Here is a 115,343-nt window from a genome sequence, read left to right on the forward strand (position 1 = left end):
TAGATAGGTTCGAGGTGGAAGCGTGGCGACACGTGCAGCTGACGAATACTAATCGATCGAGGACTTAACCAACTTTGTTTACAGAAACCAGCGGTTTCCCGTTTCAATGTCGCCTATCCAGTTTTGAGTGAACAAGTCACTCTGAAAAAAAGAGTCCAGTGATGATGGCAAAGAGGCCACACCCGTTCCCATCCCGAACACGGAAGTTAAGCTCTTTTGCGCCGATGGTAGTTGGGGGTCTCCCCCTGTGAGAGTAGGACGTCGCTGGGCTGATTTTTTTTTTGGTCCCGTGGTGTAGCGGTTAACATGCCTGCCTGTCACGCAGGAGATCGCCGGTTCGATCCCGGTCGGGACCGTAATCTTTCAAGTAAGCACAGCGATCTCGCTGTGCTTATTTTTTTGTTTCAAAAATCGTTTGCAAAAGATTATGTTTTGATTTACTGCGCCATCTTCGCTAAACTATGGTAAGACTCAATCGAGGTGACAGAAAGAATGAACTATACATTAGAAGTGGCATCACCCCATGAAACAGAAGCTTTCGCTGAAAAGCTTGCTCAGTATTTAAAACCTCAAGATGTTTTGACGCTTGAAGGCGACTTAGGTGCGGGGAAAACGACATTTACTAAAGGCGTTGCAAAAGGATTGGGCATCAAACGGATGGTCAACAGTCCTACCTTTACTATACTTAAACAATATGAGGGGAACTTGAATTTAAATCACTTCGATGTTTACCGCTTAGAAGACAGTGACGAAGACATCGGTTTTGATGAATTGTTTGAAAGTGAAGCAGTATCTGTTATCGAATGGGCACAATTCATCGAAGAGTATCTTCCGAAGGAGCGTTTGGAAATAACGCTTATCCGTCTATCAGATGAAGGGCGCAAAATTGAAATGAAACCAATTGGAACACGGTATGAATTACTGTGCAAGGAGTTAAATATATGATTTATTTAGGAATCGATACTTCAAATTCCCCTTTAACGGTCGCGTTAATGAGAGATGAAAGTGTTTTAATAGAAGAAACAACGAATTTGAAAATCAATCATTCTTTAACAGCAATGCCTGCCGTTGAAGAAATGATGAAGAAAGCAAAAATTTCTCCTGCTGATTTGACACATATTGCTGCAGCCAGCGGACCTGGATCTTATACGGGCGTCCGCATTGGTTTGACGATTGCCAAGACGCTAGCTTGGTCATTGAAGATTCCGCTTCATACTGTATCCAGTTTAAAAGTACTAGCTGCAAATGGCCGGTACTTTGAGGGGCATATCTGTCCCATCATGGATGCACGGCGGGGCACTGTTTTTACAGGTCTCTATAACGGATCGGATTTATCGACGGTGATTGAGGATCAGCATAGCGATTTAAATGAATTTTTAATAAGAGTAAAAGAACAGAATAAATCCGTATTATTCACAGGGATAGATGTGGCTATACACGAAGAGGCCATTCGTGAAGTGTTGGGAGAAGCAGCTTTTTTCAGTGGACCGCAAGACCGGCTTCCTCGTGCTTCCAATTTGATCGTCTTGGCAAAAGAAGAGAAAGCGCAAGATATCCATCATGCTGTCCCAGAATATCAGCGCATTACAGAAGCCGAAGCCAATTACCTCAAAAGCCAAGAAGGTAAAAAGCTATGAACGCAGAAGTCAATATTCGAAAAATGACAGTCGAAGATGTAGAACAAGTCTTTGAAATTGAAAAATTGTCTTTTACCTTGCCTTGGACAAAAGATTCTTTTTACTATGAAATGACTACAAACGAGAGTGCTTATTACGTAGTAGCAGAAACCGAACGAGGGGTTGTCGGCTATTGTGGAATGTGGCTTGTTTTAGACGAAGCGCATATAACCAACATCGCTATTTTGCCTGAAGAAAGAGGCAAAAAACTGGGTGAGCGCTTAATGAGAGCGGCGATGGAGGCCGCTAAAAGCCAAGGGGCAGTCTTGATGACACTGGAAGCACGCGTCAGCAATGAACCAGCTCTGAATTTGTATCGAAAACTAGGATTTAAAAATGGTGGCATACGAAAACGGTATTATACCGACAATTTCGAAGATGCTATAGTGATGTGGGTGAATTTTAATGAATAAAGATATTTATGTATTGGGGATTGAGACCAGTTGTGATGAAACAGCCGCTTCCGTTGTAAAAAATGGAACTGAAATCATATCGAATGTGGTAGCATCTCAAATCGAAAGCCATAAACGTTTTGGCGGGGTCGTGCCGGAAATCGCTTCTAGGCACCATGTTGAACAGATTACGATTGTTATTGAAGAAGCTCTGGCACAAGCTAATCTGGAGCCTAAACAATTGAGTGCAGTCGCGGTTACGGAGGGGCCTGGCCTGGTGGGGGCATTGTTAGTCGGGGTAAATGCAGCGAAAGCTTTTGCCTTTGCCCATCAATTGCCGATAGTTGGAGTCCATCATATTGCTGGGCACATCTATGCTAATCGACTTGAGCAAGAAATGGAGTTTCCGCTGTTGGCCTTAGTGATTTCAGGGGGCCATACCGAATTGGTCTATATGAAAGAGCATGGAGATTTTGAAGTGATCGGAGAAACACGGGATGATGCAGCAGGAGAAGCTTATGATAAGGTAGCAAGAACCTTGAATCTCCCTTATCCTGGAGGCCCACATATTGACCGGTTGGCTCATGAAAGCGATGGGGCTGTTGAATTTCCGCGGGTGTGGCTGGAGGAAGGCTCATACGATTTCAGTTTCAGCGGCTTGAAATCATCTGTTTTGAACTATATGCATAATGCAGCTCAACGCGGTGAAACAGTACCGCCAGAGCACGTAGCTGCAGGGTTCCAAAACAGCGTAGTGGAAGTGGTTACGGCAAAGACGCTACGTGCTGCAACACAGTATAAAGTAAAACAAGTTATAGCGGCCGGAGGGGTCGCTGCCAATAAAGGCTTAAGAACCTCTTTGACGGATACCTTTAAAGAAAAGGGCCTACCTTTCTATATCCCTTCTTTGAAACTATGCACGGATAATGCAGCAATGATTGCTGCTGCAGGAACCGTAATGTTCGAAAAAGGGCATCGGGGGACGATGACAATGAACGGCCGGCCAGGAATGGCCATGGCCTCCTGGAACTAAAAAGCTCAGCATACCTGATAATCCATCAGGTATGCTGAGCTTTTTCCTTTAAATTCTGACTTTATTTAGATTCTAGAAATAAATTTTGTCAATAGAGAACATTTGTACTTATGCACAAAATGTGTATAACCTGTTCATAACTATCTGACAACTAGGGGATTACCCAGATATTGTGTACACGAAAGTGGAAAACTTTGTGCATAATATTTTGCGTGACTGTGGATAATGTGTATAAACCTGTTGATAGCCGTTTTTATCACTTTTTAGCTGTGCACAACTTTGTGGAAATAAATATTTTGTTAAAAGCTATTGACCTATATCTAGTAAAGAGAAAAACCGTATACAAAAGTATACGGTCAAGAGTGGACATTTTCAATCTTTTCTTGTAATTCCAGCCATAGAGCCATTTTCTCTTCATGGGCTTCTTTGAGCTTCTCTAATTCGGTTTGAAGCGGCAATACCCGCTCGTGGTCTTGGAAAACTTCAGGAAGGCAAAGCTGTTCCTCGATTCCAGCAATTTGGAGGTCCAATTGTTCCATTTCCGATTCGGTTTCTTCGGACTGGCGCATCAATTGGCGTTCCAGTTTTTTCGCTTCTTTATTGATCTGCGAAGTGGTCGGTGCTGCGGAAGTTTGAGTGGCAGTTTTCGATTCCTCTTCTTCCAATGCTTTCAGTTCTTCGAGTTCGAGTTTTTTCTCCAGGTAGTAATCGTAATTTCCGAGGTATTCAGTCGTTCCGTCACGGGTCAGCTCGATGACTTTCGTCGAAATCCGGTTCATGAAATACCGGTCATGGGAAACGAATAAAATCGTGCCTGGATAGTCAAGAAGAGCATTTTCCAATACTTCTTTGCTGTCGAGGTCCAAGTGGTTGGTCGGCTCATCCAGCAAGAGGACATTGGCTTTTTGCATCATCAGTTTTGCCAAAGCGACACGGGCTTTTTCGCCTCCGGAAAGGGTGGAAATGGGTTTTAGCACGTCATCTCCAGAAAAAAGGAAGCGGCCGAGCACACCCCGAATGTCTTTTTCGTTCACATGCGGGTAATCGTCCCATAGCTCATTTAATAGAAGCTTATTGCCTTTTAGATTCGCTTGTTCCTGGTCGTAGTAGCCGAATTGAATGCCCGTGCCGTAATGGATTTCACCGGCAAGCGGTTCGAGTTCTTTCATAATGGTCTTCAATAGCGTGGATTTGCCGACGCCATTTGGACCGACCAATGCCAAGCTTTCCTGGCGGTAAAGTTTCCATGAAATGTTCTCGGACACCGGCGCGTTGCCATAGCCAATCGCAAGCGAGCGAACATTTAGGACGTCATTCCCACTCTGTTTTTCAATGCTGAAACCGAAGCGTGCCGATTTTTCGTCGCCATCCGGCGCATCCATCCAATCGGTCTTTTCCAGAATCCTTCTGCGGCTTTGGGCCATTTTGGTGGTCGAAGCCCGCACGAGATTGCGCTGGACGTAGTCTTCGAGCTTTGCTTTCTCGCTTTGCTGTTTTTCGAATTGCTTTAAGTCATGTTCGTATTGCTTCGCTTTTTCATCCAGGTAGCGACTGTAGTTTCCTGTGTACTTCTTGACGCGGTGTCGCGACACTTCATAGACAAGCGTCACGACTTGGTCAAGAAAATACCGGTCATGGGAAACGATCAATAAGGAACCTGGATAATTTTTCAAGTAATTCTCGAGCCAGCTGAGGGTTTCGATGTCCAAATGGTTAGTAGGCTCATCGAGGATCAGCAATTGGGGTTTGCTCAAGAGAAGCTTGGCCAGCATTAAGCGGGTTTTCTGGCCGCCTGACAGCGAAACGATTTTCTTCTCGTAGTCTTCCTGGTAGAATTTCATGCCGTGCAGGATGGTCCGCGTGTCCGCTTCGTACTGATAGCCGCCTGCCTCTTTGAAATCATGCTGCAGCGTATCATACTCTTGCATCACTTTTTCGTATTGAGCCGTATCCTCATAAACGGCTGGTTCAGCCATTTGGGCTTCAAGCTGGCGGAGTTTGGCTTCCTGTTCACGGAAATGTTTGAAAATCGTCATCATTTCTTCCCAAATGGTCGCATCGGTTTCAAGGTCCGTCTGCTGTTCCAGGTAGCCGATGGTCAAATCTTTCGGCATGATGATGTCGCCGCTATCGTATGACATCTCGCCGGAAATGATTTTCAATAAAGTCGATTTGCCCGCCCCGTTGCGGCCCACTAATGCAACACGGTCGCGGTGTTGAACTTCCAATTTGACGCCCGAAAGAATTTCGTCTGCGCCGAACGATTTATGGACTTGGTTAACTTGTAAGACTATCATGTGGGTCACCTCTATTCTCTCTTAGTTTAGCCTACGGAAGGGCGCTTCGCAATCAAGCCAGCTTTACATATGGGCTCTCCTCAGGTAAGATAATATCGATTTGATACGACCTCAGGAGGTAACCTTGCATGTTGCATGAACCATCAAAAATTCCGCAAGCCACGACCAAAAGGCTGCCCTTGTACTACCGGTTTCTCCAAAACTTTGCCAACGCTGGACAAAAACGCATTTCTTCACAGGAACTGAGTGAAGCGATGAAAATCGATTCAGCTACCATCCGCAGGGATTTTTCGCATCTCGGGGCATTTGGGAAAAAAGGCTATGGCTATGATGTCCAGGATTTGTTGGTCTTTTTCCGCAAAACGCTTGATCAGGATGAAGCAACCAATGTTGCGTTGATCGGTGTCGGCAACCTTGGCAGCGCATTTTTAAAATATAATTTTCAACGCAATCACAATACGAAAATTGTCTTGGCGTTCGATTCCAACAGCCCGATAGAAGGGGAGAAAATCAGCGATATCGATACGTTCCATCCAGACCGGATCGAAGAAAAGATTGAGGAATACGGCATCGAATTGGTGATACTGACAGTCCCTTCCCGTTCTGCCCAGGAAGTGACAGATCGGCTATCAAAAACACAAATCAAAGGGATCTTAAACTTTACGCCGGTACGTATTGCCGTGCCTCCCCATATCCGTGTCCAAACCATTGATTTGTCGGTTGAACTGCAGACGCTCATCTACCAAATCAAGCAACAATGACTCAAAAAATTCACATTTGGCCAGCCGTTTGAAATAGCCAAAGGGGTTTGAATGATGTAGAATGAAACCATTAATACAGGAGGTGTCTAATATGGCTCCAGGTCCAGTTAGTTTGATAGTAATTGCTATTGTGGCATTAATCATTTTTGGCCCGAAAAAGTTGCCTGAATTCGGTAAAGCTTTCGGTTCTTCATTGCGTGAGTTTAAAAACGCAACTAAAGGTTTGACAGATGACGACGATGCAGCAGACGTGAAGAAGAAAGAAGAGCAAAAGGAAATACGATAGGATGTTTGTCTGATGAATCAAAAAGACATGACTTTAGTTGAACATATAGGCGAACTGAGAAAACGGCTGACCATCATCGCCGTTTTCTTTGTGTTAGCGCTCATTGGCAGTTTTTTCTTGACCGAACCGTTGATCCAGTATCTGCAGTTTACCGAGGAAGCGAAAAACTTAACGCTTAACGCTTTTAAGATAACCGATCCCATTAAGATCTATATGCAAGTCATGACGGTTTTGGCCCTTGTCATCATTTCCCCAATCATCATGTACCAGTTTTGGGCCTTTATCAGCCCGGGCTTGCACGATACAGAACGGAAAGTGACATTAAGCTATATTCCATTTTCCGTGCTGCTGTTTTTAGGCGGAATTGCTTTTTCTTATTTTATCTTGTTCCCATATGTCATCGGGTTTATGCTAAACATATCCGATAACCTGGATATCCAAGATACGATTGGAATCAATGAATACTTCCAGTTCCTGTTCCAGATTACGCTGCCTTTTGGTATCGTGTTCCAACTGCCGGTGCTCATGCTGTTTTTGACCCGCCTTGGCGTCATTACACCGATGTTGATGAGCAAATACCGGAAATACGCATATTTTGGGTTAATTACGCTGGCTGCTTTTATCACGCCGCCGGATATCGTTTCCCATATGATGGTGACGGGGCCATTGCTCTTGCTATACGAGTTCAGCATCGTCATTGCGAAAATCGGCTACCGCAAGTTTTTGAAAGCCGAACAGAATTTAATCATCGAAGAACAAAAACAAGGCCTTCACGAATAGTTCGTGAAGGCTTTTTTGTGCTTTCTTTATGTCCAGCTCCGGTGTCCAGCCTCTCGAGGTCTTAAGCTTGTCGAGGCAAAACGGGCACCTTTGCTTTTCTTTATGGCTGCAAGCCCTCCAAATATTTGGTGAAGGCTTCGATTTTGTCCATATTCAGCTGAACGATCATGACGAATGCATTCAGCAGGATATGGGAAATGATCGGTGTAATGATGCGTTTTGTTTTCTGATAGACGAATGCCAGCACAAGCCCTGTCGAGAAGTAAACGAGCAAGTGGCTGAATTCCAAGTGGACGAGCGCAAACATCAGCGCACTGATCGCGGTCGCAATAAAGAAATTCGTCGTTTGGTTTAGGGAACCGAAGACGACGCGGCGAAAAACGAGCTCTTCCATGACCGGTCCAAAGAAGACGATGGCAAGGACGGTCAGCGGCACCACTTCAGCGACGTTCACGAGCGACATCGTATTTTCAGAGCCGGGCTCGATGCCAAGAACTTTCATTTCAATCAGCGAGGCGATGATCTGTCCGAAATAGACGAGGAAAAAGCCCAGGAAGCCCCAGCCGATCGAGGCCCAAATCCCTGCTTTTTTGCCGTTCCAGATATTGAAGAAGTTTTTGTCGCGCAACACAAGGATCATCATTACGATAAAGCCGATGGCCATGCTCGACACGATGAGCCAGCCAGAAGTGGTGGCTTCTGCCGTGTCCGGATCCAGCCCCTGGCCGATGAAATAATTATAAGTCGGCACGACGACGAGCGCCGGTGCCAATTGAATCACGATAAAGGTCAATAAAATATAGAGAGGAGTCTTCGGCATTTTGCGGCCGTATTTTTTCTTCGCCGATTTTGAGGAAGAAGGGTCTCCGTTCTTTTTTTTCAGGGAAGTTGATTTCATAGAGGCATTTCCTTTCATCTTTGAATTCTTCTTTCATTGTAGTGGTTTCAAAACATTACCGCAAAGAATAAAAAACACGGAAGGTTTTGACTTGCAAAACATAACGGATTTTATTAAACTGAGAAGTGGGTTAGCACTCGAAGGTTGAGAGTGCTAATCGAGAACATTTAGATAATTCGAGGAGGGTGTTTCATTTGTTAAGACCATTAGGAGATCGCGTAATTATTGAGCTTTTAGAAGCGGAAGAAAAAACTTCAAGCGGAATTGTACTGCCGGGTTCAGCGCAGGAAAAACCGCAGGAAGGCAAAGTGATCGCTGTAGGTAATGGAGTCATCCGCGACAATGGACAGCGCACTGAACTGGAAGTCAAAGAAGGCGACCGGATCATCTTCTCTAAATACGCAGGCACTGAACTTAAATATGAAGGCAACGAATACTTGATCTTGCGCGAAAACGATATTTTAGCAATTTTAGGCTAATACATTTCAATAGACATTGAGGAGGAAGACTAAACATGGCAAAAGATATTAAATTCAGCGAAGATGCACGCAGCTTGATGCTGAAAGGTGTAGATAAATTAGCAGATGCAGTTAAAGTGACATTGGGGCCAAAAGGGCGCAACGTCGTTCTTGATAAAAAATTCGGTTCTCCGCTCATCACCAATGATGGGGTAACCATCGCAAAAGAAATCGAACTTGAAAATGCTTTTGAAAACATGGGAGCGAGACTTGTTGCGGAAGTGGCTTCTAAAACAAACGATATCGCTGGCGATGGTACGACAACTGCAACGGTTCTGGCTCAAGCGATGATCCGTGAAGGCTTGAAGAACGTTACAGCTGGTGCGAACCCTGTCGGCATCCGCCGCGGAATCGAAATGGCTGTGGAAAACGCAGTCAATGAATTAAAAGCGATTTCGAAGCCAATCGAAGGCAAAGAATCGATTGCACAAGTTGCAGCGATTTCATCCGGCGACGAAGAAGTCGGCAAATTGATCGCTGAAGCAATGGAACGCGTTGGCAACGACGGCGTTATCACGTTGGAAGAATCACGCGGCTTCACAACGGAACTTGATGTTGTGGAAGGGATGCAATTCGACCGCGGTTACCAGTCTCCATACATGGTGACGGATTCAGATAAAATGGAAGCGGTTCTTGATAACCCGTTTATCCTTGTAACGGATAAGAAAATCGGTAACATCCAAGAAATCCTTCCTGTCCTTGAGCAAGTAGTTCAACAAAGCAAACCATTGTTGATCGTAGCAGAAGACGTTGAAGGCGAAGCGCTTGCTACATTAGTTGTCAACAAATTGCGCGGAACATTCAACGCGGTAGCAGTTAAAGCTCCAGGATTCGGTGACCGCCGCAAAGCGATGCTTGAAGATATCGCGGCACTAACGGGCGCTGAAGTGATTACAGAAGATCTAGGCCTTGAGCTGAAATCAACGAACATCACACAGCTTGGACGCGCTTCAAAAGTGGTTGTGTCGAAAGAAAATACAACAATCGTAGAAGGCGCTGGCGACCAAGAGAAAATCGTTGCCCGCGTAACGCAGATCCGCAATCAGCTGGAAGAAACTTCATCTGAATTCGATAAAGAGAAATTGCAGGAACGTTTGGCGAAACTTGCTGGCGGTGTTGCAGTCATCAAAGTCGGAGCGGCTACTGAAACAGAGTTGAAAGAACGCAAACTTCGCATCGAAGACGCATTGAACTCAACTCGTGCAGCAGTAGAAGAAGGAATCGTTGCAGGTGGGGGTACGGCGTTAGTGAACGTCTACAACCGCGTAGCAGAGCTTCTTGAAACTCAAGAAGGCGACGTAGCAACAGGCGTCAACATCGTGCTTCGCGCACTTGAAGAGCCGGTTCGCCAAATCGCGACAAATGCTGGCCTTGAAGGATCAATCATCGTTCACCGCCTGAAAACAGAAGAAGTCGGAGTCGGCTACAACGCGGCAAACGGCGAATGGGTGAACATGGTTGAACAAGGAATCGTTGACCCAACAAAAGTAACGCGTTCAGCACTTCAAAATGCAGCTTCTGTTGCAGCAATGTTCTTGACAACTGAAGCAGTTGTTGCAGACATCCCGGAACCAGCAGCACCAATGGGCGGCATGCCTGATATGGGCGGCATGGGCGGCATGATGTAATTCAACTAAAAACAGACTCTCAACTCCTGGCATCACAGGAGTTGAGAGTTTTTTTGTTCAAGCAGCTGCTAATTTCTTTGAAGGAACGCCGAGAATATAAAATTGCTGATTTTCTTTGGGGGATTTAGGGTAATGTGGTATCAACAAGCAGAATTAAAATTGGTACTCAAGACAGAGGAGCCTACTAATCGAGGTGTTGGGATGACGACATTGCAAGAAGTGCAGATGTATAAGAATTTCAATGAATTGGTCCACGATGTTTTGGAATTGGCAAAAGAAGTTTTTCCGAATCAGTTGCTCTATTTATCGTCCATCAGTGAGATGGAGCAGGTGATTCTTGAACTTTCACAGGAATCCAGTACCATCGGGCTGACCAAAGGGATGGAGCTGGATCCCGATGAATCCCTCTGCGGACTCGTGGATTTTCAGAAGAACCGCCCGCTTGTCTATGAAGACATTCAAAAAGAGCGCGATTTGGATCGTTTTCAACAGACGCTGCAGGAGCTCAACATCCGCTCCTATTTGGGAATTCCGATTTCCCTTGTTTCTGGCGAAAAGTTTGGCACCCTGTGCGCGGTCAGTGACAAGGCCCAGCATTTCGATGAGAAAAGCATCCAGTTGCTGCAGAAAATTGTCCGGCTGTTTTCGTATTATTTGGACCTTGAGCATTTGGCGTACCGGGATATGCTAACGGGTTTATATAACAGACGTTACTTAACCCAAGTTTTTGCCGAACGTCCTGCAGAGGAAGGCGCATTATTTTTCCTCGATTTGGATGGCTTTAAAAAGGTCAATGATGTCTATGGCCATGAACAAGGCGACTTCGTCTTAAAGGAAGTCGCTTTGCGGCTGCAAAAGATCGTATCTGAAATTCCAGGTGCTTTTGCTGTCAGGTTAGGAGGAGACGAGTTTATTGTCCATTTTTCCGAATTGCTTTGCAGAAAAGACCTGGAGAGCTACGCTGAACGCATTCTTAGCAATTTAAATGTATGGAAGGAAGGCTATGCGATTTCAGCAAGCATCGGAATTGTGCCGTATGGAAGCGATCAGGCAGGTGAGTTGAATAACGTACTGAAACAGGCAGACGCGGCGCTGTACCAAGCTAAAACTGCGGGAAAGAACACCTATACTTTTTTCTGAAACTTTTTGGGCTCTTCACCATTTTCAAAGGGTGGAGAGTTTTTCGCGTTTTGAGCACAGCTCTTTCCACAAGCAAAAGACTCAGGTAAACTAGATAAGGCTAATAAATGCAAAGTTGTTTCCTGCTATTAATTGAACTTATTTATCTTCAGATAGATTTATTAAGGAGATTTTCAACGAAAGGATTGAAATCTGTACATGAAAGAGAATTTTTGGCGTGATTTGCCGCGGCCGTTCTTTATACTCGCGCCGATGGAGGAAGTCACGAATGTGGTGTTCCGGAAAGTGGTAGCGAAAGCTGCGCGGCCCGATGTGTTTTTTACGGAGTTCACGAATACGGAAAGCTATTGCAACCCGGACGGTGTTTTCAGCGAAGAAGGGCGATTGGTCTTTACTCCCGATGAGCAGCCGATGGTCGCACACATTTGGGGCAATAAGCCCGAACAGTTCCGTGAGATGAGCATCGGAATGGCAAAGCGGGGCTTTAAAGGCATCGATATCAATATGGGCTGCCCTGTCGCGAACGTTGCGACGAAAGGGAAAGGCAGCGGCATGATCCGTTTTCCGGACAACGCCGCGGAAGTGATCCAAGCGGCAAAAGCGGGCGGATTGCCGGTCAGCGTGAAGACCCGCCTCGGCTATACCGATGTGGAAGAATGGAAAGGGTGGCTTGCACATGTGCTCGACCAGGACATTGCGAACTTGTCGATCCATTTGCGCACCAAAAAAGAAATGAGCCGTGTGCCGGCGCATTGGGAATTGATTCCCGAAATCAAGAAGCTCCGGGATGAAATTGCACCGGATACGCTTTTGACGATCAACGGGGACATTCCGGACTATCAGACAGGACTGGAACTGGCCGAGAAATACGGCATTGACGGCGTCATGATCGGGCGCGGGATTTTCCAAAACCCGTTTGCTTTTGAAAAAGAGCCGCGCGCGCATAGCGACGAAGAAATGCTGGAACTGTTGAAGCTGCAGCTGGATCTGCACGATCATTATTCTACCGAAGAAGAGCCGCTGCCGTTCCGGCCGCTTCGCCGCTTCTTTAAAATCTATGTCAGTGGCATTGCAGATGCCGATGATTTTAGAAGCCAATTGCTGAAGAGTGAATCGACGGATGAGGCACGGGCGTTGCTTGCAGAATTTCAGCAGAAAATAGCAATCGGATAACAAAATCCCGCATCGAATTTTCATTCGATGCGGGATTTTTTAATTGCCGGATTTATTCGCATCCGATTCCATCGCCGTCACGGTCCAGGTGGCTTCCATAACCGGGATCTCCTTTATAAATAGGCGCTGCACCTGCCGCGCGGACGGCGGAGCAGTTTTTATAGGAAACCGGGGATGCAGCAGCACTTGCAGTTTCTCCTGAAGAGCTAGAGGAATTGCCTGAACCCGCTGAGCTGGAAGCAGCAGCGGCTGCAACGGATACGCTTTGTGCTTTCGCCTGTGACTTCAAGTCCTCAACTTCGCTTTCTAAAGCAACTGTTACAGACTCGGCATTGGCAACTTGCTCTTCCAGGCTTGTGATTTTAGCAGTCAACTCTTCTTTTTCTTTTGCAAAAGCTGTTTTTTGATCTTCGAGTTCTTTTACTGCATTCTCATTTTCAAGAATCTCAGCGGATGCTTCCTCGAATTTTTGTAAGCTTTCCTCATGCTCTTTAGAAAGCAAAGTAATTTCATCTTCCAAACTTTTGTTCTTGGCCATGAGCTCCTCATTTTTGGAAATCAAGTCTTGGCGTTCTGCTTCTCTTTCTTTAGCACCTGCTGCATTAAATCCTGTAAAGGTTAAAATCAAAACTAAGAAAGCAATTAAAGAATTTCGTCCGTATTTATTAGTTGGCCGGTCTCTTTTGATGAACTTGAAAATAAACCACATGATCCCAAGGCCTGTAAAAGCGAACGAGGCAATTATAACTAAAAGTAATAATAAAGCTTCCACTTAAATCCCCCTTTTTTTACAGTATAAACCATTAATGTTCAAAAAAGAATGTAAATATGAAATAATTAATAAAAATTAGAAAGGAAGCACAAATTCTTAAAGATGGCGGGAATCGTCTTGCTGCCCATAAAATATGCATGGCTTCTAGGAAAATCCATGCTATAATAATCAAAATTTCTGATAAGTAATTGATTTTCCTTTAGTAAAAATCTAACAAAGTTAGGAGAGCTAGAGATGAAGAAGTATTTAGCAGAATTCATTGGTACGTTTATCTTGGTGTCTCTTGGAACAGGGGCGGCTGTGGTTTTAGGCGGGTATTCGGGAGGGACGGACAGCGGGTTTTTAGGAGTTTTAGCCATTGCTTTTGCGTTCGGATTGTCGATTGTGGCAGCGGCTTACGCAATCGGGCATATTTCCGGATGCCATGTGAATCCGGCGGTTTCACTGGCTGTCTGGATGTCGGGAAATTTGACTGCTAAAGAGTTTGGCGGTTATGTGGTTGCACAAATCGTCGGCGCCTTTGCAGGAAGTACATTTCTCGCATTTGTGGCTGCCAATTCGACCAGCCTTGAAGGGTATGGGGCAAATGGCTACGGGGATTTGAGTGCGGTCGGGCTGAATGGGCTCGGCGCTTTTGGCGTGGAAATCGTTCTTACGTTCATCTTTGTTCTGGCGATACTCGGTGTGACTTCCAGCAAAGCGACTTCGCATATGGGCGGAATCGTCATCGGGTTGACCTTGACGCTGGTCCACATCATCGGCATTCCATTGACCGGCACATCCGTCAATCCGGCAAGAAGCCTGGCGCCTGCGGTTTTTGCCGGAAGCGATGCCTTGGCTCAAGTTTGGCTATTCCTCGTCGCGCCGCTGGTCGGAGCAGCTCTTGCGGCTTTGGTATTTAAAACATTCTTTTACGTAAAAGAAGAAACGGGCCTGGAAGTCGCTGGCGATCCGGGAATTGAAGGAAAAAACACACGGCCTGACAGAAGCCGGAAATAAACAGAAAGACTGTTCCTAGTGAAAGGAACAGTCTTTTTCACTTAAGCTACAAATTGCATGGAAAATGAAGAAATCTCATATAGCAATGATCCTGGCTTTTGTAATTGGAGTCGGCATGCTTGGAAAAGCGTTTGCCATGAATGAAGACATCAAAATGTATTTGTTGATTTTCTGGGGGATCGGGATGGCGCTAGCGTTCTTGCGATTGTTTGTAAATAATTCGATCAAGAAGATGAAGGGCAAGAACTGGAAAGTAAAAGTCGCGTTTTTTGCCGTCCTGTTAGGCTTCGGTTTGCCGTTCCAGTCGTGGTTCCGAAATGCGGTGCTCTATAAAATGGATTCGGCATACTTAGGCGGCAGCATCGCAATGCTGGTCGTCGGAATGGTCTTCATGACGTTCTTTTCCGGCTATGCGAAAGGGAAGTACGTGGAAAGAAAAGCGGGAAGCAGCCAGGTGATGGCAAAATCGTAAACGCACACCATCATTTATTGTTCTTATTGCGGGCCAAGCCGTGCTATAATAAGACACTTAGGATGAACTGAACATTCAACGGAAGCAGAGCCTTCCGCCTGCAAATAAACAATAGAGGTGTACAGAATGAACAAACGATGGACGATCGATAAAATAAGAGAATTTACCGAGAAGAACTCGGACAGCAAATTGCTGTCAACGGAATATCACGGATTTTCACAAAAGCTGCTGTTCAAATGTTCTTGCGGCAATAACTTTGAAAAAACTTTTACGAAGTTCAACAAAAGCAATCAGCGCAAATGCGATACGTGCCAACCGCCGAAAGCGCCGCGCGGCGAATAAAACAATGACAGGCACTTCTTTTCAGCTTTCGAAAAGAAGTGCTTTTTCTTTAGGTAAAAATCCGGAAAAGCAGATTAGTGGTGTCTCCAAGTAAAAGGGGTTATTCTGTAATTATTGATATACCCACAGGGGTTTAATTTTGTGCCTCAGAAAAGAAGAAGAGGAGGAGAAAAAATGTTCAATTACACAGTAGAAACGCCAAAAAGCAGAGATGAAGCGGTGCAAGCACTTGAAGAGAATTTAAAGAGCGAAAAGTTCGGGGTCTTGTGGAATTTTGACCTTACGGCGAAGCTGAAAGAAAAAGGCACAGATTTTGATACGCCGTTTACCGTACTGGAAGTTTGCAACCCGGAAGAAGCCAATAAAGTGCTATCGGAAGATTTGATGGTGGGGTATTTCTTGCCTTGCAAAATCGTCGTCTATGAAGAAAAAGGAACGACGAAAATCGGTATGCCGCGTCCCACTGCTTTAACGGGCATGGTTCAGAACGACTCTATTAAGAAAATCGCTGTAGAGATCGAAAAACGATTGATCGGCTGCATCGACCAATCGGTATAAGAAAGCTTGAAAGATTGATTTCATACCCAAAGGGGTATAAAATTGAATAGAAACAATGGAAAGTGAAGGGGGCAATCGAACGATGGAATACGATAAACAAGTCCAAAACCGCCTAAGAAGAATCGAAGGCCAGCTTAAAGGGGTCTTGCGTATGGTGGAAGACAACGAAGATTGCCGCGATGTCGTGACTCAACTGTCTGCAGTGAGAAGCGCAGTAGACCGGGCAATCGGCGTTATTGTCAGTGAGAACTTGGAGCAATGTGTCCGGGACAGCATCGATAAAGGTGAAAGCACAGATCAGCTTGTTAAAGATGCGGTTAGCCTATTGGTTAAAAGCAGATAAGAAATCCGTAGAACTTCGGGTTGACGGATTTTCTTTTTGGATGTTAATATACCCCTATAGGTATTTTGCGTGTTGTTGAGTCAACATGTTTTTATTTAAATGGAAATATACCCCCAGTGGTATAAAAAGAAGGTGGAATCAGAGATGGAAGAAAGAAAGACAACGAACATCATTTTGTTCAGCGGAGATTACGATAAAGCGATGGCGGCCTATATCATTGCGAATGGAGCAGCGGCATACGACCACGAGGTAACGATTTTCCACACATTTTGGGGACTGAATGCTTTAAGAAAAGGCAATCCGAAAGCCGTGAAGAAAGGATTCCTTGAAGGGATGTTCGCAAAAATGATGCCAAGAGGCGCAGATAAATTAGGGCTTTCTACGATGAATATGGCCGGAATGGGACCAAAGATGATTAAGCATGTTATCGGCAAGCATAATGCAATGACACTTCCGCAATTGATTGATATGGCGAAAGAACAAGAAATCAATCTGGTGGCGTGTACGATGACGATGGATCTTCTTGGATTGAAAGAAGAAGAATTGCTGGAAGACGTGGCCTTTGCAGGAGTAGCGGCTTATCTAGCTGATGCAGAAGAAGGCAATGTGAATTTATTCATTTAAAGAAAAGAGGAGAATCATGGATACTTGGATGATGATTTTAATCGGTGCGGTCTTTGTTTTTATCGCATATCGGGCCATGGCACCAACAAAAGGCGTGAAATCAGTTTCAACAGAAGAACTGAAGTTGGAACTCAAGAAAAAAGGCATGCAATTCATCGATGTAAGAACACCTGCAGAATTTAAAGCAGGCCATATAAAAGAATTTAAGAATATCCCGCTTAATACCTTGCCGAATCGGCTGAATGAGCTGAATACTGGCAAAGCAATCTACTTGATTTGCCAAAGTGGCATGCGAAGCAGTAGAGCAGCGGATCTACTAAAGAAAAATGGATTTGATCAAGTTATCAATGTAAGCGGCGGCATGAACAATTTTAGGCTTTAAATTGAAGGAGGAAAAGTAATGAAGCGAATAACGACACAAGAAGTAAACAAGTATTTAGAAGAAAATAAAGAAGTTTCGATTATCGATGTACGCGAAGCAGCTGAAGTGAAGGAAGGGAAGATTCCAGGCGCGGTCAATATTCCCTTAGGTCTTCTTGAATTCCGTCTGCAGGATATTGATAAATCGAGAGAACACATTATGGTTTGCAGGTCAGGAAACCGCAGCGGCATGGCAGCGCAATTGCTTGCAGACCGTGGCTACAACGTCATCAATATGGATGGCGGGATGCTGGAGTGGGAAGGCCCGACTGAATAGGAAAAAAATTTTAAATGAAAATATACCCCTATGGGTAATAGGAGGAATACAAATGATCAAAACAGACCGCATTCTTGATGCAAAAGGGCTTGCTTGCCCAATGCCGATCGTACGGACAAAAAAAGCGATGAAAGACTTGGAGCCCGGGCAAGTGATCGAAGTGCAAGCGACAGATAAAGGTTCGCTGGCTGACATGAAAGCCTGGGCAAAAAGCAGCGGAAACCAGTATCTTGGTTCTTCTGAAGAAGGAAACGTACTGAAGCATTATTTGCGTAAAGCCGATGAGTCAGAAGGGAAAGACGAAGTCCACTTTCCGCACACCTTAGCAAATAGTGAATTACAGAAACAATTGAGCCGGGATGATGTCATCGTGCTCGATGTCCGCGAGCCTGCAGAATATGCATTTGGGCATATTGAAGGGGCCGTATCGATTCCGCTTGGGGAACTGGAAGAACGTGCAGGCGAATTAGACTCGGAAAAAGAAATTTTCGTTATCTGCCGCACAGGAAACCGCAGCGATTTTGCTGTGAAGCAATTGACTGAAAAAGGTTTCAGCCGTGTGAAAAATGCTGTAGAAGGCATGTCTCAGTGGGAAGGCCCAACTGAACAGAACAATGCATAAGCAAGTTTAAATCCGATGAAAAAATTATAGATGGAGGTATTCCAATTGACTGTAAAAGCAATGACTGCAAAAGAAGTCGCACGTAAAGTAATGGATAACAAGCCGTTATTTATTCTGGATGTGCGCAACGGCGACGCATTCGCCGACTGGAAAATCGAAGGCGGCAATATTCAGTATCTGAATACACCTTATTTTGATTTGCTGGACGGGGTCGAAGAAGTGGCTTCAGAACTGCCGAAAGACAGAGACATTCTGGTCGTTTGTGCGAAAGAAGGATCTTCGGTCATGGTGGCGGAAATGCTCGATGAAGAAGGCGTCGATGTTGCATATCTTGAAGGCGGCATGAAAGCTTGGAGTGAACACCTGGAACCCGTGAAAGTCGGCGATTTAAAAAATGGCGGGGAATTATACCAATTCGTCCGTATCGGCAAAGGCTGCCTTTCTTATATGGCAATTTCCGGCGGCGAAGCGGCGATTGTCGATGCTACACGCATGACAAATATCTTCTTGGATTTCGCCCAGGAAAAAGATGCGAAGATCAAGCATGTATTTGATACGCACTTGCACGCAGACCACATTTCAGGAGGCCGCAGCATAGCCGAAGCAACAGGCGCAACCTATTACTTGCCGCCGGCTGATGCGGAGGAAGTGATATTTGATTATGCGGAATTGGTTAATGGACTGGAAGTGGCTATTGGCGATGCGAGAATTGAAATTGAAGCATTATACTCGCCAGGGCATACAATCGGTTCCACCTCATTCATCGTGGACGATCAGTACTTGATGACAGGCGACATTTTGTTTATCGATTCCATCGGACGTCCGGACCTTGCTGGCCTTGCAGAAGACTGGGGCGGCGATCTTCGTGAATCGCTTTACAGCCGATACGCAGAACTCGCTGATGAACTCGTCGTTTTGCCGGCTCATTTCATGATCATGGATGAGTTGAACGAAGACGGAAGCGTTGCGAAAAAATTAGGTGACTTGTTCAAAGAAAACCACGGATTGAATATCGAAGATGAGCAGGAGTTCCGCGACATGGTAACAAAAAACCTGCCGCCGCAGCCGAATGCTTATCAGGATATCCGCAAACTGAACATGGGCAAAATTACACCGGACGAAGAAGTGCAGCGTGAAATGGAAATTGGACCGAACCGTTGTGCGGTGCGTTAAGAAAGAAAAAACTAATTAAAATCGCTTCGGCGTAAAGAAATATCGATTAAAAACATAAATCAAAAGGAGAGATTTTAATGAACGTAGACAAAGTATTAGACGCAAAAGGCTTGGCTTGTCCAATGCCAATCGTAAAAACGAGAAAAGAAATGAAAGACTTGGAATCTGGCCAAGTACTTCAAATACTGGCAACTGATAAAGGGTCCAAAGCGGATATGACGGCTTGGGCGAAATCAGGCGGCCATGAATTATTGGGTGTTCAAGAAGAAGGTAGCGTCCTTAAATTCTGGATCAAGAAAGGCTAAGAGTTGAAGGGCATCAAGTCGATGCCTTTTTTCTTTTTGAAAGGTGGAGTTTGAATGAGTATTGATTTTATCATGGTTATTTTCTTGATTGGTTTCGTCGGTTCCTTCATTTCCGGAATGGTCGGGATCGGAGGCTCAATCATCAAGTATCCGATGCTGCTCTACATACCACTAATGCTTGGCTATACGGCCTTCAGCGCCCATGAAGTTTCAGGAATCAGCGCAATTCAAGTATTTTTTGCGACAATCGCGGGTGTCTGGGCATACCGCGGCAGCGGGTATTTAAACAAAACGCTTATTGCCTATATGGGGGGCGCCATTTTACTCGGGAGTTTCATCGGCGGCTATGGTTCGACGCTGATGTCTGAGCAGGCAATCAATGTAGTTTACGCAATTTTGGCAACAATCGCGGTTATTATGATGTTCCTTCCGAAAAAGGGCGTCGACGATATCCCGCTTGACCAAGTCACGTTCAACAAATGGCTGGCTGCTGGGCTAGCCTTTATCGTAGGGATGGCAGCAGGAGTTGTGGGAGCAGCCGGCGCATTTATCTTGGTGCCGATTATGCTGGTGGTCCTTAAGATTCCGACTCGGATGACCATTGCTACGTCGCTTGCGATTACGTTCATTTCCTCCATCGGATCGACAATAGGAAAAATTGCGACAGACCAGATTCTTTATGGTCCAGCAGCAGTCATGATCGTGGCAAGTCTGATCGCCGCACCCCTTGGCGCAAAATTGGGGCAGAAGATGAATACGAAATACCTCCAATGGATTTTGGCCTTGCTAATTTTAGGGACGGCGCTCAAAATCTGGTCCGATATTTTATAAAATAGCAGCAAGCCATCCAGGCATTTTCTGGATAGCTCTTAACTTAAAAGAAAGAATTTAAGGGCTGTCCTGAAAAAAGTATGGAGGACCTGCATAGTTGCCGATCAATTGTCGATTGACGAATTCTAAATCTTATCGATGTGCAAAGATATTTTCTTAACAGACATAGGCAAGGCATTCTTATTCTAATAGAAGGCGGTAAATATGCTATGATGAAAAGAGCAAAAAGCAACAAACGGAGGTTTTTTGATGGACAATAACGATATTCTGATTAGGCTGCGCTACGCACTTGATATTAAAAATAATGATATGGTAAAGATTTTCAAGGAAGGCGGCATTGAGCTGTCGAAAGAGGATGTACTGAAAGTGTTGACGAAGACGCCGGAAAGCGATGGCGATGACATGGACAGCGTTTTGGGTGCTTCTGAAAATGCAGACCATATCCGTGTTGACAACCGGATGCTGGAATCTTTCTTGAACGGGTTGATCATCTTCAAGCGGGGACGCCAGGAGCCGAAACCGGGGCAGCCGGCCACACCGCCGATGAGCAACGAACCGGCGAATAACTTATTGTTGAAGAAAGTGAAAATCGCCTTGCAGCTGACGAGTGAAGATATGCTGGAATTGCTTGCACTTGCTGGGGTCACCGTGTCGAAAAGCGAAATGAGCGGCATCTTGCGAAAGCAAGGCCACAAGAATTACAGCGTCTGCGGCGACCGCTATGCCCGAAATTTCCTAAAAGGATTGGCAATCAAATATAGAAAATAATGCATGGATCCGCTTCTTTATATAGAGGCGGATTTTGATTTAGAGGATGGGAATTGGAGAGTTGGGAGTATTCGGGGGAAGTTGGGAGTATTCATTCAGAAGTTGGGAGTATTCGAACGAAAGTCGAGTGTATTTCATAAAAAGTCGGGAGTAAACGAAAATGGTTTTCGAGCTGCAATAAAAGAAAGCTGGACAGCAAAAATGCCGTCCAGCTTTCTTTTATTGCCACGGATAGGTGGCGAGCAGTTTGGCGCTGAGCACCATGAAATCTTCTTTTGGCGACGCTGCTTTTTTCTGTTTCAGCAAGTCGTTGCCGGCTGCAAAAAGCGCTTCCGTCGTCGGATAGGAAAGCGTTTCTTCAGATTCGATGAACGCCACAGAGTTGTCGGTATAGCGAAACAGGAAATTTTGGTAACGGGTTTCGCTTGCGGAATGAAAGCTCGATGGAATGGTGTAGTCGATGTCAGCAGTGAGCACGCCGACGCGTTCATAGATGGCAAGCGGGCCAGCACTTTTCGCCATTTGCTGTTCGGCGCCTTCCACTAAGGCGTTTGGATCTTTAGCAATCGAAGGAAAGAGGCGGTTCTCGAGCAACACGAAATAATTGCGCGGATCGTTGACGTCAAGCAGGTATTTTTCAGACATTCAGAAATTCCTCCTAAAAGCGTTGATTGATTCCCATGATAGCGGAAATGTGTGAAAAGGGAAACGGAGAGAAACCAGAACGGTAAATGTCTTTCTTAACAGAAAGTTCGTTTATTTCTGTCAAAGCGCCTTGATTTTCCATCCTGAACCAGTTACCCTTACAAAAAGCCAAAATTGAATAACGTGAATTCTTATCGAGAGAAGTCGAGGGACTGGTCCCATGACGCTTCAGCAACCAGTCGCAAGGTCAGGTGCTAAATCCAGCAGGTAATCGATTGCCTAAGAGATGAAAAGGAACGAGTGTGAACTCATAAAGCCTTCATTTTCATGGAGGGCTTTTTTTCTATATATAGGAGCAGAGAGAACGGGATTATTAGAGGAATTAAAACGAGGATTCTAACGGCAGACGGAGCAATAGGAGCCGGGCTGATCAAAGCGAAATTCCCGCGTATTTTGACACTTCTTGCCGTCAGCAATGTCTCATTCGGCTACCCGGCATGTCCGAACCTGGAGGATCAGGCGAGACTGTTCGGCTTAATCAAACCGGAAGACATCGGCGTCCAATTGACGGAAGAATATATGATGGATCCGGAAGCTTCGGTATCAGCCATCGTCTTTGCCCATCCGGATGCGCGTTATTTTGTAGTGGATTGAGTGGGGGAAGTCGTTTAGACAGTAAAAAGGGAAGATTGGACAGTATTCACTTAGGATTGGACAGTATTTCGCAGCAAACGGACAGTATATCCAAATAACTGGAAAAAGAGCAGCTCAGACCATGCTGAGCTGCTCTTTTTATTGGTTTATTCGCGTTCCTTATAAATAAAATAATCGAAATCTGCCGCCAGGTTTTGGCCGGACGTGTCTTGGCATTGCATGCCGACAAATGCGCCGGTGAAGAATCCGCCGCCTTGGATGTAGTCATCCGACAGTTTATGCGAACCGAAGCGGATCGGAATCAAATGCCAGTCCTCCCCATCGAACGAATAGGAATACTGATAGATGTCCGCATCGACATCGACGCGCATGTGGACGTATTCGACGCCATCCGGCACAACGATTTCTTCGCCTTGCAGCGGCTGGCCGTAAGCAAAATTATCGCAGACAGAAAGATCCAGGATGCGTCCTTTTTCTTCATGCCAGGTGATTTGAAGAGCCGTCCAGTTTTCCGTGTTGTAATAGTTTACAAGACCCGCTGCCTGCTGGAATGTATCGGGCCGGAATGCCACTTTCGTTTCCGCCGTAAAGTGGAAATGCTGCCAGCGTCTCGCGACAAAAGCTTGAGTAAATTTAGATGTCAACGACTCACGTCCGTGGATGCGCAAGTGGCCCGGATTTTCTTTCAGTGAAACGATTTCTTCGCCTAACGGAATGCGCAGCGTCTGGAAATGCGGGTTCAAGGCATCCGTGTCAAAATCGTCTTTTTCCGGATAATCGCGATCCCATACCACTTCATCGATGGCCGGCCCTTCGATTTCGAGCGATGGTGCGTTGCCGCCGACAACATACGGCCAATCGTTTTTCCACTCGACTCGCTGGATGGCTGTTTCCCGCCCAAGCGGGCAATAGCCGCGTGGGTCAAGCAAGGCTTGTCCTTTTCTGGAAAGCGGGCGTCCTGTCAAATGCACCAAGAACCACTCGTCCGTATGCGTGTGGACGATGGAGGCGTGGCCTGATTTCTGCAGCGGATTTCTTGGCGAGAAGAACGATGTGATCAACGGATTTTCCGGATGGACTTCATACGGTCCACACAAATCCTTCGAACGCGTAATCGTCGCTTGATGGTCATACTTCGTGCCGCCTTCTGCCGTCAATAAATAATAGTATTCGCCGATTTTATATAGGTGCGGTGCTTCCACAAGCGCGACATCGGTTCCTTTGAAGATGATTTCGGATTTGCCGACTAATTTCTGTTCTTCAACGCTGTATTCCTGAAGCGCGATGCCGTAAAAATTATGATGGCCATGTCGGTGATCCCAATACATATTCACCAAGTATTTCTTGCCGGATTCATCGTGGAACAGGGAAGGGTCAAATCCCGAACTGTTCAAATAAATCGGTTCCGACCATTCGCCGTCAATCGTTTCGCAAGTGACGAGGTAGTTATGGCAATCTTTCCATTGGCCTTCTGTCACTTTTACATCCGTGAAAATCAGCCAGAACTTTCCGTCGCTGTATGAAAGGGCCGGTGCCCAGACGCCGCCGGAGTTCGGGTTGCCCATCATGTTCAATTGGCTAAGGCGGTTAAGCGGACGAGAGATCAAACGCCAATTTTTCAAGTCCTTGGAATGGTAGATGCCGACACCCGGGAACCATTCAAAAGTGGAAACCGCGATGTAATAATCTTCTCCCACACGGCAAATGCTTGGATCCGGATTGAATCCAGTTAAAATCGGATTTTGGATAATCGCCATTTTTCGTCACCCTTTATGTATGATTTGTGGATTTGCTGCTTGGCAGAACAAATGTAAGTGCTTTCAAAAAAGATGCCAAAACAGCATAAGCAAAGATTTTTAATCCAATTAAATCGAAAATTAAAAATCTTCAGCTGATATAAACAATCATACACTACTTAGTACGATTGGTAAACTAAGTGTGGTGAAAGTTTATAACAGCTTAAGAAAAAATAGCTTGCTGCGGCTGCATGCGGACACTCAAGAAATTCTCAATGGTAAAAGCAGCGACGCCAAGTGCCGTTGGCAGCGTATCAAGTTCCGAAAAGCCGATGATCAAATCGTTTTGCTGGAACCAAAGGGCTTGGTTTGCCACGCGTTCATTCAACGATTCGCTCAGCCAATTTTTGGCGGAAGCCATCCGGTTGCCGATCACAACTTGCTGCGGGTTAAAAGTGTTGACGATGTTGTTGATGCCGACGCCTAAATAATCGCCGCTCTTTTTGAATAGCGCAATGGCTTCTTCATTGCCGGATTCTGCAAGCTGGATCAAATGCGGCAAATCCAATTTTTCATCAGTGGAAGCGAATAACCCGGATTGCACCGCAGTATCCAGCAGCGCTTGCTCCGACGCATATAGTTCCCAACATCCTTCATTTCCGCAGCGGCATTTCGGTCCGTGCACTTGAATAGTCATATGGCCAAGTTCACCGGAAAATCCGTTCGACCCTTTATAGAGGGTACCGTTTAAGATCAGGCCGACGCCAATCCCGATGCCTGCGCTGACATAGATGATGTTTTCGCATTCCTGTCCCGCACCGAAACGCTTTTCGCCGTAAGCACCGGCATTCGCCTCGTTTTCAATAATGACGGGAAGGCCGTATTTTTCTTCCAAAACGGATTTTAAATCGAGGTTCCGCCATTTTAAATTGGGCGCAAGCAAAATTTCGCCGTCTTTATCGACCACGCCTGGGACGCCGACGCCGATGCCTACAACGCCGTGCGGGCTGTCGGGTGCAGAAGCGATTAATGAATCAATGGTGGAAAACATTTTTTCTTTGATTTCTTCATAAGAAAGATTTTTGAAGCTGCATTCTTTCTTCAATTGGATGTTGCCGCTGAGATCGGTCAGCACGCCTAGCAGATAGTTGACGCCGATATCGATGCCGATGGCGTAGCCAGCCAGGTCATTGAATAAGAGCATAACCGGTCGGCGGCCGCCGCTTGATTCGCCAGGGCCGGATTCGTAAATCAAATGATCATCCAGCAAATCGCTGACAAGAGAAGAGACGGTTCCCTTGTTCAATCCGATTTGGCTGGCGACAGCTGCCCGCGAAATAGGCGAATTGTTTTTGATCTTATCCAGTACCAATGATTTGTTGCCTTCTTTAACGACTTGATGGTTCCAGGTCTTGGTCACTTTTACATTCATCCTGCTCAGCTCTTTCTATCATTTTTAAGACTATTTTAACAGATACTTTGAAACGAAAGTAGTTTAATAAAAAACTTTGTTTAGCCACTAGACGAACATGAAAACCCTTGCTATAATGAAAACGCATACAACAATCTGAATATTGTTGTAATAGCACACAAAGTGGGGGGAAGAAAAAAATGAAAAGGAAGAAAACGCTTGCACTGCTATTGTCCGCTGCTATTTCATCGTTACTGCTAGTAGGGTGTTCAGATTCTGATGAGGCGTCATCGGGTTCAAGTAATGCAGACACTGAAATCAAATTTATGCACTTATGGCCAGAAGGTAGCTCCAAAAAGCATTATGACGTGGTAAACGATATTATTGCTGATTACGAAGCGGAAAACGAAGGCGTCAAAATAGATTTAGAAGTTTTAAGCAATGAGCAATACAAAGATAAATTGCGTGTCCTTTCGACATCAAAAGAATTGCCGGATGTCGGCCTGACATGGGCTGCCGGATTTCTTGAGCCTTATGTAGGCGGCAATATGTTCGCTCCATTAGATGATGTCATCGAGTCTGAATTGTCCGATGCATTTGTACCAGGAACTGCTGAAGCTTATGCGCTTGACGATGTAACATACGGATTGCCATTGGAATTGAACATTGTCAGCATTTATTACAATGAGAAAATGTTCAAGGATAACGGCATTGAAGTTCCGGAAACATACGAGGAATTGCTAGAAGCATCAAAAGCATTCCGTGAAGAAGGCATTCAGCCGATTGCACTAGGAAACAGAGATTCATGGACAGGCTCTATGTGGTATATGTACTTGGCTGACCGCATCGGCGGCGCTGATACATTGAATAAAGCCATCGACCGTTCAGGCAGCTTCGAAGATCCTGCCTTGATCGAAGCGGCTGCAGAAGTTCAAAACTTGGTAGACAGCGGGGCTTTTGTTGATGGATTCAACGGCCTTGCAGATGAAGAAGCGAAGAGCATGTTCATGAGCGAACAAGCGCCGATGTACATGATCGCAACTTGGGATCTTCCAAACTTCACGACAAATGAAGACGTACCACAAGAATTCAGAGATTCTGTAAAATACATGAACTTCCCAACAGTTGACGGCCAAGGCGATATGAACAGCTTTGTCGGCGGCCCTGGAGTTGGCTTGTTCGTAGCAGAAGATTCAGATGTAAAAGAAGAAGCAAAAGACTTTTCTGCATACTTTGTAAAAGAGTGGGGCGAAAAAGCGGTTGAAGAAGCTGGCGTAATTCCAGCAACAAAAGTGGATGCCGCGTCAATGGATCTTCCACAAATGTATATCGATATCTTGGAAGAGCTGAACCAAGCAAGCAACATCACGATGTTTGCGGATGTTCAATTGAGCCCAGAAGTGGCAACTGTCCACTTGGATGCAATTCAAGCGCTATTCGGCAACGAAATGACGCCTGAAGAATTTGCGAAAGCCCACGAGGACGCTCTTTCGAAATAAAAAATGATCCAAACGGTTTGAAAAGCTAGAAGAACAAGAAGGGGGCATATCCAGAATTCAGGATTGTCCCCTTCTACTTTATAAGATATGGGGTTGAATGTTATGAACAAAGTGATGTCCAATAAGCTTTATATCGCGTTCTATATTGCGCCCGCTTTTATATTGCTGATGGTCCTGATCTTCATCCCGCTGCTCCTGTCCGGCTATTACGGCTTGATGGACTGGGATGGAATCGGAGAAAAAACTTTTATTGGCCTGGACAATTATATAGAAGGAATCCAAGATAAACTATTTTGGAACAGTGCTCTGCATTCGTTCTTATTGGCCCTTTTCTCAGCATTAAGTTTAATCATCTATTTAGCTGTATCGATCATCCTGGCTTCAAAAATCAAAGGTGCGGACTTGCTTCGTAAAATCTACTTGATTCCGATGCTCTTGTCATCCGTCGCTATTGCCCAATTATGGGTTAAAGTCTACAACCCGTCCAACGGGATTTTGAATTCTTTTCTTAGAACTATCGGAGTTGAAAATCCACCATCTTGGCTCGCAGATCCAAGCTTGGTTTTGTTTGCCATCTTCGTTCCAATCCTATGGCAATATGCAGGGTTCTATATCCTGATTTACTATGCAGCGTTGAAAAACATTCCGGAATCTTTGATTGAAGCTGCAAGAATTGACGGTGCGACGCCATTCCAAATTGCCATGCGCATCAAATTGCCGTTGATCAAAGAAATCGTGAGTGTCACCATCGTTTTGGCAATTGTCGGATCTTTGAAATACTTCGATTTGATTTACGTAATGACGGCCGGCGGGCCAAACGGAGCCAGCGAAGTAATGGCTTCTTATATGTACAAACTGGCTTTCTCTAGCTACAACTTCGGCTACGGCAGTGCCATCGGGTTCTTGCTATTGATCATCACACTGATCGTTACGTTGATCATCCGCAAAGTGACTGAAACAAAAGAGAAGCTTGAATACTAAGAGGAGGTTTGTTTAATGAAACGCGTTGGATATTTCTTTCTTTACCTGGCTTTGATAGTAGTGGCATTATTTCAAATCCTCCCACTCATCTGGCTGTTCCTGTTCTCGTTGAAGAGCAACCAGGAAATCTTTGCAGGTTCACCGTTTTCTTTGCCGTCGGAGTTCAGATGGGAAAATTACCAGAAAGTCTGGGACGGGGGAATCGGCACGTATTTCTTCAATAGTGTGTGGATTACCATTGCAGCAATCGTCTTTACTGTATTATTCGCAAGCATGGCGGCATTCGCATTGACGCGCATGAAGTGGAAGTTAAGCGGCCTTGTGCTCGGGCTCTTCATGGTCGGCTTGATGATTCCGATCCACTCAGCATTGATTCCGCTCTACAGCATGTTCTTGAGCGTCGACATGATCGATAATCCGTGGTCGATCGTCATCACGTACACCGCGTATAATTTACCGATCACCTTAATGATCCTACTTGGTTTCTATTACACCTTGCCCCACGAAGTCGAAGAAGCGGCAATTATCGATGGCTGTTCGATCCATCGGATGTTCTTCCGCATCATTTTGCCGATGACGACGCCGATCATGGCGACTACGGTCGTCATCAATATGATTTACAACTGGAACGAATTCGTTTTCGTCAACACCTTCATCAGCTCGGAGAAATACAAAACGCTGACAGTAGGGATCCAGAACTTCATCGGCCAATACATGACCGACTGGGGTGCAATCGGTGCCACGCTGATCATCAGTGTCTTGCCGATCATCATCGCCTTCATCTTCTTCAGCAATAAAGTCGTTGAAGGGATTTCATCAAGTGCGGTGAAGGGGTAATTGGAAAAGCGGAAGCGCCTGTTCAGCTCCGACAGGCTTAAGGCAGAACACGGAGGAAATCCTGATTTCCATAGTGGGCTGACTTAAGATCCCGAGGAGCTAGGCGCTGGAGTCTGGACAATAAAGAAAAGCGGAGATGGCCGTGTAGCTTCGAAAGGCATAAGACGGGTCGGCGAAGCGGCTTTCTTTGCCGCATAGCCGGCAGGGCTTATGTCCCGAGAAGCTGGCCATCGGAGTCTGGCCAAAAGAAAAGCTTCACCTCATCAGGAATCGTATCTGAGAGGTGAAGCTTTTTTATTCGGGAAGGCTGCTTGCCGTCTTCGCAGTGGTTTTATTGAACGCATTCAAAGAAATCCACATCGTGATGAAAGCATAGGAGCTGGCGCCGAAGATAAACGCGAGCGCCGGCAGAGCTTGCATGATCAGAAACAGAGACACAAGGCAAAGCAGGATCAGCAAACTGTGAAGCGGGTGAATCAGCATGATCAAAAAAGCATTTTTAAGCACTTGCGGGACGCGGATATCAAAATGCACAAAGGTCGGGAACAGATAGAACAGGAACAGTGCAACCAAAAGCATGAAAGCGAATAAAGGAATCGATGTCCAAGTGAGATGGTCAGCGTCCAACGTCAGCAAGTAAAAGACGTCAGCGGCAATCAATGCCAAAAGCAGCCAAACCACGAGGCCCATCACATTGCTTTTGGCAAAATCTTTCCGGTAATAGTCCCAGAACGTCCGGAAAACGGGTACGTCCGTCTGTCCGCGCAGCCATTTCCGGCAAACGGAAAACATCGCCGTCGTAGCAGGGAACAGCCCTAAAACAATTGCGCCTGCTAATGTGAAAACGACCCACAGCAAATTTAAATAGGCAAAGCGGGTGATCCATTCGGTAATCTGATAAACGGTATTTTTGGTGGAATTCATCTATGACCTTCCTTACATTTCGATTTTCTGAAAATCCAACATCTAACTTATTTAAAAGCATACACCAAGTCGGAAAATTGGACGAATAAATGATGCTGCGGATAGAGATGAGGACCTTCTGGACGCTTTGAACAAAATTACCGCTCTTTATAAGTCGAATAGTCGAATCATTCTAAATAAAACTTTGTTTAACCAATAGACAAACTAATTGTAACTTGTTATAATATCAAATGAAAGCCTTTTCATTAAGGATAAACCTATTTATTTATCAAAATTACCAGAACCCAATACCTAGGAGGCAAAAACTATGGCATATTTCGAGAACATTGACAAAATTAAATTTGAAGGTGCATCTTCAAAAAATCCATTCGCTTTTAAATTTTACAACCCGGAAGAAGTAGTCGGCGGCAAGTCGATGGAAGAAATTCTTCGCTATGCGGTTTCATACTGGCACACATTTACAATGGATGGATCGGATCCATTCGGCGCTGGGACGATGAACCGCCCATGGGATAAATTCAGCGGAATGGATTTGGCAAAAGCGCGCGTAGATGCAAGTTTCGAATTCTATGAAAAAATGGATGTGCCATTCTTCTGCTTCCATGATGTCGATATCGCACCAGAAGGCAGCAACTTAAGAGAATCGAACCAAAACTTAGACGTCATCGTTGCCATGATCAAAGATTATATGAAAGACAGCAAAGCGAAATTGCTTTGGAACACTGCCAACAATTTCACGCACCCGCGCTTCATCCATGGTGCTGCAACATCCAACCATGCGGATGTTTTTGCTTATTCAGCTGCAAAAGTGAAAAAAGGCTTGGAAATCGGCAAAGAGCTTGGGGCACAAAACTATGTGTTCTGGGGCGGCCGCGAAGGCTACGAAACTTTATTGAACACGAACATGAAGCTGGAGCTTGATAACTTGGGCCGCTTCTATCATATGGCTGTCGACTATGCGAAAGAAATCGGCTTCGACGCACAATTCTTGATCGAGCCAAAACCAAAAGAGCCGACAACTCACCAGTACGACTATGATGTGGCAACTGGCCATGCTTTCTTGCAGAACTACGGTTTGGAAAACCACTTCAAATTCAATATTGAAGCGAACCACGCGACGCTTGCAGGCCACACATTCGAGCACGAATTGCACTATGCACGCATCAACAACATGCTTGGATCCGTCGATGCGAACCAAGGCGATCCGCTTCTTGGATGGGATACAGATGAATTCCCGACAGATCTTTGGTCAACGACGCTTGCAATGTATGAAATCCTTAAAAACGGCGGACTTGGCAAAGGCGGCTTGAACTTCGATGCGAAAGTACGCCGCGGTTCATTCGAGCCTGAAGATTTGTTCCACGCACATATTGCGGGGATGGACGCATTTGCTGTCGGCTTGAAAGTCGCTCAGCAATTGATCGACGACAAAGTATTGGATTCCATCATGGAAGACCGCTACCAAACCTACACAGAAGGAATCGGCTTAGATATCGTCGAAGGCAAGACAGATTTCCACAAACTAGAAGAGCATGCACTTGGCTTAACGGAGATCAAACAAACATCTGGCCGTCTTGAGCAGATCAAATCAACAATCAACCAGTACTTGCTGCAAGCTTTCGCTAAATAATAAGTCTGAACGTCAGGAGAGCTGTCGCTATGAAATACGTGATTGGAGTCGATCTTGGAACGAGTGCCGTGAAAATCCTGCTGGTCAACCAGCAAGGAGAAGTGGTGCACAGCGTTTCGAAATCATATGCATTGATACAAGAAAAAACAGGATACAGCGAGCAGAATCCAGAGGACTGGGTGGCTCAAACAACTTCCGGGCTGCTTGAGCTCCTCTCCGGTTTTGATGGGGCTGCTGAAGACATCGAAGGCATCAGCTTCTCGGGGCAGATGCACGGCCTTGTGCTGCTGGATGAAAACAATGAAGTCTTGCGCCCGGCCATTTTATGGAACGACACAAGAACAACGGCCGAATGCCAGCAGATCTACGATGCTGTAGGCAATGAACGCTTACTCGAAATCACCAAGAATCCGGCGCTTGAAGGTTTCACACTGCCGAAAATTCTTTGGGTCCAAAAGCACGAGCCGGAAATTTTTGCGAAAGCGAAATCGTTCGTATTGCCAAAAGACTATTTACGATACCGCATGACCGGCAAGTTGGAGATGGAATTCTCGGATGCTGCCGGCACATTATTGCTCGATATCAGCAAAAAACAATGGAGCACAGAAATCTGTGAACTTTTGAATATTGATCCAAACCTGTGCCCGCCGCTTGTCTACTCGCATGACGAAGTGGGTACGGTCACGGCTGAATATGCAGCAGCATCAGGGCTTGCACCGGCAACCCGCGTTTTTGCAGGCGGTGCGGACAATGCGTGCGGCGCAATCGGGTCTGGAATTCTAGAAGATGGCAAAACGCTTTGCAGTATCGGTACATCCGGTGTTGTGTTATCTTATGAAGCAAGTAGCGACAAGGATTTTGGAGGCAAGGTCCATTACTTCAACCATTCGGCGCCGGATGTCTATTACACGATGGGCGTCACGCTGGCAGCCGGCTACAGTTTGACTTGGTTTAAGGAAACCTTTGCACCAGATGAATCGTTCGACGATCTGCTTGCTGAAGTAGGCACTGTGCCTGCTGGGTCCAATGGCTTGCTGTTTACGCCGTATCTCGTCGGTGAACGCACACCCCATGCAGATGCTGCCATCCGTGCAAGTTTTATCGGAATGGATAGTTCCCATCGCCGAAAAGATTTTGCCCGGGCCGTACTGGAAGGCATTACGTTCTCTTTAAATGAATCCATCGAGATTTTCCGCGAAAGCGGAAAAGAGATTGATACGATTGTATCGATCGGCGGAGGTGCACAAAACAAGGACTGGCTTCAAATGCAGGCAGATATTTTCAATGCGAAAATTGTCCGCCTGACAAGTGAACAAGGTCCGGGAATGGGCGCAGCCATGCTTGCTGCTTACGGCAGCGGATGGTTTGCTTCATTAAAGGAATGTGCAGATGCATTCTTGAAAGAAGATGCGCAGTATGAGCCGAATCCGGCGAATGTAGAAAACTATCAAAAACTATTTTCTATTTATCAAGAAGTTTACGGACAGACAAAAGCGATGAACGAAAAGCTTTTGGCGTTCCGTAAATAGCAGGTTAAATAAGAGTCTCAACTCCTTTAGTTGGGACTCTTATTTGTAACTATTTATAAAATAGAATGGGAGTGGCACCGATGGAATACCGGCAAATCGGCAAGACGGATTTAAAAGTGAGTGAACTCAGTTTTGGTACATGGGCAATTGGCGGTTCGTGGGGGAAGACAAATGACCAGGAATCTTTAAAAGCTTTGGACTATGCGATGGCGCAAGGCGTCAATTTTTTTGACACCGCTGACGTCTACGGTGACGGCCATAGTGAAGAACTATTGGCAAAAGCGACAAAAGGCAGACACGATGAAATCCACATTGCGACAAAGTTCGGCCGCGCAGATGATTTTGCGAATCCGAAAAACTATACGATGGAAAGTGTCGCGAAATACTGCGAAGACAGTTTGAAACGTCTCGGACGTGAGCAGATTGACCTGTTCCAAATCCATTGTCCGGCCACTGACATTTTACGCGATGGCCAGGTATTCGACGTGCTGGACCGCTTAAAAGAACAAGGCAAAATCCGCTATTACGGCGTGAGTGTCGAAACAGTGGAAGAAGGGCTGATTTGCCTGGAAAACCCGAATGTCAGCAGTTTACAGGTGATCTTTAATTTATTCCGCCAAAAGCCGTTGGAGGAATTATTCCCGAAAGCGAAAGAGCAAGGGGTGGGCATCTTGGCGCGCGTGCCTTTAGCGAGCGGATTATTGACCGGGAAATTCAAAGCGGATGCTGAGTTTGAGCAAGACGACCACCGGAATTTCAATCGCAACGGCGATGCTTTCAATGTGGGAGAGACGTTTGCCGGACTGGAATTTACAAAAGGCGTTGAATTGGCTGAAAATTTAAAATGGATTGCAGAAAATAGAGGAAATATGTCGCAAGCCGCGTTAAAATGGATATTAGAACACGATGCGATTTCAACTGTAATTCCGGGCTTTAAAACCATTGCCCAAGTGGAAGACAATCTGAAGGCTGTTGAGGCTGCACCTTATTCTTCAGAAGAAATGGACAAGCTTGCCAAATTCTATAAAGAACAGGTGGCTTCTGAAATTAGAGGAGCTTATTAAAGAAAAGTAAGCGCTTTACCGGCTCGCATGAGAGCCTTTACACAATTTGGAGGGATGAAAATGGCGGGGTTAAACTTAGTGAATGTAAAAAAAGTCTACGATAAAGGGGTTGTATCGGTTCAGGACTTCAACTTAGAGATTCGCGACAAAGAATTTCTGGTGCTTGTCGGGCCGTCCGGCTGCGGGAAATCCACCACTTTGCGCATGATTGCCGGGCTTGAAGACATCACCGAAGGCGATTTGTTTATCGGGGACCGTCGCGTTAACGACGTGTCGCCGAAAGACCGCGACATTGCGATGGTGTTCCAGAACTATGCACTGTATCCGCACATGAACGTCTACGACAACATGGCGTTCAGTTTGAAGCTGCGCAAGCTGAAAAAAGCGGAAATCAAAGAACGCGTCGAAAATGCTGCGAAGATCTTAAACTTGGAAGAATACTTATACCGCAAGCCGAAAGCCCTGTCCGGCGGTCAGCGCCAGCGTGTGGCCTTGGGACGCGCCATTGTGCGCGATGCGGAAGTGTTCCTGATGGATGAACCGTTGTCCAACTTGGATGCGAAATTGCGCGTACAGATGCGGGCGGAGATCCAGAAATTGCACCGCCGCCTGCAGACGACAACCGTTTACGTAACGCACGACCAGACGGAAGCGATGACGATGGCCACTCGCCTGGTCGTCATGAAAGATGGGTTCATTCAGCAAATCGGCACGCCAAAAGAAGTCTACGATTTGCCGAACAACATGTTTGTCGGCGGCTTTATCGGTTCGCCGGCGATGAACTTCTTCCACGGCAAACTGGAAGGCAACCAATTTGTCATGGGCGACCAGCGTGTGATGGTGCCTGAAGGGAAATTGGCTGTTTTGAAGGAAAATGGGTTCGCTGATAAGGAAGTGATTCTCGGCGTGCGTCCGGAAGACATTCATGACGAGCCTCTCTTCCTGGATCACTCGCCGCAAACGAAGATCAAAGCGCCGATTGAAGTGGCGGAATTGATGGGCTCGGAAATCGTTCTTTATTCGCAGCTAAACGGCGAAAGCTTCGTCGCGCGCGTCGATGCCCGCTTCAACGTGGAAGCCGGGCAAACGATCGACATGGCAATGGACTTGAACAAAGCCCATTTCTTCGATCCGGCGACGGAACTTCGCATCAAATAATCAGTGATAGGCAAGAAGCGCAGAGCTGTCTTGAAATCCAAAGCCGCTACGGGACAGTTTATGCGCCCCATAGCGGCTTTTTTATAATTAAAAACAAAGGAGATGAGGAAATGGAGAAAATACGATGGGGCGTTTTAAGCACGGCGAATATTGGCAGAACGCAAGTCATACCGGCAATTTTCCGTGCTGAAAATGCGGTAATGTCCGCGATTTCGAGCAGAGGCGACCGGGTTTATGCAGCGGCAAGGGAATTAGGGATTCCAAAAGCGTATGAGAGCTACGAAGCATTATTGGATGATCGGGAAATCGACGCCGTGTACATCCCTCTCCCAAACAATCTACATAAAGAATGGGTCATCAAAGCGGCTGAGAAAGGCAAGCATGTGCTTTGCGAAAAACCGGCGGCGCTGTCGGCCCAAGAAGCGAAAGAAATGATTGCAGCTTGTGAAGCGCATGGCGTTAAATTCATGGAAGCTTTCATGTATCAACTGCATCCGCAGCATGCCCGAGTCAAAGAAATTGTGGCTTCCGGAGAAATCGGAGAAATGAAGCTCATTAAATCCAGCCATTCGTTTTACTTGAACAACCGGGAAGGGGATATCCGGATGGACAAAAAAATGGGCGGCGGAAGCATCTACGATGTCGGCTCCTATTGCGTCCAGGTCATTCGCCATTTGACGGATTCAGAGCCTGTGAAAGTCCAAGCGATTGCCGAACTGGATGAAGCGACCGGAATCGATTTGACGTCGACCGTCTATATGAAAATGGACAATGGCGTCAAGGCGGTGTTCGACTGCAGCTTTGATATGATCAACCGCAACGAATACGAAGTCATTGGGACGGAAGGCAAGATCAAAGTGCCGTTCGCTTTCCGGCCGGACATCAACGGCGGCATCGGCAAAGTCATTGTCCAGAACAATAGCATGACCCGAGAGGAAAAAATTTACGGCGATATTTACCGGATGGAAATCGAACAGTTTTCACGGGCGATTTTGGACGGCGGGGAACCGGTCATCACGACGGAATCTACGCTCAAGAATATGGCCGTGCTGGATCGATGCTACGAATCGATCCAAAATGCCTGAAACAAGGTATTTTGGGTCCGAAGGTTCTGCATGCTAAACTGGAGCCATTAACCGAAAAAAGGCGGGAATGGCATGCTGGCATTGAATCTTCTGGATTATTCACCGATTGATGAAGGGAAAACGGCACGGCAAGCGCTGCTCGAGACAACGGAACTGGTACAGCTTGCCGAACGCTCGGGCTACAAGCGGTTCTGGGTAGCGGAACACCATAAAGTGGCATCAGTTGCCGGGAGTTCGCCGGAAATGCTGATGATGCATTTGGCCGCGTCGACATCCAGCATCCGCATCGGTTCGGGCGGCGTGATGCTGCCTCATTACAGCGCTTATAAAGTAGCAGAGAATTTTCGCATGCTGGAAGCCCTGCACCCGAACCGCATTGATCTTGGCATTGGGCGATCACGCAGTTATCAGGCGGTCAATAAGGCGCTGAACAGCATGCGGGAAAGAGCCGTGCCTTATGAAGAACAGCTGGCTCTTTTAAAACAGTATTTTGCAGACGAAGACGCGTTGCCTGCTATGCCCATTATCGATACCGTACCGGAAATGTGGCTGCTCGGGACAGGGGAAGGCAGCGCCGTACTGGCTGCGGAAAAAGGCATGGCGTATTCCTATGCGCATTTTGCCCGGCCTTCGATCGATGGAATGGACATCATCCGGAAATACCGCAGCGCATTTAAAGCTTCTCCGTTTTTAGAAAAGCCGAAAGTGATGATAGCTGTATTTGCCGTCGTAGCGGAAACAAAAGAACAGGCAGAAGAAATTGCAAAAGCCTTCGATCTTTGGTTGCTATTTGTTGAATCGAATACGCCTCCGCCTTATTATCCGTCAATTGAAACGGCAAAATTACGGGGCTTCAGTGCAAATGAATCGGAAAAAGTACGGGCCAACCGCAAACGCATGGTCATTGGAGATCCCGATTTCGTGAAGGCGGAAATAGAACGGATTGCCGATCGTTATGGAGCAGATGAAGTGACCATTATCCCGAACGTAGCAGGTGCAGAAAACCGAATGGAAGGCATCCGGCTATTAGCTGAAGCTTTTGGGTTAGCTCATCCATAAGGAGTGAAACTTTATTGCATTCTTTTCGTATAATTGGGCAACACTGGAAAAGCGAGGGGATGCGCAAGTGAGAAAGAAAAGGAAGAAGAGGGAGAAAAAAGACCGATGGTCATGGATATGGGATTTGATAGACTTAGCAGAATTGATTTACGATATTATCCTGCTGATTCCGCGTATCCTCCTGAGAATCATAAAAGAACTATAGCGAAAGCTCTTGCCGCATGCGGCAGGAGCTTTTTCTTCATCCAAAAGACTGAAATGAAAATATCCTAGTTTTAGTATTTTTCAAAGGGGTAAAGAGGAGAGTGGCAAAAAATACAAAAAATCTTTTTTAACAACCGCTGCGGCGTTAATGAATATCAGTCAACAAATTCCATCAATCAGAAAGAGGAGTGAACCAAATGAAAACGGATTTTTCGAAAGTGTATATAAACGGGGAATGGCGCGACGGGTCAAGCGACCAAATGATGGGCAACACAAACCCTTTCACAGGCGAGGATTTAATCGCTACGAAAGCAGCCAATAAAGACGATCTGGATGCCGCTTATAAAGCGGCAGCGGAAGCGCAAATCGAATGGGCAAAGGAATTGCCGCAGAACAAACGGGCGATTTTGGAGAAAACCGTTGAAGTCATGCAGGAAAACAAACAGTTGATTATCGACTGGCTAGTGAAAGAAGCCGGCAGCACCGTCATCAAAGCAACTGTTGAATTCGGTGCAGCGCTGGATGTCGTAAAACAATCCACTGCTTATCCTTTCCAGATGGAAGGAAAGATCCTTCCATCCCAGCAAGCAGGAAAAGAAAACCGCATTTACCGCAATCCGATCGGTGTCATTGGCGTCATCAGCCCGTGGAACTTCCCGTTTCATTTGGCGATGCGCTCCATCGCACCAGCGCTTGCGACCGGCAACGGAGTCGTAGTGAAACCGGCTACGGATACACCGATTACCGGCGGTTTGATTTTCGCCAGTATTTTCGAAGCAGCTGGGCTGCCGAAAGGCCTCTTGAATGTCGTTGTCGGCCGCGGATCCGAAATCGGCGATGACATCGTTACCCATCCGGTGCCGCGCATGATTTCCTTTACCGGATCGACGGAAGTCGGCATGCACATCGGGGAGTTGGCCGGCGGGCGTCTGAAGAAAACCGCATTGGAACTTGGCGGCAATAATGTCTTTGTCGTTTTGGACGATGCAGATATCGACCAAGCGGTGGATTCGGCGCTGTTCGGCAAATTTTATCACCAAGGACAGATCTGTATGGCAATCAACCGGATTTTTGTCCACAAAGACAAGTACGATGAATTCGCTGAGCTCTTTATTAAACGTGCCGGCAAGTTAAAATATGGCAATCCGGCAGAACAGGATACCAACGTCGGACCGCTTATTAACCGCAAGCAAGTCGACCGCATTTTAGAAGACTTGGAAGAGAGCGTGAAGCAAGGAGCGGAAATCCGGTTAGGCGGAAATGCTGACGGCAACGTTCTTGAGCCGACAGTTGTGACTAATGTGACGAATGAGATGCCGCTTGCAGTCAATGAAATCTTCGGACCGGTGGCTATTTTGATTCCGTTTGAAGATGACGATGATGCAGCGGAAATGGCCAATGCATTGCCATACGGATTGAGCGGCGCGGTCCACTCTTCTAACTTGGAGCACGGTGCCGCATTCGCGCACAGAATCCATACGGGCATGATCCATGTCAACGACCAATCGGTCAATGACGAATCGCATGTACCGTTCGGAGGCGAAAAGAACTCCGGCCTTGGCCGTTTCAACGGCGAATGGATTCTGGAAGAATTCACGACGCTGAAATGGATTTCCCTGCAGCACCAACGCCGGGATTACGGTCCATTTATCAACCAATTGAAAGAATAAAAGTCAGAGGCCTTTGCTCCGGCAGAGGCCTTTTTTCTGTTTTCATAAAATGACTAAAAAATCTGATAATAAGATATACTATAGATGTGTGAGATTCGATAAAGGAGGAATGGAAATGGACTTGCAAGGAAAAGTGGCAGCCGTAACAGGAGGAGCATCGGGAATCGGATTGGCTACGGCAAAAGCGTTTATTGCCAAAGGAGCAAAAGTGGTCATCGCTGATTTCAATGAAGAAGGCGGGGAAGCGGCAGCCAAAGAATTGAGCGGCAGCGGGGGAGAAGCGGTATTCATCAAAGTGGATACTTCTCAGGAAGCTTCCGTTGAAAACTTGGTAGCGCAAACGGTCAGCCGCTTTGGCCGAATTGACGTCATGGTCAATAATGCAGGGATCGGCGCTTTGAGCGAAACGCATGAATTAACGGATGAAGATTATCAAAAAGTGATCGGGGTCAATCAGGACGGCGTGTTTTATGGCATCAAGTATGCTGTTGGGGAAATGCTGAAGAGCGGCGGCGGGGCGATCGTCAATACTTCTTCGATACTTGGAAGCGTCGGGGAACCGCAAGCTTTTGCCTACAATGCTTCTAAAGGGGCGGTCAACTTGATGACCAAATCTGCTGCCCTCCAATACGGAGATAAAAACATCCGCGTTAACGCTGTCGCACCCGGCTACATCGAAACTGCCATGGTGAACCGCCAAGCGCTGGGTGACGAGTTCTATAATGGATTAGTGGCGAAGCATCCGGCAGGGCGTTTAGGAAAAGCGGATGAAGTGGCGCATGCGATCGTGTTCCTGTGCGAAAATGATTTTGTAACAGGCACTACCATAATGGTGGACGGCGGATATACAGCTCAATGATTCCACTCCAATGTATAGGGAAAAGAGACTTTCTGCGGAAAGTCTCTTTTTTACAGGTTGACGAGTTTCTAAACAAAATCCTTTCTGTTTCTTTTTTGTGGAGTTCAGCAACAATTTTCCAGTGAAATAGAAAAGTCCAGCCCACTTAGTGCTCCAGTCGGCCAGACTTTTTTCGCGCAGTTCAAATGGATGCAGCCAATTTAATTTGCTTCTTTTGCAGGATATTCGCGGCGAACAACTAAAACGTCGCAGGAACTGTTGCTGACGATATGCTGGGAGACACTGCCCATCAAGTATTTTTCGAAGGCATTCAAACCTTGGGCTCCGCAGATAATTAAGTCCGCATCGACTTGATTGGCAAAGTCCCGTGAAATGACTTTTTTCGGAGAGCCAGGCGCTACGAAAGCGGAAACATCAGAAAGTCCGGCAGAAATAGCTTCGTTCTTATACTTTTCAATCAGCGCTCGCCCTTCTTCGAAAATCGTATCGCTTTCCGAAGGGATGCGCTTCGTCATAGCCGTGTAGGAACGGGTGTCCACCACATGGATCAGATTCAATGAAGCGTTGTGTTTTTTCGCCATTTCAATTGATTTTCTGAACGCCCATTCCGCTTCTTTGGAGCCATCGACCGCAACTAAAATGTGTTTGTATTCCAAAGCCATCTGAATTCCTCCTCCATTTTTTCGGTTTACCACCTCTTTCTTGATGAGCCATAAAAATTCCTTCTTTTTAAATTGAATATTCAGAAATTAAAAGGCTATTCGTACCGGATCGTTTCTCTCTCTGCTTTCTTTTTCGGACCGTCCAAGCGAACGACCAGTACATCGCATGGACTGCTGCGCACGATATTTGTCGAGACGCTGCCAATGAGAAAATACTCCAATGCGTTTAACCCTTGAGCGCCGCAGACGATCAAATCTGCTTGAAGCTGCTTTGCAAAATCGCGCGAAATGACTTTTTTAGGGGAGCCGGGAACGGCATAGACATTCACTTCGGAAACGCCGGCAGCCAGCGCTTCCTTTTTATAATCCTCCAAAAGATTTTGGCCGTATCTGAATGCAGCATCTTCCAAATACGGCTCATGCAGCCGAACAGGCGTATGCCCCCGTAAATCTATGACGTGAATGATGTTCAAGATCGCTTTGTTCCTTTTGGCAATGCCGATTGATTTTTTAAAAGCTGCTTCGGCTTCCTGCGATCCATCCACTGCTACCAAAATACGATGATAGACAAGCGTCATGTCCATTCCTCCTGTCATAATTTAGCTTAGCAAATAGTTCGCTATGTGAAGCGGAATTTCCTGCACGCGAAGGAACCATTCGAGCAAATAGAAAAGAAATCTTAATCAGGCGAAAAAGGGGCTTCGGTTTATTTTTCAGAAATTATTAGCAATCGGTTGATTCTGAAAGCACTTTCATTTATAGTATTACTAAACCGATTTACTAAACCGATTTATAAAAATAGATATAGTATACAAGAGAGGGGTAATATCTTGGCTAATCAATATAATGTTTTTACTTTAGGAGATGCATTGATCACGTTCAATCCTTCTGAAACTGGGCCGCTGCGCTATGTGCCTTCTTTCACCCGGAAAGTGGGCGGGGCTGAATTGAATTTTGCGATCGGCTGCGCACGCCTTGGTTTGAATATCAAATGGGCAAGCCGGCTCGGCGGAGACGAATTTGGACGGGTTATCTATAATTTTGCCCGCGGAGAAGGCGTCGATTTGTCGGAAGTCGAGTTTGTGGAGAACTATCCGACTTCCTTGAATTTTAAAGAGATCCGGGAAGATGGTTCCGGCAAGACTTTTTACTATCGCTATCAATCTCCGATCTTAACAATGGAGCCGAGCGATATAACCGAAGACATGTTTCAAGGGGTAGATTTGATTCACCTGACCGGCGTTTTCCTGGCGATTGATTCGAAAAACTTGGACATCGTAAAACGGGTGCTGGAAATCGCAGCTGAAAAAGCTATCCGCATTTCATTTGACCCGAATATTCGATTGAAGCTTTGGACCTTGGACCAGGCAAAAGCCGCATATATGGAAATTCTGCCCTCAGTGGATATTTTGCTGACAGGCTTGGATGAAATCGAGATGATCATTGGTGAATCTACAGACCAAGCACTTGAACAATGTGCGAAAGACTTCAACATCGAACAACTAGTAATTAAAGACGGCGGCAACGGGGCGCGAGTTTATCAAAATGGCGCTTGGCATAAAAAAGAGGCGTTCCCGGTGAATCCGATTGATACAGTAGGCGCAGGGGACGGCTTTGACGCAGGCTATGTATACGCAACGCTTCATGGCTATTCGCCGGAAGAAGCGCTGGAATTTGCAAACGGCGTCGGAGCATTGGTTACAACGGTATCCGGCGACAACGAAGGGCTGCCTTATTTAGAAGAAGTGACGGCTTTGATCCGTAAAGAAAAAGTTGTAGAACGTTAAATAGAAGAGGAGCTGAAAAAATGTTAAAACATGAAGTGTTAGCAAATTTGACCAAAACGAAAGTTGTTGCAGTAATTCGCGGGACTAGTGAAGAAGAAGCGATTGAGTTGTCAAAAGCGGCAATCCAAGGAGGCATTCCCGCAATCGAATTGACGTATACGACACCACAAGTGCAGAACGTCTTTGAAGCATTAAAAGATGAAGATGTGCTGCTCGGTGCCGGATCGGTCTTAGATCCTGAAACAGCGCGCCATGCCATCCTTGCCGGAGCGAAGTTCATTGTCAGCCCGCATTTCAATGAAGACATTGCGCCGGTCTGCAACCGCTATGGCATTCCTTATTTGCCAGGCTGCATGACCATCCGTGAAATGGTCAATGCACTTGAATCCGGCAGTGACATCATCAAATTATTCCCGGCGAATAACTTCGAGCCGTCATTCATCAAATCAGTCAACGGCCCGCTTCCGCATGTACGGATCATGCCGACAGGCGGCATCAATTTAAACAACATCCAGGACTGGATCTCTGCCGGGGCTGTCGCAGTAGGAATCGGCAGCGATTTGAACAAAGCCTATGCAGCTGGCGGATTTGAAGCCGCAGTGGAGTTAAGCAAACAATACATGGAAAAAAGTGCACAATAGAGGAGGAACTCTTGAAATGAATATGACATTCCGTTGGTATGGCAAAGACAACGATACCGTGACTCTTGAAAACATCAAACAAATCCCTGGCGTAAAAGGAATCGTCTGGGCATTGCACGATGTGCCAGCAGGAGAAGTTTGGACGAAAGAAGCGATCAAAGCAGAAGTGGATTATATTGAGTCCTACGGTTTCCATACAGAAGTGGTGGAGAGCGTGAACGTCCATGAATCGATCAAGCTTGGGAACGCAGAGCGCGACCGCTATATTGAAAACTACAAAGAGTCGATCCGCAATTTGGCGGAAGTCGGCGTCAAAGTGATCTGCTATAATTTCATGCCGATCTTTGATTGGACGCGTACGGAAATGTTCCATCCTTTAGAGGACGGTTCAACGGCTTTATTCTTCGAGAAATCGAAAGTGGAGAATTTGGATCCACAAGAGTTGGTGCGCACAGTAAGTGAAGCATCAGATTTAACGCTGCCAGGCTGGGAACCGGAAAAATTGGATCGTTTAAGCGAATTGTTCGAAGCGTACAAAGAAATAGACGAAACGCAATTATGGGCGAACTTGGCCTACTTCCTGAAAGCCATCTTGCCGACAGCGGAAGAAGCCGGCATTAAGATGGCGATCCACCCGGATGATCCGCCGTATTCGATTTTCGGTTTGCCGCGCATTATCACAGGCGAAGAAAGCTATGAGAAGCTGATCGAAATCTCTGATTCACCATCCAATGCCTTTACGATGTGCACAGGATCCATGGGCGCGAGTTTATCGAACAATATGGTCGAAGTGGCACGCAAGTATGCAAAGCGCGCGCCATTCGCCCACATCCGGAATGTAAAAGTTTACGGCAACGGCGACTTTACGGAAACGTCGCATTACACGCAAGACGGTTCGATTGATATTAAAGGCGTCGTGAAAGAATTGCACGAGCAGGAGTATGATGGATATGTGCGCCCGGACCATGGCCGCCACATCTGGGGCGAAGTTTGCCGCCCAGGATACGGTTTATACGACCGTGCACTTGGCATCATGTACTTGCTGGGGTTATGGGACGCTTACGAAACGAAAAGAACGGAGGATGCAAAATGATTCCAATCCATGAAAATTTAAAAGGCCGTACGGCAGTGATTACAGGTGGCAGCGGAGTGCTTTGCTCGGCGATGGCACGCGAATTGGCTCGCCACGGCGTAAAAGTGGCGATTTTAAATCGCACAGCCGAAAAAGGGAAAGATGTAGCAGAAGAAATCAATGCGGCAGGCGGCGAAGCACTGGCAGTAGCGGCGAACGTTCTGGACCGGGCTTCTCTTGAAGAAGCGAAAGCGGAAATTTTAAAAGCTTTCGGCAAAATCGATATTTTGATCAACGGCGCAGGAGGAAACCATCCGGACGCCATCACAGGTCCCGAAACTTATGATGAATCGGCAGAAGGGAAATCATTTTTTGACTTGGAAGAAGAAGGTTTCTCTAATGTATTCTCGGTTAACTTCACGGGAACATTCCTTGCAAGCCAAGTGTTCGGCAAAGAATTATTGAAGAGCGAGTTCCCAGCTATCGTCAACTTGTCTTCAATGAGTTCGTATGCACCGATGACGAAAGTGCCTGCTTATAGCGCGGCAAAAGCGTCAATCAACAACTTCACAATGTGGATGGCGGTGCATTTTGCGGAAACGGGCTTGCGCGTCAACTCCATCGCACCAGGCTTCTTCCTAACGACGCAAAACCGTGACTTGCTGCTCGATCCAGAAGGCAATCCGACATCGCGTTCAAAGAAAATCCTGACAGCGACGCCGATGAAGAAATTCGGCCAGCCGGAAGATTTATTGGGGGCACTGCTATTCTTAGTGGATGAATCGTACTCATCCTTTGTTACCGGTACGACACTCGCAGTCGACGGCGGCTTCATGGCATACTCAGGGGTTTGATGCGTCCATGAAAAACGTGACCATCGCAGAAGTGGCGGAACATGCAAGAGTATCGAAAAGTACCGTTTCGCAGTATCTGAATAAACGCTATGAATACATGAGCGAAAACACCCGGAAACGGATTGAAGCGTCAATTCAAGAATTGAACTATCATCCGAATGTCATTGCAAGAAGCTTGAAGCAGAAGTCGACATTTACGGTCGGTGTGATCGTGGCGAATATTCTTCACAGTTTTTCTACGCAGATCCTCCGGACGATTGAAAACAATTTCAATGGGCAAGGGTTTCATACGATTATCTGCAATGCCGATGACGAACCTGAAAAAGAGCGGAATTACATTGAAATGCTCCTGGCGAAACAAGTCGACGGGTTGATCATCTTCCCGACCGGTGGAAACTTGGACTTATACGAACAAATGAAAAAAAGAAATTTTCCAGTTGTCTTCATGGACCGGAAAATTGAAGGGCTGGAAATCGAAACGGTCATGCTGGACAATCACCGGGCAGCTGAACTGGCGATCCGCAAATTCACCGAGAGCGGCTATTCAAAAGTTGCGATTGTGACGACTTCCATCATCCGCAATACGAGCCCGCGGGTGGAACGGATTGAAGGATATCGCAAAGCGCTTGAAGATGCGAACCTGACAGCCAATCGGGCGTATATCCAAACAGCCGATGCAGAGAAAATCCAAAATGTGCTGGAAGATTTGTTTGCTTTGGAAGAGCCGCCGGAAGCCATTCTTGCCGGCAATGATATTGTCTTGATCGAAGTGCTGAAATTCATGAAAGAGCAGCAGCTGCATATTCCAAAAGATGTCGCAGTCATCGGCATTGACGAAGTGCCGTTTGCGAGCTTCTATTCACCGTCGCTTACGATTGTTTCGCAGCCGACGATTGAAATGGGGAACTTGGCAGCTGAGCTTTTGTTGAAGCAGATCAACGGAACTTCGGAAAAAGAAAGTCCGGTTGTGCACCGGCTTCAACCAAGCCTGATCGATCGGGATTCTTGTTGAAGAAAGAGATAGACTGGAATCCAGTCGCATTAAAATAGCCTGCCGGCTTTTGCCGGCAGGCTATTTATGTGTTGAAGAAGCTACTAAGAAGCGCTCATAAATATCGTCTCAATTGTTTTGCGCCATATCTCTTTCGAATTTTCTAGCACCGGCGCGGTTCCGGACTGAGCGGAGCAATAAGACGAGTGGTCTTCTCGGCTTATTGTGGGAGCGCTGTCCATAGCGCCGAAGTGCGATCATTAGAAACAGATGCTTTAATTCAGCCCGTTTTCAATAGACTGAGAGCAAGAGTGCAGGCTATTTTTCTTAACCCGTAAATACTTGGTCGTACGGATAGCGGAAATGGTCTTTCTTCGGTTTCATTAAGATGAAAAACAAAGTGAGCGGACCAATTCGGCCAACGAACATCACGAGGCTTAAAAGAATTTCGCCGAGATCGGATAATTGTGCCGTGATTCCCATGGAAAGCCCCACTGTCCCGAATGCGGATACAACTTCAAACACTAAAGGCAGAAAAGGGATTTTCTCTGTCACGGTCAGCAAGAAAGAAAACAATAGCACGAGCAGAAGGCTGATGGTTGTGATGGCGAGCGACCGGACAATGGTTTCGATCCGTATTGCACGGCCAAAGATCTCCGGTTCTTTTTGTGAGCGCAAAAAAGCATAAGTCGATAGCAGCACGACGATAAAAGTGGTCAGCTTAATCCCGGATGCCGTCGAAGCACTGCCGGCGCCGATGAACATTAATGCCATCGTGAATAACAAGGTCGGATCTTCCAATGTTCCGTAATCGAAAACGTTGAATCCTGCGGTTCTCGGCGTTACGGCTGCAAAATAGGAAGACAAGATTTTTTCTCCCCACAACTTTCCGCCAAGTGATTCCGGATTGCCAAACTCCAAGGCGAGAATGATCAAGGTTGCGCCTAGATTCAAGGCGAGCGTTCCCCACACCATCAATTTTGTATGGAGCGACCAGGAGCGCAAAGATTTTTTTTGATAAATATCGACGACGACAGTAAATCCTAAGCCACCAAGAATAAACAGGCTGGACAACAGTACCAGGACAAAAGGGTCATTGCCGAAGCTCATCAAGTTGTCCGGGAACAAAGAAAAACCGGCATTGTTGAAAGCGGAAATAACGTGGAAGACGCTTAAATTCACTGCTTCCTGAAAGCCATAGTCCGGCAGCCAATAAATTGTCAGCATGGCGATAGCGATCGCTTCCACACTTAACGCGAAAGTAAGGATCATTTTCACGAGTTTGACAATTCCCCCAATGGAGTTTTGAGAGAAGGATTCTTGCAGGTAGATCCGATTTTGGAGGCCGATTTTCCGCCGCAGCAAAATCAGGATTGCTACTGCAAAAGTCATCAGCCCGATACCGCCGCACTGGATTAGCAAGAGCAAGACCATTTCACCGCATAGGGTCAACGTGGTGTCAGTGTCAAATACGCTAAGTCCAGTGACCGTAGTGGCCGATGTGGCAGTAAACAAAGCGTCTGTCCAGGAAATCGGTGCAGTTGTAGCAATCGGCAGCTTTAATAGCAGGGTCCCTAAGGTGATTAAAAACAAAAAGCTGCTAGCAATGACGATGGGTGGAGAGATTTTAACTTGCTTTTTTTTGGATGGCTTCACAATGGCACTTCCTATAGATAAGAGTGAAATAATAGCTAACTGTATGCCTGTTTTTTGAAGCTGTCAACAGAAGTCTTTTGTCTCGAAAATCTAGGGACCTTCACCAGAAAAAAGAATTATTCCATTAAATAAAAAATAGTATTGAAAACGCATACATATAGGAATAGAATTGGTATAGACATCTATACATTTTCTCGTCATAGTGACGGCTAAAAACCAATAAGAAGGGTGGAATTAACTTGTTCAGTTTTCTGCAAAAAATCGGGAAGTCGTTAATGTTCCCCATTGCAACATTGCCTGCAGCCGCTTTGCTGCTGCGTTTAGGGCAAGATGACCTCTTCGGCATTCCGTTTCTGTCAGCGGCAGGAGCAGGGATCATCGACAACTTGGCCATCATTTTTGCGATCGGGATTGCTTTCGGGCTTGCCCATGACAGCAACGGAGGAGCCGCACTCGCCGGTGCCGTTGCATATCTTGTTTTAACTTCAGCGATCGTAACGATCAATGAGTCCATTAATATGGGCGTTTTTGCCGGGATTCTCTCAGGGATTGTCGGGGGGCTTCTATACAACAAGTTCTATAATGTGAAATTCCCGACCTGGCTCGCTTTCTTCGGCGGCCGGCGTTTCGTTCCGATTGTCACCGCGGCAACCATGACCGTACTTGCCGGGATTTTAGGCTATGCATGGCCGCCAGTGCAAGATTTGATTGACGGAGCCGGCGATTGGATCTTGAATGCCGGCATGTTCGGCGTCGGGGCTTATGGTTTCTTGAACCGTTTGCTGTTGCCGACCGGTTTGCACCATGTCATCAACACGATTGTCTGGTTTGACTTTGGGACGTTTACCGATGCAACAGGCGAAGTCGTGCGCGGCGAGATCAACCGTTTCCTAAAAGGGGACCCGACAGCCGGGCCATTCCTTTCCGGTTTCTTCCCGATCATGATGTTCGGCCTGCCTGCTGCTTGCCTTGCGATGTATGCAGCTGCTAAAAAAGAGCGCAAAGCCCTCATCGGCGGAATGCTCTTCAGTATCGGTTTCACCTCGTTCCTTACAGGGATCACAGAGCCGATTGAATTCTCATTCATGTTCTTATCGCCATTATTATATGTGGTCCATGCGCTGTTAACCGGCGTATCAATGATGGTCGCTTATGCACTGGATGTCCATCACGGCTTCGGCTTCTCGGCCGGCGCCATCGATTATGTGTTGAACTACGGGCTTGCCCAGAACCCGCTTGTCTTGCTCGTTATGGGCCTTGTCGTAGGTGTGATTTACTTCTTCATTTTCTATTTCCTGATCATCAAACTGGACTTGAAAACGCCAGGGCGTGAAGATGAAGACGAAGAAAACGGCAATGCGGATACAGGCAATAACGGAATCGACATCCGCGCTTACCACACGATCAACGCACTTGGCGGCAGCGATAACATCCAAACCGTCGATTATTGCACGACGCGTTTGCGCCTGACAGTGAAAGACGCAGACAAAGTGAACGAAAAAGAATTGAAGCGCCATGGCGCAATGGGCTTGATGAAAGTCAATAAAACCAATGTTCAGGTAGTAATTGGAACAGCGGTTGAGTTCTTGGCGGATGCCATGAAGAGCCGTTTGGCAAAAGGAAATCCAACTCCGGAAAATCTGGATGCGCCGATTGAACAAATGCCGGCTGAAGCGGATCTTCCGAAAGTCATCATCGACAAAGATTTCTTCATGCCGATTGACGGTAAAATCATTCCGCTCGCTGAAGTGCCGGATGATGTCTTTGCAAAAGAAATGATGGGGCCAGGATTTGGCATCATCCCTTCAGGAAATATGCTGCATTCACCGATTGACGGAAAAGTCGTCACGGTTTTCCCGACAAAACACGCGATCGGCATCCAAACGGATACCGGAGTCGAACTGCTTATTCACGTGGGGCTGGATACGGTAAAATTAAAAGGCGAGGGGTTTGAAGCTTTAGTCGAGCAAGGGCAGCTCGTCCAGGCAGGAGATGCGTTATTGAAACTTGATCTTGCCTACCTCGAAGCCAATGCACCGTCTATTGTCACGCCGGTCATCTTTACGAACTTAACCGGACAAAAATTGCAGATGCTAAAAGACGGCAATCAGAAGCAGGGAACTGCGTCTATTCTAAAAGTCGAATAAATAAGAAACCGTCTAACCAGGAACTCGGATCTCGAGTTTCCTGGTTTTTCATAAGGAGCGGATAAAAATGAAGAAGACCATGAAAATCTCGCGTGTATGGATTGCCGATGCCGTAAATGAAAGCTTTATGGGCGACATTTTTATAGAAGGAAAAGAAATAATTGAAATAGCACCTGAAATCTCGCGTCCTGCTGATATCGAAATCGATGGCAAGGACAAGAATTGGACCGCGGCTCCCGGATTTATCGATGTCCACATCCACGGATCTGCCGGACACGACGTCATGGATGCTACGCCGGAAGCTTTGGATGGAATGGCGGCGTCGTTGCCTAAAGAAGGGACAACCAGCTTCCTTGCAACATCGATGACCCAATCGGACGAAGCCATTTCAAAAGCGTTGGAAAACGCCAGCACGTTTGAAGCGGATGAAAACCAGGCAGAAATGCTGGGAATCCATTTGGAAGGGCCATTCATTTCACCGGAGCAGCCAGGCGCGCAGCCAGCAGAATTCATCACGCTGCCATCGGCTTCGCTTTTCAATAAATGGCAAGTGCTCAGCGGAAAGCGCATCAAAATGATTACGATGGCACCCGAAATCGAAGGCGGTTTCGCTTTTGTCAAACAGCTGAAATCGGCGGGCATCATCGCTTCAATGGGCCATTCAGATGCCACTTACGATGAGATGCAAAAAGCGATTGGCGCAGGCGCAAGCCACATCACGCATTTGTATAACCAGATGAGTGCGTTTCACCACCGCGATCCGGGTGTAGTCGGGACCGCGCTATTGGAAGAAAAATTGACCGTCGAACTGATCGCTGATTTTATTCACAGCCATCCGAAATCGGTTGAAATGGCATATCGGCTAAAAGGGCCGGACCGGCTCATCCTGATCACGGATGCGATGCGGGCGAAAGGGTTGCCGAATGGCGTTTATGACTTGGCGGGACAGGACGTCCACGTGACAGAAACCGGGGCACGGCTTGAAAGCGGCGCTTTGGCCGGGAGCATCTTGACGATGGACCGCGCGATTCGCAATGTGCGATCCGTGACCCATTGCAGCATTTCAGACTTGGTTGCGATGACTTCTGCCAATGCCGCCAAAGAGCTGGGGCTGGCGAAAAAAGGGAAGATCGAAGCGGGAAGAGACGCGGATCTTGTCCTATTGGATGAGGAGTTAAACGTTCAGATGACAATTTGCAGGGGGACGATTGCTTTTGCAAAGGAGGAAATGCAATGAACACGATCGTAGTTGAAAATTACGAAGAAATGAGCAGACGCGCTGCGGAAATTCTGGAACAGCAAGTTTCTGAAAATCCGCATTCGGTTCTTGGGCTTGCGACCGGTTCCACGCCGCTCGGGCTATATGCGCGAATGATTGAAGGCCATCAGCAACGCGGCATTTCTTATGAACATGTCCAAACTTTCAATCTGGATGAATACAGAGGGCTCAATAAAAACCATCCGAACAGCTACCGGATTTTCATGATTGAAAACTTGTTCAAGCAGATCGATATCTCCATGAGCCATACCTACATTCCGAATGGCCAGGCACATTCGGTGGAAGAGGAATGCTTGCGCTACGAAGCGTTGATTGACCGGATCGGGCCGATTGATCTGCAAATTCTCGGGATGGGGACAAACGGACATATCGGTTTCAACGAACCCGGAACCGCTGAAGAGAGCTTGACACATATCATTGAACTGGACGATTCGACCCGCCAGAACAATGCCCGTTTTTTTGAATCGCTTGATGAAGTGCCGACCCATGCGATTACGATGGGCATTGCTTCGATATTAAAGAGCAGGAAGATTCTCTTGCTGGCTTCCGGCGAACAAAAAGCCGAAGCGGTGAAAACCTTATTGGAAAAAAACATCAGCGAGGATTTTCCGGCTTCATTTTTATGGAAGCATGCCGATGTCACGTTGATTGCAGACCGCGAAGCCTATCGGTTGGTTGAGGCAGAAGGGCTGTGAACGAATTGCTCGATAAGCAATCTCCCATCCCCATCTATATTCAAATCGAAGAACAGTTGAGAGCCCGTATTTCAGCGGGAGAATTTGAAGCAGGTGCCGCGATTCCGTCAGAACGCGAGTTGACGGAAAGCTTTGGCGTCAGCCGCATGACTTTGCGGCAAGCCGTCACGAACTTAGTCAACGACGGCTTGCTGTACCGAGAAAAAGGGCGGGGCACATTTGTAGCTTCCCCGAAAGTGGAACAGCCGTTGAATGGGCTTACAAGCTTCACGGAAGACATGAAAGCGAGAGGCATGGTGCCGAGCAATCAACTCATTGATTTCAAGGAAATCGACCCGGAACCGGACGTTGCCGGGGAACTGGGCCTCCAGAGCGGAGAAAAAGTATTTTCCTTTAAACGGATCCGCTACGCAGATGACAAGCCGATGGCCATCGAACGGACATTTTTGCCTGTAAAACTTTTCCCCGGACTAACGGAAGAAGCGCTAAAAGGCTCACTTTATTCTATAATAGAAGAGCAGCAGTTAAGGATCAGCCATGCTTCCCAGCGAATGGAAGCTGCTCTGGTGAAAAAGGAAGATGCCGAGCTTTTGAAAATTGGCATGCCGTCCCCGGTACTGTGCATTGAACGCCTCAGCTATTTGGGGAATGGCAGTCCGTTTGAACTTGTTCGAAGCATTTACCGGGCGGACCGCTATAAATTCATCACCGATATTAAACGATAAAGAGGAGATTAGAAAATGATTGAAAAAAATTACACGATTACAAGCGACGAAGGGCTTCATGCACGCCCAGCAGCAAAACTAGTAGCGAGCGTTTCATCATTCGCTTCTGAGGTCAAATTGGAATTCAAAGAGAAGCAAGTGAACATGAAATCGATTATGGGCGTCATGTCTTTAGGGATTTCAAAAGGCAAGGAAATTAAAGTGATCGCGGATGGAGCGGACGAAGAACGCGTCATCGAAACCGTAGATGAATTGATGAAAAGTGAAAACCTGGGAGCGTAAAACCTTCCAGAGAAGGTGATAAATGAAAGCAGCAGGCCAACCATTATAAACAATGGGGCTTGCTGCTTTTTTTATTTCCAGTGATGTGAAATCTTTACAGTCCAATTTTGCACAAACAACAAGGCGATATTTGGTCTCTACATAAAAGGAAGGAGAAGTTAAAATAGAAGTAATTAATAATTCTGAACAAAACGCATTCTGGCCGTTTCAATGCGAAAGAAGGAGGTGAGGTCATGGCCTTGGATCAGCGAAGCAGCGCCATATTGGCGTATTTGTCCGAATCGCAGAGCTACGTTTCCCCTCAGGAAATTATGGAGAAGTTTAAGATTTCAAAGCGGACCGCCTATTACGATATCGAAAAAATTAATGGCTGGCTGGAAGAAAATAAATTGCCGCGGGTTGAACATGTCCGTTCGGCAGGATTTCATTTAAAGAAAGAAACGGCGAAGGAAATCCCGGAACGGCTGCACAATATGCCGAAATGGCATTATGAATATTCACCTAAAGAACGGAAAGCTTGGCTCGCGTTGTATTTGATGGCAAAGAGCCAGCCGCTGTATTTAGAAAATCTGATGGAAAAAGTGAGAGTCAGCCGCAATACCGTCATTGAAGATTTAAAAGACTTGAAAAAAGAGCTGCAGAACTTTGAAGTGGACATGCAATTTGAGCGCGCAGCGGGCTATCAGGTAAAAGGAAAAGAAGAAGATAAACGAAAAGTGATCGTGTATTATCTTCAGCAATTATTGCCGAAGCAAAGCTGGGAGTCTTTACTGCTTCAGCTCCCCATCTTGTTCAATGAACAGCACGAAGAAATGGATCCGTTCATTTTTGAAAAAATGAAGGCAATTAAAGAAATTGCGATAGAAAGCGAACGGAAGCTGAACATCCGGTACACGGATGATTTCCTGCACAGCCTTACGCTCCGGCTATTGCTGTTCGGGAAACGGTTGACAAGCGGCAAGGAAATTGTGGTGGATCCGATCGAAAAAGAAGTATTGAGCAAGACCATCGAATACCAAGCCGCACAAGAAATCGCGGTGAAACTGTCAAAGCTGTTTGATACGGTTTTCCCGGAAGACGAAGTTTTCTACATCACGAAGCATTTGCTCAGTTCCAGAGTGCAATTTGCGGACAGCCTATTTGAAAACAACAGCGTCCATCTCATGAAGGTTCTTGCAGACACCGTGGCCCATATGGTGTCGGATTTTCAGCGGTACGCCTGCATTGTCTTTGAGAATCGCCATGAAGTAGAAAAAAGCTTATTCTTGCACCTCAAATCCGCTTATTATCGAGTGCTTTACGGATTGGAAGCCGATAGCCAATTGGCGAATTCCATTCAGGAAAAGTATCCGGATACGTTCCACATTACCAAGAAAATCATCAGCTACCTGCAAAGCATTACCGGAAAAGAAGTCAATGATGAAGAAATTGCCTTAATCGCCATCCATTTTGGCGGGTGGCTGGAAAAGATGGGGAAAAAGCCGGTCAGCCGGAAATCGGTCCTGCTCGTATGCAACAACGGAATCGGGACGTCGAGGCTGCTCCAGCATCAGCTGGAAGGGCTATTTTCAACCGTGGATATCGTCGGCTGCGTTTCGCTGAGGGATTTTGAAAACAACTCCTATGAAGTGGACTTTGTCATTTCGACCATTCCGCTTGAAGAGAAAGGCACGCCGGTTTTTGTGGTCAGCCCGATTTTGACAGAGATTGAAAAAGAGAAGCTTCTTAAAAAAGTAAATGCTTTTATTGGCGTCCAGCCGGTAAAGGTGCATTCGATTGAAGCGCTTCTGTCGATCATCGATAACCATGCGGATATTCATGACCGGGAAAATCTCCAAAAGGAGCTGCGTGAGTACCTGTATCCGAATCCGGGTTATTCCCGCAAGGAAGAAAAACCGAATTTGAGCAGCTTGTTGAAGGTCCAGCATATCCAAACCGTGGAACGCGTGCCGGATTGGCGAAAAGCCATCCAGCTTGCAGCCGAGCCGCTTGTGGAAAATCGGTTCATCGAAACCGAATACGTCAAAGCCATGATTGATGTGCTGGATGAAACCGGGCCGTACGTAGTCGTTTCTCCTCTCGTCGCCATTCCGCATGCGCGGCCGCAAGACGGCGTCCATCGGTTGGGGATGAGCCTCCTGCAGCTGAAAAACAGCATCTCTTTTTCAGAAAGAGGAACCCATCCTGTGAAATTGCTCATTGTGCTGGCAGCGGTGGATGGCGACAGCCACTTGAAAGCGCTTGGGCAACTGACGAAAATATTGAACGATAAAAGATTGAAAGAGCAGCTCATTGAAGAGGAATCGGCAGAAAAAATTTATGAATTGATCCAAATGCATTCACTTTGACATACAGGATCTCACACAGAAAGGGTTATGAATATGAAATTCCTTGAGGAAAAGCTAGTGGCTTTGGATGTTTCGGCAGAAACGCCGGAAGCAGCCATCCAGGCGGCAGGACAATTATTGGTTTCAGGCAATTTAGTCGAACCGGGGTATGTCGAGGCGATGGTTGAATCGTACCGGCAGAACGGCCCGTATTTTGTCCTGGCTCCCCAAATCGCCTTGCCGCATGCACGGCCGGAAGACGGAGTCAAAGAAGCGTCGGTAGCTTTTGTCCGATTAAAAGATCCGGTAGTCTTTGGGAGCGTGGCGAATGATCCGGTTTCTTTAGTGTTTGCCCTTGGCGCATCGACGAGCGACGAGCATTTATTGGTAATGAAAGAATTGGTCATGCTATTGAACAATCCGGAAAAAGTCGAACGATTGAAAAGCATTGCCAGCTATGAAGAACTAAAAATCGTGTTAGGGAGGAATGAAAGATGAAAATTTTATGTGTATGTGGGTTAGGGCAAGGAACAAGCTTAATTTTGCGAATGAACGTCGAGCAGGCTTTAGGAGAGAAAGGAATCACTGCGGACGTTGAACACATCGACTTGTCCTCTGCGACCAGCATGAGCGCCGATTACATCATTACCAGCAACGAACTGGCAGAAAGCCTGCAAGACCATCCGGCGAAAGTGATTATTGTCAATAATTACTTTGACATGGATGAAATCAATGCAGCGATAGAAAACAACATACCTGCATAACAAGGGGAGACACTATTACTTTAATGGGATAAAGGGGATGAATGAGAATGGATGCTATTTTTTGGATTTCTAACAACGTGTTTGGGACACCTGCCATCTTGCTTGGCATCATCGTATTGATCGGATTGCTGCTGCAGAAAAAAACTGCCAGCCAGCGCGTGAGCGGAACATTCAAAGCCATCATCGGCTTTTTGATCATCAGTGCCGGCGCCAACATTATCGTTGGGGCTTTGACCGTCTTTGAACCGCTTTGGAAAGAAGTGTTCAATCTGTCCGGCGAAACTTTAGGGGAGTATATGGGACAAGAACTCTTCAACTCTGAATACGGAAGTGCAGTGACGCTGGCGATGACAATCGGTTTCTTGATCAACGTCTTGCTTGCCCGTTTTACACGGCTGAAATACATTTACCTGACCGGCCATATGATGTTCTGGACCACCACAATTTTTGCGGGGATTGCCGTCCATGCGGCACCGGAGGTCTCTTTCTTTAAACTGGTCGTCTTCCTGTCGGTCATCATGGGGATTTATTGGACCGTTCAGCCGGCACTAGTCCAGCCTTTCGTCCGGAAAATTGTGGGCAACGACAATATCGCCCTCGGCCATACGTCCGCTTCAGTCGGGCTGCTTGCGGCATTCGGCGGCAAGCTTTGGGGCAATAAAGAAAATGATTCTGAAAAGATCAAATTGCCGAAAGGCCTTGAATTCCTGAGAGATTCCAACGTGATTACCGCCTTGACGATGGGGCTATTGTTCTTAACCGGCGCCATCATCATTTCGTTCAAAGACACACCGGGTGCTGCAGAATTAGTGGCAAGCTCCGGTAACCAAAGCTTCATCGTCTACGCCATTATCCAGTCGTTCACATTCACAGCCGGGATCGCAGTCGTCTTGACGGGTGTCCGGATGTTCATCGGTGAAATTGTGCCGGCGTTCAAAGGGATCGCGACAAAAATCGTACCGGGTGCAAGACCGGCCCTGGATAACCCGATCCTTTTCCCGTATGCACCGAATGCGGTCATTTTAGGATTCCTGGGATCGTTTGTCGGGGCTTTGCTCTGGCTCGTGGTATTAGGAAATACGGTCGGCTACATTTTCGTGCCGACGATGATCGTCCTATTCTTCCACTCGGCGACTGCCGGGGTGTTCGGAAACTTGACGGGCGGCGTCAGAGGCGCGGTCATGGGCGGCTTCGTCACAGCCACGGTCGTTGCTTGGGGACAATACATTACCGTGAAAATGCTCTTATCCGATACGATTCCGGATACCGCAATGTGGGCTGCCGATTCGGATATGTTCATCTTAGGCCCGATCATCCGCTTGCTCGCGCAATTGCTGCTCTAGAAAAAAGAACGGAGGGTGAACAACATGAGTTTTATCCGTACGCTTCGCGGCGACATCAAACCGGAAGAACTGGGATTTACGTATTCCCATGAACATATCGTCTGCCGCCCGGCTTACTGGGCGGAACGGGATGCCGACGATCTGCTGCTGGACGATAAAGAAAAGTCCAAGCTCGATGTGGCGGATTTCAAACATCACGGCGGCCGATCGATTGTAGATGCTACTGCGATCGATTACGGCCGGGACGTTGAAGCGGTTAAAGAAATCTCAGAGGAACTGGATGTTCATATTGTCGGAACAGCCGGATTCAATAAAAGCTTCTTATGGGATGCCGCTATTAAAGAAAGCCTGAAGCCGGTTCTCGGCGACTACCGGACGTATAACGACTGGATAGAAGCGAAAAGCATCAACGAGCTGACGGAATTCGTCATCGGAGAAGTGGAAGAAGGGCTGGAAGGCACCGCTTATAAAGCGGGGCAAGTAAAATTCGGCACCGGATATAACCGGATCACGCCGCTTGAAGAAAAGACTTTACGTGCCGTTGCAAGAGCGCATCTGGAAACAAAAGCGCCTTTGCATTCCCATACAGAAGCGGGAACAATGGGGCTTGAACAGATCGAGCTGCTGAAGTCAGAAGGCGTCGACCTGTCGTTCATGAGTTTTGGCCATATGGACCGGAACCCCGACCCATACTACCATGAGCAGATTGCCAGCACTGGTGCATACCTCAGCTTTGATGGAATTGCAAAAATAAAATATGCTCCGGAAAGCACCCGGATCGCCTGTATTTTGGAGCTGGTCAAAAAAGGCTATGAAAATCAGATCTTGGTGAGCGGAGATACAGCACGGAAGAGCTATTACAAACATTATGACTACGGGCTTGGGCTGGAATACATCATCGCGAAATGGGTGCCGCGGTTTGTGGATGATGCAAACAGGCAAGGGTATGATGGAGAAGCGCTCGTGAAAAAATTCTTCATCGAAAATCCTGCACGCTGCTTTACATTTAACCGGTAGGAGGCGGAAGCTTTGGATTTTCAACAGGAGAATTCTTACGAAGTAAAAGAAAAAATTGAAACCAGCCGAGTGGCTCTCTTGCCGATTGGCGCGGTAGAAGCCCACGGGCCGCATTTGCCGCTGGGCACCGATAATTACTTAGCGGAGCGCCTTGCAAAAAGAGTGGCGGAAGAAACGGGTGCTTTTGTCTTGCCGACGATGCCTTACGGGCAAGTCTGGAGCTTGAAGAATTTCCCGGGCAGCATCAATGTCAGCAATGAATCCCTCATTGCACTTTTGGTGGACATCGGCGTGAGCCTGCACCATCAAGGGTTTCGGGTGTTTGCCATGATCAACGGCCATTTGGGCAATGCTGTGGCGTTGAAAGAAGCGGCGAGAAAATTGGCGGAAGCCGTACCGGAGCTAAAAGTTCTTTACTTGTTTTATCCGGGCGTCAAAGAAGCGACAGACCGGGTCCGTGAAACGCCGTCTTCGCATTCGAGCTATTTCCATGCGTGCGAAATTGAAACGTCGTATATGCTGTATTTAGCAGATGAACACGTCGATATGTCAAAAGCCATCACCGATATTCCAACGATTCCGATGATGGCAGATGTGACGCCGACGCCGTGGGAAGAATTTACGGAGACAGCGGTCCTTGGCGATTCGAAACTTGCAACCAAAGAAAAAGGCCGGCAAATTATTGAAGTGGCGATTTCAAATATGGTCCGGTTGATAAAAGAAGCTAAAGGGAATAGAAACGTATAGGATTCATTGGAGAAATTGAGGAGCTGATAGGAAATGTTGAAGGCTTATTTTGAACAGGCAAAAGAAAGGCTCGAGCTAGTCGAAAAGAATGAAAGCGAACGGATGAAACAAGCCGCACAGAAAGTGGCAGACGTAATCCAGGCCGGCGGCATCATTCAGCTTTTCGGCTGCGGGCATTCGCATATTTTGACCGAAGAAGTGTTTTACCGGGCAGGCGGCTTGGTGCCGATCAAGCCGATTTTTGTCGAACCGCTGATGCTTCATGAAGGGGCCGTCCGATCCTCTCAATTGGAGCGGAAAAACGGTTTTGCCAATACGTTTCTGGAAGATCAGGATTTCAGGCCGGAAGATCTCGTTTTTGTCCTGTCCACTTCGGGGCGCAATCCTGTGCCGGTGGATGTGGCAGAAGCCGCTCGCAAAAAAGGGGCTTTTGTCATTGGGGTCACTTCCAAGGAATATTCGCAAAGCCAAACCTCTCGCCATGTGAGCGGAAATTATTTATTCGACTCGGTGGATCTTGTCATTGATAATTATTCAGTTGTGGGCGATGCCGTATTGAACTACGACAAAGTCAAAGTTCCATTCGGGCCGACTTCTACGGTTGTCGGTGCAGTCATCTTGAATGCCATCTTCGCTGATGCAATCCAGCGGATGGCAGATAGCGGCTTTGAACCGCCGATTTTCCTCAGCGGAAATGTCGATGGAGCAGACAGGCATAACCAATTATTGATTGATCGATACCGGGAACGGATCGAGTTATTGAGATAAAAAAGAAATCCCGCACCTTTTCGAGGTGCGGGATTTTAATGTGTTGAAAAAGGCAGAAATAGAAAAAGTTTCGTTTAGAAACTCGATATTCCGCAAAACCGTTTGCTCCATATCGTTTGAAAGTACTCTAGCACCGGCGCGGCTCCGGACGGGCTGGAGCAATAAGACGAGTGATTTTCTCGGCTTATTGCGGGAAGCAAGTCCATAGCGCCGCAGTGCGGATTCCAGAAGCAGATACATTAATCCTGCTAGTTTCTCGGCAATCTGATATTCCCAGGGTGCAGTTTTTTACGCGATGCTGCGGCAAGCTTCTGCGCATTTAAAGCAAGCTTCCGCACATTTTTGGCAATGGTCGTGATCGTGTTTCTGGCATTCTGTTCCGCACGCTTCGCAAATGGCTGCACATACGGCAGCCAGTTCGCTTACGAAAGGCGAATTGCGGGTAATCGCATGTTCCAAATAAGAGCAAATGTCTGCGCATTCCCGGTCTAAACGGATGCACCCTACCATCATTTTCACGTCTTCTTCCTGCAAACAAGCATCAAAGCAATGATTGCAGGCAGCGGCGCAGTCGTGCAGCGCCTTGATCAGTTCTGCATGTTGTTCATGTGCCATTTTCGAAAACCTCCATTTTCTATTTTTAGATTCAATCTTTAGATTTCCCTTTTACAGCGGCTTTAAACGAAAACGATGGAAAGGGCAGAATGCAAATAAAAAGTATGCCTTTCCTATTCGTCATTATGCTAACATAGAGAATAATCCAAAAAGGGGAGAGATTTTCCATGTTTATACATAAGATTGACGAAGACTTATCGTTGAAAGTAGTGGAAATGCGGGATGCGGAACGAATTTTCGAGCTGACCGACAATTCACGGGAACATTTGAAAGCGTGGCTGCCATGGCTGGACTTCACTACGGAATTAAAGGATACACAAGACTTTATTAAGTCCGGTAGCAGCAATTTCATCGAAGGGAAGAGCTTGAACACCGCGATTCTCTTTAAAGGCGAAATTGTCGGCGTAGCGGGGTTCAATCAGATCAATCCGGCGAACAAAACTGCGTATATCGGCTATTGGATCGGAAAAGACTATCAAGGCCACGGCATTATGACGCGGACGGCAAAAGCGTTGACGGATTATGCCTTTTCCGAATTGAAGCTCAATAAAGTCGAAATCCGGGCAGCTGTTGGAAATACGAAAAGCCGCAGCATTCCGGAACGCCTTGGCTTTGTGCAGGAAGGCACCATCCGGCAGGCAGAATGGCTATACGACCATTATGTCGATCATGTCGTATACGGCATGTTAGCGGAAGAGTGGAATAAAAAATAACGAAGAAATAACGGCTCATCTGCAGCCGTTATTTTTTTCTTTAAAAAGATAACAGATTAATCTGAAAAGAGTAGAATGGAAGTACATAACACCATTCCTTTATAGAGATGGGGTGCTTTTCGTGTCCATTGAAATTGATGTGAAAGGGGTCAGCAAAAGCTACGGAAAAACGAAAGTGCTGCAAGGCATCAACCTCCAAATCCAACCAGGGCAGATTTACGGGTTGATTGGGCCATCAGGTTCAGGAAAGACGACACTCGTCAAATTGATCGTCGGCATTGATTCGGCAGATGAAGGGCAGGTAGAAGTGTTCGGCAAAAGCATGCCGAATCTGGAGCTGCTGCAGGATATCGGCTACATGGCGCAAGCGGATGCGCTTTATCTTGAACTCACGGGATATGAAAATCTCGCGTTTTTCGCTTCGCTTTATCCGATGAAAAAAACGGAATTGACCAAGCGCATCGCGTATGCTGCAGAACTCGTCAAACTGACAGGGGAGCTGAAAAAGAAAGTGGCGGCTTATTCCGGCGGGATGAAGCGCCGGCTGTCGCTTGCCATCGCGCTCGTCCATGATCCGAAGATCCTGATTTTGGATGAACCGACAGTCGGTATCGATCCGGAACTCAGGCTCTCTATCTGGAATGAATTGATGCATTTGAAAAATGAGCATCAAAAGACCATCCTGATCACCACCCACGTGATGGATGAAGCCGAGAAATGCGATATTGTTGCAATGGTGCGAAGCGGTGCGCTTCTCAAAAGCGGTTCACCCGCCGATTTAAAAGCGGCATACGGCGTCCGTCAATTGGAAGAAGTCTTTTTGCAGGCGGGGAGGGAGCAGCCATGAGAATCCAGGCGCTGGTCAAGCGCATCATCAGACAGATGCTGCGCGACAAAAGAACGTTGGCGCTCCTGTTTTTTGCTCCTTTGATCGTTCTGACATTGATGTATTTTTTCTTTAACGGCAATGGCAATGACCCGGTAATTGGAGTTGTTGGTGCAGATGAGCGATTGGCCGTACTTTTGGAAGAACGCGAAATTCAATTCGAGCGCTTTGAAGCAGCGGATCCACAAACTGTGATCGAAGAAGAGCTCGATGGATTATTGGACGTTGAAAACAGTTCGTTGAAACTGACGTTATTGAATGACGATCCGTCCGTGGCAAGGTCGATTCTGGTGCAAATAAACCAGGCGCTTCTTATGCAAAATGCTGCAGCTGGCGGGAATGCCTTGGCTTTAGAAACCGAGTATATCTACGGCAGCGAAGACACCGAATTTTTTGACGTTCTGAGTCCGGTACTGATCGGATTTTTCGTGTTTTTCTTTGTGTTTTTGATTTCGGGAATCGGCCTCCTGAAAGAACGGACATCCGGCACCCTTGAACGGCTGATGGCCACGCCGATCCGCAGATGGGAATTGGTGGCTGCTTATTTAGCGGGATACGGCTTATTCGCCATTATCCAAACGGTCATCGTTGTCAGCTTTTCCGTTTTAGTCTTGGATGTCGTCTTAGTAGGGTCTATTTGGCACGTTATCCTGACGAATCTGCTTTTGGCACTCGTGGCTTTATCACTCGGCACGTTGCTGTCTTCCTTTGCCTCATCAGAGTTCCAAATGGTGCAATTCATCCCGGTGGTCGTCATTCCGCAAATTTTCTTCGCCGGCATTTTCCCGGTGGACGGCATGGTGGACTGGCTCCAGGGAATTGGACGAATCATGCCTATCTACTATGCGGCAGATGCCTTGAAAAGTGTGATGTATAAAGGGCAAGGGCTAGCGGATATCAGCGGCGATTTATTGGCATTAGGCGTGTTCGCCATCGTGTTCATCGGTTTGAATATCGTTGCGTTGAAAAAGCATCGGAAATTGTAGGGGCATTAAGAAAGGACATGCAGCACCCATTTTCTTGGGTGCTGCAAGTCCTTTGTTTTAAATTCCGAATAAAGTCAAGATAATCCAAGAAGAGGCATAGAACACCATGAACTGGACCCCTGCACCAATACCGAGTATGCGATTCAATAAACCGCCGACTGCAGCTACAGTGAAGGTCAGAACAATTCCGACAAGCTGGGCTTCATGGAAGGCAAGAAGGCAAGCAAGACCGATGAACATGGCTACGATTGCTTCTTGGCTGACAAACTTCAATACGATGACCGAAGCTTTTCGTGCATAGTTCATAGAGAACGGATAAGCGATCAACGAAGCGATGATCAATCCGATTGCTCCATACAAGAAAAAGTCCCAAGAAGTCAAATAAGTATGCAAGTTATTGATCGGATCTACCGTAAAGACCGGCGGTGCATTGAATAACGGCGAACCTGGACCCAATGCGACAGGGCTTAGCGGAATACCGAATGCAATCAAAGGAATGATGACTTCAGCGATATAAGTAGATTCCGTCACCCCGTTCATAACAGTCAAGCTGGTAGTGGATTTTTTATAGGCGCCTTTCGTCCGTGAACCGACGATTTCACCCATCAACGCCGTCATCCCGACCGGACTGAACACAAAAGTCAGCGATGAAATGAAAGTGGTAATGGAAGTGAAAATTTGCTGTCTGCCTGTCAAAATCTTAAACGGATTCGGGAAATAGCCCTTCCAGGATTTTGTTTCAGGCGCAAGATGGTATTCTTTCGGCCGATCTCGTTCGATCGACTTTTTCGCGCTTGAAGAAGTTGCGAACAGAAGATCCGCAAAAATCGGTCCGATTGCAATTCCCAGGAAGAAACTAATCGACAAGTGCTTATCTAAAACGGTAAAACTTAATAAGTCCAAACTTTTGATAAAGAACGCAAATGGAATGATCATCAATACGCTGACCCATTTCCCCTTAGAGAAATAAGCGATTAAAATAGCGGCTAATGTAAAGATGATGCCGGTAGATGATTTAAAGAAATCAGCGAATTGACCTAAAAATTGGCCAAGCAATACCGCTGTCGGCAATGCGATAAAAGCACCGATAATCCCGCCAGAGATCATTTTGCGAAGGGCGATATGCGGCATTCCCATTCTTCGAAGCGTCGTGGCATGATCCAGCAAAGGAACCGCTGTCGTATCCCCTGGAATTCCCATTAATGCTGTTGGAACAGCATGCGTTAAATGTTTAGCGAGAACTGCTGCCATGAAAAAGGAAAAGACGGCAGCGGGCGGAGCACCGAGCAAGATGACTAATAAAGTAAGTGGAACCATGATGGCCGTCTCGTCTGTACCGGATATAAGTCCGATTAGGGAAAAAACAATTGCGCCAAGTAAGGCAAATAGCATAGCTGTTAGAAGTAAGCTCATTTTTTCGATTCGCCTCCAATGCTGCGGAAGCTTTCCAGAACGCCTAATTCTTCGAGTTCCTTGCGTGTAATCGGGTCATTTTCAATCAATGCCCATTCCTCTTCGGGATCTAGCTGCAGGTCTTCAAAAACTTCCCGCATGCTTTCAGAAGAAGTTTCTTCCTCCACTAAAATCCGCTGAGGCTTGAACAGTGCAGAACAGAGCAGAAGCGAGATGACACTTCCGCCAATGCCAATTAATAGGGAATAGGAAGGCACCATACTTTCGCTGGCAAACGAAGGCAATAGCCAGAGACCAAGATTGTATCCGCCGAGGCTAATGGCAACGCTGATTATAATCGCAAACAATAACTGATTGGGCTTAATTGTATCGCCCAAAATTTCTAAATAGGATTTAGTTTCTTTTACAGGCTGTGCCAACTTATTCACCTCTTTGAATGGATTGCGTAATCTCCAGGATACGGTCATATCGTAAATCTTTTTCTTGGACCGCTTGAGCGACAATGCGGTCGATGTCAGCCGTATCGGCTCCTGCCATGACTGCTAAGTTTCTTGCATGAAGCGACATATGGCCGCGCTGAATTCCTTCAGCTGATAAGGCACGAAGACTTGCGGCATTTTCGGCAAGGCCGACTGCTGCGATGCAGCCCGCTAATTCTTCGGCTGAAGAGATATCCATGATTTTCAATGCAGCTTGCGCAACTGGATGTGTTTTAGTCGCTCCACCAATAATGCCGACAGCCATTGGCAATTCGATTGATCCAGAAAGGTTGCCGTCTTTATCAATTTCCCATTTCGTCAATGATTTGTAGCGTCCTGAGACCGAAGCATATGCATGGGCACCAGCTTCAACGGCGCGTGTATCATTGCCGGAAGCAAGTACGACGGCAGAAATGCCATTCATTACACCTTTGTTATGAGTAGCTGCACGATATGGATCTGCATCCGCAAACTCGAAAGCGCTTACAATGTTTTCCACTACTTCTTTCCCGCCCATAGCTTCAGCCGAGAAGACAGCGCGTGCTCTTGCCAAGCGGCGATCTGCCAAATTTGAAATGATTTTGCAGACGACTCTGCCGCCCGTAATGCTTTCGATTGTCGGTGCGACAAATTCCGCCATTGTATTGACTGCGTTTGCGCCCATCGCATCTTTCGTATCCACAATCAGGTGGATAATCAGCATCATGTGATTAGTTGTAGGAATAATATGGACTTCTAAATCGATGGCGCCGCCGCCAAATGAAACCAATGTTGGATCTTTTTCATTACATAAATTAAGAATTTCTTGTTTGTGCTCAAAGATTTTCGCGCGGGCTGCAAAAGGATCGGCAATATTCAGCACTTGAATCTGGCCACGCATAATTGTTCCGCTAAGCGATGTGAAAAAACCGCCTTCGCTGTATGCTGCCCGGGCTGCATTGCTTGCTGCGGCTACAACAGAAGGCTCTTCTGTAGCCATTGGAATGAATTTATCTTGTCCATTTATTTTAAAGTTTGCTGCAATTCCCACTGGAATAGCAATTTGGCCGATGACATTTTCAATCATGGCATCTGCTAAATCCATGGACATCGCCTGTTCCCCGGATAGGTAGGAAAGTTCCTTTTCCGTTAATCCCCGTTCTTTCGTAACAATATCCCGTCTTTCTTCAACAGAAAGCTTATAAAAGCCAGAAATTCTGCTAGACATATGTTCCACCCCTTACTTTGTATATTCATATTCAACTTAGTTGAATATGAATATACAAAGGTTACATTAAAAACAAATGCTTGTAAATACTAAAAAACTTTATTTTCGGAAAACTAAACGGATGGACTAAAAGAGAAAATAAAAAGCCAGCCCAGAAAATAAGGCTGGTAAAGCAGAGAAGTTATTTAGACAAAGACACTTAGTACTTTGGCTTCCCCTTCTTCGTCGTTTAAGAAAATGTGCGGAACACTTCCATCAAAATAAGCACTGTCGCCTTCAGCCAAAACGTGCAATTGGCCGTTATACGAAAGCTTAATAGAACCAGATAGTACATAGATGAATTCATCTTCCATATGGGTGAAAGGCTCGACATGTTCCGCTTCGGGCAGGACGGTAATGATTACAGGTTCGATTTTGCTGAAATGCGGCCGGTTGGCTAACGCTTCATACATATAACCGATTTCAGCATTTCCCATTTTTAAAGAACGGCTGGATTTTTTGACAATGGACAACTGCTTTTCTGAATTGGATTCTAAAAACCAGGAAAGAGGGGCTTCCAGGACTTGAGCGATTTTGGATAATGTCGCAATCGCGGGAGAGGCTTGGCCATTTTCAATTTTGGAGATATGGCTTTTCGTCAAATTGCATAATTCTGCTAAGTCCTGCTGCGTATAAGATTTTGTTAAGCGGGCTTCTTTCACCCTTTTACCGAGTAACTCAAGATGAATGATAATCTCCTCCAGTAGTTGAAGTTTCATATGGATAAAAATAAGTCTGTTACGTCTCAGTATATCTAATTTTTTCCCTGAATTCCTGCTAAACTTACTTTACTAAGGAAATAGGAGGGGAAAGCAATGTTCGCATATTACAGCAGTTTATCTTCAGAAGTCTACGATTTGGATAAGCCGATTGGCCACTCATTCGGAGACGTGGAATATTATACAGAGCGGTTAAAAGGATGCAAAGGGCAGATCCTAGAGCCGGCAACGGGCACGGGAAGGATTCTAATTCCATTGCTTGAACAAGGATTTCAGGTCGAAGGTTTTGATATCTCAACGGAAATGCTTGAGCATTGCAAACGGAATTGCGCAGAGAGAGGGCTCGCGCCGAAACTTTCGATTGAACGGATGGAAACGTTCAAAACGGATACGCGCTATGAGGCCATCATTATTCCAACGGGCACTTTCCTCTTGCTTCATGAGCGGGAATCGTCTATCCAGGCGCTGCAAAATTTTTACGATCATTTACAAGATGGCGGCCGGCTGATCGTCGATTTGATTTTTGAAACGGATATGGAGCTTGGAAAAGTTTCCGAACGGTTTTTGGGAAAGCCCGAACGGCGACGTACTGACAGTCGAGCATCGAAAAGTGAAAATCGACTGGATCCATCAATATTCTGTCGCGCATAACCGCTACGAACGATGGAGAGACGGGAAACTTGTGGAAAGTGAATTGGAACGGATACCGATCCGCTGGTACGGGGTGGAAGAATTCAAGGCAGTTCTTGAAAAAATCGGATTCACGGACATCACCGTGTCAGCAAATTATCAATATGGTGAAAAACCGACAAACGGCGATCAACTAATAAGCTTTGAAGCGATAGCAAATAAATGAGAAAACAGGCTAGGAACAGAAGTTCCAGCCTGTTTTTTGTCGTATTTTGTAGAAAATAGGGGATTTTAACTTCTAAAAAATCACTTATTAATGGTAGTATAGGCTTACCTGCTCTGTTACAAATGAGCGGGATGTTATAAGATTTTTACACGAAATGATAAAAACTACAGCAGAGAAACGACAGATCAGTTTAATGGATTGGAGCATGAATCAATGCAGAGAGAACAGACGCGTTATTCGCGGCTTGCACATATAACGAAGATGATCAACACCAAATTAGAGCTCCGTGAATTGCTGGAGCATGTGGTCACGGCCATTTCAGAAGAAATCGTCCAATGCGATTCTGTAGGAATTTATTTGCCGGAAGAGAACGGGGATTTTAGAGGCTTTGTAGGGAAGCCGAAATACATCAACGGCATGACGCTGGATATGCACGTGGTGGATATGGAATATGACCGCTTGGCAAAAGAAGTGGTGGAAACGAAGAAATCGATTTACATACCGGATACATCTGTCGACAGCCGGCCCGATCCGCGGGCGGTTGCTGGCTTCCAGATCAAATCGCTTTTGGGCCTTCCGATTATGTATGAAGAGGAATTATTTGGACTCGTGTTCTTATTCGACTACGGCATCCCGATGAATTTGACGCAAGAGGAAATCCAGTCTGTGGAAGCGTATGTCAATATGGCGGGAGTGGCCATTCGGAACGCCAAAAACATGAATCGCAAGGAAGACTTGTTGAATGAAAAACAGCTGCTGCTGGATTTTACGCGCGAATTGTCGATGTGCGCCACGATGCCGGAAGTGTTGGATAAATGCTTTTCTTATGTGGGCACGGTGCTGAACAATTCAAATGTCGGGGTGCATTTGCTGGATCCGTCCGTCGAAGAGAAAATCAAGCCGGCAAATCTCAGCAAGAACAGCGATTGGACAGAAGAAGAGTGGCTGGAAACGCATGAAAAAGCGAAAATGGATGCTTCGAGTGACCCTGTTTTCCTGGAAGTAGTCCGGACCAAAAAGCCCTTGCTTATCCCGAATGTCCATGAAGATGACCGGCCGAACCACGAAATTTGCCAGAACTTCGGCATTAAAGGCATGTTCATGATTCCCCTGGTTTCAATGGGGAAAGTGCTCGGGGCTTTGGCGATCGTAGAATTAGAAGCTGAGCGATTGTATTTCCGGGAAGCGGATATCCAGCTTGCCCAGTCAATTGCAGATGCAACAGCTGCTACCTTGTCCAATTTGATTTATATGGAAAAGCAGGAAATGCTCATTGAAACGAGAACATCAGAACTCACGTTGAAGAATTTGGAATTGGAGCGGGTAGTTGGAGAATTGGGGAATTTGAGCCGCGAAAAAGAATTGATTTTGAATTCTGCCGGAGAAGGGATTTTCGGTTTGGATCTTCACGGCCATATCACATTCTGCAACCCGGCAAGCGAATCGATGCTTGGCTACATGCCCGGAGAATTAATCGGAAAACGAGTCACAGCGATTTTCGGCCATTATGAAAAGACGCTTTCTGACGCTTCCTATTCCACTCAAAACGAACAATTCATTAAAAAGGACCAATCCAATTTAGCTGTGGAATATGTGATTTCTTCCATCAATGAAGGCGATAAACGGATCGGGGAAGTTGTGACTTTCAAGGACGTTACAGAGCGCCAAAAATTGGAGGAAGAGATTAAGCATTTGGCTTATTACGACAGTTTAACCGATTTGCCGAACCGTGTCCTTTTAAACGACCAGTTGAAAAAATGGCTGGCTGAAGCGGAAGAAAGCGGCCGGAAATTGGCACTGATGTATTTGGATTTGGACCGTTTCAAAATGATCAATGACAGCCTTGGCCATAGCTACGGCGATATCCTGCTTAAAGAAACCGCCGCGCGCTTGAAAACGAATATTCCGGATTATGCGCTCGTGTCACGGCAAGGCGGAGATGAATTTATGATCATCTTGCCGGAATTGGAGGCCAAGAAAGACATCTACCCGATTTTAACTCAAGTCATCGAGTCGTTTACTGCTCCTTTTTCATTGAAGGAAAACGATATCTATATCAAGGCGAGCATCGGCATCAGCATGTATCCGGAAGATGGAGAGACAGCTGAAGAGCTCATTAAAAATGCGGATTCTGCCATGTACAAATCGAAAGAAATGTCCGGGTCGTATTTCCATTTTTTCAAGAGTGAAATGAATAATCGCAACTTGGAGAGCATTTACATCGAAAACTCATTGTATAAAGCATTGGATTTGGATGAGATGGCGATTTACTATCAACCGCAAATCGATGGGCGCACCCACGCCATTACTGGAGCAGAAGCACTTCTCAGATGGAACCATTCAAAACTTGGCATGATTTCGCCGGTCGATTTTATTCCGCTTGCAGAAGAGACGGGCTTGATCATTCCAATCGGCAAATGGGTATTGGAAAATGCCTGCAAACAGCTGAAGCAATGGAAGATGGATGGGCACGACCAATTGACGATGTCGGTCAACTTGTCGGGTCGCCAGTTTGAAGAAGCGGATCTTGTCCCGATGATTGAAGAGACTTTGGAGAGCTTGGAGCTGGAGCCGAGCTGCCTGCACATTGAATTGACGGAGAACCAGATTGTCCGGAACACAAAAGTGGCGATCGAGAAAATGAAGCAGTTGAAGAAACTGGGCGTCAAAATTTCCATCGATGATTTCGGCACGGGCTATTCGTCGCTCGGCTATTTGAAGGATTTCCCGCTGGACACCTTGAAAATTGACCGTTCGTTCATCATGGACGTAACGGAAAATGCAGCGGATGCAGCCATCACGAATACGATTATTACGCTGGCGCAAAATTTAAACTTGAACGTTGTGGCTGAAGGGGTGGAAACGGCTGAACAATTGGCTTTTCTCCTTTCGAAAGACTGCCGCACCATGCAAGGCTTCTACTTCAGCCGGCCGATTGAAGCGGCTGCGCTCGAAGAAAAATACTTGTCTAAGAAATAAAGAAAAGCTTTATTCCGCTCCCTGCTTCCATTCGTGGAAGCAGGGAGTTTTTTGTTTTTACACACTTTCATTTCACTGCATTTTCTGGTGCTTGAGAGGGTATGGAATCCGTAAAGAGGACTAAAGGAGTGGAAACGTATGGCGTTCGACTACGATTTGGATTACGAAAATTTGGACCTCCGCAAGTATCCGGAACTCTACCGGGTCGGCAAAGGAGAGCAAGGCGTGCTGCTCGTCCAGCCCTATAAGAATGAGATTTTGCCGCATTGGCGGTTCAAGACGCCGGCCATTGCCCAGGAATCGTGCGATAAAATTTCGGAAATGTTCGAAGAGTACCGGAAACAGGACGATTTCGTCGGCATGGACATGGCACGGAAATTCATCCAGATGGGCTACACGCGGGCTCGCCGCTATACCAATTACAAAGGCGGCCGAAAATACAACGAAGACGGCAGCATCAAAGAACGGCAGATCGATTCGGAAAAAGCGGAATCGGCGGCGATTTTCAAGAAACGCTGGGATGAAATCCGGGAAGATGAAGATTACTTGAAACGCAAAAAAGAGCATCAGAAAAAGTATGGGTGAGTAGGGTATAATAGGAATCCTAAAGACTGCAACTATCGTCTACTGAAGTAAGAAGATAATGGAAACGGGGTCATGGCATGAGAAAGAAAGTTGTACTAGCAGGAGGCACGGGATTTATTGGCCAATACCTGGAAAAACGCTTTAAAGAGCAAGGCTACGAAGTGCATATCGTCTCGAGGCAGTCGAACCAGATATTATGGAACGACCACCGGGGAATCGTAGCGGCGCTTGAAGGGGCGGAACTGGTCGTCAATTTAGCCGGCAAGTCAGTGAACTGCCGCTACAATGCCAAAAACAAAAAAGAGATCATGGATTCGCGCATCAAAACGACCAAGCTGCTCGGAAATGCTGTCGCAGCGTGCGAAAATCCGCCGCCGCTTTGGGTGAATGCGAGTACGGCAACCCTTTACCGCCACGCGGAAGACCGTCCAATGACGGAAGAAGACGGCGAAATCGGCGAAGGGTTCTCGGTAGAAGTCGGCAAAGCTTGGGAACAGGCTTTTTTCGATTTTCACTTGACTCAAACCCGCCAAGTGGCGCTTCGGATTTCAATCGTCCTCGGAGCGGACGGAGGCGTGATGGGCCCTTACCGAAACATGGTGCGCTTTGGATTGGGCGGCAAGCAAGGGCCGGGCAAGCAAATGTTCAGCTGGATCCATATTGAAGATCTGTACCGAATGCTCGTTTTCCTTCAACAGCACGCGGAAATCGAAGGGCCGGTCAACGCGGCGACGCCGCATCCGGTGACGAACCGCGAATTGATGGAACAGATGCGGAAATCGATGAACCGCCGAATCGGGCTGCCGGCTCCGAAGTTTATCTTAAGCACAGGGGCTGTATTAATCGGAACAGAAACCGAACTCATTTTGAAAAGCCGCTGGGTGCTGCCGGAGAAACTCCAAAAAGCAGGCTTTGAATTCGAATACGATACCATCGATAAAGCGTTGGCCCAAATTAACCAGAAGAAAAAGCCGGAACCGCAAACGAAATAAGGGAGAAAGGAGCATCCTGCTGAAAGGATGCTTTTTTTCATGGAGAAAGTAGAGCTGGGCGTATTCAGGGCAAAGTTGAGCGTAAAGAACAAAACTCAGCGCTTGCGCTGAGTTTCGATCAAAGCTTCAACTTCATGCCTTCATGCGTCGCGGAAAACCCGAGCTGTTCGTAAAATCGAAGCGCTTCCGGACGCTGTTTGTCAGTGGTCAGTTGAACCAGATGGCAGCCGCGCGCTTTAGCGCGTTCGATGGCAAAGCCAATCAATTGGCGGCCGATGCCTTGCCCGCGGACAGATGACGCCGTCCGGACGCCTTCGATGGTGGCGCGCCATCCGCCTTGGTGAGTGAGGTAAGGCGTGAACATCACTTGCTGAACGCCGACAATTTCACCGTCCAAACAAGCAAGGATCAACTCATTATTCGGATCGCTGTCAATCGACGAAAAGGCCGCGTAATAACTGGCAGGCAAAGGCGTTTCAAAGCGTTCGCGCTCCCGGCCGAGTTTGTCGTCCGCAAGCATCTCGACAATCCTTGCCACATCTTCCCTCCGTGCATTCCGAAATTCAATTTCCATTCCATCCGCCTCCTTTTCCTCCATGCTACCCCGTCTATAGAGATAAGTGAATTCGGAATAAAAGAAGTTAAGCTATAAGATTTTCTTATATCTCGCGTTTACGCCGCTCTTTTCGCGCGGCAATTCCAAAGAAGATTTCACCCGTTTCAATTGTGCCACGATAATGATGGAGATGATCACCAGCAAAAACCAGGAACTGATTTTGCCGAGGTGAACGAGCGACCAGGCGGCTTGCTGATCCGGATATTGCCATGCGCCGAGGAAAGTCGTGATGTTTTCAGCAATCCAAATGAAGAAGCCAATCAGCAGAAACGACAGGATCATCGGCATTTTATAGACGGTTTTATTCACCTTGAACGTCACGAAAGTCGGGAAGAAGATGAAAAACAGCAGCACTTTCAAGCCCCAGCGGACGTCGTAAGTGAAATGGTGGGTGAAGAAATTCAGATAGATCAAGCCGCTGATGGCTACTGTATAAAAAGGCTTCGGCCAGCCGTAAATATGGAGGTCCATCCGCCGCCACGCCTGGCAAATGTAGCTGGCGACGCTGGCGTACATGAAGCCGCTGTAAAGCGGGACGCCGAAAACCTTGCTGTAAGCTTCTTCCGGATAGGCCCAAGAGCCCATATGCACTTTGAAAATTTCCAGGGCAAGGCCGATCACGTGGAACACGCAAATCACTTTGAATTCATCCCATGTCTCCAGTTTTGAAACGAGCATGAACATTTGTGCGGCAATGCAGACAATCAGAATAAAATCATAGCGCGGCAAAAAGGGAATGGCGATCCATTTGGACAAGGCGAGCGCTGCAAAAATAATGACAGGGAACAGGCAGGACAGCGCCTGCAAATAACCGAAGCGCAGGAAGTTTTTCATGATCGCACCTCTTTTCCAGGGAAAGGCTTTGGAGTTAAAGACGAAAAAAATCATGCCGAGTTTCCTGATTTTCGGGTATAGAACGGTAGATTGAAAAAGAGGAGGAAACAAGATGCCGAAAATTGCAGTCAACGGCTTGGAATTGGTTTACGAAGAAACGGGGCAAGGCGAACCGCTTGTCTTCATCCATGGCCTTGGATCGAGCCATGCGATGTTCGAAGCGGAGGCCGAACATTTCCAAAACGGATTCCGTGTTATACGCTACGACGCGAGAGGGCACGGCCAGTCTGGGAAGCCGGCGAAGTATACTTTGAATGACCACATTGAAGATCTGCGGGCGCTGCTCGATTATCTTCAAATCGATCAAGCGCATATTCTCGGAGTCTCGATGGGCAGCTACATTGCGCAAGGGTTTGTGCTTGCGCATCCGGAACGGGTAGACAAACTGATTCTGGTCGTTTCCAAATCGAACGGCAAAACGTCTTCGACACAGGAATTGATCGAACGCTACCAGGAGGAAATCGACGGCATGGGTGAGCTCGAAACGATGGCTCATTTATCCCAATACATGTTCCACAACCTGAAAGCGGTCGGCAGATGGCAGGCGGACCTCGCGAAGCTGGAAAAGCCGCTGACTTTGACCCAACAGGCTGCGGCCAATAAAGCACTCGAAGGCTTTGATTTCCGCGCATCGCTTCCGTCCATCACCGCGGACACATTAATCATCAGCGGGACGCATGACGGCTTGAATCCGCCGGAGCGCGGCAAGGAAATTGCTTCGTTTATTCCCGGATCGCGCTTTGTGGAATTTGAGAAATCCGGCCATGCGCCAAATGTCGAAGAGCCGGAGAAGTTTTTGCAAGTGATCGGCGAATTTTTGGAAGCCTAGCCTAAGCACGAAAAGCGTCATTAGCGGCCGGAAAGGGTATAGTAGAAGAACAGCGAAAGCCTTTTAAGGGCTGGAGAAAGAAAGGGAGATCTGATGACGAAGCGAACAGAAATGACTCAACTCGGCTGGAACTTCGACAATAGCTACGCCCGTCTGCCGCAGGCTTTTTTCACGAAACTGAAGCCGGAGCCGGTCACAGCGCCGGAACTGGTTTTATTCAATAGACGCTTGGCAGAAGAGCTTGGATTAGATGCAGCAGCCTTGCAGACAGAAGAAGGAACCGCCGTTTTTGCGGGCAATGGCATTCCGGAAGGCGCCGCGCCGCTTGCCCAGGCTTACGCGGGGCACCAATTCGGCAATTTGACGATGCTTGGCGATGGGCGTGCGGTGCTGCTCGGCGAACAGCTTTCGCCAAACGGCCGCCGCTTTGATATCCAATTGAAAGGGGCAGGGCGGACGCCGTATTCAAGAGGCGGCGATGGCCGGGCAGCACTTGGCCCGATGCTTCGCGAATACATTATCAGCGAATCGATGCACGCACTTGGCATTCCGACGACACGGAGCTTAGCCGTTGTGTCGACAGGGGAAGAAATCCGCCGTGAAACCCGCTTGCCGGGTGCAGTTTTGACGCGGATTGCAGCGAGCCATCTGCGGTTCGGCACGTTTCAATACGCTGCTAGCCGCGGCAACCTGGAAGAATTCAAGCAGCTTGCCGACTATGCCGTCGAGCGCCATTATCCGCATATCGAAGCGGGCAAAGACCGGTATTTGGCGTTCTTTAAAGAAGTGGCGGAACGCCATGCACAGCTCGTATCCAAATGGCAGCTCGTCGGATTTATCCACGGCGTCATGAACACGGACAACATGACGATCAGCGGGGAAACGATTGATTACGGGCCCTGTGCGTTCATGAACGAATACGACCCGGCAACGGTTTTCAGCTCAATCGACCAGCAAGCCCGCTACGCGTTCGGCAACCAGCCGCAAATCACCGGCTGGAATCTGGCGCGGTTTGCAGAAACGCTCGTGCCGTTCCTGCATGAAGACAAAGAGGAAGCGATTGAGTTGGCGCAAGGCGTCCTGAAAGAGTTTATCGAATCGTATTATGCGCATTGGCTGAACGGCATGCGGGCGAAGCTCGGCTTATTCGGCGAAGAAGCGGAAGACGAGGCGCTGATCGGGGAATTATTGACGCTGATGCATCAACAGGGCGCCGATTACACGAACACTTTCCGTGCGCTTACGCTGGGTGAGTTAAATGGCGAAGGTTTATTCGGAGCATCTGAATTTAAGGAGTGGCATGCGAAATGGCAAACGCGTCTGGCTCGCCAAGGGGAAGGGACGGACGCATCAAAAGCTTTGATGCGCCGCAGCAATCCGTCCATCATTCCGCGCAACCACCGCGTTGAAGAAGCGCTTGACGCCGCCGTGCAAAACGGCGATTACAGCGTGTTGGAGAAGCTGCTCGAGGTGCTCGCCGATCCGTACGCGTACAGCGAGGAGCAAGAAGAATACACAAAATTGCCGCCGGAAGACGATGCACCGTATCAGACCTTCTGCGGAACGTGAACAGAAAAAAGACCATTCGCTGGGCGAATGGTCTTTTTGTATGGGGTTATTTGGAAGCTATAGCTGAACGCAAATAAACGCGGACTAAGCGCAAATAAACTTCCGTTAAGCGCAAATAAACTCAGGTTGAACGCAAATAAATGCAGTTTAAGCGCAAATAAACGATCTCACTTGAATCGCTGCACAATCGGACGCAAGCGGAAGCCGAAAAGGCCGGCGAGCACAGCCAAGATGAGGTCTTTTGGCAGCGGCACCGCCATCCAGGCCCAAGCGAGCTGATACGTAAAGCCTTCTGGAGCGGAGAACCACAATTTATAGGCTGCGTACATCCAGTTCGTGCCGATCAAATAATTCACCGCTGTGCCGACTAAGGCAGCAGCGATAAAGCCCGTGCGCGACGGGAATTTCTTCACGACCATGCCGGCAATATAGGCGACAAATACGAATGATACGATAAAGCCGAATGTCGGCGAAATCAACGTGTCCATGCCGCCGGAAAATCCGGCAAAGACAGGAACGCCTGCCAGTCCGATAAAAGCATAGACGACCATTGAAATGGCGCCCATGCGGCTGCCGAGCAAGATGCCGGCAAGAATGGCGAAGAAAGTCTGCAGCGTAATCGGCACCCCTCCGATGATTAGAAATGCTGAGATATTTGCCCCGATGGCCATCAATGCGGAGAACATGGCGATATGGATTAAATGCAAAGTTTTCGAATGATTAGCCGTTCTCGATGTTGTCGTTGTCGTCATAATTTCTTTCCATCTCCCTTTGGTACTTGGTGTAATCCGGTAAATCTATTTTCAGTATAATCAAGCAAAATATTTGAGTCAACTATATTTTTAATTAGGTTAACACATAAAAATGCTTCATCTATCTTTTTTCACATTACGCTTCTATTTCATCCCCCCTGCAAAATTCGCAATTCCAAACTATTCGCGCATTATGTTAGAATAACGAAAACTTAAGGGAAGAGGGATAGAATGGGAGAATGGTGGAAGAAATCGGTTGTGTATCAAATTTATCCGCGCAGTTTTATGGATGCAAACGGCGACGGAATCGGGGATTTACAAGGGATTAATCAGAAACTGGATTATTTGGCGGGGCTTGGCGTCGACATCCTATGGCTTTCGCCGATCTACGATTCGCCGAATGACGACAACGGCTATGATATCCGCGACTACCAAAAAATCATGGAAGAGTTTGGAACGATGGAAGATTTTGAAGAGCTTCTCGAAAATGTCCATCAGCGCGGCATGAAACTTGTGATGGATTTGGTGGTCAACCATACATCCGATGAACACGAATGGTTTACGAATCACCCTGAATATTACATATGGCGCGACGAACCGAACAATTGGCGGTCAATTTTCAGCGGACCGGCATGGGAATACGATGAACGCCGCGAACAGTATTACCTGCATTTATTCTCCAAAAAGCAGCCCGATTTAAACTGGGACAATCCCGTAGTGCGCGAAGAAGTGTATCGCATGATGCGCTGGTGGCTCGACAAAGGCATCGACGGTTTCCGCATGGACGTCATCAACATGATTTCAAAAGACCAATCGTTCCCGGATGCTATTGACGGCAACAGCGAACCGTATTTTCTCAACGGCCCGAACGTCCACACGTACTTGAAGGAAATGAACGAACAAGTGCTGTCGCATTACGACATCGTCACGGTCGGCGAAACGCCGGGTGCTGCGACGGAAGATGCAAAGCGCTATACTGCAGCCGACCGGAAAGAACTGAATATGATTTTCACGTTTGAACACATGAACCTGGACCAGCATTCCGGCGAGAAATGGGATTTCAAACCGCTTGAACTGACAGATCTGAAAAAGAACCTGGAAAAATGGCAGCATGCGCTTCACGAAGAAGGATGGAACAGCCTGTACTGGAATAACCACGACCAGCCGCGCGTCGTCTCGCGGTTTGGCAACGACAGCGAGTACCGGATCGAATCGGCGAAGATGCTCGCCACTTGCCTGCATTTCATGCAAGGGACTCCGTACATCTATCAAGGCGAGGAACTCGGCATGACGAATGTGCAATTTGAAACGATCGGCGATTACCGCGACATCGAAACGCTGAACATGTACAAGGAAAAACGGGACCAAGGCGTGCCGGAAGAAGACATTCTGAAAAGCATCCACGCAAAAGGGCGCGATAATGCCCGCACTCCGATGCAATGGTCGGATGCGCCGAATGGCGGGTTCACGACAGGAACGCCGTGGCTCCAGGTAAACCCGAATTATCCGGAAATCAATGCAGAGCATATCACCGATGAAGACTCGATCTATGCGTATTACCGTTCGCTGATTTCATTCCGCAAAACGCTCGACATCATTGCGGATGGCGATTTTACGTTGCTTCACCGGGAAGATCCGGAGCTGTTTGCTTACACGCGGAAAGCGGGCGGAGAAAAGCTCACGGTCTTCTGCAACTTCTCAGAAAATACGAGACGCGTGGAACTGCCGGAAGGCGAGCGGTTGATCGGCAACTATAAAGCGCTTGAAGAAAACGGGGAGCTCGTGCTGCGCCCATACGAAGCTTGCGCGTTTTTGAAAAAAGGATCGACGCTTTTCTAAAATCAGGTATGATGGAATTAATTCGGACACATTCAGGAGGAGTTTATGAGAAAAGTATTGGGCGTAGATATCGGCGGAACGAAAATCCGCATGGGAGTCATTGATGAAACCGGGAATGTCGAAGTGGACGAACAAGTGCCGACGCTGTTCCCGCTGTACGAATACTTGGAGCAGCAAGTGCTCGGCATGCTCGCACGGCATCCGGAAATCGATTCGATCGGCATCGGGACGCACGGATTTGTCGACCCGAAAGAGGGCCGCATCATTTATTCCGCTGAAACTTTGCCGGGGTGGACCGGCACGAATTTGAAAGAGCAGATGGAAAAAGCGACGGGCAGACGGGTTGAAGTGGAAAATGACGCGAACAGTGCGGCGCTCGCTGAAGCAAAATTCGGCGCAGCAAAAGGCTATAGCCGCGTTCTTTGCTTGACGCTTGGAACCGGTCTTGGCGGCGGCGTCATTTGGGACGGCAAGCTGCTGAGCGGCGGACCGCACGGCGGAGCAGCGGAAGTCGGCCATATGATCCTGCACCCGCACGGTGCGCTATGTGCTTGCGGACGCCACGGCTGTTTCGAGCAATACGTCTCCGGCACCGGGCTTCGCCGGCGCATCAAAGAAGCGGGGCTTGATATTGCGCCACAGGATTTATTTGCTGAAGCGGCAGCCAACCCGCAAGCAGAGGCAGTCGTTGAAGGCTTTACGGAAGATTTGGCGCTCGTCATCAGCTCGATGCAAGCGATGCTGGATATGGATGTAGTCGTCATTGGCGGCGGTGTTTCCGAGTCAGCGGGCTTGTGGTGGGATTCATTGATGAAGCACATGGAGCCGCTCCTTTTGAATCCATTGGAAGTCAAAGTGGCCCAGTTCGAAAACGAAGCCGGCATTTTAGGCGCAGCCTTATTAGTGCTCGATCAGGCATAAAAATAAAATCGTAGCGCGATGAAAAATTTTCAATTTGCATATTGTGCAAACGTTTTCATTGTGTTACGATTCTTTTAATCAATAACGGAAACACTTAGAAAGTTCGTTTCCATTTTTTATTTGCCACTTTGTGCAATCGTTTGCACAAATAAACCAAAGGGGGATTTACACATGAAGGAGTTTAAGTTCAGCAAAGGGTTGCTCGCATCATTGCTTCTGACGACAGGGATTTTGGCAGCATGCGGAAACGGGGAAGAGGCTTCCTCATCGGACAAAGATAAAGTCACGGTTGATATTTTCCAGTTTAAAGTGGAATTCAAAGACCAGTTTGAAGATGTAGTCGCTTTATACGAAGAAGAAAACCCGGACGTTAACATCGATATCACAACAGTCGGCGGCGGGGAAGACTACGGCGCAGCTCTTCGTTCGCGCTTCGCTTCAGGCAACGAACCGGCCATTTTCAATATCGGCGGACCACAGGACGTTGCGGACTGGAAAGACAATTTAGCGAATTTGACAGATACAGATGCAGCAGGCGCGGCGCTTAATGGAACGCTTGATGGTGTGACAGTCGACTCTGAAGTTCTTGGGTTGCCGTATAACCAGGAAGGCTACGGGTTCATCTACAACACGCGTTTGTTTGAAGAAGCAGGAATCGATCCAGCAACGATCACGGATTTTGCAAGTTTAGAAGAAGCGGTGAAAACGCTTGATTCGAAAAAAGATGAGCTTGGGCTTGATGCAGTATTCGCTTTGCCAGGGAAAGAAGCTTGGGTAACGGGTCTTCACTTGTCCAACACATTCATCGCACCGGAATTCGACCACAACGTACTGGATGCGTTCGCTGCACCGAAAGTGGAATTTGAATACGGCGATGCATTCAAAAAGATTTTAGATCTGCAAAACGACTATTCTGCACAGCCGACAGTGAGCTTGGACTATTCGCAGCAAGTGGAAGAATTGTTCTCGCTTGAACGCGTTGCGATCATCCAGCAAGGAAACTGGGTTTACGGTTCGATTGCCGGCATTGACCAGGAACTTGCAGACAGCGGCGTTGGCTTAATGCCGATTCCAGTTGACGGCTACGAGGAAGGGGGGCTTCCAGTCGGCGTGCCAATGTACTGGGGCGTAAACTCGAACCAGGACGAAGAAGTGGTAGAAGCCTCTAAAGACTTCTTGAACTGGCTGTACACTTCAGATGCTGGGAAAAAAGCCGTACTGGAAGACTTTAAATTCATCCCGGCATACGAAGGCTACGATACAACAAAAATCACAGATCCAATGTCCAAGGCAATCTATGAAGCAGCTGAATCCGGCAACACGATCGGCTGGGTATTCATGGGCTATCCAACTGGATGGGGCGAAGATGTTCTTGGCGCCAATATCCAGAAATACTTGAGCGATGAAGCGGACTGGGAAGAAGTCGTGGATTCTGCAAAAGAAGCTTGGGAAACTGAACGCAGCAAATAATTCAGTGGGCGCTTCTGCCCAACTGGCCAACCGAGCAAAGCAGCCCCAGTGCTGCTTTGCTTTCTCTTTACCGTTTTTCTCCAATGAAAGGAAGTGCTCTCCAAATGCGCACAAAAGATATTTCCTACTGGCTGTTCCTGGCTCCGGTGCTGATCGCGCTATTCTTGGTCGTTGTCGTGCCGATGCTGCTAGGCGTCTATTATTCATTCACTTCTTGGAACGGCATTGTCACAGGCGACTTTGTCGGACTTCAAAATTACATCAACCTGTTCAAAGACGAGCGTTTCATGGATGCGCTCTGGTTCACGACGAAATTCTCGGTCGTATCCGTTATTTTGATCAACGTCATCGGTTTGTCGCTTGCGTTGCTCGTGACGTCTTATTTAAAAACGAGCAAATTGCTGCGGACGATTTTCTTCATGCCGAACTTGATCGGCGGTTTGATCCTCGGATTCATCTGGCAGTTTATCTTCATTAAAGTATTTGCGGGCGTCGGTGAAATGATCGGCATGGAAAGCCTGCAAGGCTGGCTGTCGACAACCGAAACCGGATTTTGGGGGCTGGTCATCCTGATGAGCTGGCAAATGGCCGGCTACATCATGGTCATCTACATCGCTTACTTGGAAGGCATGCCGAAAGAATTGCTGGAAGCGTCAGAAATTGACGGAGCATCTACGGTCCAGCGCTTCCGCTATATCGTTTTCCCGCTTGTCGCACCCGGATTCACTGTCAGCATGTTCCTGACATTGTCGAACGCGTTCAAGCTATACGACCAAAACTTGTCGCTGACAGGCGGCGGGCCGTTCAACTCGACGGAAATGGTCGCGATGGAAATCTTCAAAACGGCCTTTACGCAAAATGACTTTGCGTTTGCCCAAGCGAAAGCGGTCGTGTTCTTCATCATCGTCGCGATCATTGCCCTCCTGCAAGTTTATTTCAATAAACGCAAGGAGGTCGAAATGTAATGCGCAAAAAAAGAAATTACAAATTAGAAATCCTGGGGATTTTCCTGGCGTTGATCTGGCTGGCGCCTTTTTACTTGATGCTCGTCAACTCGTTCAAATCCAAACGGGAAATCTTCACCAATACGATCAGTTTGCCGGAAACATGGAATCTGGATAATTACATTGAAGCCTTCCAGGAACTCGATTTTCTCCGGACGCTCTTCAACTCCTTGCTGATCACCGTTTCAAGTGTGGTCTTGATCATCATCTTCTCGGCGATGGCAGCGTACGCGCTGTCCCGCGTGAAAAGCAAAATCAGCACGGTGCTGTTCTTCACATTTGTCGCAGCGATGCTGATCCCGTTCCAATCGGTGATGATTCCACTTGTGACGGTATTCGGACGATTTGAAATGCTGAACCAAGGCGGATTGATTTTCATGTATATTGGATTTGGCGCAAGCCTTTCAATCTTCTTGTATCACGGAGCATTGAACAACATTCCGAAATCATTGGATGAAGCGGCGACGATAGACGGGGCGAACCGCTTCCAAGTGTTCTGGTTCATCATCTTCCCGATTTTGAAGCCGATTACGGTAACGGTCGCGATCCTCAATATCATCTGGATCTGGAACGATTACCTCTTGCCGTCACTGGTTATCAATACGCCAGGCAGTGAGACGATTCCGCTTAAGATGTTCTTCTTCTTCGGCGAATATACGAAGCAATGGCATTTGGCAATGGCGGGGCTCACATTGGCCATCGTGCCGGTCATCATCTTCTATTTCTTTGCCCAACGGTCGATTATCAAAGGTGTATCCGATGGAGCGGTGAAATAAGGAGGTGCGGGCATGGCGATTACGATTAAAGATGTAGCAAAGCGCGCGGCCGTGTCTCCGGCAACGGTGTCCCGGGTCATTGCGGACAATCCGCGCATCAGCGAAAAGACCAAAAAGAAAGTCCGGGAAGCGATGGAAGAGCTCGGGTATTACCCGAATTTCCAGGCGCGAAATTTAGTCGTCCAACGGAGTCAAACCCTTGGAGTAATCATGGCAAACTCTGCTACACTGGCCTTCCAGAATCCTTTCTTCCCGGAAGTGCTGCGCGGGATTTCGGTCAGTGCGCACAACAGCCAATTTGGCCTTTACTTGTCGACAGGTGCGACCGAAGAGGAAGTTCTGCAGGAAGTGAAAGCGATGACGCAAGGCAAAAAAGTGGATGGCATTATCTTGCTTTATTCGCGCATTGGCGATAAAGTCATGGAGTATTTAAATGACAGCGGCTTGCCGTTTTCGATGGTCGGCCGCCCTTATAAAAATGTGCACCAGATTTCATACGTCGATAACGACAACGTCCGAAATGCCCGCGAAGTGGTCGAGTACTTCATAGGCCTCGGACATAAACGCATCGCTTTTGTCGCAGGCGGAAATGATTTTGTCGTTTCGATCGACCGGTTGGAAGGCTATCAACAGGCACTGGCTGCCCATTCACTGGATTTTGACGCTCAGTACATCGTCACACAGGAAATGATGCAAGGCCACGGACCAAATGCGATTCTCCAGTTGATGAACCTTCCCGAGCCGCCCACTGCAATCGTGACGCATGACGATTTGGTGGCTTACGAAGTGATCGGCTATTTGGAGGACCTTGAAATCAATGTGCCTGGCGATGTATCGATTATTGGGTTCAACAATCATACATTATCGGAACATTTAAAGCCGCCGCTCAGTTCCGTCGACATCTCCATTTACGACTTGGGGCTCGAAGCGGCGAATTTAGCCATAGAAAAAATAATGGACAAGACAGCACCGGCAAAACAAGTCATCGTCTCGTCGCGGTTGATTGAACGTGGCTCGTGCCAACGTCTTTGAAAGGGATTTAGTTATGAATAAGAAATGGTGGAAAGAAGCAGTCGCATATCAAGTGTATCCCCGGAGCTTTATGGATTCGAATGGCGACGGCATCGGCGATCTGAACGGCATCACAAGCAAGTTGGATTATTTGAAAGAGCTTGGCATCGATGTCATCTGGATTTGTCCGATGTACAAATCGCCGAACGACGATAACGGCTACGATATCAGCGATTACCAGGGCATTCTCGAAGAATTCGGGACGATGGAAGATTTCGACCGGCTGCTCGCTGAAGTGCATGCGCGCGGCATGAAACTCATCATCGATTTGGTGATTAACCATACGAGCGACGAGCATCCTTGGTTTATCGAATCGCGTTCGTCGAAAGACAACCCGAAACGCGACTGGTACATCTGGCGCGACGAACCGACCAACTGGGAAAGCATTTTTGGCGGACCGGCCTGGGAGTTTGATGAAGGAACGGGCCAATATTATTTGCACCTGTTCTCCAAAAAGCAGCCGGATTTGAATTGGGAAAATCCGGAGGTAAGAAAAGCTTTATTCGATATGGTCAATTGGTGGCTCGATAAAGGCGTGGATGGCTACCGCGTAGATGCCATCAGCCACATCAAAAAAGACTTCACCAATATGCCGGATAAAGAAGGCAAAGACTACGTGCCGGCTTGGGAGAAGATGATGAATGTCAATGGCATTCAGCCGTTGCTTGCGGAACTCCGCGATGAGACGTTTGCCAAATACGACATCATGACCGTCGGGGAAGCGAACGGCGTCCAAGCGAAGGATATTGAAGAATGGGTCAGCGAAGAAGACGGCAAATTCAATATGGTCTTCCAGTTTGAAGATATGGGCCTTTGGAACACGGAACTCGAAAATGGCATCAATGTGCGCGGCGTGAAGGAAGTGCTGACGCGCTGGCAAAAAGGCGTGGAAGGCATCGGCTGGAATGCGCTGTTTATTGAAAACCACGACCGTCCGCGTATCGTCTCTACTTGGGGCAACGACAAAGACTATTGGCGGGAAAGTGCAACAGCCCTCGCTTGCATGTATTTTTTCATGCAGGGGACGCCATTCATCTACCAGGGCCAGGAAATCGGCATGACCAATGCGCCATTCAATGAAATCGAACATTATAATGACGTGAAGACCCATAATCTTTATTTTTATAACCGTGCAAACGGCATGGACCATGATTCCGTTATGACCTTGATCAAAGCGACAAGCCGCGACCATTCCCGCACACCGATGCAATGGAATGCAAGCGACCATGCCGGATTCTCAACAGCGCTTCCGTGGATCGGCGTCAACCCGAACTACGATTGGCTGAACGTGGAAGCGCAGCAGCAAGATCCGCGTTCGATCCTTTCTTTCTATAAGCAGATGATCTGGATGCGCAAGCATATGGACGTTTTGGTTTACGGCAGCTACGAGCTTGTCGAACTTGGCCATGAAGCGGTCTATGCGTATCTCCGGGAAGACGAGAACGACAAAGTGCTCGTCGTTGCCAACCTCGGCCAGCACGCTTGCCTATGGGATGAGCCGGAAGAGGCGAACCTGCTGCTCGCGAACTACTCGCATATCGAACCGCAGCAATTGCTTCCATACGAAGCGCGCGTCTACAAACTAATCAAATGATTCCAGCACCCGGCAGCCTCTCAAACAGGCCGCCGGGTTTTGTTTTCTTCTTATAGAAATATTGGTAATATAAAGAAAAGAATTTGTTAGGAGGTTCAATATGAAGAAAATCTTGTTCGGCTTCTTGGTTTTATTCCTCATAGCCGTGCTTGCGGGCTGCCAGGAAAAAACGACGCCGGAAGAGCGATTGGCCGAATACATAAACCATTGGAATAAAGGCGAATTCGCCGATATGTATAACGACTATTTAAATGCTGGAACGAAAGAAGCTTTTCCAGCGGAAGAATTTGTCGACCGGCAAGAAAAGCTCCAAGAGGATCTTGGCATAGATAAGATGGAAGTCACCTACGAAAAACCGGCAGAAGATGCCGAGTGGGATCCTGAAAAACCAGCGGACTTCCCGATCCATGTGAAAATGGAAACGATGGCGGGTCCGGTAGAATTTGAGAAAACGATCACGCTGCTCAATGAAACACGGGGCGACGAAGAGGGGTGGTTCGTGGAATGGGACCAGTCGTTCATTTTCCCGGAACTCGAACGCGATGACGAAATCGGCTTTACCCGGATTCCGGCATACCGCGGTGAAATTGTGGACCGCGACGGCTTAGTGCTGGCGAAAAACGGCACTGGCTACAGCATCGGCATCGTGCCGGAGAAATTGACGGATCCGTCGAAGAAAACGGAAATCGCTAAACTGCTCGGAACAACCGTCGAAGCAATTGATGCGGAATTGAACCAGTCATGGGTCAAACCTGAATTATTCGTGCCAATCGGCAAGACCGCCGCAACGAATGGCGCTTTGATCGATAAATTGGTCGCGATTCCGGGAATAGGGGCGCGCACGATTGAAATGCGCGAATATCCATACGGTCCGGCAATGGCGCATCTTACCGGCTATACCGGCGCCATTTCAGCGGAGCAGTTAGAAGAGCTGAAAGACAAAGGCTATACCGAAACCGATCAGATCGGCCGCCGCGGCTTGGAAAGTTTGCTTGAAGACCGCCTGCGCGGAACGGACGGCATGCAGATTTACATCAAGAAACCGCAGGAAAACGCAGAGCCGATCATTATTGCAGAGCAGGAACCGGTAGAGGGCGAAACGGTCAAGCTGACGATCAACGCGTCGCTTCAAAAAGCAGCCTACGATTCCATGAAAGGCGAAACGGGAGCAGCGGCTTCGGTCGATCCGAAAACAGGGGAAGTGCTGGCGCTTGTCAGCTCGCCTGCCTATGATCCGAACGAATTTGTCACGGGCATCAGCGGCGCCCGCTACAAGGCACTAGAAGAAGATGCGAAAAATCCGCTCTTCAACCGCTTTGCCCAAAGCTACGTGCCAGGCTCCACAATGAAGCCGATCACAGCCGCGATTGGCATGGAAGCGGGAACGCTGAAGCCGGACGAAGGCTTGACGATCAACGGCAAGACGTGGCAAAAAGATGATTCGTGGGGCACGTACCGTGTTTCCCGCCTGCATCCGGAAGCGCCAAATCCGATCGATTTAAACAAATCCCTGATTTATTCGGACAATATTTATTACGCCCAGCAGGCACTGAAAATGGGGCGTGAAACGTTCACCGAAGGTTTGAAGCAATTCGGCTTCGGAGAAACCGTGCCGTTGGAAGCGATGGAATTGACGGCTTCGCAAATTTCCAATGACGGCAGCCTTGGCTCAGAAGGCCAGCTCGCGGATTCGTCGTTCGGCCAAGGGCAGATGCTGACAAACATCCTGCACCTTGCGATGATGTACGAGCCGTTCTTGACGGATGGCACTATGCTGAAGCCGACGCTCCTGTTCGATGAAGAGGATGCGCAAGTATGGAAAAAGGATTTGATGAGTGCAGATACAGCAGCGACGCTTCGCACGGCGATGCGCAATGTCGTCGTAGATGGCTATGCCCAGTCCGCGAATCTCGATAACATCCCGCTTGCCGGCAAAACCGGCACCGCCGAACTGAAAGCGGCCGGTGAAGCGCGCGGCAAAGAGAACGGCTATTTCGTTTCCTATAACACGAAAGATCCGAAATTCATCTTGGCGATGATGGTCGAAAACGTCGAAGACAACGGCGGCAGCGATTACGTCGCCGCAATGGCTGCAGAAGTCTATAAACTGATGGCGACGAGCCCTTAAACGAATAAAGGAAGGAACTGCCACGTGGCGGTTCCTTTTTGAGTGTTGAAAAAATAGAAACTAAAGTAAGTTTCGTTTAGAAACGCGATATTCCGCAAAACCGTTTTGCTTGCTGAAACCATGTGCTCCTTGTATTGCTTCGCTAGCTTCGTCGCAAACAGTTGCCCTCGCAGGCTTCGGCCAACTCTTGGCTCGCGCTGAGCTTATTCCCCAAGGCGTCTCCGCTGTTTTGCTCCATATCTTAAGAAAGTGCCCAAGCACCGGCGCGGTTCCGGACAGGGTGGAGCAATAAGACGAGTGGATTTCTCGGCTTATTGTGGGAACTCTGTCCATAGCGCCGCAGTGCGGATTGTAGAAGCAGAAGCTTAATTTCACCCCTTTTTCAACAAGCTAAGGAACTGCCACGCGGCGGTTCCTTTTTTATTGGTGAAAGTTGATTTCGGAAGGGTTTATGGTGATTTCGCAGCGTGCAGGGGTGATTTCGAGCTGCTTTGGGTTAATTTCGTCAACATGTTGGGTGATTTCATCATTTCAGAAGGTCAAAGCATCAAGCTCAATCAATTGACTATCACCAAAATTAGCAGTATATTAATAAAACCAAAACGAACAGTTCCAAAACGAACAGTTTAATTTCGAATAGAAAGAGGCGGCGATATGATTCAGCAAGATGAAAAGTTTTTAAAGTCGGCGCAGTTACTGCGTTCATTTGCCGGCATTCACCGGAATATGATTCGCTACGTCCAGAAGACGGCAGCGGACCACGGGTTGTCGATGCCGCAGTACACGATTCTGATGGCGCTCGCGAGAACGGCAGAAATGACCCAGAAAAAGATTGGGAAGAAAACCATGCTTCCGAAAAGCACCTTGAGCCAAGCAGTTGACGGATTGGTGCGGGATGGTTTGATTGACCGGGAACAAGTGGAAGGCAACCGGCGGGAAACGCTGCTGTCGCTGAGCCCGCTCGGTGCCGCATTGATCGAGAAGATTCATCAGCATGAAGGCGGCGTCCATCAAGTGTTTCAGGAAGTCACGGAGTCGCTGACGGATGAGCAATACGAAAAATTGCTGGAAGTTCATCAGCAAATCAACGAAAAGTTAACGAATGCACGACAAGAGGAGCGGCATAAATGCTGAAAATATTAAAGAATTTAGCACCTTATAAATGGTTTGTCGCAGCCGTTGTTTTATTGATCTTCGGGCAGTCGATGGCGGATTTGTTCTTGCCGACCTTGATGGCCGATATTATCGACAACGGAGTAGTCAAAGGCAATATTCCGTACATTTGGGAAATCGGCGGCTGGATGCTGCTCATCTCGGCTCTTGGAGCTGTCGCAGCAATTTGTGCCAGCTTTTATTCATCCAAAGCGGCGATGGGCATGGGGCGCGATTTGCGCAGAAAAGTCTTCAGCCACGTCGAGAAATTCTCGCTGCAGGAATTCGATGAAGTCGGAACGGCGTCGCTTATTACGCGGACGACCAACGACATCACGCAAATCCAGCAAGTGGTCATCATGCTCCTGCGGATGGTCATCAGTGCACCGATTATGCTGACCGGCGGGTTGATCATGGCGATTTCAAAAGATGCGAAGTTGTCGCTGGTCATTGTTGCTGCAATGCCGGTGCTGGTCGGTGCCATCCTGCTCATCCTGAAAAAAGGGGTGCCGCTTTTCCAGGAAGTCCAGAAACGCTTGGACCGCTTGAACTTGGTGCTCCGTGAAAACTTGACGGGCATCCGGGTCGTGCGTGCGTTCAACCGGGAAACGGAAGAAAAAGCACGGCTCCAAAAAGCGAACCGCGATTTGACCGATGTGTCGATTCGGGTCAATAAAATCATGGCGTTCATGATGCCCATCATGATGCTCGTCATGAACTTGACGGTTGTCGGCATCATCTGGTTCGGCGGCATCCGCATCGACAACGGCGGCATGCAGATCGGGGATTTGATGGCGTATATCCAATACGTCATGATGATCATGTTCGCGCTCGTCATGGCATCCATGATGTTCATGATGGTTCCGCGTGCTGCCGTTTCAGCGAAGCGGATCAATGAAGTATTGGAAATGAAACCGGCGTTCCAGGATTTGGGCAATAAAATAGCGGACCGCGAACGCGGCACGCTGGAATTCGACAACGTCACTTTCAGCTACCCGGGTGCGGAAGAGCCAGCGTTATCTAATATCAGCTTCAAAGCGAAGCCGGGTGAAATCACGGCAATCATCGGCGGGACCGGTTCCGGCAAATCCACTTTGATCAATTTGATTCCGCGCTTCTACGATATTTCAGAAGGGGCCATTCGCGTCAACGGCGTCGATATTCGCCAAGCGACGCAAGATGAAGTCCGTTCGAAACTCGGCTTTGTGCCGCAGAAAGCGATTCTGTTCACAGGTTCGATTGCGGACAATATCCGTTTCGGCAAGCCTGATGCAACGCCAGCCGAACTGGAGCACGCGGCATCGATTGCCCAGGCAACCGAATTCATCAGCGGGTTAAAAGAAGGCTATGAAACGGAACTGGAGCAAGGCGGCTCGAATTTATCCGGCGGGCAGAAACAGCGGCTCGCGATTGCGCGTGCGCTTGTCCGGAAACCGGATATTTATATATTTGACGACAGCTTCTCTGCGCTGGATTTTAAAACCGATGCCAAGCTGCGCAAAGCTTTGAAAGACGAAACAAAAGATGCGACTGTTCTATTGGTGGCGCAGCGCGTCAGCACGGTCGTCGATGCCGACCGCATCATCGTTCTTGAAAAAGGGCGCATGGCCGGTATGGGCACACACGAAGAATTAATGAAAAACAACGAAGTCTACCGAGAAATCGCGTATTCCCAGCTGTCAGAGGAGGAAATCGCATGAGCAATGGAAAACGGCCCCAAGGCCGGCCCGGCGGTGGACATCCGGGCGGGCCTCCTGGCATGTCGATGCCCGGGGAAAAGCCGAAAAACTTCAAAGCGACATTCAAGCGTTTATTGCGCTACTTAAAACCGCGCCAAAACCGGCTGATCGCTGTATTTATTGCCGCCATCCTATCGACGGTCTTCATGATCGTCGGCCCGAAAATCATGGGGATGGCCATCACCGAATTGTTCGAAGGGGCGTACAATAAGCTGACCGGAACCGGCACCGGCATCGATTTCGGCACCATCGGCCAGATCCTGATGCTGCTCGCTGGGCTCTATGTGTTCAGCAGCCTTTTCAATTACATCCAGCAATACATCATGTCGACGGTGGCACAAGACACAGTGTATGACCTCCGGCAAGATGTGAATAAAAAATTGGAAAAGCTGCCGCTCCATTATTTTGACAGCCGGCCAAACGGCGAAATTTTGAGCCGCATGACAAACGACATCGATACGATCGGAAGCACCTTGCAGCAAAGTTTGACGCAATTCATCACTTCCGTTGTGACGCTGGTCGGGATCATCATCATGATGCTGACGATCAGTCCGTGGCTGACGCTGATTGCCTTCGTTTCTTTGCCGCTATCTTTATTCGTCATCCAGCCGATTTTGAAACGGTCGCAAAAGCAATTCGCGAACCAGCAGAAATCACTCGGTGAATTGAACGGCCACATCGAAGAAATGTACACCGGCCATTCCGTCGTAAAAGCATTCGGCCATGAGAAAAAAGCGGTTGCGCAATTCGATGAAGTCAATGAAGAATTGTACGAAGCGGGACGGAGAGCCCAGTTTATCTCGGGGATCATTCAGCCGCTGATGACCTTAATCGGGAACTTCAGCTACGTCGTCATCAGCGTCGTCGGCGGGATTCTTGTCACACAGCGGGCCATTTCGATCGGGGATATCCAGGCGTTCATTACGTACTCGAAACAGTTTGCGCAGCCGATCATGCAGACGGCGAATATCGCAAACATCATCCAATCGACTGTCGCTGCTGCGGAACGCGTCTTCGAGCTGCTCGATGAAGAAGAAGAGAAGAAAGAAAGCACGGCGCTGCACTTGGAACGCGCGAAAGGCGAAGTCGTTTTCGAAAACGTCGATTTCGGCTACGGCGAAGACTTGCTGATCGAGGACATGAACATCCAAGTGGCACCAGGCCAGACCGTCGCGATTGTCGGGCCGACCGGTGCCGGCAAGACGACGTTGATCAATTTGCTGATGCGTTTCTATGAATTGAACGGCGGCAAAATCGAAATCGACGGCCTCGACACGCGGGACATGTCGCGCAATGAGCTGCGCCAAAACTTCGGGATGGTGCTGCAGGATACGTGGCTCTTCAACGGCACGATCCGCGACAACATCGCCTACGGCAAAAACGGCGCAACCGAAGAAGAAATCGTCGCCGCAGCGGATGCGGCGCACGCCGATCATTTCATCCGGACATTGCCGGACGGCTACGATACCGTATTGAACGAAGAAGCGTCGAATATTTCGCAAGGCCAGAAGCAATTGTTGACGATTGCGAGAGCGATCCTCGCCGATCCGCCGATCATGATCCTGGACGAAGCGACATCAAGCGTGGATACGCGCACCGAAATCTTCATCCAAAAAGCGATGAACCGCTTGATGGAAGGGCGCACAAGTTTCGTCATTGCGCATCGGCTGTCGACCATTAAAGATGCGGATCTGATTCTGGTGATGGATAAAGGGAATGTGATCGAACAAGGAACCCATACGGAATTGCTCGAACAAGACGGCTTCTATGCCGATTTGTACAATAGCCAGTTTGCTGAGAAAGTGGCGATTTAAGAGGAGACCCCTTGCGCAGGTGATGCGTGAGGGGTTTTTATTGTGTGGGGTGATTTCGAGAGTGAATGGGGTGATTTCAGAAGGAGCTTGGGTGATTTCGCAAGGGAAAAGGGTGATTTCGAGTGAGTTTGGGGTGATTTCGCAAAGTTAGGGGGAACTCATCGTAATTATAGAGCAACTCATCCAATTTTAGGCATACAGCGGGTTTTTGCAAACAAAGATTCTCTTACCTGAAAGTGTCAACAAAGCATAAAAAATAAACTAATTTTAATTTAAAAAATATTCTACCAATTTAAAAATGATTATGCTATCATAGTAAAAAGTTTAATTAAACTAGAATTTTTACTGTTGCACTGTATTTTTGAAAGGGAAAGGTACTCAAATATGGATGGAATTTATCAAAAAATCAAGAATTTAAGAATTGAGAAAGGTCTTACTTTAAAAGATCTTAGTGAGAAAACAGAGCTGTCCGTCAGTTTTTTGTCTCAAATTGAAAGAGGTTCTTCTTCCCTTGCCATTACTTCTTTAAAGAAAATTGCCGATGCGTTTTCAGTCCCAATTACTTTTTTCTTTGATTCAGATACAAACCATAATTACATGCTGAAGGAAGAAGACCGCAAGCCGTTTAAATTAGAAGGAGCTTCAACCACGTATACACGGTTGAATGGGGAATTCGGAGGGCGTTCGTTAGAACCCTTGCTTGTGACCTTAGCTCCCAAGCAAACACAAACACAAACTTCCGATCATCCTGGTGAAGAATTTTATTACGTATTAAAGGGGGCAGCTTTATTTAAAGTAGACGGAAAGGAATATTTCGTCAGAGAAGGGGATTCTATTCACTATCCTTCAGAGGTTCCGCATTCTTGGGAAAATCCATTAAATGAAGAGACGGTTATTCTTTGCGTACTGACACCAGTGATATTTTAAATCAATAAGAAAGAAGGGGAATATTGATGAGAGTGGCTACTGATATTGGAGGAACTTTTACGGATTTGGTTTATGTGGATGATAACGGAAAAGTCGGAGTGGCAAAAAGCCATACGACACCTCCGAATTTTGAACAAGGGGTCATCGATGTAATCGAAAAAAGCGGCATTGACCAGCAGGACATTGAAACATTCATTCATGGAACCACGGTCATCATTAACGCCTTAACTGAACGTAAGGGAGTTAAGACAGGTTTAATTACCACCAAAGGGTTTCGGGATGTAATTGAAATCGCGCGGGGAAATCGGCCGGATCTCTTCAATGTCCGCTACAAGAAACCGGTTCCATTTGTAGAACGTTATTTACGCCAAGAAGTTGAAGAACGCCTGAACCAAAAAGGGGAAGTCATAACTCCGCTCAATATTAACCAGATTACCGAACTCATCGAATACTTTAAAAAAGAACAAGTTGAAGCACTCGCAGTTTCTTATTTGCATGCCTATAAAAATCCTGAGCATGAACAACAGACTGTTGAGTTGATCCAGCAGCTGTGGCCGGAAGTTGCTGTGACGGCTTCCCACGAAGTCACTAAAGAGTGGCGCGAATACGAGCGCACGAATACAGCGGTTTTGAACTCTTATGTAAAGCCAATCGCTTCAAGCTATATTAACCGTTTGAACAATAAACTCGTCGAGAACGATGCTGACAGTTTCAATTATATTATGCAGTCGAATGGCGGTACAACGACGTTCGAACAGGCAAAAAAGACACCAATCAATATGGTGGAATCCGGACCTGTTGCAGGGATTTACGGTGCCGCATATCTTGGGGAAATCATCGGGGAGAAAAATGTTATCGCATTTGACATCGGTGGGACAACTGCCAAATGTTCATTGATCAGCAACGGGGAAGTTAAAGTTTCCACAGATTATTACATTGAAAAAGATGATTTAAATGCAGGATATCCGATCAAATCACCGGTGGTTGATATTGTTGAAATCGGCAATGGTGGAGGTTCTATCGCCTGGATCGACGAAGGCGGTTCGTTGAAAGTCGGACCGCATTCAGCTGGAGCGGTGCCGGGGCCGGTCGCTTACGGACAAGGTGGAACTGAGCCGACAACTACTGACGCTAATTTGCTGACTGGACGCTTGTCGCCCGAAAACTTCGACTACCAGGTCAATTTGGAATCGGTGAAGCAAGCGATCCATGACAAAGTATCTAAAGTTTACGGTTTGACCGAAGAAGAAGGAGCACTCGGCATCATCCGTATCGCTAATGCTAATATGCTAAATGCTTTAAAACTCATTTCGGTCCGCAAAGGCTACGATCCGAGGGATTTCACCCTAGTGGCATTTGGTGGAGGAGGTTCTATGCATGCACCAGCCCTTGCGCGTGATTTGGGAGTAAAAAAAGTCGTTGTTCCAGTTGCTTCATCTGTCTTTTCTGCGTGGGGAATGCTCATGACAGATTTGCGCCATGATTACATTCAGACTTACATCAACCGTCTTCAGGATATTGACTTAAGCGAGTTGAATAACGAATGGAATAAACTCGAATCACAAGCGAAAGAGCAGTACGCAGAAGAAAATGTAAAAGAAGAAGAAATTGTCTTTAACCGATTTGTTGATATGCGCTATTCAGGACAGGAGCATACAGTGAAAGTGCCATTGGCAGGAGGGGTTATTAACGAAGAAACAATCAAAGATGTGATTGCTTTGTTCCATGAATTGCATGAGCAGAGTTTCACATTCAAATTGGTCGAAGCACAGACAGAGATTGTCAATTTACATTTAACTGCTTTCGGTTCTGTCCAAAAGCCTGAACTTCAAAAATTTGAAGTGGAGAATCGGCCATTGGAATCCGCATTAAAAGAAACAAGAAATGTTTTCTATGAGAACGAAGGCTGGGTGCCGACTAAAGTTTATCACCGTGATTTGCTTGTACCTGGGATGAAGATCGAGGGACCGGCGATTGTCGAAGAACCAACAGCTACTACTGTTTTCTATTCAGAACAAACCTTATCGGTTGATGCTTATGGAAACTTACTAATCGAGTTGGAGGTGCAATAAGATGACAGCTATGAGCCAAGTGAAAGTCGATCCGTTTACGATTGAAATCGTCAAAGATTCTTTAATTGCTATTGGGGACGAGATGTTTCATGCACTGGCACGTACATCGATGAGTCCGATTATCTATGAAGTTTTGGATTATGCGAGCGGTTTAACAGATGCTAAAGGACAGTTATTGACCCAAGGAAATGGTGTTACCGGATTTATTGGAATGTTGACGTTCATGGTGAAAGAAACTTTAAATAAATTTGGCGAAGAAGGATTAAATGAAGGGGATATCATTATCATCAACGATTCGTATGTTGGCGGCGGTTCACATTTATCGGATGTCGGATTGGTGATGCCGATTTTCCACGAAGGAAAACTAGTTGCATTTTCTGCCAACAAAGCACATTGGACTGATGTCGGAGGTAAAGATCCTGGTTCATTCAGCAATGACGCTACAGAAATTTACCAGGAAGGGCTGCAATTCCCATGCGTCAAATTATTCGATGAAGGCAAACTGAATCAATCAGTTCTAGACATTATAAAAGTGAATATCCGTTTCCCGGATTTATCCATCGGGGACTTATGGGCTCAGGTAGCGGCGCTTCGGACAGGTGATAAACGTGTGAAAGAACTATGTGAAAAAAATGGAGCAGAAGTTGTGCAAGCATCCATTGACCACCATTTGGACCATGGAGAACAGATGGCAAGAAAAGAATTGGCCAAACTGCCAAAAGGTGAATTTTATGCAGAGGATTTCGTTGATGATGACGGTTTCGAAAATGGTCCTTTTCCAATTAAAGTGAAAGTGACCATTACTGATGACAAATTCATCTGTGATTTCCGCGGAAGCCATCCGCAAGTGCCTGGTCCAGTAAACTGCACTTATACAGGGCTTGTATCTGCTGTTCGCACAATTTTTCTGGCAGCTACAAATCCCTCGCAGGATGTAAACGATGGAGTTTTCCGTCCGCTTGAAATCATTACCGATCCGAAATCAATTCTTGCTGCCGAGCGCCCAGCTCCGGTATCAATCTACTGGGAAAGTATGCAAGGAGGCGCAGATCTTGTGTGGCAGGCATTGGCACCTTCCCTTCCGGAACGATTGTCTGCGGGTCAATTATTATCAGTTTGTGCAGTGACTTTATCAGGAGATCACCACGAAACAAATGAACCATTCCTGATTGTAGAGCCTTCAGCAGGCGGGTGGGGAGCTGCGAAAGGGCAGGACGGTGCAAGAGGACAGTTCTGCATCGGTGATGGCGAAACCTATAACGTTCCAGTTGAAGTAGCCGAAACACGCTATGGTGTCATGATTGACGAATACAGTCTCCGGACGGATGGAGCAGGGGCTGGCCAATATATTGGCGGGGCAGGAGTGACCCGAGCTTATCGCGCTATGACAGATAAACAATTCGTATCAGCGACATTCGGGCGCAATAAATATTTGCCATGGGGATTAAATGGCGGGGAACAAGGTTCTCCGAATGAATTCACTATCGAAAAGGCTAATGGCGAAAAAGATGGTCCATTTGGTATTTATCCACGGTATCCGTTAAATAAAGACGACGTCGTCAAACTGATGACGGCAACTGGCGGCGGATACGGAGAGCCGAAAAAACGGCCGGCAGAACAAGTTGCAAGAGATGTGAAGAATGAATACCTCACGGTCGAGCAAGCAAAAGAAGTATTTGGAGTCATTGTCAATGAAGAGACATTTGAAGTGGACGGTTTAATCGGGAGAGGAGCATAAGCATGGACATTTTAAACATCAAAGAGTTGGAACAGCAAGGCAATGAAGCATATTCAATGCATACCATATTTGAAGAGAAGCAATCTGAAACGACAGTCAAGGTAGGGCATGTTGTCATACGTCCCGGCGAAACAGTGCCATTATCCGGAGTTTCAAAACATGAAGAAAACGAATACTCAGTTATTGTCAAAGGCTCACTCGTTACTGAAATCGAAGGCAAGCAATATCGCGTTTCAGCCGGACAAGCCACCTACATTCCAAAAGGAGAAGAACATATAGCGGTTAATGATGGCAAGGAAGACTGTGAACTGGTCTTTGTCATGGTCGGTTAATTAGATAAACAAATCATCAAACCAAAAGGGGGATTGAAAATGGGAAAAAAGGGCTCAACAAATGCAGTAGGAAAAGATGAAGCTTTAGCAGCGATTCCAGGGGATAAACGTCAGCACTGGCTGACACCAGCAATGATTTTTGGAGGATTGGAATTTACAATACCTGTCCTGATGGTAGGGGCGACACTTGCAGGTGCATTCGGCATGTCGGAGATTTTCTGGATACTGCTTGTTTCTTTATTTATTATCCAATGGATCGGCAATGCGGTTGCTGGATACATCGGTGCCAAAACAGGCCGTTCTTCTTCCGTTATTGCCCGTACTAGTTTTGGAGCTGCCCAAGCTAGATTTATCGTCGGAATGACCATTTTCATCGTGTCTCTCGGATGGTGGGCTTTACAGACAGCGGTTGCCGGAAATGCCATATCAGCCATGCTCGGCATTGACTATGAAAATGAATTTATGCCGTGGGCGATTGTTACTGTAATTGTGGGCTTGCTGTTCGCAATCCCATCTATCATTGGTTATGGTTCAATGAAATGGACCGATTACATTGCAGTTCCAGCAGGACTTTTGCTAATCATTGGCGGTATTTTTTATGCGCTTCAAAATACAGGTTGGAGCACCATTATGTCATGGCGTCCGGAACCATCCATGACTTTCCTTGCTGCATTGAGCCTGGTAATCGGAATCAACGTTTCGCAGTGGGTGATCGCTTCCGATTATACACGTTATGCAAAACCGAAAGTTAAAGACAACGTTCTAATTCCGCTTGGTATTATCGCTGTTGGGTTCCCGTTATTCTATGTCGGTGCAATCATGTCAGTCGGTGTTGGAGATGCCGATATCGTAAATGTCATGATGAATCTTGGCTTCCCGGTTTGGGGCTTCCTGATCCTTTGGTTTGCGACTTGGACAAGCCAATTAGTCAATAACTATAGTATGGGCTTGGCTATGGCGAATATCTTCAATGTCAATTCTAATAAAGGCCGTGCTATTTTGACATTAATCGGTACTATCATCGCGATCATTATCGCTTTAGCAGGAATTCTGGATTATTTCATGGACTTCCTTTATATGACGGCATTGATCTATCCAGCTATTGCAGGAGTCATGATGGCTGATTTCTTCTTGATCCGAAAGCAGCAATGGGTGGACAATAAAGGGTGGAACTGGATGGCAACGATTGCGCTTGTAGTGGGGGTGCTGGTCGGTTATTTAACACAGTACGTCAATACGTTCGGAATTCCAGCTGTCCAATCGTTAATCGCATCAGGAATTGTTTACTTTGCAGTAATGAAAGTAAAAGCAGCCGTCAAACCTGATCACTTCACAGGGCTAGTTAAGGCAGAAGCAACAAATCCTGAATTGGATCAGAAGACAGAATTGGTTTAAAAGATTGAGGAATTCGTTTTTTACGAGCACCTGATTGAAATATTAGAATAAAAAAGCCATCGCCAAAGCGATGGCTTCCTTTTAAGAGATTGGCTGTTTTTCGCGAGCGAAAAACAGCCGCTTTTAGGCATACAGCGGGTTTTTGCAATTCCGCAAACAAACTTCAATATTGCGCAAATAACCATGCGTATTGCGCAAACAAAAGCAGTTATTCCGCAAACAAAATATAAAATTCCGCAAACAAACCACACTCCGCCGTCACTCAAAACGCTCTAAAACTAAAAAAGCCTGAAGAGGATCCCATCCTCTCCATGCCTTATGTATCGCTTCTCAAACCAAGCTCCAATTTCTTTTTTTCAAGCGCCACTTGATCGCGCTTCAGTTCAATCTCAGCCAACTTCACTTTCGCCTTTTTGTTCATTTCAAAACCGATCAAGAAAAGAAAGCCGAGGCCAAGAATGGTGCCCATCATCAATAATTCCATCAAATCGCCTCCGTAGCTAAAATACGGACGAGCCTAAAAAAATTTCAAAAATTTAACAAATTGTCATTTCGCCCATTTCAATCTCGCCGCTTTGGTCGTCGACAAAGTCTTTGCCGGACGCGCAATTCGCCTCGTTTTCCCATTCGACGACATACCTGCCCTTGACATGTTCGACGGAAACCAAGTGGACCTTGCCGATAGGTCCTTCATGATCATCAAGCACAATTTCCACTGCTTGTGTCTCGGTAATCTTCGCCTCTCCATAAAAGCAGCCTGATAAAACCAAAACCGCGCCGCCCAATAAAACCAGCAAGCTCTTCATTGCCATCACTCCTTTTCCAGTAGACGGAAACGGCTCAAAAGAAGTTACATCAATGGAACGCCGCCAGCATTTCAGCCAGCAAATAAGCCGCCAGTTTTGCCGTCTTGCCGTGTTCATCAAGTTCCGGATTGACTTCACATAAATCGAAGCTGATGATCTTTTCGTTTTCGACGATATGCCACAGCAATTGCCGCACGATGGCCGGCTCCAATCCGAAAGGCGACGGGGCCATGACGCCGGGTGCATACAACGAAGACAAGGCATTCATCGACAGGCTTAAGAAAACCGCGTCGTGTTCATGGCAGAACGCATCGATGACGGATTGGGCTTGCTGGATATTGCCCATCGCAAACTCTTCAGCCAAGACAAAGCGGGCGCCCAATGCTTCTGCTTTATTGAACATGGTGCGGGTATTTGCGAGCGGCTGGATGCCGAGTGCCAGCACTCCGCTGTTTGCATCGGCTTCAAGAATTTGGCGGAACATCGAGCTTGCAGTCGGCGGTTCCGCCTCGCGCAAATCGAAATGCGCATCGATGGTGATGATGCCGATTTTGGCATCTGGTCCCGCAAATTGCCGAACGCCTAGGTAGTGGCCGTATGCCGTTTCGTGGCCGCCTCCTAAAATGATCGGAATCGTCGATTTCAGTAGGCGTTCAACATGTTCGCCGAGTTCGCGCTGCGCCTTTTCCATCGCATCGCCTTTGCACATCACGGCACCGACATCGATCGTCTTTCGGTCGCCGAGGTGGTAAGGGAGATCCGCAAGGTGGCGGCGGATTTCGTTCGAAGCTTCTGCTGCCCCGGGTTTGCCGCCGAGGCGCCGTACGCCTTCGTCGCATTCAAAACCGAGAATAGCAAAAGGCGAGCCTTCTGACGGCACTTCATCCGTGCCGAGAAATTCGACGGCCTGGTGAAAATAAAAACTGTGGCGGTCAGTTTTACTGTCGATGCGTCCATGCCAAAAATGTGATTTCGGTAATTTATACAAATCCAACACCCCCGGATTGATGGAATTTTATCGTGTTCTTATTCCTTATTGTAATGAATTTTTGATTTCTTTGCTCAAAAAAATCCCCTCAGAAAGAGAAATCTAAGGGGATTACGTATTTTATTCTTTTTCTGTCACGAACGTTACAACCAAGAACAGGAAGAACGCGATCAGCAGCAAGCTGCCGCCAACGATAAAGTAAATCATGACAAAGGTTTCATTCCAATTGAACGGGTTTAAATTATACAGCCACATGCCGCTTGTCAGCATGAACGCACCGGCCATAGCTACGATGCTGTGGATCGTGACGAGCAGTTTGAAACGGACGGTATAGACGCGGTAGAAAATCCCCCAGGCAAAAACGGACAGCCAGCCGACGAGAAGTATGTGGGCGTGAATCGGGCGAAGGGAATAGTCCATTTCGCCGGCCATCATCGACCCTAAAAAGGTACCGAACAGCCCAAACACGGCTGCGACTTGAATTAAGCGTATACTCCAAACTTTTTCCATTAACATTTCCTCCTAATCAAGTTTCATCCAGCGAAAAGCGGATGGTGAAGGTGCTGCCGACACCGACTTCACTCGTCACGTCCACCAAGCCGTGATGCAAAGCGACAATCTGTTGGACAATGGATAGCCCAAGTCCCGTGCCGTCTTTTTTGCGGGCGGCATCGACCCTGTAAAAGCGGTCGAACAGCTGGCCGATTGCCGGTTCGCTGATCCCGATGCCGCTGTCTTTGAATTCCACAACCACTTCGCTCCCGGATGCCTGCAGCGTGATTTCGATGCTGCCTCCGGGTTTATTGTACTTAATGGCATTGGTCAATAAATTCTCCCAGACGTTTTCGAGCAGTTCCGCGTCGCCGAAGAACGACAGCGGCGCGAGCTTATAGGAAATATCGATGTCTTCTTCCTCCAGGCGCCAGCGGTATTTCTGGACAACGCGCTTCAGTTGCTCATCGAGCGGAAACGCTTTTTGCTTCATCGGGTACGCGCCTTGGTCAAGCGACGTGAGCAGCAGCAATTGCCGCGTCAAACTCGACAGCCGTTTCGCTTCCTGGTCGATGATCGCCGTATAGGCGAGCCGGTCGCTTTCGGCCAGATTCGGCGACGCCAACAGGTCCGCGTAGCCTTGGATGTTCATGAGCGGCGACTGGAAATCGTGCGATACGTTGCTAATAAACGATTTCCGCGCCAGATCGTTATGCTTCAATTGCGTCTGCATCAAATTGAAGCTCTCCGATAACTGGCCGATTTCATCGTTGCGCTGGATGTTCAACGGGTAATTATAGTTTTCCTGCGCAATGTGTTTCGTCGCTTCGGTCAGCTGGACAATCGGCCGCGTCAATTGCCGGGCGAGCCAAATCATGCCGGCGATGCTGACGATGGCAATGGCCAGGACAAACGCGATCAGGACCGAGTGGATATCTGCACCGACCAGTTTCGTATCCGGCCGGATAAAGAGGCCGTAAGATTCACCTTCAAACTCAAAAGGCACGCCGACCGTATTATGAAGCTGATTGGTGAAGTGGGCAATCATGAAAATCCTGCTCGATAAGTTGTCGATGCCGGTATAAATTTCGCCGTCCGTCAACACGCGCTCGGCTTCTTCAGGCAATTCGGTATTGTCAAAAGCGTCTCCGTAAAAAGTCTTTTGCCCCGTACTGTCTACGACGGCTAGCTGATAGCCGAGGTTCGAGACGGATTCGAGGTAGCCGGCAAAACTGTCTTGCGAATGGGGCGCCATGTTCAGGCTGGAGACAATTTCATCCGCAATCTCGAGATTTTGCTCGATTGCCCGTTCTTTCATGACGGTTAAATAAAATCCGTTTGCCAATGTAAAGCCAATCACAATGGCTACGAGCAAAATGAACAGCGTTGCAACGATAAACTGCCGGTACAAGGTTTTCATTTCGGTGCCTCGAGCTTGTAGCCTATGCCTCGGAGCGTATGGATTTCCACGTCGGCTCCGTAGCGTTTCAGCCGTTCGCGGATGCGGTTGATATGCGTATTCAAAGTCATTTCGTTGCCGTCATGGTCTTCGCCCCAGACGTAATCCATCAGAAGGGAGCGCGGCGTTGCCTGATTGGCGCGCGACACGAGAAGCGACAGCAATTCGAATTCTTTGAGCGGCAGGATCAAGGTTTCGTGGCCGATCGCCACTTCGAAATTGCGGCGGTTGATCGACACATTGCCGGCTTGCAGGTTTTCCTGCACGGCACGTTCCGAGCGCCGCAGCACGACCGCAACCCGGAACAGCAATTCCTTCGGCTCGAACGGCTTCACCATATAATCTTCCGTGCCGGACAAAAATCCTTTTTCTTTATCTTCCAACTGGCCTTTAGCGGTCAATAGGATTACGGGAATCGCCAAGTCCTGCGTCAGGATCCGGGTCAATTCATAGCCGTCCATGCTGGGCATCATCACATCGACAATCGCCAAATCGACCTGGATTTCTTCCAAAAGCAATAACGCTTCTGCCGCATCGTTGGCCCGGAATACCGTATAGCCTTCTTTTTCAAGGTGGATCACCACCAATTGCTGGATATATAAGTCGTCGTCAACGACCAGTATTTTCATGGGAAATCCTCCTGTCAGTAAAAAGCCCGGCGCGTATGCCGGCCGGACTCTTTTATTATGAAGGGTTTACTTGTCTTTTTCAAAAAACAATATCAGTGCCGGAAGCAGCATGCCGCGCACTAAGAACGTATCGATCAAAATGCCGATTGAAACCATGAAGCCGAAAACGAACAAGTCGGCGATTGGCATCGTCGTCAGTGCTGCGAATGTGGCTGCCAGGATGATGCCGGCAGAAGAAATGACGCCGCCGGTATTCTTGATCGCGATTTCAAGCGCATCTTTGACTTTATGCAGTTTGCGTTCTTCCATGAAACGCGAGACCAAAATAATGTTGTAGTCGATGCCGAGCGCGACCAGGAAGATGAACGCATAGACCGGAACGCGGGTACTGATGGCATCAAAGCCGAACAACACATCGACCAGGAAAATTCCAAGGCCGAGCGCCGATACGTACGACAAGAGAATCGTCGCCATCATGTAAATCGGCATTTTCCACGAACGCGTCAAAGCGAACAAGAGCACAAGGATCAATAAAGTCTCGAGAAGGACGATTTTGTAGATGTCGCTGTTATTGACTTCGCGTTCGTCTACAAGTTTCGGGGTAATGCCGCCGAAATACGTCTCGCCGTCAATGCCTGCATCGTTAAGCAAGGCCGGGCTGTCGCTGCGCAGTTGTTCCACAAAATCCAGCGCTTCGGTTGTATACGGGTTAAGCGATAAGGCGATGCTGAATTTTGCGGCAGTGCCGTCTTCTGTCTGGCCGGACAAACGGGCCGATGCCACTTCGTCATAAGCCGTCAATTGTTCCGAAAGGGCTGCGGCCGCTTCTTCTGAAATCGGCTCCTCGCTTTCCACCAGCAAAGTGGACGGCGCGATTTCGCCTTTTTCAAAGTTCTGTTCGACAATTTCATAGCCGACGCGGGAAGGCATGTCTTCAGGGAACGATTTCACCGTGTCGAATTCAAAATCAAGATTGAATACATTCAATGCTGAAATGATCATCAATACAGCGACTAGGCCGCCGGAAAGAACGGGTTTATTGACCACAAATTTTGCGACCGGCCCCCAGATGCCGTGCTTCACTTCTTTTGCTTGGCCGTATTTCGGCACTTTCGGCCAGAACGCTTTGCGGCCAAACAGCGTGAAGAGCGCCGGGATCAATGTAATGGAAGCGATCATGATGATGAATACCGCTGTCCCGAAGATCGGTGCAAAGTTCGCGTAATCGCGGAAGTCGGCAAAGAACAAGATCAGCATCGCAGCAAGCACGGTACCGCCGGCAAAGAACACCGGTTCACCGGTTGCGCGCATCGCGTGTTTCATTGCTTCGTATTTATTTTCATAATGGTTCAGTTCTTCGCGGAAGCGCGAGAAGACAAATAGCGAATAGTCGATGACGGCCGCAAACAAGAGAATGCTCATGATCGACGTCGTTTGGCTCGTCAGTTCAAGTCCGGCCGCCCCCATGAACGCCAAGGTCTGGTTCACGACCTGATACACAATGATCGTCGCCAGCAGCGGGATGAAGGCGAGCAGCGGTGAACGGTAAATCACGATCAACAAGACCAAAATGATCAACACCGTCGCGATCAATAAAACAAAATCCGCTTCTTCAAATAGTTTCACCGTGTCGCCGGCAATTCCGGCAGGTCCTGTGATATAAAATTCCATGTTGTCGTACCCGGCAGCAATTTCATTGCCGATGTCAGAAGCTTCGTCGTTGATTTCCACGAAGTCTGCACTGCCGAGTCCGGCTTCAAGCGTCATCGGGATAATCATCGTCGACTTGTCTTCAGAGAAAAAGCCTTCGAGGGCAGGAGGCGGCAGCTGGCTGATGTCGACAATTGAGTCGATGCCGTCGATGTTAGCTTCAGTGATGCCCGCTAGGATTTCTTTTGTCGCTTCAAGGTCCACTTCGCCATCAGAATGATGGAAGACCAAAATTCCAGGCGTCCCTTGATCGTTCGGGAAGTATTCCTTCAGTTTGTCGTCGGCAATGATCGATTCCGCATCATCCGGCAGCGATTGGAAATTCGCCACTTTGTAGTCGTTGAGGCGCGGACCCATGCTGAGTCCAAGCATCAAGACCACCCAGAAGATCAACGTGATCGTCATCCCTTTTTTCGTCGAGACCCAATCCGTGATCGGGTTCAAAAATTTATTCATGTGGTGACACTCCTTTTTCATTTTAAGAATAATTTCCTCCTTAGCATAGCGGACGAATATAAATTGAATATCAATTTTCCGTGGCGAGAGTTTGAACAGTTTTTGCAAAAGCTCAATAATAAATCAGAGCGCTAGGGACAAGCGTTAAAAAGAGTGAATTTTCCATACACTCTATGTATCTGCATGGTATAATTCATATTAAATGATAGATGCGTTCGGTTGGGGAGAGTTTATTTTGAAAAGGAGCGATGGGAGTGGAGAAGGTTTTATTTGTGCTGCTTGAAGAATATGCCGACTGGGAAGCGGCATCCATTGCCGCGGCGTTGAATGAAGAGCCGGAACAAGGGGAGAAGTTGTACGAAGTGAAGACGGTATCGCTATCGAAAGAGCCCGTGACATCGATCGGCGGCTTCCGAACCTTGCCGGATTACGCGCTGGATGAAGTGGAAGACGACTTTGCCGGCGTAATTTTGATCGGCGGCAATTCGTGGCGGAAAGAAGAAAGCAAGCCGGTCATTGAACTGGTGCATCGAGCGCTGGATGCTGAGAAAGTCGTGGAAGCAATTTGCGATGGCACGGTCTTTCTTGGCATGAACGGAATTTTAAACAACGGGGCTCACACAAGCAATGATTTGGCGGAGCTGCAGAGAGCGGCAGGCGAAAACTACACAGGCGAAAGCCGCTATCTGGAGCAGCAGGCGGTGCGCGACGGCAATCTGATCACAGCGAACGGCTCCGCTAATCTGGAATTCGGAAAAGAAGTGTTGATGGCACTGGAGGCAGCGCCGCAAGAAGAAATCGATGAATGGTACGATTTCTTCAAGAAAGGCTATTACGAGTTCCATGCAAGCAAATAAAGTTCTACAAGCCTCCTTTTAGAGGGTGCTTTTTTGTCTGTCTGGGGGAGTTGGGAGAATCAGAACAGAAGTTGGGAGTATTCAAGCGAAAGTCGGGAGTATTTCATAAGAAGTTGGGAGTAAATCGACTTCAAGATCCGTCACAAAATAAAACAGGCGAGATAAAAGCTTATTTTCACTAAGGACGTTTGAAATAACTTATATATGAGTATATACTAATATATACATATAGAAGAATCACCCGACAGAAAGCGAGGCGGAAGAGATGAAAGAAACCAACGACGCGCTAGCGCTCGACAACAACAGCGATTTGGACGAAGAGACTTTATTCGTCGTGTCCCAGACGTTTAAAGCATTGGGGGACCCGACGCGGATCCGGATTTTGAACTTGCTGGCCGAGCGGGAGTATGCGGTCAATGACATTGCCGAGACGTTGGATTTGAGGCAATCGACGGTTTCGCATCAGCTCCGCTTCCTGAAGAATTTGCGGCTCGTGAAATACCGGCGCGAAGGCACGACCTTGTATTATTCGCAGGACGATGACCACGTCATGAGCTTGCTCAAGATGACGATCGATCATGCGAGCCACAACTAAGAAATAAATTAAACGACAGCGGGGAGGTTTTTCAGTTGGCGCATAACCATGACCACGGGCATGACCATACGCACGGAGCCAATAAAAAGACATTGATCATCAGCTTTATCATCATCACCACCTATATGGTTGTCGAAGCCATCGGGGGGTATTTGACGAACAGTTTGGCGCTGCTTGCGGATGCCGGACATATGCTAAGCGACTCGATTTCGATGGGCGTCGCGATTCTCGCTTTTACACTGGGCGAGAAAGTGGCGGACTACAGCAAAACTTACGGCTATAAGCGATTTGAAATTTTAGCGGCGGTGTTTAACGGCGTGACGCTCGTATTGATTGCGCTGTACATTTTCTACGAAGCGTACCACCGTTTTGCGAATCCGCCGGAAGTCGCATCCGGCGGCATGCTTGCCATCGCATTTGTCGGCTTAGCAGTCAATGTCGTCGTGGCCTGGATTTTGATGCGCGGCGGCGACACGGAAGAGAATTTAAATGTGCGTGCGGCTTTTCTCCATGTAATCGGTGACCTTCTCGGTTCAGTCGGAGCGGTCGCGGCAGCCCTCCTCATCATGTTCTTCGGCTGGGTCTGGGCAGATCCGCTTGCCAGTGTCATTGTCGCGGTCCTCGTATTGATCAGCGGCTGGCGCGTGACAAGAGACGCCGTCCATATTTTGATGGAAGGCACACCGAAAAACATCAACCTCGACGACATCATCCAAACGATGGAGGCCGTCCCAGGCATCGAAAGCATCCATGATCTTCATGCCTGGTGCATCACGAGCGGGCAGAATGCGCTGTCCTGCCATGCGGTCGTCGACGGGAATTTATCGGTGCTGGACAGCCAGAAAATCCTCCGGACCATTGAACACGAACTCGCCCATAAAGGAATCGGCCATGTGACCATCCAGATGGAAAACACCGGCCATCCGCATGAAAACGAATTGCTGTGCCAGAACGAAGGCGAAGCCCATCATGGGCACGCCCATTAAGAGGATGAGGCAAATAAAAAACGCGTAGACCAAAGAATTTCCGGTCCACGCGTTTTTTGGTTCATCTCAGCGCTTGATGTGCCAAATGCTCGTCTTCTTTCTTTACATAAAAATCGTATTGCGCATTATTGGTTTCGGCAGCGCGGACAAAAGGAATATCGCTGCCAGCTGACCCTAAGGAACTTGCATTTATTTTCCGGACGGCATCAAAGGAGACGCCGTTCGCTTGAAGCTGACCGGCGGCGCGGAAATACATCTCATGGCCGAACGCCGAATGAACGAAACATTTCTTTTCGAAAAAGAGAAATCGAATCAGTCCCATCATGGAAACCCCTTCCTGAAACGGCTTTCTCTAACATACGGCTGAAGCAGGGAAAAGTTTCCTATTCAGCAAATGGTTCTTCTTCCGGCTGGCCGAGCTTATCAGTCAGCGTCCGGTAAATGTCTTCAAAATGCTTGCCTTCGTACCACATTTCGCTGTACGCAGCGGAACGGATCAGCGCCTCTTTATCCACTTTCACGACTTCAATCTGGACAGTATTGCTGCGTCCGGTTTCATCGATTTCCCGGCGCTTTTCTTCGATGAAAGCGGCAGAGTTCGGCGGCTCGTATTCCTTGAAAGCTTCTACGACTTCATTAAATACCGTAATGGTGTCTTCCTCGCTTCGAAACAGCCAATAATAGTCTTTCTTTTCCTGCGCTAACCGCAAGTTCAATTGATAATGCATGAAAATTCCTCCTCCATAAAAACGCGTTGGTGATAGTTCTATACCCGAAACGGTGCAAGAAACTCCTTGTTCTTTAAAATAGAGAAGGGCTGCGGAAGGCTTGAAATCTTCTGAATTGCTGACATCATTCCATAAAAAGATGGTACGATGTCTGTAGATTACCGAAGCGGATAAAGGACAGCGGCTTCGGAAAAACTTTTGATTCGACCAGATACAAAAGGGGGCAAATTCATGGGGGATGTGTGCAAAGTTCTCATTGTCGATGATGAAATGCTTATTCGGCAAGGGATCATCAATTACATTGATTGGGAGCAGGAAGGGTTTCAAATTGTGGCGGAAGCATCGAACGGCAAAGAAGCGCTTCAGCTGATGGAAGAGTTTTCTCCGCATATCGTCATCACGGACATCGTCATGCCAATTATGGACGGCATCGATTTAGTGCGGGAAGGAAAGAAAGCTTTCCCGGACATTGAATTTATTGTGCTCAGCAGTTTCGAGAACTTCGATTATGTGCGGGCGACATTTCAGAACGGCGTTGCCGATTACATCTTGAAGCCGAAGCTGAACGGGGAAGAACTGCTGGGCAGTTTAAACAAAATCGTGAACCGGATGCCCGGCCTCTGCCATACCGCTGCGTTGGCAGAACCGACTCGCTCCGTAGAAGACATGCTGGAGCACTTCATACTCGGCTACGACTCGGCGGGGGACAAAGCGAGTTTGGCTGCCGCATTTGCCAATAGCCAATTTGCATTGGTCGGAATTCATGGGAAACAGTTAGAAGCGGCCAAAGCAAAGCGACAGCTTGAACAGCTTCTGCCGGAAGGAACGGCCGTATTTTTGGCAGCTTCCAGTGAAACGGACGCAAAGTTTTTGCTTAACTTCTCACCTTATCAATTTGAAGAAATTAAAAAAGCGATTGCCGCAGAAGCAGCCAAAAGTACAGCAGCATCGTGGCTGGTCTGTGAACCGTTCGGTGCGATTGACGACTTGAAAAAAGTCCATGACGAAAGGTTAAAGAAAATCGAAAAGTATCTCTTCTACCTGCCGGACCAGACTTTGTTCTTTTACGACGAATTGCCGGCAGAAGGAGCGAAACAGGCCAATTTTGATTTGAACCATTTTATCGAGTTGGTGAAAGATCGTCTATTCAACGCAGCTTTCGACTATCTGAAAAGCCACATCGAGTATCTGGCGGGGCGATACAGCAACGACAGTTTTGAGTTCAAATCGTTTTTAGGCAATATCATATTCAATATTATCGTCTTATTAGATAGCTTGAAATACGATACCCAAGAGCTCGAACGAAATAAATACAGCTATTTCACGCATATCAATGAAGCGGAAAATGTAGAAGAAGCGGTGAATGAATTTCACCGGTTTTTAGAAGAAGTGCAGAAAATCATGATGCTGCACGGAGGTTCTGATGAACAGGCCAATAACCTGGACAAGATTCTTTCGTATATTGAACAGCATTACACAGAGCCGCTCCGGCTGTCGGAAATCGCTGCCCATTTCCACTTTAATGCGTCGTATTTGTCCTCTTATTTCAGTACGCACCATAAAGAGGGCTTCAGCGAATACTTGAACCGCATCCGGATCAAGAAGTCGATGGAATTGCTGGAAAACAGTCCGGTGACCATCTCGAACATCAGCGGCATGGTGGGCTATTCGGACCATAGCTACTATTGCAAAGTGTTCAAGCGCATTACGGGTATGTCTCCGGGAGCTTACCGAAAGGAGTACCATGCCGACCATGAAAATGAAGCAAAAGGCCTCGCGCATCTTAAGAAATAACAGCCTCTTCATCAAGATGTTTTTAATCATGGTCGTCAGCATCGTGGCAGTTTCGCTCCTCATCACATTCAGTTCGATCCGCATGTCGTCCGATCTGTTCATGGACACATTCAGCATTTCAAATACGAAAGCGCTGGAACAGATCGAAACGCGTTTTGAAGACTACAGCTTTGCCATCGTCAGCGCAACCAACGAAGTCCAAAATAACGGCACTATCAAAAAGGTATTGACCCAGGAAAACGAAAGCGCCATCGAAACGTCGAAATCCTACCACGACATCAGCCGGCAGATTGAACGCATTTATCCGACTGTCGAATCGTATGACACCAATATGATCGTGCTCGGTGAAAACGAGCGGCTTTACAACATGAATTATTCGAATTGGCCGGTTTCCTGGGAAGTGCTGCGCAACCATCCGATCACCAAACGGTCGATCGAGCAGCCCAATCGCTTGCTTTACCAATTCATGCCGTCGACTTCGTTCAATGACAAACCGATGATTGTCGCCACGAAAGCGCTCATGGAAAGGTCGACCGGCGAAATTTACGGCGTGCTTTATTTTCCGATCCGCGAAGAAGATTGGAAGCGGCTCTATGAAGGCTATACGAGCACCGAAAACGAAGTGCTGCTGGTCAACCAAGACGGCAAGATCGTTTCCAGCAACAAGGACGAAATGATTGGCGATCTGGAGCCGGAACTGCTCGCACTGGCCGAAGAAGTCGAAGAAGAACAATTGGATCTAAAAGAAGTCAATCTCTTTGAAACGAATTATTTGCTGATGTCCCAGTACTTGCCGACGTATGATCTTTATCTAGTCAATCTCGTCAATAAAAATGCCGTGCTGGCCAATTTGATCAATACGAAGGAAATTCTGCTCATCAGCCTCGGAATTGTGCTGGTGGCAGTCGTCATCGTGTTCATCATTTCGCGGAGAATGACGAACTCGATCAGCCGCCTCGTCAAGCAGATTTCGTCTATGGCCAAACACGATTTCAATCGGCCGGTTACGGAGACCGGCGGCTACGAAGCGAAGAAAATCGCCAATGCGTTCAATTCCATGCTCAGCGAATTGAAGGAATATGTCGACTTGGTGGTCCAGGCGCAGCAAAAGCAGCGCACGGCCGAACTCTTGGCGCTGCAGCATCAGATCAATCCGCATTTTCTCTACAATACATTGGCTTCCGTAAAGTTCATGGTCCAGCAAGGCAAAAAGGAGAAAGCGACCGAGATGATCCATGCGCTGATTTCTTTATTGCAGAATGCCTTGAGCAACGTGGACCAGACGATCACGGTAGAGCAGGAAATAGCGGATTTAAAAAACTATGTGCTCATCAATCAGGCGCGCTACGGCGACGGCATCAAAGTGAATTTCTTTGTTTCACCCGATTGCCTGGACTGTCAGGTGCCGAAGCTGATTCTTCAGCCGTTCATCGAAAATGCGTTTTTCCATGCGTTCAATGAGAAAAAAGAAGGGTTCGTCCAAATTTTGGTGTCCCAAAAAAGGGGCAGCCTCATCTGTGAAATTGTCGACAACGGCGACGGCATGGAAATGAAAGGCGATTACACAAAAGAAGACATTAAAGAGAAACGCCATTTGTTCAGCGGGATCGGCATCCGCAATGTCCATGAACGCATCCAAATGATTTACGGGGGGCAATACGGCGTCGAAATATCGAGCGAAAAAGGCGAAGGCACGAAAGTGAAAGTGGAATTGCCGGTTCAAAAGCTGAATGCTTCTGTGAAATCCAATGAAATTACCAATATCTAAAAATAGTCCAAGAAGTATTCAGTGAAGTTTGAACTATCTAAAAATTTTTGGATAAACACCTAAAGATTGTGCTAACAATCTTTTTTTTTATGTCGTTATACTGTAGGAAAGGTGCGAAGTAAAGCGCTTACAAAAAGGGGGATATCAAATGAAGAAGTTCTATCTTATGTTTGCATTGCTTATCAGTTTGGCCGTATTGGCAGCTTGCTCTTCTGGGGATGATGAAGCAAACGGTGCCAGCGGATCCGAAGGTTCATCCGGTGCAGACAGCATCACAGCATGGGCTTGGGACCCTGCTTTCAACATTGCAGCTCTTGAAAAAGCAAAAGAAGCTTACGACGGCGACGTTGAAGTGAAAATTATTGAAAATGCACAAGACGATATTATCCAAAAACTTAACACGGGGCTTAGCTCGGGTACGACAAAAGGAATGCCGAACATCGTTCTGATTGAAGACTACCGTGCACAAAGTTTCTTGCAAGCGTATCCGGATGCGTTCTATCCATTGACTGACGTCATCAACTCGGACGACTTTGCAGACTATAAAATTGCCACAACAAGCTTTGACGGCGAACAATACGGATTGCCATTCGATTCCGGCGTAGCTGGCTTGTATGTCCGCACGGATTATTTGGAAGAAGCGGGCTATACACCTGAAGATCTGACGAACATTACGTGGGACGAATACATTGAAATTGGAAAAGCGGTAAAAGAAGCAACAGGCAAGAACATGCTGACATTGGACCCGAACGATCTTGGCCAAATCCGCATGATGATCCAGACAAACGGTTCATGGTACGTGGATGAAGACGGCTCGACACCAAACCTTGAAGGCAACGAATCACTTGCGAAAGCATTTGAAACGTACAAAAAGATGATGGATGCCGATATCGGCAAAATCGTTTCCGACTGGAGCCAGTTTGTCGGCGCATTCAACAGCGGCGATGTAGCGAGTGTACCAACCGGAAACTGGATTACGCCGAGCATCAAGCAAGCAGAAGACCAATCAGGGAAATGGGCAGTCGTGCCAATGCCGCGCCTTGATATGGAAGGCGCAGTCAATGCGTCGAACTTAGGCGGCAGTTCATGGTATGTCTTGAACGTAGACGGCAAAGAAGAAGCGGCAGACTTCATGCTGCAAACATTCGGTTCCAATGTGGATCTTTACCAAACACTTGTCAAAGACATCGGAGCCCTTGGAACTTACTCAGCAGCAGCTGAAGGCGATGCTTATGCAGTAGAAGATGAATTCTTCGGCGGCCAACAGCTTCTAGCAGATCTATCGACATGGACAGATGAAATTCCAGGCGTTAACTACGGTCTTCACACATACGCAATCGAAGACATTTTAGTAACGGGGATGCAGGATTATCTGAACGGCACAGAGCTGACAAAAGTACTTGAAAACGTTCAGGCTCAAGCAGAAGCGCAGCTGAAATAAGCAAAGGAAAACAAACAAAGCCTTGAGTTGCCGCTAACGGATTGGTAGGAGTGCTTTCCCACTTGCCAGCCATAGGCAGCTCAAGCTTTTTTTATAGGAGGAATGAGAAGTATGAACCAGCCATCATCAGAAAAAAGCAAACTGGATCTCCCGGTAAGCTTGCGCTACAAAGAGACCAAACGCGAGAAAACAGGCGTGTTTTTCAAGAAAAAAGTCGGTTGGTTGTTTGTTATTGTCTCCGTCATCGCCATTACCATCTTCAACTTCTACCCTATGGTCCAAGCCTTTCTTCTATCATTCCAATCCGGAATGGGCGGCAATCTCGAATATACGGGGCTGGACAACTGGCAGCGATTATTCAGTGATCCAACCTTTATCGCAGCGCTAACCAATACATCAATTTATCTTTTGATCCAAGTTCCTTTGATGATTGTATTGGCGTTAATTTTCTCGGTTCTGTTAAATGATCCTAAATTGAAATTCAGAGGCTTTTTTAGAATCGCGATTTTCTTGCCATGCGTCACTTCACTCGTTGCCTACTCCGTCATCTTCAAATACCTGTTCGGCGTAGACGGCATCATCAATCAGTTTTTGCTCAATTTCGGCTTTATTTCAGAAACCATCAACTTTCTGGCCGATCCGTTCTGGGCGAAAGTGGTCATCATTCTCGCCATTACATGGAGATGGACCGGCTACAACATGATTTTCTATTTGGCCGCTTTGCAAAATGTCGACAAATCGATTTACGAAGCAGCGAAAATTGACGGAGCGAATGCATTCCAGCAATTTTTCCAAATCACGATTCCGATGCTGAAGCCGATCATTTTGTTCACGTCGATCACTTCGACGATCGGGACTTTGCAGATTTTCGATGAAATCGTCAATATCACAAACGGCGGACCCGGAAATTCGACGATTTCCATATCGCAGTACATCTACAACCTTTCGTTCGAATACACGCCGGACTTTGGATACGCTTCAACCGTATCGTATGTCATCGTGATTCTCGTTGTGATTCTTTCCATACTTCAATTCAGAGTGGCAGGTGAGAAGAAATGAAAAATTTGAAAAGAATCTTTATCTACACGTTCCTGAGCCTGGCAGCGCTCGTTTCCATTTTTCCGTTTCTTTGGATGCTCGTCAGCATCACCAATAAATCAGTCGATGTGACGCAAGGACGCCTCCTTCCCGGCAGCCATTTGGTTGAAAACATGAAGACGCTTTTCGAAACGGTGGATATCATCCCGGCTCTCACGAACTCAGCAATCATCGCAGTCATCACGACCTTATTGACGCTTCTATTAGCATCGCTTGCCGGCTACGGCTTTGAAATCCATCGCAGCAAAGGAAAAGACATCGTCTTCAATATTTTGCTCCTGTCGATGATGATTCCGTTTGCGGCAATTATGGTTCCGTTGTACCGCATGTTCGGAAGCATCAGTGACACTGCGCCATTGTTCGGCATCGATTCGCTGGCAGCAGTCATTTTGCCGACAGCGACGACGGCGTTCTTCATCTTTTTCTTCCGCCAAAATACGAAAATGTTTCCGAAAGATTTGGTGGAGGCGGGAAGAATCGACGGCTTGAGTGAAATCGGGGTCTTTTTCCGGATTTACATGCCGACAATGAAAACGACATATGCAGCGGCGGCAATCATTTCATTCATGAACAGCTGGAACAATTATTTATGGCCACTGGTCATTTTGCAGTCGCCGGAAAAACGCACCATCCCGCTTTTAATTT

At 47.3% G+C, this 115,343-nt stretch carries 111 protein-coding genes, 1 tRNA gene, 1 rRNA gene, 2 pseudogenes and 1 riboswitch (1 of these 116 running past the window's edge); of the genes and pseudogenes, 88 read left to right on the top strand and 27 right to left on the bottom strand.

Features of this window, described 5'->3' with window-relative positions; all coding sequences use genetic code 11:
• Nucleotides 1-154 precede the first annotated feature (154 nt).
• The 6 genes from rrf to tsaD all read left to right on the top strand — a co-directional run bounded on the left by rrf (nt 155) and on the right by tsaD (nt 3,101).
• Nucleotides 155-270 (top strand): 5S ribosomal RNA (gene rrf, locus MTR82_RS14850).
• 13 nt (nt 271-283) lie between these two features.
• Nucleotides 284-356, top strand: a tRNA-Asp gene (locus tag MTR82_RS14855).
• Between the two features lie 136 nt (nt 357-492).
• Complete coding sequence (gene tsaE / locus MTR82_RS14860; protein ID WP_246809663.1) at nt 493-945, top strand: tRNA (adenosine(37)-N6)-threonylcarbamoyltransferase complex ATPase subunit type 1 TsaE; 453 nt, start codon at nt 493-495, stop codon at nt 943-945.
• The gene (gene tsaB / locus MTR82_RS14865) at nt 942-1,637 is read left to right on the top strand and encodes a tRNA (adenosine(37)-N6)-threonylcarbamoyltransferase complex dimerization subunit type 1 TsaB (protein WP_052653101.1); all 696 of its coding nucleotides are present in this window, start codon (nt 942-944) and stop codon (nt 1,635-1,637) included. Before tsaE ends, tsaB begins: the two co-directional genes overlap by 4 nt.
• The gene (gene rimI, locus MTR82_RS14870) at nt 1,634-2,089 is read left to right on the top strand and encodes a ribosomal protein S18-alanine N-acetyltransferase (protein ID WP_052653099.1); all 456 of its coding nucleotides are present in this window, start codon (nt 1,634-1,636) and stop codon (nt 2,087-2,089) included. The genes tsaB and rimI overlap by 4 nt, the downstream gene beginning before the upstream one ends.
• Nucleotides 2,082-3,101: a tRNA (adenosine(37)-N6)-threonylcarbamoyltransferase complex transferase subunit TsaD gene (gene tsaD / locus MTR82_RS14875; RefSeq protein ID WP_246809664.1), complete on the top strand. Its 1,020-nt coding sequence runs from the start codon at nt 2,082-2,084 to the stop codon at nt 3,099-3,101. The genes rimI and tsaD overlap by 8 nt, the downstream gene beginning before the upstream one ends.
• Before the next feature lie 356 nt (nt 3,102-3,457).
• Here tsaD and MTR82_RS14880 read toward each other — a convergent pair whose 3' ends face one another.
• The gene (locus tag MTR82_RS14880; protein ID WP_246809665.1) at nt 3,458-5,398 is read right to left on the bottom strand and encodes an ABC-F family ATP-binding cassette domain-containing protein; all 1,941 of its coding nucleotides are present in this window, start codon (nt 5,396-5,398) and stop codon (nt 3,458-3,460) included.
• A 128-nt stretch (nt 5,399-5,526) separates the two neighbouring features.
• Here MTR82_RS14880 and MTR82_RS14885 point away from each other — a divergent pair, with 128 nt between their 5' ends.
• The 3 genes from MTR82_RS14885 (at nt 5,527) to tatC (ending at nt 7,225) form a co-directional block, all read left to right on the top strand.
• Nucleotides 5,527-6,159, top strand: coding sequence for a redox-sensing transcriptional repressor Rex (locus MTR82_RS14885; protein WP_052653092.1), 633 nt, complete (start codon nt 5,527-5,529; stop codon nt 6,157-6,159).
• Nucleotides 6,160-6,250: 91 nt separating this feature from the next.
• A complete protein-coding gene (tatA, locus tag MTR82_RS14890; protein ID WP_052653090.1) occupies nt 6,251-6,445 on the top strand; it encodes a twin-arginine translocase TatA/TatE family subunit in 195 nt (64 codons plus the stop codon).
• Between the two features lie 12 nt (nt 6,446-6,457).
• The gene (gene tatC / locus MTR82_RS14895; RefSeq protein WP_246809666.1) at nt 6,458-7,225 is read left to right on the top strand and encodes a twin-arginine translocase subunit TatC; all 768 of its coding nucleotides are present in this window, start codon (nt 6,458-6,460) and stop codon (nt 7,223-7,225) included.
• A gap of 100 nt (nt 7,226-7,325) precedes the next feature.
• Here the strand turns inward: tatC and MTR82_RS14900 are convergent, their stop codons facing one another.
• Nucleotides 7,326-8,123 carry a CPBP family intramembrane glutamic endopeptidase gene (locus MTR82_RS14900; RefSeq protein ID WP_246809667.1) on the bottom strand — a complete coding sequence of 266 codons (798 nt, stop codon included), beginning with the start codon at nt 8,121-8,123 and terminating at the stop codon, nt 7,326-7,328.
• Between the two features lie 194 nt (nt 8,124-8,317).
• Between MTR82_RS14900 and groES the strand changes: the two genes are divergently transcribed.
• The 4 genes from groES to MTR82_RS14920 all read left to right on the top strand — a co-directional run bounded on the left by groES (nt 8,318) and on the right by MTR82_RS14920 (nt 12,582).
• Nucleotides 8,318-8,602, top strand: a complete 285-nt coding sequence (groES, locus tag MTR82_RS14905; RefSeq protein ID WP_052653086.1) for a co-chaperone GroES — start codon at nt 8,318-8,320, stop codon at nt 8,600-8,602.
• A gap of 35 nt (nt 8,603-8,637) precedes the next feature.
• Nucleotides 8,638-10,269 carry a chaperonin GroEL gene (gene groL / locus MTR82_RS14910; protein ID WP_235198202.1) on the top strand — a complete coding sequence of 544 codons (1,632 nt, stop codon included), beginning with the start codon at nt 8,638-8,640 and terminating at the stop codon, nt 10,267-10,269.
• 201 nt (nt 10,270-10,470) lie between these two features.
• Nucleotides 10,471-11,409 (top strand): sensor domain-containing diguanylate cyclase, encoded by a 939-nt coding sequence (locus MTR82_RS14915; protein WP_246809668.1) that lies wholly within the window; start codon nt 10,471-10,473, stop codon nt 11,407-11,409.
• Nucleotides 11,410-11,607: 198 nt separating this feature from the next.
• Nucleotides 11,608-12,582: a tRNA dihydrouridine synthase gene (locus tag MTR82_RS14920; RefSeq protein ID WP_246809669.1), complete on the top strand. Its 975-nt coding sequence runs from the start codon at nt 11,608-11,610 to the stop codon at nt 12,580-12,582.
• Nucleotides 12,583-12,634: 52 nt separating this feature from the next.
• Here MTR82_RS14920 and MTR82_RS14925 read toward each other — a convergent pair whose 3' ends face one another.
• The gene (locus tag MTR82_RS14925) at nt 12,635-13,354 is read right to left on the bottom strand and encodes an excalibur calcium-binding domain-containing protein (protein WP_246809670.1); all 720 of its coding nucleotides are present in this window, start codon (nt 13,352-13,354) and stop codon (nt 12,635-12,637) included.
• A gap of 234 nt (nt 13,355-13,588) precedes the next feature.
• On the opposite strand from MTR82_RS14925, the gene MTR82_RS14930 reads away from it, so the two are divergent.
• The 13 genes from MTR82_RS14930 to MTR82_RS14990 all read left to right on the top strand — a co-directional run bounded on the left by MTR82_RS14930 (nt 13,589) and on the right by MTR82_RS14990 (nt 21,088).
• On the top strand, nt 13,589-14,353 hold the full coding sequence (locus tag MTR82_RS14930) for an aquaporin (RefSeq protein ID WP_246809671.1): 765 nt from the start codon (nt 13,589-13,591) through the stop codon (nt 14,351-14,353).
• A 64-nt stretch (nt 14,354-14,417) separates the two neighbouring features.
• Nucleotides 14,418-14,825, top strand: a complete 408-nt coding sequence (locus MTR82_RS14935; protein ID WP_246809672.1) for an MFS transporter permease — start codon at nt 14,418-14,420, stop codon at nt 14,823-14,825.
• A 126-nt stretch (nt 14,826-14,951) separates the two neighbouring features.
• Complete coding sequence (locus MTR82_RS14940; protein ID WP_246809673.1) at nt 14,952-15,167, top strand: hypothetical protein; 216 nt, start codon at nt 14,952-14,954, stop codon at nt 15,165-15,167.
• Nucleotides 15,168-15,341: 174 nt separating this feature from the next.
• Entirely contained in the window at nt 15,342-15,725 is a 384-nt protein-coding gene (locus tag MTR82_RS14945; RefSeq protein ID WP_246809674.1) for a DUF302 domain-containing protein, read from the top strand.
• Between the two features lie 82 nt (nt 15,726-15,807).
• Complete coding sequence (locus MTR82_RS14950) at nt 15,808-16,068, top strand: metal-sensitive transcriptional regulator (RefSeq protein WP_235198229.1); 261 nt, start codon at nt 15,808-15,810, stop codon at nt 16,066-16,068.
• A gap of 144 nt (nt 16,069-16,212) precedes the next feature.
• On the top strand, nt 16,213-16,692 hold the full coding sequence (locus MTR82_RS14955; RefSeq protein ID WP_246809675.1) for a DsrE/DsrF/DrsH-like family protein: 480 nt from the start codon (nt 16,213-16,215) through the stop codon (nt 16,690-16,692).
• 16 nt (nt 16,693-16,708) lie between these two features.
• Nucleotides 16,709-17,074: a rhodanese-like domain-containing protein gene (locus tag MTR82_RS14960; RefSeq protein WP_246809676.1), complete on the top strand. Its 366-nt coding sequence runs from the start codon at nt 16,709-16,711 to the stop codon at nt 17,072-17,074.
• Between the two features lie 18 nt (nt 17,075-17,092).
• Nucleotides 17,093-17,389: a rhodanese-like domain-containing protein gene (locus tag MTR82_RS14965; protein ID WP_246809677.1), complete on the top strand. Its 297-nt coding sequence runs from the start codon at nt 17,093-17,095 to the stop codon at nt 17,387-17,389.
• A gap of 52 nt (nt 17,390-17,441) precedes the next feature.
• Nucleotides 17,442-18,011, top strand: a complete 570-nt coding sequence (locus MTR82_RS14970; RefSeq protein ID WP_246809678.1) for a sulfurtransferase TusA family protein — start codon at nt 17,442-17,444, stop codon at nt 18,009-18,011.
• A 45-nt stretch (nt 18,012-18,056) separates the two neighbouring features.
• Nucleotides 18,057-19,184, top strand: coding sequence for an MBL fold metallo-hydrolase (locus MTR82_RS14975; RefSeq protein WP_246809679.1), 1,128 nt, complete (start codon nt 18,057-18,059; stop codon nt 19,182-19,184).
• A 77-nt stretch (nt 19,185-19,261) separates the two neighbouring features.
• Nucleotides 19,262-19,489, top strand: a complete 228-nt coding sequence (locus MTR82_RS14980) for a sulfurtransferase TusA family protein (protein ID WP_246809680.1) — start codon at nt 19,262-19,264, stop codon at nt 19,487-19,489.
• A gap of 54 nt (nt 19,490-19,543) precedes the next feature.
• A complete protein-coding gene (locus tag MTR82_RS14985) occupies nt 19,544-20,320 on the top strand; it encodes a sulfite exporter TauE/SafE family protein (RefSeq protein WP_246809681.1) in 777 nt (258 codons plus the stop codon).
• Nucleotides 20,321-20,569: 249 nt separating this feature from the next.
• On the top strand, nt 20,570-21,088 hold the full coding sequence (locus tag MTR82_RS14990) for a YehS family protein (RefSeq protein ID WP_246809682.1): 519 nt from the start codon (nt 20,570-20,572) through the stop codon (nt 21,086-21,088).
• Nucleotides 21,089-21,307: 219 nt separating this feature from the next.
• Here MTR82_RS14990 and MTR82_RS14995 read toward each other — a convergent pair whose 3' ends face one another.
• On the bottom strand, nt 21,308-21,733 hold the full coding sequence (locus MTR82_RS14995; RefSeq protein ID WP_246809683.1) for a hypothetical protein: 426 nt from the start codon (nt 21,731-21,733) through the stop codon (nt 21,308-21,310).
• A 188-nt stretch (nt 21,734-21,921) separates the two neighbouring features.
• Nucleotides 21,922-22,026, top strand: a riboswitch (SAM riboswitch).
• Between the two features lie 187 nt (nt 22,027-22,213).
• Between MTR82_RS14995 and MTR82_RS17200 the strand changes: the two are divergent.
• Nucleotides 22,214-22,387, top strand: a pseudogene (locus MTR82_RS17200) (vitamin B12 dependent-methionine synthase activation domain-containing protein); the annotation flags it as partial.
• A gap of 146 nt (nt 22,388-22,533) precedes the next feature.
• Here MTR82_RS17200 and MTR82_RS15005 read toward each other — a convergent pair.
• Together MTR82_RS15005 and MTR82_RS15010 are read right to left on the bottom strand one after the other, a co-directional pair.
• A complete protein-coding gene (locus MTR82_RS15005) occupies nt 22,534-24,144 on the bottom strand; it encodes a glycoside hydrolase family 43 protein (RefSeq protein ID WP_246809685.1) in 1,611 nt (536 codons plus the stop codon).
• 202 nt (nt 24,145-24,346) lie between these two features.
• Nucleotides 24,347-25,555, bottom strand: coding sequence for an ROK family protein (locus MTR82_RS15010; RefSeq protein ID WP_246809686.1), 1,209 nt, complete (start codon nt 25,553-25,555; stop codon nt 24,347-24,349).
• Nucleotides 25,556-25,734: 179 nt separating this feature from the next.
• On the opposite strand from MTR82_RS15010, the gene MTR82_RS15015 reads away from it, so the two are divergent.
• The 3 genes from MTR82_RS15015 to MTR82_RS15025 all read left to right on the top strand — a co-directional run bounded on the left by MTR82_RS15015 (nt 25,735) and on the right by MTR82_RS15025 (nt 28,851).
• Nucleotides 25,735-27,033, top strand: coding sequence for an extracellular solute-binding protein (locus MTR82_RS15015; protein WP_246809687.1), 1,299 nt, complete (start codon nt 25,735-25,737; stop codon nt 27,031-27,033).
• Nucleotides 27,034-27,135: 102 nt separating this feature from the next.
• Complete coding sequence (locus tag MTR82_RS15020) at nt 27,136-28,014, top strand: carbohydrate ABC transporter permease (protein ID WP_052653055.1); 879 nt, start codon at nt 27,136-27,138, stop codon at nt 28,012-28,014.
• A gap of 15 nt (nt 28,015-28,029) precedes the next feature.
• Entirely contained in the window at nt 28,030-28,851 is an 822-nt protein-coding gene (locus MTR82_RS15025) for a carbohydrate ABC transporter permease (RefSeq protein ID WP_246809688.1), read from the top strand.
• A gap of 294 nt (nt 28,852-29,145) precedes the next feature.
• Here the strand turns inward: MTR82_RS15025 and MTR82_RS15030 are convergent, their stop codons facing one another.
• On the bottom strand, nt 29,146-29,775 hold the full coding sequence (locus MTR82_RS15030) for a YesL family protein (RefSeq protein ID WP_246809689.1): 630 nt from the start codon (nt 29,773-29,775) through the stop codon (nt 29,146-29,148).
• 307 nt (nt 29,776-30,082) lie between these two features.
• Here MTR82_RS15030 and xylA point away from each other — a divergent pair, with 307 nt between their 5' ends.
• From xylA to MTR82_RS15070, 8 genes are all read left to right on the top strand, one after another.
• On the top strand, nt 30,083-31,405 hold the full coding sequence (gene xylA, locus MTR82_RS15035) for a xylose isomerase (RefSeq protein ID WP_052653049.1): 1,323 nt from the start codon (nt 30,083-30,085) through the stop codon (nt 31,403-31,405).
• A 29-nt stretch (nt 31,406-31,434) separates the two neighbouring features.
• Nucleotides 31,435-32,934 (top strand): xylulokinase, encoded by a 1,500-nt coding sequence (xylB, locus tag MTR82_RS15040; protein WP_246809690.1) that lies wholly within the window; start codon nt 31,435-31,437, stop codon nt 32,932-32,934.
• Nucleotides 32,935-33,014: 80 nt separating this feature from the next.
• On the top strand, nt 33,015-33,998 hold the full coding sequence (locus MTR82_RS15045) for an aldo/keto reductase (RefSeq protein WP_246809691.1): 984 nt from the start codon (nt 33,015-33,017) through the stop codon (nt 33,996-33,998).
• Between the two features lie 60 nt (nt 33,999-34,058).
• Nucleotides 34,059-35,156: an ABC transporter ATP-binding protein gene (locus tag MTR82_RS15050; protein ID WP_052653043.1), complete on the top strand. Its 1,098-nt coding sequence runs from the start codon at nt 34,059-34,061 to the stop codon at nt 35,154-35,156.
• A gap of 110 nt (nt 35,157-35,266) precedes the next feature.
• On the top strand, nt 35,267-36,241 hold the full coding sequence (locus tag MTR82_RS15055; RefSeq protein WP_246809692.1) for a Gfo/Idh/MocA family protein: 975 nt from the start codon (nt 35,267-35,269) through the stop codon (nt 36,239-36,241).
• Between the two features lie 72 nt (nt 36,242-36,313).
• Complete coding sequence (locus MTR82_RS15060) at nt 36,314-37,300, top strand: LLM class flavin-dependent oxidoreductase (protein ID WP_246809693.1); 987 nt, start codon at nt 36,314-36,316, stop codon at nt 37,298-37,300.
• Between the two features lie 401 nt (nt 37,301-37,701).
• On the top strand, nt 37,702-39,174 hold the full coding sequence (locus MTR82_RS15065) for an aldehyde dehydrogenase family protein (RefSeq protein ID WP_246809694.1): 1,473 nt from the start codon (nt 37,702-37,704) through the stop codon (nt 39,172-39,174).
• Nucleotides 39,175-39,289: 115 nt separating this feature from the next.
• Nucleotides 39,290-40,033, top strand: a complete 744-nt coding sequence (locus tag MTR82_RS15070; protein ID WP_246809695.1) for an SDR family NAD(P)-dependent oxidoreductase — start codon at nt 39,290-39,292, stop codon at nt 40,031-40,033.
• Between the two features lie 200 nt (nt 40,034-40,233).
• On the opposite strand, the gene MTR82_RS15075 is transcribed toward MTR82_RS15070, so the two are convergent.
• Together MTR82_RS15075 and MTR82_RS15080 are read right to left on the bottom strand one after the other, a co-directional pair.
• Entirely contained in the window at nt 40,234-40,695 is a 462-nt protein-coding gene (locus MTR82_RS15075; RefSeq protein WP_052653008.1) for a universal stress protein, read from the bottom strand.
• A gap of 95 nt (nt 40,696-40,790) precedes the next feature.
• Nucleotides 40,791-41,273 carry a universal stress protein gene (locus tag MTR82_RS15080; protein ID WP_246809696.1) on the bottom strand — a complete coding sequence of 161 codons (483 nt, stop codon included), beginning with the start codon at nt 41,271-41,273 and terminating at the stop codon, nt 40,791-40,793.
• 252 nt (nt 41,274-41,525) lie between these two features.
• On the opposite strand from MTR82_RS15080, the gene MTR82_RS15085 reads away from it, so the two are divergent.
• Genes MTR82_RS15085 through MTR82_RS15105 form a run of 5 tightly spaced genes read left to right on the top strand, consistent with a single transcriptional unit; the run spans nt 41,526 to nt 46,061 of the window.
• Complete coding sequence (locus MTR82_RS15085) at nt 41,526-42,482, top strand: sugar kinase (protein WP_246809697.1); 957 nt, start codon at nt 41,526-41,528, stop codon at nt 42,480-42,482.
• A gap of 20 nt (nt 42,483-42,502) precedes the next feature.
• A complete protein-coding gene (locus MTR82_RS15090) occupies nt 42,503-43,123 on the top strand; it encodes a bifunctional 2-keto-4-hydroxyglutarate aldolase/2-keto-3-deoxy-6-phosphogluconate aldolase (protein WP_246809698.1) in 621 nt (206 codons plus the stop codon).
• A gap of 16 nt (nt 43,124-43,139) precedes the next feature.
• Complete coding sequence (gene uxuA / locus MTR82_RS15095; protein ID WP_052653000.1) at nt 43,140-44,216, top strand: mannonate dehydratase; 1,077 nt, start codon at nt 43,140-43,142, stop codon at nt 44,214-44,216.
• Entirely contained in the window at nt 44,213-45,049 is an 837-nt protein-coding gene (locus tag MTR82_RS15100; RefSeq protein ID WP_052652998.1) for an SDR family oxidoreductase, read from the top strand. Before uxuA ends, MTR82_RS15100 begins: the two co-directional genes overlap by 4 nt.
• A 7-nt stretch (nt 45,050-45,056) precedes the next feature.
• Nucleotides 45,057-46,061, top strand: a complete 1,005-nt coding sequence (locus MTR82_RS15105) for a LacI family DNA-binding transcriptional regulator (RefSeq protein ID WP_246809699.1) — start codon at nt 45,057-45,059, stop codon at nt 46,059-46,061.
• 306 nt (nt 46,062-46,367) lie between these two features.
• Here the strand turns inward: MTR82_RS15105 and MTR82_RS15110 are convergent, their stop codons facing one another.
• Nucleotides 46,368-47,696: a TrkH family potassium uptake protein gene (locus tag MTR82_RS15110; protein WP_246809700.1), complete on the bottom strand. Its 1,329-nt coding sequence runs from the start codon at nt 47,694-47,696 to the stop codon at nt 46,368-46,370.
• 239 nt (nt 47,697-47,935) lie between these two features.
• Between MTR82_RS15110 and nagE the strand changes: the two genes are divergently transcribed.
• The 12 genes from nagE (at nt 47,936) to MTR82_RS15170 (ending at nt 59,790) form a co-directional block, all read left to right on the top strand.
• On the top strand, nt 47,936-49,843 hold the full coding sequence (gene nagE / locus MTR82_RS15115) for an N-acetylglucosamine-specific PTS transporter subunit IIBC (protein WP_246809701.1): 1,908 nt from the start codon (nt 47,936-47,938) through the stop codon (nt 49,841-49,843).
• Nucleotides 49,844-49,910: 67 nt separating this feature from the next.
• Nucleotides 49,911-51,080 carry an N-acetylglucosamine-6-phosphate deacetylase gene (gene nagA / locus MTR82_RS15120; protein WP_246809702.1) on the top strand — a complete coding sequence of 390 codons (1,170 nt, stop codon included), beginning with the start codon at nt 49,911-49,913 and terminating at the stop codon, nt 51,078-51,080.
• Nucleotides 51,077-51,817, top strand: coding sequence for a glucosamine-6-phosphate deaminase (nagB, locus tag MTR82_RS15125; protein WP_052652990.1), 741 nt, complete (start codon nt 51,077-51,079; stop codon nt 51,815-51,817). The genes nagA and nagB overlap by 4 nt, the downstream gene beginning before the upstream one ends.
• Before the next feature lie 5 nt (nt 51,818-51,822).
• The gene (locus MTR82_RS15130; protein ID WP_246809957.1) at nt 51,823-52,542 is read left to right on the top strand and encodes a GntR family transcriptional regulator; all 720 of its coding nucleotides are present in this window, start codon (nt 51,823-51,825) and stop codon (nt 52,540-52,542) included.
• A 15-nt stretch (nt 52,543-52,557) separates the two neighbouring features.
• Nucleotides 52,558-52,824, top strand: coding sequence for a phosphocarrier protein HPr (locus tag MTR82_RS15135; RefSeq protein ID WP_052652988.1), 267 nt, complete (start codon nt 52,558-52,560; stop codon nt 52,822-52,824).
• Nucleotides 52,825-53,057: 233 nt separating this feature from the next.
• On the top strand, nt 53,058-55,172 hold the full coding sequence (locus MTR82_RS15140) for a BglG family transcription antiterminator (protein WP_246809703.1): 2,115 nt from the start codon (nt 53,058-53,060) through the stop codon (nt 55,170-55,172).
• A 33-nt stretch (nt 55,173-55,205) separates the two neighbouring features.
• Nucleotides 55,206-55,649, top strand: coding sequence for a PTS sugar transporter subunit IIA (locus tag MTR82_RS15145; protein WP_246809704.1), 444 nt, complete (start codon nt 55,206-55,208; stop codon nt 55,647-55,649).
• Nucleotides 55,646-55,915 carry a PTS sugar transporter subunit IIB gene (locus MTR82_RS15150; RefSeq protein WP_246809705.1) on the top strand — a complete coding sequence of 90 codons (270 nt, stop codon included), beginning with the start codon at nt 55,646-55,648 and terminating at the stop codon, nt 55,913-55,915. Before MTR82_RS15145 ends, MTR82_RS15150 begins: the two co-directional genes overlap by 4 nt.
• Before the next feature lie 47 nt (nt 55,916-55,962).
• Nucleotides 55,963-57,258: a PTS ascorbate transporter subunit IIC gene (locus tag MTR82_RS15155; protein WP_052652980.1), complete on the top strand. Its 1,296-nt coding sequence runs from the start codon at nt 55,963-55,965 to the stop codon at nt 57,256-57,258.
• Nucleotides 57,259-57,282: 24 nt separating this feature from the next.
• Nucleotides 57,283-58,275, top strand: a complete 993-nt coding sequence (locus MTR82_RS15160) for a phosphotriesterase family protein (protein ID WP_246809706.1) — start codon at nt 57,283-57,285, stop codon at nt 58,273-58,275.
• A 12-nt stretch (nt 58,276-58,287) separates the two neighbouring features.
• Complete coding sequence (locus MTR82_RS15165) at nt 58,288-59,022, top strand: creatininase family protein (protein ID WP_246809707.1); 735 nt, start codon at nt 58,288-58,290, stop codon at nt 59,020-59,022.
• A 33-nt stretch (nt 59,023-59,055) separates the two neighbouring features.
• Complete coding sequence (locus MTR82_RS15170) at nt 59,056-59,790, top strand: SIS domain-containing protein (RefSeq protein WP_246809708.1); 735 nt, start codon at nt 59,056-59,058, stop codon at nt 59,788-59,790.
• Nucleotides 59,791-60,078: 288 nt separating this feature from the next.
• Here the strand turns inward: MTR82_RS15170 and MTR82_RS15175 are convergent, their stop codons facing one another.
• Nucleotides 60,079-60,405: a four-helix bundle copper-binding protein gene (locus MTR82_RS15175; RefSeq protein ID WP_246809709.1), complete on the bottom strand. Its 327-nt coding sequence runs from the start codon at nt 60,403-60,405 to the stop codon at nt 60,079-60,081.
• A gap of 167 nt (nt 60,406-60,572) precedes the next feature.
• Here MTR82_RS15175 and MTR82_RS15180 point away from each other — a divergent pair, with 167 nt between their 5' ends.
• From MTR82_RS15180 to MTR82_RS15190, 3 genes are all read left to right on the top strand, one after another.
• Nucleotides 60,573-61,118 carry a GNAT family N-acetyltransferase gene (locus MTR82_RS15180; protein WP_246809710.1) on the top strand — a complete coding sequence of 182 codons (546 nt, stop codon included), beginning with the start codon at nt 60,573-60,575 and terminating at the stop codon, nt 61,116-61,118.
• A gap of 121 nt (nt 61,119-61,239) precedes the next feature.
• A complete protein-coding gene (locus MTR82_RS15185) occupies nt 61,240-61,965 on the top strand; it encodes an ABC transporter ATP-binding protein (protein WP_246809711.1) in 726 nt (241 codons plus the stop codon).
• On the top strand, nt 61,962-62,990 hold the full coding sequence (locus MTR82_RS15190; protein ID WP_246809712.1) for an ABC transporter permease: 1,029 nt from the start codon (nt 61,962-61,964) through the stop codon (nt 62,988-62,990). The genes MTR82_RS15185 and MTR82_RS15190 overlap by 4 nt, the downstream gene beginning before the upstream one ends.
• Before the next feature lie 57 nt (nt 62,991-63,047).
• On the opposite strand, the gene MTR82_RS15195 is transcribed toward MTR82_RS15190, so the two are convergent.
• From MTR82_RS15195 to MTR82_RS15210, 4 genes are all read right to left on the bottom strand, one after another.
• A complete protein-coding gene (locus MTR82_RS15195; RefSeq protein WP_235198270.1) occupies nt 63,048-64,403 on the bottom strand; it encodes a tripartite tricarboxylate transporter permease in 1,356 nt (451 codons plus the stop codon).
• The gene (locus MTR82_RS15200; RefSeq protein WP_246809713.1) at nt 64,400-64,822 is read right to left on the bottom strand and encodes a hypothetical protein; all 423 of its coding nucleotides are present in this window, start codon (nt 64,820-64,822) and stop codon (nt 64,400-64,402) included. The genes MTR82_RS15195 and MTR82_RS15200 overlap by 4 nt, the downstream gene beginning before the upstream one ends.
• Nucleotide 64,823: 1 nt before the next feature.
• Nucleotides 64,824-66,089, bottom strand: coding sequence for a hydroxymethylglutaryl-CoA reductase, degradative (locus MTR82_RS15205; protein ID WP_246809714.1), 1,266 nt, complete (start codon nt 66,087-66,089; stop codon nt 64,824-64,826).
• Nucleotides 66,090-66,274: 185 nt separating this feature from the next.
• On the bottom strand, nt 66,275-66,847 hold the full coding sequence (locus tag MTR82_RS15210) for a helix-turn-helix domain-containing protein (RefSeq protein WP_279577110.1): 573 nt from the start codon (nt 66,845-66,847) through the stop codon (nt 66,275-66,277).
• Between the two features lie 96 nt (nt 66,848-66,943).
• Here MTR82_RS15210 and MTR82_RS15215 point away from each other — a divergent pair.
• From MTR82_RS15215 to MTR82_RS15230, 4 genes and pseudogenes are all read left to right on the top strand, one after another.
• Nucleotides 66,944-67,703: pseudogene (locus tag MTR82_RS15215) on the top strand (class I SAM-dependent methyltransferase).
• A 213-nt stretch (nt 67,704-67,916) separates the two neighbouring features.
• Complete coding sequence (locus MTR82_RS15220) at nt 67,917-70,682, top strand: sensor domain-containing phosphodiesterase (protein ID WP_246809716.1); 2,766 nt, start codon at nt 67,917-67,919, stop codon at nt 70,680-70,682.
• A gap of 138 nt (nt 70,683-70,820) precedes the next feature.
• Nucleotides 70,821-71,267, top strand: a complete 447-nt coding sequence (locus MTR82_RS15225; protein ID WP_246809718.1) for a DUF4385 domain-containing protein — start codon at nt 70,821-70,823, stop codon at nt 71,265-71,267.
• Between the two features lie 77 nt (nt 71,268-71,344).
• Nucleotides 71,345-72,259, top strand: coding sequence for a TIGR01777 family oxidoreductase (locus MTR82_RS15230; protein WP_246809719.1), 915 nt, complete (start codon nt 71,345-71,347; stop codon nt 72,257-72,259).
• 118 nt (nt 72,260-72,377) lie between these two features.
• Here MTR82_RS15230 and MTR82_RS15235 read toward each other — a convergent pair whose 3' ends face one another.
• Both MTR82_RS15235 and MTR82_RS15240 read right to left on the bottom strand, forming a co-directional pair.
• On the bottom strand, nt 72,378-72,833 hold the full coding sequence (locus MTR82_RS15235; protein ID WP_246809720.1) for a GNAT family N-acetyltransferase: 456 nt from the start codon (nt 72,831-72,833) through the stop codon (nt 72,378-72,380).
• Nucleotides 72,834-72,905: 72 nt separating this feature from the next.
• Nucleotides 72,906-73,709, bottom strand: a complete 804-nt coding sequence (locus MTR82_RS15240; protein WP_246809721.1) for a DUF817 domain-containing protein — start codon at nt 73,707-73,709, stop codon at nt 72,906-72,908.
• A 112-nt stretch (nt 73,710-73,821) separates the two neighbouring features.
• Here MTR82_RS15240 and MTR82_RS15245 point away from each other — a divergent pair, with 112 nt between their 5' ends.
• Nucleotides 73,822-74,598: an alpha/beta fold hydrolase gene (locus MTR82_RS15245; protein WP_246809722.1), complete on the top strand. Its 777-nt coding sequence runs from the start codon at nt 73,822-73,824 to the stop codon at nt 74,596-74,598.
• A gap of 93 nt (nt 74,599-74,691) precedes the next feature.
• Nucleotides 74,692-76,167 (top strand): protein adenylyltransferase SelO, encoded by a 1,476-nt coding sequence (locus tag MTR82_RS15250; RefSeq protein ID WP_246809723.1) that lies wholly within the window; start codon nt 74,692-74,694, stop codon nt 76,165-76,167.
• Between the two features lie 167 nt (nt 76,168-76,334).
• On the opposite strand, the gene MTR82_RS15255 is transcribed toward MTR82_RS15250, so the two are convergent.
• The gene (locus MTR82_RS15255) at nt 76,335-76,919 is read right to left on the bottom strand and encodes a biotin transporter BioY (protein WP_246809724.1); all 585 of its coding nucleotides are present in this window, start codon (nt 76,917-76,919) and stop codon (nt 76,335-76,337) included.
• Between the two features lie 231 nt (nt 76,920-77,150).
• On the opposite strand from MTR82_RS15255, the gene MTR82_RS15260 reads away from it, so the two are divergent.
• From MTR82_RS15260 to MTR82_RS15335, 16 genes are all read left to right on the top strand, one after another.
• Nucleotides 77,151-78,758, top strand: coding sequence for a glycoside hydrolase family 13 protein (locus tag MTR82_RS15260; RefSeq protein ID WP_246809725.1), 1,608 nt, complete (start codon nt 77,151-77,153; stop codon nt 78,756-78,758).
• A 45-nt stretch (nt 78,759-78,803) separates the two neighbouring features.
• A complete protein-coding gene (locus tag MTR82_RS15265) occupies nt 78,804-79,679 on the top strand; it encodes an ROK family protein (RefSeq protein ID WP_246809726.1) in 876 nt (291 codons plus the stop codon).
• A 171-nt stretch (nt 79,680-79,850) separates the two neighbouring features.
• On the top strand, nt 79,851-81,149 hold the full coding sequence (locus MTR82_RS15270; RefSeq protein WP_246809727.1) for an ABC transporter substrate-binding protein: 1,299 nt from the start codon (nt 79,851-79,853) through the stop codon (nt 81,147-81,149).
• A 104-nt stretch (nt 81,150-81,253) separates the two neighbouring features.
• The gene (locus tag MTR82_RS15275) at nt 81,254-82,114 is read left to right on the top strand and encodes a carbohydrate ABC transporter permease (protein WP_246809728.1); all 861 of its coding nucleotides are present in this window, start codon (nt 81,254-81,256) and stop codon (nt 82,112-82,114) included.
• Entirely contained in the window at nt 82,114-82,929 is an 816-nt protein-coding gene (locus tag MTR82_RS15280; RefSeq protein ID WP_052652931.1) for a carbohydrate ABC transporter permease, read from the top strand. The genes MTR82_RS15275 and MTR82_RS15280 overlap by 1 nt, the downstream gene beginning before the upstream one ends.
• 12 nt (nt 82,930-82,941) lie before the next feature.
• Nucleotides 82,942-83,961, top strand: coding sequence for a LacI family DNA-binding transcriptional regulator (locus MTR82_RS15285; protein ID WP_246809729.1), 1,020 nt, complete (start codon nt 82,942-82,944; stop codon nt 83,959-83,961).
• A gap of 13 nt (nt 83,962-83,974) precedes the next feature.
• Nucleotides 83,975-85,594 (top strand): glycoside hydrolase family 13 protein, encoded by a 1,620-nt coding sequence (locus MTR82_RS15290; RefSeq protein WP_246809730.1) that lies wholly within the window; start codon nt 83,975-83,977, stop codon nt 85,592-85,594.
• Between the two features lie 100 nt (nt 85,595-85,694).
• Nucleotides 85,695-87,722: a penicillin-binding transpeptidase domain-containing protein gene (locus MTR82_RS15295; RefSeq protein WP_246809731.1), complete on the top strand. Its 2,028-nt coding sequence runs from the start codon at nt 85,695-85,697 to the stop codon at nt 87,720-87,722.
• Nucleotides 87,723-88,376: 654 nt separating this feature from the next.
• Nucleotides 88,377-88,856, top strand: a complete 480-nt coding sequence (locus MTR82_RS15300; RefSeq protein ID WP_246809732.1) for a MarR family winged helix-turn-helix transcriptional regulator — start codon at nt 88,377-88,379, stop codon at nt 88,854-88,856.
• Entirely contained in the window at nt 88,850-90,574 is a 1,725-nt protein-coding gene (locus MTR82_RS15305; RefSeq protein ID WP_246809733.1) for an ABC transporter ATP-binding protein, read from the top strand. Before MTR82_RS15300 ends, MTR82_RS15305 begins: the two co-directional genes overlap by 7 nt.
• Nucleotides 90,571-92,427: an ABC transporter ATP-binding protein gene (locus MTR82_RS15310; protein WP_246809735.1), complete on the top strand. Its 1,857-nt coding sequence runs from the start codon at nt 90,571-90,573 to the stop codon at nt 92,425-92,427. The genes MTR82_RS15305 and MTR82_RS15310 overlap by 4 nt, the downstream gene beginning before the upstream one ends.
• Nucleotides 92,428-92,811: 384 nt before the next feature.
• Nucleotides 92,812-93,354 carry a helix-turn-helix domain-containing protein gene (locus MTR82_RS15315; protein ID WP_052652917.1) on the top strand — a complete coding sequence of 181 codons (543 nt, stop codon included), beginning with the start codon at nt 92,812-92,814 and terminating at the stop codon, nt 93,352-93,354.
• A 26-nt stretch (nt 93,355-93,380) separates the two neighbouring features.
• Nucleotides 93,381-95,426 (top strand): hydantoinase/oxoprolinase family protein, encoded by a 2,046-nt coding sequence (locus MTR82_RS15320; protein WP_246809737.1) that lies wholly within the window; start codon nt 93,381-93,383, stop codon nt 95,424-95,426.
• 10 nt (nt 95,427-95,436) lie between these two features.
• Nucleotides 95,437-97,164 carry a hydantoinase B/oxoprolinase family protein gene (locus tag MTR82_RS15325; protein ID WP_425024027.1) on the top strand — a complete coding sequence of 576 codons (1,728 nt, stop codon included), beginning with the start codon at nt 95,437-95,439 and terminating at the stop codon, nt 97,162-97,164.
• A 2-nt stretch (nt 97,165-97,166) separates the two neighbouring features.
• On the top strand, nt 97,167-97,496 hold the full coding sequence (locus MTR82_RS15330) for a cupin domain-containing protein (protein WP_246809739.1): 330 nt from the start codon (nt 97,167-97,169) through the stop codon (nt 97,494-97,496).
• Between the two features lie 39 nt (nt 97,497-97,535).
• On the top strand, nt 97,536-98,891 hold the full coding sequence (locus tag MTR82_RS15335) for a purine-cytosine permease family protein (protein WP_246809740.1): 1,356 nt from the start codon (nt 97,536-97,538) through the stop codon (nt 98,889-98,891).
• Nucleotides 98,892-99,207: 316 nt separating this feature from the next.
• Here MTR82_RS15335 and MTR82_RS15340 read toward each other — a convergent pair whose 3' ends face one another.
• The 7 genes from MTR82_RS15340 to MTR82_RS15370 all read right to left on the bottom strand — a co-directional run bounded on the left by MTR82_RS15340 (nt 99,208) and on the right by MTR82_RS15370 (nt 105,431).
• Complete coding sequence (locus MTR82_RS15340; RefSeq protein WP_246809741.1) at nt 99,208-99,375, bottom strand: hypothetical protein; 168 nt, start codon at nt 99,373-99,375, stop codon at nt 99,208-99,210.
• Between the two features lie 52 nt (nt 99,376-99,427).
• Nucleotides 99,428-99,697: a hypothetical protein gene (locus tag MTR82_RS15345; RefSeq protein WP_246809742.1), complete on the bottom strand. Its 270-nt coding sequence runs from the start codon at nt 99,695-99,697 to the stop codon at nt 99,428-99,430.
• A 49-nt stretch (nt 99,698-99,746) separates the two neighbouring features.
• Nucleotides 99,747-100,685 (bottom strand): formimidoylglutamase, encoded by a 939-nt coding sequence (hutG, locus tag MTR82_RS15350; RefSeq protein WP_246809743.1) that lies wholly within the window; start codon nt 100,683-100,685, stop codon nt 99,747-99,749.
• Between the two features lie 120 nt (nt 100,686-100,805).
• On the bottom strand, nt 100,806-101,195 hold the full coding sequence (locus tag MTR82_RS15355; RefSeq protein WP_246809744.1) for a hypothetical protein: 390 nt from the start codon (nt 101,193-101,195) through the stop codon (nt 100,806-100,808).
• Between the two features lie 16 nt (nt 101,196-101,211).
• The gene (locus tag MTR82_RS15360; RefSeq protein ID WP_246809745.1) at nt 101,212-102,597 is read right to left on the bottom strand and encodes a sensor histidine kinase; all 1,386 of its coding nucleotides are present in this window, start codon (nt 102,595-102,597) and stop codon (nt 101,212-101,214) included.
• Nucleotides 102,594-103,265: a response regulator transcription factor gene (locus tag MTR82_RS15365; RefSeq protein ID WP_246809746.1), complete on the bottom strand. Its 672-nt coding sequence runs from the start codon at nt 103,263-103,265 to the stop codon at nt 102,594-102,596. Before MTR82_RS15365 ends, MTR82_RS15360 begins: the two co-directional genes overlap by 4 nt.
• A 66-nt stretch (nt 103,266-103,331) precedes the next feature.
• On the bottom strand, nt 103,332-105,431 hold the full coding sequence (locus tag MTR82_RS15370) for an MMPL family transporter (RefSeq protein WP_246809747.1): 2,100 nt from the start codon (nt 105,429-105,431) through the stop codon (nt 103,332-103,334).
• Nucleotides 105,432-105,679: 248 nt separating this feature from the next.
• On the opposite strand from MTR82_RS15370, the gene MTR82_RS15375 reads away from it, so the two are divergent.
• The 3 genes from MTR82_RS15375 to MTR82_RS15385 all read left to right on the top strand — a co-directional run bounded on the left by MTR82_RS15375 (nt 105,680) and on the right by MTR82_RS15385 (nt 107,869).
• Entirely contained in the window at nt 105,680-106,288 is a 609-nt protein-coding gene (locus MTR82_RS15375; RefSeq protein ID WP_246809748.1) for a type 1 glutamine amidotransferase family protein, read from the top strand.
• Nucleotides 106,289-106,553: 265 nt separating this feature from the next.
• Nucleotides 106,554-106,883 carry an ArsR/SmtB family transcription factor gene (locus tag MTR82_RS15380; protein ID WP_246809749.1) on the top strand — a complete coding sequence of 110 codons (330 nt, stop codon included), beginning with the start codon at nt 106,554-106,556 and terminating at the stop codon, nt 106,881-106,883.
• A gap of 35 nt (nt 106,884-106,918) precedes the next feature.
• Complete coding sequence (locus tag MTR82_RS15385) at nt 106,919-107,869, top strand: cation diffusion facilitator family transporter (RefSeq protein ID WP_246809750.1); 951 nt, start codon at nt 106,919-106,921, stop codon at nt 107,867-107,869.
• 61 nt (nt 107,870-107,930) lie between these two features.
• On the opposite strand, the gene MTR82_RS15390 is transcribed toward MTR82_RS15385, so the two are convergent.
• Together MTR82_RS15390 and MTR82_RS15395 are read right to left on the bottom strand one after the other, a co-directional pair.
• Nucleotides 107,931-108,191: a hypothetical protein gene (locus MTR82_RS15390; RefSeq protein WP_246809751.1), complete on the bottom strand. Its 261-nt coding sequence runs from the start codon at nt 108,189-108,191 to the stop codon at nt 107,931-107,933.
• A gap of 61 nt (nt 108,192-108,252) precedes the next feature.
• A complete protein-coding gene (locus MTR82_RS15395) occupies nt 108,253-108,597 on the bottom strand; it encodes a hypothetical protein (RefSeq protein ID WP_246809752.1) in 345 nt (114 codons plus the stop codon).
• Nucleotides 108,598-108,828: 231 nt separating this feature from the next.
• On the opposite strand from MTR82_RS15395, the gene MTR82_RS15400 reads away from it, so the two are divergent.
• The 5 genes from MTR82_RS15400 to MTR82_RS15420 all read left to right on the top strand — a co-directional run.
• Complete coding sequence (locus MTR82_RS15400; protein ID WP_246809753.1) at nt 108,829-110,391, top strand: response regulator transcription factor; 1,563 nt, start codon at nt 108,829-108,831, stop codon at nt 110,389-110,391.
• Complete coding sequence (locus tag MTR82_RS15405; RefSeq protein WP_246809754.1) at nt 110,351-112,159, top strand: sensor histidine kinase; 1,809 nt, start codon at nt 110,351-110,353, stop codon at nt 112,157-112,159. The genes MTR82_RS15400 and MTR82_RS15405 overlap by 41 nt, the downstream gene beginning before the upstream one ends.
• A gap of 148 nt (nt 112,160-112,307) precedes the next feature.
• Complete coding sequence (locus MTR82_RS15410; RefSeq protein ID WP_246809755.1) at nt 112,308-113,600, top strand: ABC transporter substrate-binding protein; 1,293 nt, start codon at nt 112,308-112,310, stop codon at nt 113,598-113,600.
• 111 nt (nt 113,601-113,711) lie between these two features.
• Nucleotides 113,712-114,659 carry a carbohydrate ABC transporter permease gene (locus tag MTR82_RS15415; RefSeq protein WP_246809756.1) on the top strand — a complete coding sequence of 316 codons (948 nt, stop codon included), beginning with the start codon at nt 113,712-113,714 and terminating at the stop codon, nt 114,657-114,659.
• A protein-coding gene (locus tag MTR82_RS15420) for a carbohydrate ABC transporter permease (RefSeq protein WP_052652884.1) crosses the window boundary here: on the top strand, nt 114,656-115,343 show its 5' portion. It continues 140 nt past the right edge of the window; the window shows 688 of its 828 coding nt (coding positions 1-688); its start codon is at nt 114,656-114,658; the stop codon falls past the right edge of the window. Before MTR82_RS15415 ends, MTR82_RS15420 begins: the two co-directional genes overlap by 4 nt.

The organism is Planococcus ruber, assembly GCF_022819085.1.
Lineage (GTDB): Bacteria > Bacillota > Bacilli > Bacillales_A > Planococcaceae > Planococcus > Planococcus ruber.

Coding starts and splice junctions, on each gene's coding strand:
- tsaE (WP_246809663.1), top strand. CDS start 493: ATGAACTATACATTAGAAGTGGCATCACCCCATGAAACAGAAGCTTTC.
- tsaB (WP_052653101.1), top strand. CDS start 942: ATGATTTATTTAGGAATCGATACTTCAAATTCCCCTTTAACGGTCGCG.
- rimI (WP_052653099.1), top strand. CDS start 1,634: ATGAACGCAGAAGTCAATATTCGAAAAATGACAGTCGAAGATGTAGAA.
- tsaD (WP_246809664.1), top strand. CDS start 2,082: ATGAATAAAGATATTTATGTATTGGGGATTGAGACCAGTTGTGATGAA.
- MTR82_RS14880 (WP_246809665.1), bottom strand. CDS start 5,398: ATGATAGTCTTACAAGTTAACCAAGTCCATAAATCGTTCGGCGCAGAC.
- MTR82_RS14885 (WP_052653092.1), top strand. CDS start 5,527: ATGTTGCATGAACCATCAAAAATTCCGCAAGCCACGACCAAAAGGCTG.
- tatA (WP_052653090.1), top strand. CDS start 6,251: ATGGCTCCAGGTCCAGTTAGTTTGATAGTAATTGCTATTGTGGCATTA.
- tatC (WP_246809666.1), top strand. CDS start 6,458: ATGAATCAAAAAGACATGACTTTAGTTGAACATATAGGCGAACTGAGA.
- MTR82_RS14900 (WP_246809667.1), bottom strand. CDS start 8,123: ATGAAATCAACTTCCCTGAAAAAAAAGAACGGAGACCCTTCTTCCTCA.
- groL (WP_235198202.1), top strand. CDS start 8,638: ATGGCAAAAGATATTAAATTCAGCGAAGATGCACGCAGCTTGATGCTG.
- MTR82_RS14915 (WP_246809668.1), top strand. CDS start 10,471: ATGACGACATTGCAAGAAGTGCAGATGTATAAGAATTTCAATGAATTG.
- MTR82_RS14920 (WP_246809669.1), top strand. CDS start 11,608: ATGAAAGAGAATTTTTGGCGTGATTTGCCGCGGCCGTTCTTTATACTC.
- MTR82_RS14930 (WP_246809671.1), top strand. CDS start 13,589: ATGAAGAAGTATTTAGCAGAATTCATTGGTACGTTTATCTTGGTGTCT.
- MTR82_RS14935 (WP_246809672.1), top strand. CDS start 14,418: ATGAAGAAATCTCATATAGCAATGATCCTGGCTTTTGTAATTGGAGTC.
- MTR82_RS14940 (WP_246809673.1), top strand. CDS start 14,952: ATGAACAAACGATGGACGATCGATAAAATAAGAGAATTTACCGAGAAG.
- MTR82_RS14945 (WP_246809674.1), top strand. CDS start 15,342: ATGTTCAATTACACAGTAGAAACGCCAAAAAGCAGAGATGAAGCGGTG.
- MTR82_RS14950 (WP_235198229.1), top strand. CDS start 15,808: ATGGAATACGATAAACAAGTCCAAAACCGCCTAAGAAGAATCGAAGGC.
- MTR82_RS14955 (WP_246809675.1), top strand. CDS start 16,213: ATGGAAGAAAGAAAGACAACGAACATCATTTTGTTCAGCGGAGATTAC.
- MTR82_RS14960 (WP_246809676.1), top strand. CDS start 16,709: ATGGATACTTGGATGATGATTTTAATCGGTGCGGTCTTTGTTTTTATC.
- MTR82_RS14965 (WP_246809677.1), top strand. CDS start 17,093: ATGAAGCGAATAACGACACAAGAAGTAAACAAGTATTTAGAAGAAAAT.
- MTR82_RS14970 (WP_246809678.1), top strand. CDS start 17,442: ATGATCAAAACAGACCGCATTCTTGATGCAAAAGGGCTTGCTTGCCCA.
- MTR82_RS14980 (WP_246809680.1), top strand. CDS start 19,262: ATGAACGTAGACAAAGTATTAGACGCAAAAGGCTTGGCTTGTCCAATG.
- MTR82_RS14985 (WP_246809681.1), top strand. CDS start 19,544: ATGAGTATTGATTTTATCATGGTTATTTTCTTGATTGGTTTCGTCGGT.
- MTR82_RS14990 (WP_246809682.1), top strand. CDS start 20,570: ATGGACAATAACGATATTCTGATTAGGCTGCGCTACGCACTTGATATT.
- MTR82_RS14995 (WP_246809683.1), bottom strand. CDS start 21,733: ATGTCTGAAAAATACCTGCTTGACGTCAACGATCCGCGCAATTATTTC.
- MTR82_RS15005 (WP_246809685.1), bottom strand. CDS start 24,144: ATGGCGATTATCCAAAATCCGATTTTAACTGGATTCAATCCGGATCCA.
- MTR82_RS15010 (WP_246809686.1), bottom strand. CDS start 25,555: ATGAATGTAAAAGTGACCAAGACCTGGAACCATCAAGTCGTTAAAGAA.
- MTR82_RS15015 (WP_246809687.1), top strand. CDS start 25,735: ATGAAAAGGAAGAAAACGCTTGCACTGCTATTGTCCGCTGCTATTTCA.
- MTR82_RS15020 (WP_052653055.1), top strand. CDS start 27,136: ATGAACAAAGTGATGTCCAATAAGCTTTATATCGCGTTCTATATTGCG.
- MTR82_RS15025 (WP_246809688.1), top strand. CDS start 28,030: ATGAAACGCGTTGGATATTTCTTTCTTTACCTGGCTTTGATAGTAGTG.
- MTR82_RS15030 (WP_246809689.1), bottom strand. CDS start 29,775: ATGAATTCCACCAAAAATACCGTTTATCAGATTACCGAATGGATCACC.
- xylA (WP_052653049.1), top strand. CDS start 30,083: ATGGCATATTTCGAGAACATTGACAAAATTAAATTTGAAGGTGCATCT.
- xylB (WP_246809690.1), top strand. CDS start 31,435: ATGAAATACGTGATTGGAGTCGATCTTGGAACGAGTGCCGTGAAAATC.
- MTR82_RS15045 (WP_246809691.1), top strand. CDS start 33,015: ATGGAATACCGGCAAATCGGCAAGACGGATTTAAAAGTGAGTGAACTC.
- MTR82_RS15050 (WP_052653043.1), top strand. CDS start 34,059: ATGGCGGGGTTAAACTTAGTGAATGTAAAAAAAGTCTACGATAAAGGG.
- MTR82_RS15055 (WP_246809692.1), top strand. CDS start 35,267: ATGGAGAAAATACGATGGGGCGTTTTAAGCACGGCGAATATTGGCAGA.
- MTR82_RS15060 (WP_246809693.1), top strand. CDS start 36,314: ATGCTGGCATTGAATCTTCTGGATTATTCACCGATTGATGAAGGGAAA.
- MTR82_RS15065 (WP_246809694.1), top strand. CDS start 37,702: ATGAAAACGGATTTTTCGAAAGTGTATATAAACGGGGAATGGCGCGAC.
- MTR82_RS15070 (WP_246809695.1), top strand. CDS start 39,290: ATGGACTTGCAAGGAAAAGTGGCAGCCGTAACAGGAGGAGCATCGGGA.
- MTR82_RS15075 (WP_052653008.1), bottom strand. CDS start 40,695: ATGGCTTTGGAATACAAACACATTTTAGTTGCGGTCGATGGCTCCAAA.
- MTR82_RS15080 (WP_246809696.1), bottom strand. CDS start 41,273: ATGACGCTTGTCTATCATCGTATTTTGGTAGCAGTGGATGGATCGCAG.
- MTR82_RS15090 (WP_246809698.1), top strand. CDS start 42,503: ATGTTAAAACATGAAGTGTTAGCAAATTTGACCAAAACGAAAGTTGTT.
- uxuA (WP_052653000.1), top strand. CDS start 43,140: ATGAATATGACATTCCGTTGGTATGGCAAAGACAACGATACCGTGACT.
- MTR82_RS15100 (WP_052652998.1), top strand. CDS start 44,213: ATGATTCCAATCCATGAAAATTTAAAAGGCCGTACGGCAGTGATTACA.
- MTR82_RS15105 (WP_246809699.1), top strand. CDS start 45,057: ATGAAAAACGTGACCATCGCAGAAGTGGCGGAACATGCAAGAGTATCG.
- nagA (WP_246809702.1), top strand. CDS start 49,911: ATGAAGAAGACCATGAAAATCTCGCGTGTATGGATTGCCGATGCCGTA.
- nagB (WP_052652990.1), top strand. CDS start 51,077: ATGAACACGATCGTAGTTGAAAATTACGAAGAAATGAGCAGACGCGCT.
- MTR82_RS15135 (WP_052652988.1), top strand. CDS start 52,558: ATGATTGAAAAAAATTACACGATTACAAGCGACGAAGGGCTTCATGCA.
- MTR82_RS15140 (WP_246809703.1), top strand. CDS start 53,058: ATGGCCTTGGATCAGCGAAGCAGCGCCATATTGGCGTATTTGTCCGAA.
- MTR82_RS15145 (WP_246809704.1), top strand. CDS start 55,206: ATGAAATTCCTTGAGGAAAAGCTAGTGGCTTTGGATGTTTCGGCAGAA.
- MTR82_RS15150 (WP_246809705.1), top strand. CDS start 55,646: ATGAAAATTTTATGTGTATGTGGGTTAGGGCAAGGAACAAGCTTAATT.
- MTR82_RS15155 (WP_052652980.1), top strand. CDS start 55,963: ATGGATGCTATTTTTTGGATTTCTAACAACGTGTTTGGGACACCTGCC.
- MTR82_RS15160 (WP_246809706.1), top strand. CDS start 57,283: ATGAGTTTTATCCGTACGCTTCGCGGCGACATCAAACCGGAAGAACTG.
- MTR82_RS15170 (WP_246809708.1), top strand. CDS start 59,056: ATGTTGAAGGCTTATTTTGAACAGGCAAAAGAAAGGCTCGAGCTAGTC.
- MTR82_RS15175 (WP_246809709.1), bottom strand. CDS start 60,405: ATGGCACATGAACAACATGCAGAACTGATCAAGGCGCTGCACGACTGC.
- MTR82_RS15180 (WP_246809710.1), top strand. CDS start 60,573: ATGTTTATACATAAGATTGACGAAGACTTATCGTTGAAAGTAGTGGAA.
- MTR82_RS15190 (WP_246809712.1), top strand. CDS start 61,962: ATGAGAATCCAGGCGCTGGTCAAGCGCATCATCAGACAGATGCTGCGC.
- MTR82_RS15195 (WP_235198270.1), bottom strand. CDS start 64,403: ATGAGCTTACTTCTAACAGCTATGCTATTTGCCTTACTTGGCGCAATT.
- MTR82_RS15205 (WP_246809714.1), bottom strand. CDS start 66,089: ATGTCTAGCAGAATTTCTGGCTTTTATAAGCTTTCTGTTGAAGAAAGA.
- MTR82_RS15210 (WP_279577110.1), bottom strand. CDS start 66,847: ATGAAACTTCAACTACTGGAGGAGATTATCATTCATCTTGAGTTACTC.
- MTR82_RS15220 (WP_246809716.1), top strand. CDS start 67,917: ATGCAGAGAGAACAGACGCGTTATTCGCGGCTTGCACATATAACGAAG.
- MTR82_RS15225 (WP_246809718.1), top strand. CDS start 70,821: ATGGCGTTCGACTACGATTTGGATTACGAAAATTTGGACCTCCGCAAG.
- MTR82_RS15230 (WP_246809719.1), top strand. CDS start 71,345: ATGAGAAAGAAAGTTGTACTAGCAGGAGGCACGGGATTTATTGGCCAA.
- MTR82_RS15235 (WP_246809720.1), bottom strand. CDS start 72,833: ATGGAAATTGAATTTCGGAATGCACGGAGGGAAGATGTGGCAAGGATT.
- MTR82_RS15240 (WP_246809721.1), bottom strand. CDS start 73,709: ATGAAAAACTTCCTGCGCTTCGGTTATTTGCAGGCGCTGTCCTGCCTG.
- MTR82_RS15245 (WP_246809722.1), top strand. CDS start 73,822: ATGCCGAAAATTGCAGTCAACGGCTTGGAATTGGTTTACGAAGAAACG.
- MTR82_RS15250 (WP_246809723.1), top strand. CDS start 74,692: ATGACGAAGCGAACAGAAATGACTCAACTCGGCTGGAACTTCGACAAT.
- MTR82_RS15255 (WP_246809724.1), bottom strand. CDS start 76,919: ATGACGACAACGACAACATCGAGAACGGCTAATCATTCGAAAACTTTG.
- MTR82_RS15260 (WP_246809725.1), top strand. CDS start 77,151: ATGGGAGAATGGTGGAAGAAATCGGTTGTGTATCAAATTTATCCGCGC.
- MTR82_RS15265 (WP_246809726.1), top strand. CDS start 78,804: ATGAGAAAAGTATTGGGCGTAGATATCGGCGGAACGAAAATCCGCATG.
- MTR82_RS15270 (WP_246809727.1), top strand. CDS start 79,851: ATGAAGGAGTTTAAGTTCAGCAAAGGGTTGCTCGCATCATTGCTTCTG.
- MTR82_RS15275 (WP_246809728.1), top strand. CDS start 81,254: ATGCGCACAAAAGATATTTCCTACTGGCTGTTCCTGGCTCCGGTGCTG.
- MTR82_RS15280 (WP_052652931.1), top strand. CDS start 82,114: ATGCGCAAAAAAAGAAATTACAAATTAGAAATCCTGGGGATTTTCCTG.
- MTR82_RS15285 (WP_246809729.1), top strand. CDS start 82,942: ATGGCGATTACGATTAAAGATGTAGCAAAGCGCGCGGCCGTGTCTCCG.
- MTR82_RS15290 (WP_246809730.1), top strand. CDS start 83,975: ATGAATAAGAAATGGTGGAAAGAAGCAGTCGCATATCAAGTGTATCCC.
- MTR82_RS15295 (WP_246809731.1), top strand. CDS start 85,695: ATGAAGAAAATCTTGTTCGGCTTCTTGGTTTTATTCCTCATAGCCGTG.
- MTR82_RS15300 (WP_246809732.1), top strand. CDS start 88,377: ATGATTCAGCAAGATGAAAAGTTTTTAAAGTCGGCGCAGTTACTGCGT.
- MTR82_RS15305 (WP_246809733.1), top strand. CDS start 88,850: ATGCTGAAAATATTAAAGAATTTAGCACCTTATAAATGGTTTGTCGCA.
- MTR82_RS15310 (WP_246809735.1), top strand. CDS start 90,571: ATGAGCAATGGAAAACGGCCCCAAGGCCGGCCCGGCGGTGGACATCCG.
- MTR82_RS15315 (WP_052652917.1), top strand. CDS start 92,812: ATGGATGGAATTTATCAAAAAATCAAGAATTTAAGAATTGAGAAAGGT.
- MTR82_RS15320 (WP_246809737.1), top strand. CDS start 93,381: ATGAGAGTGGCTACTGATATTGGAGGAACTTTTACGGATTTGGTTTAT.
- MTR82_RS15325 (WP_425024027.1), top strand. CDS start 95,437: ATGAGCCAAGTGAAAGTCGATCCGTTTACGATTGAAATCGTCAAAGAT.
- MTR82_RS15330 (WP_246809739.1), top strand. CDS start 97,167: ATGGACATTTTAAACATCAAAGAGTTGGAACAGCAAGGCAATGAAGCA.
- MTR82_RS15335 (WP_246809740.1), top strand. CDS start 97,536: ATGGGAAAAAAGGGCTCAACAAATGCAGTAGGAAAAGATGAAGCTTTA.
- MTR82_RS15340 (WP_246809741.1), bottom strand. CDS start 99,375: ATGGAATTATTGATGATGGGCACCATTCTTGGCCTCGGCTTTCTTTTC.
- MTR82_RS15345 (WP_246809742.1), bottom strand. CDS start 99,697: ATGAAGAGCTTGCTGGTTTTATTGGGCGGCGCGGTTTTGGTTTTATCA.
- MTR82_RS15355 (WP_246809744.1), bottom strand. CDS start 101,195: ATGGAAAAAGTTTGGAGTATACGCTTAATTCAAGTCGCAGCCGTGTTT.
- MTR82_RS15360 (WP_246809745.1), bottom strand. CDS start 102,597: ATGAAAACCTTGTACCGGCAGTTTATCGTTGCAACGCTGTTCATTTTG.
- MTR82_RS15365 (WP_246809746.1), bottom strand. CDS start 103,265: ATGAAAATACTGGTCGTTGACGACGACTTATATATCCAGCAATTGGTG.
- MTR82_RS15370 (WP_246809747.1), bottom strand. CDS start 105,431: ATGAATAAATTTTTGAACCCGATCACGGATTGGGTCTCGACGAAAAAA.
- MTR82_RS15375 (WP_246809748.1), top strand. CDS start 105,680: ATGGGAGTGGAGAAGGTTTTATTTGTGCTGCTTGAAGAATATGCCGAC.
- MTR82_RS15380 (WP_246809749.1), top strand. CDS start 106,554: ATGAAAGAAACCAACGACGCGCTAGCGCTCGACAACAACAGCGATTTG.
- MTR82_RS15390 (WP_246809751.1), bottom strand. CDS start 108,191: ATGGGACTGATTCGATTTCTCTTTTTCGAAAAGAAATGTTTCGTTCAT.
- MTR82_RS15395 (WP_246809752.1), bottom strand. CDS start 108,597: ATGCATTATCAATTGAACTTGCGGTTAGCGCAGGAAAAGAAAGACTAT.
- MTR82_RS15400 (WP_246809753.1), top strand. CDS start 108,829: ATGGGGGATGTGTGCAAAGTTCTCATTGTCGATGATGAAATGCTTATT.
- MTR82_RS15405 (WP_246809754.1), top strand. CDS start 110,351: ATGAAAATGAAGCAAAAGGCCTCGCGCATCTTAAGAAATAACAGCCTC.
- MTR82_RS15410 (WP_246809755.1), top strand. CDS start 112,308: ATGAAGAAGTTCTATCTTATGTTTGCATTGCTTATCAGTTTGGCCGTA.
- MTR82_RS15415 (WP_246809756.1), top strand. CDS start 113,712: ATGAACCAGCCATCATCAGAAAAAAGCAAACTGGATCTCCCGGTAAGC.